This is a genomic window from Kitasatospora sp. NPDC088134 (genome assembly GCF_044741705.1).
Lineage (GTDB): Bacteria > Actinomycetota > Actinomycetes > Streptomycetales > Streptomycetaceae > Kitasatospora.
On the sequence record NZ_JBIUTD010000002.1, the window covers coordinates 226405 to 340572 of the forward strand.

General features: G+C 74.3%; 98 protein-coding genes, 1 tRNA gene and 1 riboswitch (2 of these 100 cut by a window edge). Of the genes, 54 read left to right on the top strand and 45 right to left on the bottom strand.

Annotation, left to right across the window (positions count from 1 at the left end; all coding sequences use genetic code 11):
* Window positions 1-75 carry the 5' portion of an enoyl-CoA hydratase/isomerase family protein gene (locus ACIOHG_RS04600; protein WP_400945230.1) on the bottom strand. Its footprint begins 726 nt before the window's first position, so the window shows 75 of its 801 coding nt (coding positions 1-75); the start codon lies at window positions 73-75; the stop codon falls past the left edge of the window.
* Between the two features lie 291 nt (window positions 76-366).
* Here ACIOHG_RS04600 and ACIOHG_RS04605 point away from each other — a divergent pair, with 291 nt between their 5' ends.
* The gene (locus ACIOHG_RS04605; RefSeq protein ID WP_074001376.1) at window positions 367-534 is read left to right on the top strand and encodes a DUF3117 domain-containing protein; all 168 of its coding nucleotides are present in this window, start codon (window positions 367-369) and stop codon (window positions 532-534) included.
* Between the two features lie 123 nt (window positions 535-657).
* Here the strand turns inward: ACIOHG_RS04605 and ACIOHG_RS04610 are convergent, their stop codons facing one another.
* Window positions 658-1332 (bottom strand): O-methyltransferase, encoded by a 675-nt coding sequence (locus tag ACIOHG_RS04610; protein ID WP_400945232.1) that lies wholly within the window; start codon window positions 1330-1332, stop codon window positions 658-660.
* Between the two features lie 247 nt (window positions 1333-1579).
* Here ACIOHG_RS04610 and sigE point away from each other — a divergent pair, with 247 nt between their 5' ends.
* From sigE to ACIOHG_RS04630, 4 genes are all read left to right on the top strand, one after another.
* Window positions 1580-2287 carry an RNA polymerase sigma factor SigE gene (sigE, locus tag ACIOHG_RS04615; protein ID WP_400945234.1) on the top strand — a complete coding sequence of 236 codons (708 nt, stop codon included), beginning with the start codon at window positions 1580-1582 and terminating at the stop codon, window positions 2285-2287.
* The gene (locus tag ACIOHG_RS04620) at window positions 2284-3147 is read left to right on the top strand and encodes a zf-HC2 domain-containing protein (RefSeq protein ID WP_400945236.1); all 864 of its coding nucleotides are present in this window, start codon (window positions 2284-2286) and stop codon (window positions 3145-3147) included. Before sigE ends, ACIOHG_RS04620 begins: the two co-directional genes overlap by 4 nt.
* Window positions 3148-3279: 132 nt before the next feature.
* The gene (locus tag ACIOHG_RS04625) at window positions 3280-3702 is read left to right on the top strand and encodes a sec-independent translocase (RefSeq protein WP_400945238.1); all 423 of its coding nucleotides are present in this window, start codon (window positions 3280-3282) and stop codon (window positions 3700-3702) included.
* Window positions 3703-3829: 127 nt separating this feature from the next.
* Window positions 3830-4477 (top strand): hypothetical protein, encoded by a 648-nt coding sequence (locus ACIOHG_RS04630; protein WP_400945240.1) that lies wholly within the window; start codon window positions 3830-3832, stop codon window positions 4475-4477.
* On the opposite strand, the gene ACIOHG_RS04635 is transcribed toward ACIOHG_RS04630, so the two are convergent.
* The gene (locus tag ACIOHG_RS04635) at window positions 4423-4860 is read right to left on the bottom strand and encodes a hypothetical protein (protein ID WP_400945241.1); all 438 of its coding nucleotides are present in this window, start codon (window positions 4858-4860) and stop codon (window positions 4423-4425) included. The two genes, ACIOHG_RS04630 and ACIOHG_RS04635, sit on opposite strands and share 55 nt — an antisense overlap.
* Window positions 4861-4906: 46 nt before the next feature.
* Here ACIOHG_RS04635 and ACIOHG_RS04640 point away from each other — a divergent pair, with 46 nt between their 5' ends.
* Together ACIOHG_RS04640 and ACIOHG_RS04645 are read left to right on the top strand one after the other, a co-directional pair.
* Window positions 4907-5719, top strand: coding sequence for an integrase (locus tag ACIOHG_RS04640; protein WP_400945243.1), 813 nt, complete (start codon window positions 4907-4909; stop codon window positions 5717-5719).
* 50 nt (window positions 5720-5769) lie between these two features.
* Complete coding sequence (locus tag ACIOHG_RS04645; RefSeq protein WP_400945245.1) at window positions 5770-5994, top strand: hypothetical protein; 225 nt, start codon at window positions 5770-5772, stop codon at window positions 5992-5994.
* A 17-nt stretch (window positions 5995-6011) separates the two neighbouring features.
* On the opposite strand, the gene ACIOHG_RS04650 is transcribed toward ACIOHG_RS04645, so the two are convergent.
* From ACIOHG_RS04650 to ACIOHG_RS04675, 6 genes are all read right to left on the bottom strand, one after another.
* Window positions 6012-6701 (bottom strand): hypothetical protein, encoded by a 690-nt coding sequence (locus tag ACIOHG_RS04650; RefSeq protein WP_400945247.1) that lies wholly within the window; start codon window positions 6699-6701, stop codon window positions 6012-6014.
* Window positions 6702-6803: 102 nt separating this feature from the next.
* Complete coding sequence (locus ACIOHG_RS04655) at window positions 6804-7268, bottom strand: hypothetical protein (RefSeq protein ID WP_400945249.1); 465 nt, start codon at window positions 7266-7268, stop codon at window positions 6804-6806.
* Between the two features lie 104 nt (window positions 7269-7372).
* The gene (locus tag ACIOHG_RS04660; RefSeq protein ID WP_400945251.1) at window positions 7373-8533 is read right to left on the bottom strand and encodes an Mrp/NBP35 family ATP-binding protein; all 1161 of its coding nucleotides are present in this window, start codon (window positions 8531-8533) and stop codon (window positions 7373-7375) included.
* A 56-nt stretch (window positions 8534-8589) separates the two neighbouring features.
* Window positions 8590-9237 (bottom strand): DUF1003 domain-containing protein, encoded by a 648-nt coding sequence (locus ACIOHG_RS04665; RefSeq protein WP_400945253.1) that lies wholly within the window; start codon window positions 9235-9237, stop codon window positions 8590-8592.
* Complete coding sequence (locus ACIOHG_RS04670; RefSeq protein WP_400945255.1) at window positions 9227-10534, bottom strand: magnesium transporter MgtE N-terminal domain-containing protein; 1308 nt, start codon at window positions 10532-10534, stop codon at window positions 9227-9229. The genes ACIOHG_RS04665 and ACIOHG_RS04670 overlap by 11 nt, the downstream gene beginning before the upstream one ends.
* Window positions 10535-10623: 89 nt before the next feature.
* Window positions 10624-11151, bottom strand: a complete 528-nt coding sequence (locus tag ACIOHG_RS04675) for a pyridoxamine 5'-phosphate oxidase family protein (protein WP_400945256.1) — start codon at window positions 11149-11151, stop codon at window positions 10624-10626.
* 124 nt (window positions 11152-11275) lie between these two features.
* Between ACIOHG_RS04675 and ACIOHG_RS04680 the strand changes: the two genes are divergently transcribed.
* Window positions 11276-12196 carry a DMT family transporter gene (locus ACIOHG_RS04680; protein WP_400945258.1) on the top strand — a complete coding sequence of 307 codons (921 nt, stop codon included), beginning with the start codon at window positions 11276-11278 and terminating at the stop codon, window positions 12194-12196.
* Between the two features lie 61 nt (window positions 12197-12257).
* On the opposite strand, the gene corA is transcribed toward ACIOHG_RS04680, so the two are convergent.
* Window positions 12258-13373: a magnesium/cobalt transporter CorA gene (gene corA / locus ACIOHG_RS04685; protein WP_400945260.1), complete on the bottom strand. Its 1116-nt coding sequence runs from the start codon at window positions 13371-13373 to the stop codon at window positions 12258-12260.
* Window positions 13374-13910: 537 nt separating this feature from the next.
* Here corA and ACIOHG_RS04690 point away from each other — a divergent pair.
* Window positions 13911-14555, top strand: coding sequence for a suppressor of fused domain protein (locus ACIOHG_RS04690; protein ID WP_400945262.1), 645 nt, complete (start codon window positions 13911-13913; stop codon window positions 14553-14555).
* Between the two features lie 20 nt (window positions 14556-14575).
* Here ACIOHG_RS04690 and ACIOHG_RS04695 read toward each other — a convergent pair whose 3' ends face one another.
* The gene (locus ACIOHG_RS04695) at window positions 14576-15424 is read right to left on the bottom strand and encodes a PHP domain-containing protein (RefSeq protein ID WP_400945264.1); all 849 of its coding nucleotides are present in this window, start codon (window positions 15422-15424) and stop codon (window positions 14576-14578) included.
* Window positions 15425-15469: 45 nt separating this feature from the next.
* Window positions 15470-16993, bottom strand: coding sequence for a serine hydrolase (locus tag ACIOHG_RS04700; protein ID WP_400945266.1), 1524 nt, complete (start codon window positions 16991-16993; stop codon window positions 15470-15472).
* A gap of 210 nt (window positions 16994-17203) precedes the next feature.
* Here ACIOHG_RS04700 and ACIOHG_RS04705 point away from each other — a divergent pair, with 210 nt between their 5' ends.
* Entirely contained in the window at window positions 17204-18100 is an 897-nt protein-coding gene (locus tag ACIOHG_RS04705; protein WP_400945268.1) for a LysR family transcriptional regulator, read from the top strand.
* Between the two features lie 32 nt (window positions 18101-18132).
* On the opposite strand, the gene ACIOHG_RS04710 is transcribed toward ACIOHG_RS04705, so the two are convergent.
* The 4 genes from ACIOHG_RS04710 to ACIOHG_RS04725 form a co-directional block, all read right to left on the bottom strand.
* Entirely contained in the window at window positions 18133-18771 is a 639-nt protein-coding gene (locus ACIOHG_RS04710) for a DUF6758 family protein (protein WP_400945270.1), read from the bottom strand.
* Between the two features lie 259 nt (window positions 18772-19030).
* Window positions 19031-19174 carry a hypothetical protein gene (locus ACIOHG_RS04715; protein WP_400945271.1) on the bottom strand — a complete coding sequence of 48 codons (144 nt, stop codon included), beginning with the start codon at window positions 19172-19174 and terminating at the stop codon, window positions 19031-19033.
* Window positions 19175-19643: 469 nt separating this feature from the next.
* Window positions 19644-20489 carry an alpha/beta fold hydrolase gene (locus ACIOHG_RS04720; protein WP_400945272.1) on the bottom strand — a complete coding sequence of 282 codons (846 nt, stop codon included), beginning with the start codon at window positions 20487-20489 and terminating at the stop codon, window positions 19644-19646.
* 516 nt (window positions 20490-21005) lie between these two features.
* Window positions 21006-23876 (bottom strand): DEAD/DEAH box helicase, encoded by a 2871-nt coding sequence (locus ACIOHG_RS04725; protein ID WP_400945275.1) that lies wholly within the window; start codon window positions 23874-23876, stop codon window positions 21006-21008.
* A 605-nt stretch (window positions 23877-24481) separates the two neighbouring features.
* Here ACIOHG_RS04725 and ACIOHG_RS04730 point away from each other — a divergent pair.
* On the top strand, window positions 24482-25207 hold the full coding sequence (locus tag ACIOHG_RS04730) for a ferritin-like fold-containing protein (RefSeq protein ID WP_400945277.1): 726 nt from the start codon (window positions 24482-24484) through the stop codon (window positions 25205-25207).
* A gap of 17 nt (window positions 25208-25224) precedes the next feature.
* Here ACIOHG_RS04730 and ACIOHG_RS04735 read toward each other — a convergent pair whose 3' ends face one another.
* The 3 genes from ACIOHG_RS04735 to ACIOHG_RS04745 form a co-directional block, all read right to left on the bottom strand.
* Window positions 25225-25500, bottom strand: coding sequence for a hypothetical protein (locus tag ACIOHG_RS04735; RefSeq protein WP_400945279.1), 276 nt, complete (start codon window positions 25498-25500; stop codon window positions 25225-25227).
* 122 nt (window positions 25501-25622) lie between these two features.
* On the bottom strand, window positions 25623-25850 hold the full coding sequence (locus ACIOHG_RS04740) for a DUF3107 domain-containing protein (RefSeq protein ID WP_400945281.1): 228 nt from the start codon (window positions 25848-25850) through the stop codon (window positions 25623-25625).
* A gap of 140 nt (window positions 25851-25990) precedes the next feature.
* Complete coding sequence (locus ACIOHG_RS04745) at window positions 25991-26647, bottom strand: TetR/AcrR family transcriptional regulator (protein ID WP_400945283.1); 657 nt, start codon at window positions 26645-26647, stop codon at window positions 25991-25993.
* Window positions 26648-26881: 234 nt separating this feature from the next.
* Here ACIOHG_RS04745 and ACIOHG_RS04750 point away from each other — a divergent pair, with 234 nt between their 5' ends.
* From ACIOHG_RS04750 to moeZ, 5 genes are all read left to right on the top strand, one after another.
* Window positions 26882-27799, top strand: a complete 918-nt coding sequence (locus ACIOHG_RS04750; RefSeq protein WP_400945285.1) for an alpha/beta fold hydrolase — start codon at window positions 26882-26884, stop codon at window positions 27797-27799.
* 286 nt (window positions 27800-28085) lie between these two features.
* Window positions 28086-29816: a DUF3492 domain-containing protein gene (locus tag ACIOHG_RS04755; RefSeq protein ID WP_400945287.1), complete on the top strand. Its 1731-nt coding sequence runs from the start codon at window positions 28086-28088 to the stop codon at window positions 29814-29816.
* Entirely contained in the window at window positions 29813-30805 is a 993-nt protein-coding gene (locus ACIOHG_RS04760) for a hypothetical protein (protein ID WP_400945289.1), read from the top strand. The genes ACIOHG_RS04755 and ACIOHG_RS04760 overlap by 4 nt, the downstream gene beginning before the upstream one ends.
* A gap of 82 nt (window positions 30806-30887) precedes the next feature.
* Window positions 30888-31832 (top strand): NAD-dependent epimerase/dehydratase family protein, encoded by a 945-nt coding sequence (locus tag ACIOHG_RS04765; protein ID WP_400713237.1) that lies wholly within the window; start codon window positions 30888-30890, stop codon window positions 31830-31832.
* 159 nt (window positions 31833-31991) lie between these two features.
* Window positions 31992-33170, top strand: coding sequence for an adenylyltransferase/sulfurtransferase MoeZ (gene moeZ, locus ACIOHG_RS04770; RefSeq protein ID WP_400945291.1), 1179 nt, complete (start codon window positions 31992-31994; stop codon window positions 33168-33170).
* A gap of 72 nt (window positions 33171-33242) precedes the next feature.
* Here the strand turns inward: moeZ and ACIOHG_RS04775 are convergent, their stop codons facing one another.
* Window positions 33243-33944 carry a TetR/AcrR family transcriptional regulator gene (locus ACIOHG_RS04775; protein WP_400945293.1) on the bottom strand — a complete coding sequence of 234 codons (702 nt, stop codon included), beginning with the start codon at window positions 33942-33944 and terminating at the stop codon, window positions 33243-33245.
* A 150-nt stretch (window positions 33945-34094) separates the two neighbouring features.
* On the opposite strand from ACIOHG_RS04775, the gene ACIOHG_RS04780 reads away from it, so the two are divergent.
* The gene (locus ACIOHG_RS04780) at window positions 34095-35018 is read left to right on the top strand and encodes an NAD-dependent epimerase/dehydratase family protein (RefSeq protein ID WP_400945295.1); all 924 of its coding nucleotides are present in this window, start codon (window positions 34095-34097) and stop codon (window positions 35016-35018) included.
* A 165-nt stretch (window positions 35019-35183) separates the two neighbouring features.
* On the opposite strand, the gene ACIOHG_RS04785 is transcribed toward ACIOHG_RS04780, so the two are convergent.
* Window positions 35184-37958: a lysylphosphatidylglycerol synthase domain-containing protein gene (locus ACIOHG_RS04785; protein ID WP_400945297.1), complete on the bottom strand. Its 2775-nt coding sequence runs from the start codon at window positions 37956-37958 to the stop codon at window positions 35184-35186.
* 142 nt (window positions 37959-38100) lie between these two features.
* Between ACIOHG_RS04785 and ACIOHG_RS04790 the strand changes: the two genes are divergently transcribed.
* The 4 genes from ACIOHG_RS04790 to ACIOHG_RS04805 all read left to right on the top strand — a co-directional run bounded on the left by ACIOHG_RS04790 (window position 38101) and on the right by ACIOHG_RS04805 (window position 46522).
* Window positions 38101-38475 (top strand): MGMT family protein, encoded by a 375-nt coding sequence (locus ACIOHG_RS04790; RefSeq protein ID WP_400945299.1) that lies wholly within the window; start codon window positions 38101-38103, stop codon window positions 38473-38475.
* A 70-nt stretch (window positions 38476-38545) separates the two neighbouring features.
* Complete coding sequence (locus ACIOHG_RS04795) at window positions 38546-41815, top strand: ATP-dependent helicase (RefSeq protein ID WP_400945301.1); 3270 nt, start codon at window positions 38546-38548, stop codon at window positions 41813-41815.
* Complete coding sequence (locus ACIOHG_RS04800) at window positions 41802-45137, top strand: ATP-dependent DNA helicase (RefSeq protein WP_400945303.1); 3336 nt, start codon at window positions 41802-41804, stop codon at window positions 45135-45137. The genes ACIOHG_RS04795 and ACIOHG_RS04800 overlap by 14 nt, the downstream gene beginning before the upstream one ends.
* 263 nt (window positions 45138-45400) lie before the next feature.
* Window positions 45401-46522, top strand: coding sequence for a PP2C family protein-serine/threonine phosphatase (locus tag ACIOHG_RS04805; RefSeq protein ID WP_400945305.1), 1122 nt, complete (start codon window positions 45401-45403; stop codon window positions 46520-46522).
* 213 nt (window positions 46523-46735) lie between these two features.
* Here ACIOHG_RS04805 and ACIOHG_RS04810 read toward each other — a convergent pair whose 3' ends face one another.
* Window positions 46736-47644 (bottom strand): endonuclease/exonuclease/phosphatase family protein, encoded by a 909-nt coding sequence (locus tag ACIOHG_RS04810; RefSeq protein ID WP_400945307.1) that lies wholly within the window; start codon window positions 47642-47644, stop codon window positions 46736-46738.
* A 77-nt stretch (window positions 47645-47721) separates the two neighbouring features.
* On the opposite strand from ACIOHG_RS04810, the gene ACIOHG_RS04815 reads away from it, so the two are divergent.
* From ACIOHG_RS04815 to ACIOHG_RS04840, 6 genes are all read left to right on the top strand, one after another.
* Window positions 47722-48351 carry a PadR family transcriptional regulator gene (locus tag ACIOHG_RS04815; protein ID WP_400945309.1) on the top strand — a complete coding sequence of 210 codons (630 nt, stop codon included), beginning with the start codon at window positions 47722-47724 and terminating at the stop codon, window positions 48349-48351.
* Between the two features lie 16 nt (window positions 48352-48367).
* On the top strand, window positions 48368-49132 hold the full coding sequence (locus tag ACIOHG_RS04820) for an ABC transporter ATP-binding protein (protein WP_400945311.1): 765 nt from the start codon (window positions 48368-48370) through the stop codon (window positions 49130-49132).
* A complete protein-coding gene (locus ACIOHG_RS04825) occupies window positions 49129-51957 on the top strand; it encodes an FtsX-like permease family protein (RefSeq protein ID WP_400945313.1) in 2829 nt (942 codons plus the stop codon). The genes ACIOHG_RS04820 and ACIOHG_RS04825 overlap by 4 nt, the downstream gene beginning before the upstream one ends.
* A gap of 84 nt (window positions 51958-52041) precedes the next feature.
* The gene (locus tag ACIOHG_RS04830) at window positions 52042-53439 is read left to right on the top strand and encodes a dipeptidase (RefSeq protein ID WP_400945315.1); all 1398 of its coding nucleotides are present in this window, start codon (window positions 52042-52044) and stop codon (window positions 53437-53439) included.
* A 97-nt stretch (window positions 53440-53536) separates the two neighbouring features.
* The gene (gene nudC, locus ACIOHG_RS04835) at window positions 53537-54478 is read left to right on the top strand and encodes an NAD(+) diphosphatase (protein WP_400945317.1); all 942 of its coding nucleotides are present in this window, start codon (window positions 53537-53539) and stop codon (window positions 54476-54478) included.
* A 190-nt stretch (window positions 54479-54668) separates the two neighbouring features.
* On the top strand, window positions 54669-55454 hold the full coding sequence (locus ACIOHG_RS04840) for a GntR family transcriptional regulator (RefSeq protein ID WP_400945319.1): 786 nt from the start codon (window positions 54669-54671) through the stop codon (window positions 55452-55454).
* A 139-nt stretch (window positions 55455-55593) separates the two neighbouring features.
* On the opposite strand, the gene ACIOHG_RS04845 is transcribed toward ACIOHG_RS04840, so the two are convergent.
* Window positions 55594-55845 (bottom strand): mycoredoxin, encoded by a 252-nt coding sequence (locus ACIOHG_RS04845; RefSeq protein WP_400945321.1) that lies wholly within the window; start codon window positions 55843-55845, stop codon window positions 55594-55596.
* A gap of 159 nt (window positions 55846-56004) precedes the next feature.
* Here ACIOHG_RS04845 and ACIOHG_RS04850 point away from each other — a divergent pair, with 159 nt between their 5' ends.
* The 5 genes from ACIOHG_RS04850 (at window position 56005) to ACIOHG_RS04870 (ending at window position 61100) form a co-directional block, all read left to right on the top strand.
* Entirely contained in the window at window positions 56005-58290 is a 2286-nt protein-coding gene (locus ACIOHG_RS04850; RefSeq protein ID WP_400945323.1) for an ATP-dependent DNA helicase UvrD2, read from the top strand.
* Between the two features lie 159 nt (window positions 58291-58449).
* Window positions 58450-58866, top strand: a complete 417-nt coding sequence (locus ACIOHG_RS04855) for a hypothetical protein (RefSeq protein ID WP_400945325.1) — start codon at window positions 58450-58452, stop codon at window positions 58864-58866.
* A gap of 171 nt (window positions 58867-59037) precedes the next feature.
* Window positions 59038-59403: a WhiB family transcriptional regulator gene (locus tag ACIOHG_RS04860; protein ID WP_400713295.1), complete on the top strand. Its 366-nt coding sequence runs from the start codon at window positions 59038-59040 to the stop codon at window positions 59401-59403.
* Complete coding sequence (locus ACIOHG_RS04865) at window positions 59400-59813, top strand: hypothetical protein (RefSeq protein ID WP_400945327.1); 414 nt, start codon at window positions 59400-59402, stop codon at window positions 59811-59813. Before ACIOHG_RS04860 ends, ACIOHG_RS04865 begins: the two co-directional genes overlap by 4 nt.
* A gap of 216 nt (window positions 59814-60029) precedes the next feature.
* The gene (locus ACIOHG_RS04870; RefSeq protein WP_400945329.1) at window positions 60030-61100 is read left to right on the top strand and encodes a phosphotransferase family protein; all 1071 of its coding nucleotides are present in this window, start codon (window positions 60030-60032) and stop codon (window positions 61098-61100) included.
* Window positions 61101-61116: 16 nt separating this feature from the next.
* On the opposite strand, the gene ACIOHG_RS04875 is transcribed toward ACIOHG_RS04870, so the two are convergent.
* From ACIOHG_RS04875 to ACIOHG_RS04885, 3 genes are all read right to left on the bottom strand, one after another.
* Complete coding sequence (locus tag ACIOHG_RS04875; RefSeq protein WP_400945331.1) at window positions 61117-62223, bottom strand: barstar family protein; 1107 nt, start codon at window positions 62221-62223, stop codon at window positions 61117-61119.
* A 101-nt stretch (window positions 62224-62324) separates the two neighbouring features.
* A complete protein-coding gene (locus ACIOHG_RS04880; protein ID WP_400945333.1) occupies window positions 62325-63665 on the bottom strand; it encodes an ABC1 kinase family protein in 1341 nt (446 codons plus the stop codon).
* Window positions 63666-64120: 455 nt separating this feature from the next.
* Entirely contained in the window at window positions 64121-65302 is a 1182-nt protein-coding gene (locus ACIOHG_RS04885; RefSeq protein WP_400945335.1) for a ThiF family adenylyltransferase, read from the bottom strand.
* A gap of 219 nt (window positions 65303-65521) precedes the next feature.
* Between ACIOHG_RS04885 and ACIOHG_RS04890 the strand changes: the two genes are divergently transcribed.
* Complete coding sequence (locus ACIOHG_RS04890) at window positions 65522-66211, top strand: M48 family metallopeptidase (RefSeq protein ID WP_400945337.1); 690 nt, start codon at window positions 65522-65524, stop codon at window positions 66209-66211.
* Window positions 66212-66300: 89 nt separating this feature from the next.
* Here ACIOHG_RS04890 and ACIOHG_RS04895 read toward each other — a convergent pair whose 3' ends face one another.
* Both ACIOHG_RS04895 and ACIOHG_RS04900 read right to left on the bottom strand, forming a co-directional pair.
* Window positions 66301-66864 (bottom strand): NUDIX hydrolase, encoded by a 564-nt coding sequence (locus ACIOHG_RS04895; protein WP_400945339.1) that lies wholly within the window; start codon window positions 66862-66864, stop codon window positions 66301-66303.
* Window positions 66861-68504, bottom strand: a complete 1644-nt coding sequence (locus ACIOHG_RS04900) for a zinc-dependent metalloprotease (protein WP_400945755.1) — start codon at window positions 68502-68504, stop codon at window positions 66861-66863. The genes ACIOHG_RS04895 and ACIOHG_RS04900 overlap by 4 nt, the downstream gene beginning before the upstream one ends.
* Before the next feature lie 190 nt (window positions 68505-68694).
* Between ACIOHG_RS04900 and ACIOHG_RS04905 the strand changes: the two genes are divergently transcribed.
* The 4 genes from ACIOHG_RS04905 to ACIOHG_RS04920 all read left to right on the top strand — a co-directional run bounded on the left by ACIOHG_RS04905 (window position 68695) and on the right by ACIOHG_RS04920 (window position 71919).
* On the top strand, window positions 68695-69843 hold the full coding sequence (locus ACIOHG_RS04905) for an NAD-dependent epimerase/dehydratase family protein (RefSeq protein ID WP_400945341.1): 1149 nt from the start codon (window positions 68695-68697) through the stop codon (window positions 69841-69843).
* 87 nt (window positions 69844-69930) lie between these two features.
* Window positions 69931-70371: a molybdenum cofactor biosynthesis protein MoaE gene (locus ACIOHG_RS04910; RefSeq protein ID WP_400945343.1), complete on the top strand. Its 441-nt coding sequence runs from the start codon at window positions 69931-69933 to the stop codon at window positions 70369-70371.
* 196 nt (window positions 70372-70567) lie between these two features.
* Window positions 70568-70735: a hypothetical protein gene (locus ACIOHG_RS04915; RefSeq protein ID WP_400945345.1), complete on the top strand. Its 168-nt coding sequence runs from the start codon at window positions 70568-70570 to the stop codon at window positions 70733-70735.
* A 104-nt stretch (window positions 70736-70839) separates the two neighbouring features.
* On the top strand, window positions 70840-71919 hold the full coding sequence (locus ACIOHG_RS04920) for a PDZ domain-containing protein (protein WP_400945347.1): 1080 nt from the start codon (window positions 70840-70842) through the stop codon (window positions 71917-71919).
* A gap of 39 nt (window positions 71920-71958) precedes the next feature.
* Here the strand turns inward: ACIOHG_RS04920 and ACIOHG_RS04925 are convergent, their stop codons facing one another.
* Window positions 71959-72519 (bottom strand): PPA1309 family protein, encoded by a 561-nt coding sequence (locus ACIOHG_RS04925; protein WP_400945349.1) that lies wholly within the window; start codon window positions 72517-72519, stop codon window positions 71959-71961.
* A 162-nt stretch (window positions 72520-72681) separates the two neighbouring features.
* On the opposite strand from ACIOHG_RS04925, the gene ACIOHG_RS04930 reads away from it, so the two are divergent.
* The 4 genes from ACIOHG_RS04930 to ACIOHG_RS04945 all read left to right on the top strand — a co-directional run bounded on the left by ACIOHG_RS04930 (window position 72682) and on the right by ACIOHG_RS04945 (window position 80321).
* Window positions 72682-75651, top strand: a complete 2970-nt coding sequence (locus tag ACIOHG_RS04930) for a UPF0182 family protein (protein WP_400945758.1) — start codon at window positions 72682-72684, stop codon at window positions 75649-75651.
* 57 nt (window positions 75652-75708) lie between these two features.
* Window positions 75709-75782, top strand: a tRNA-Met gene (locus tag ACIOHG_RS04935).
* A 255-nt stretch (window positions 75783-76037) separates the two neighbouring features.
* Window positions 76038-78053: a glycosyl hydrolase family 18 protein gene (locus ACIOHG_RS04940; protein WP_400945351.1), complete on the top strand. Its 2016-nt coding sequence runs from the start codon at window positions 76038-76040 to the stop codon at window positions 78051-78053.
* A 354-nt stretch (window positions 78054-78407) separates the two neighbouring features.
* Window positions 78408-80321: a tetratricopeptide repeat protein gene (locus tag ACIOHG_RS04945; protein ID WP_400945353.1), complete on the top strand. Its 1914-nt coding sequence runs from the start codon at window positions 78408-78410 to the stop codon at window positions 80319-80321.
* A 63-nt stretch (window positions 80322-80384) separates the two neighbouring features.
* Here ACIOHG_RS04945 and hisN read toward each other — a convergent pair whose 3' ends face one another.
* From hisN to ACIOHG_RS04970, 5 genes are all read right to left on the bottom strand, one after another.
* Window positions 80385-81182 carry a histidinol-phosphatase gene (gene hisN, locus ACIOHG_RS04950; RefSeq protein WP_400945355.1) on the bottom strand — a complete coding sequence of 266 codons (798 nt, stop codon included), beginning with the start codon at window positions 81180-81182 and terminating at the stop codon, window positions 80385-80387.
* 19 nt (window positions 81183-81201) lie between these two features.
* The gene (locus ACIOHG_RS04955) at window positions 81202-81525 is read right to left on the bottom strand and encodes a DMT family transporter (RefSeq protein WP_400945356.1); all 324 of its coding nucleotides are present in this window, start codon (window positions 81523-81525) and stop codon (window positions 81202-81204) included.
* A gap of 88 nt (window positions 81526-81613) precedes the next feature.
* Entirely contained in the window at window positions 81614-82669 is a 1056-nt protein-coding gene (gene rsgA, locus ACIOHG_RS04960; RefSeq protein ID WP_400945358.1) for a ribosome small subunit-dependent GTPase A, read from the bottom strand.
* Window positions 82670-82684: 15 nt separating this feature from the next.
* Window positions 82685-84004 carry a 3-phosphoshikimate 1-carboxyvinyltransferase gene (aroA, locus tag ACIOHG_RS04965; RefSeq protein ID WP_400945360.1) on the bottom strand — a complete coding sequence of 440 codons (1320 nt, stop codon included), beginning with the start codon at window positions 84002-84004 and terminating at the stop codon, window positions 82685-82687.
* 28 nt (window positions 84005-84032) lie between these two features.
* The gene (locus ACIOHG_RS04970) at window positions 84033-84737 is read right to left on the bottom strand and encodes a M50 family metallopeptidase (protein WP_400945362.1); all 705 of its coding nucleotides are present in this window, start codon (window positions 84735-84737) and stop codon (window positions 84033-84035) included.
* A 129-nt stretch (window positions 84738-84866) separates the two neighbouring features.
* Here ACIOHG_RS04970 and ACIOHG_RS04975 point away from each other — a divergent pair, with 129 nt between their 5' ends.
* From ACIOHG_RS04975 to ACIOHG_RS05015, 9 genes are all read left to right on the top strand, one after another.
* Entirely contained in the window at window positions 84867-85604 is a 738-nt protein-coding gene (locus tag ACIOHG_RS04975; protein ID WP_400945364.1) for an SOS response-associated peptidase, read from the top strand.
* A 141-nt stretch (window positions 85605-85745) separates the two neighbouring features.
* Window positions 85746-86369, top strand: a complete 624-nt coding sequence (locus ACIOHG_RS04980) for an alpha/beta family hydrolase (protein ID WP_400945366.1) — start codon at window positions 85746-85748, stop codon at window positions 86367-86369.
* A gap of 291 nt (window positions 86370-86660) precedes the next feature.
* Window positions 86661-87374 (top strand): sigma-70 family RNA polymerase sigma factor, encoded by a 714-nt coding sequence (locus tag ACIOHG_RS04985; protein WP_400945368.1) that lies wholly within the window; start codon window positions 86661-86663, stop codon window positions 87372-87374.
* Window positions 87371-87736 carry a mycothiol system anti-sigma-R factor gene (gene rsrA / locus ACIOHG_RS04990; protein WP_400945370.1) on the top strand — a complete coding sequence of 122 codons (366 nt, stop codon included), beginning with the start codon at window positions 87371-87373 and terminating at the stop codon, window positions 87734-87736. The genes ACIOHG_RS04985 and rsrA overlap by 4 nt, the downstream gene beginning before the upstream one ends.
* 127 nt (window positions 87737-87863) lie before the next feature.
* Entirely contained in the window at window positions 87864-89336 is a 1473-nt protein-coding gene (locus tag ACIOHG_RS04995) for an HD-GYP domain-containing protein (RefSeq protein ID WP_400945372.1), read from the top strand.
* Complete coding sequence (locus ACIOHG_RS05000; RefSeq protein ID WP_400945374.1) at window positions 89333-90652, top strand: HD-GYP domain-containing protein; 1320 nt, start codon at window positions 89333-89335, stop codon at window positions 90650-90652. The genes ACIOHG_RS04995 and ACIOHG_RS05000 overlap by 4 nt, the downstream gene beginning before the upstream one ends.
* Window positions 90653-90797: 145 nt before the next feature.
* The gene (locus ACIOHG_RS05005; RefSeq protein WP_400945376.1) at window positions 90798-91781 is read left to right on the top strand and encodes a tetratricopeptide repeat protein; all 984 of its coding nucleotides are present in this window, start codon (window positions 90798-90800) and stop codon (window positions 91779-91781) included.
* A 71-nt stretch (window positions 91782-91852) separates the two neighbouring features.
* Window positions 91853-92491 carry a peptide deformylase gene (def, locus tag ACIOHG_RS05010; protein ID WP_400945378.1) on the top strand — a complete coding sequence of 213 codons (639 nt, stop codon included), beginning with the start codon at window positions 91853-91855 and terminating at the stop codon, window positions 92489-92491.
* 152 nt (window positions 92492-92643) lie between these two features.
* Complete coding sequence (locus ACIOHG_RS05015; protein ID WP_400945380.1) at window positions 92644-94782, top strand: glycoside hydrolase domain-containing protein; 2139 nt, start codon at window positions 92644-92646, stop codon at window positions 94780-94782.
* A gap of 69 nt (window positions 94783-94851) precedes the next feature.
* Here the strand turns inward: ACIOHG_RS05015 and ACIOHG_RS05020 are convergent, their stop codons facing one another.
* From ACIOHG_RS05020 to ACIOHG_RS05030, 3 genes are all read right to left on the bottom strand, one after another.
* Window positions 94852-95847, bottom strand: coding sequence for a ribonucleotide-diphosphate reductase subunit beta (locus tag ACIOHG_RS05020; protein ID WP_400945760.1), 996 nt, complete (start codon window positions 95845-95847; stop codon window positions 94852-94854).
* Window positions 95848-95867: 20 nt separating this feature from the next.
* Window positions 95868-98282: a ribonucleoside-diphosphate reductase subunit alpha gene (locus ACIOHG_RS05025; RefSeq protein WP_400945382.1), complete on the bottom strand. Its 2415-nt coding sequence runs from the start codon at window positions 98280-98282 to the stop codon at window positions 95868-95870.
* A 173-nt stretch (window positions 98283-98455) separates the two neighbouring features.
* Window positions 98456-98594, bottom strand: a riboswitch (cobalamin riboswitch).
* A 116-nt stretch (window positions 98595-98710) separates the two neighbouring features.
* Window positions 98711-99226: a GNAT family N-acetyltransferase gene (locus ACIOHG_RS05030; protein ID WP_400945384.1), complete on the bottom strand. Its 516-nt coding sequence runs from the start codon at window positions 99224-99226 to the stop codon at window positions 98711-98713.
* A 269-nt stretch (window positions 99227-99495) separates the two neighbouring features.
* On the opposite strand from ACIOHG_RS05030, the gene ACIOHG_RS05035 reads away from it, so the two are divergent.
* Window positions 99496-100470, top strand: a complete 975-nt coding sequence (locus tag ACIOHG_RS05035) for a helix-turn-helix domain-containing protein (RefSeq protein ID WP_400945386.1) — start codon at window positions 99496-99498, stop codon at window positions 100468-100470.
* A 28-nt stretch (window positions 100471-100498) separates the two neighbouring features.
* On the opposite strand, the gene ACIOHG_RS05040 is transcribed toward ACIOHG_RS05035, so the two are convergent.
* The 8 genes from ACIOHG_RS05040 to ACIOHG_RS05075 form a co-directional block, all read right to left on the bottom strand.
* A complete protein-coding gene (locus ACIOHG_RS05040; RefSeq protein ID WP_400945388.1) occupies window positions 100499-101254 on the bottom strand; it encodes a histidine phosphatase family protein in 756 nt (251 codons plus the stop codon).
* A 153-nt stretch (window positions 101255-101407) separates the two neighbouring features.
* A complete protein-coding gene (gene mctP / locus ACIOHG_RS05045; RefSeq protein ID WP_400945390.1) occupies window positions 101408-103030 on the bottom strand; it encodes a monocarboxylate uptake permease MctP in 1623 nt (540 codons plus the stop codon).
* Window positions 103027-103332, bottom strand: coding sequence for a DUF3311 domain-containing protein (locus tag ACIOHG_RS05050; protein ID WP_400945392.1), 306 nt, complete (start codon window positions 103330-103332; stop codon window positions 103027-103029). The genes mctP and ACIOHG_RS05050 overlap by 4 nt, the downstream gene beginning before the upstream one ends.
* Before the next feature lie 241 nt (window positions 103333-103573).
* Entirely contained in the window at window positions 103574-104359 is a 786-nt protein-coding gene (locus ACIOHG_RS05055) for a GntR family transcriptional regulator (RefSeq protein WP_400945394.1), read from the bottom strand.
* A 174-nt stretch (window positions 104360-104533) separates the two neighbouring features.
* Window positions 104534-106108, bottom strand: a complete 1575-nt coding sequence (locus tag ACIOHG_RS05060) for a glycoside hydrolase family 3 protein (RefSeq protein ID WP_400945396.1) — start codon at window positions 106106-106108, stop codon at window positions 104534-104536.
* A gap of 63 nt (window positions 106109-106171) precedes the next feature.
* Entirely contained in the window at window positions 106172-107098 is a 927-nt protein-coding gene (locus tag ACIOHG_RS05065; protein WP_400945398.1) for a carbohydrate ABC transporter permease, read from the bottom strand.
* Window positions 107095-108084 carry a carbohydrate ABC transporter permease gene (locus ACIOHG_RS05070; protein ID WP_400945400.1) on the bottom strand — a complete coding sequence of 330 codons (990 nt, stop codon included), beginning with the start codon at window positions 108082-108084 and terminating at the stop codon, window positions 107095-107097. The genes ACIOHG_RS05065 and ACIOHG_RS05070 overlap by 4 nt, the downstream gene beginning before the upstream one ends.
* Window positions 108085-108239: 155 nt before the next feature.
* Window positions 108240-109532 (bottom strand): extracellular solute-binding protein, encoded by a 1293-nt coding sequence (locus ACIOHG_RS05075; RefSeq protein ID WP_400945402.1) that lies wholly within the window; start codon window positions 109530-109532, stop codon window positions 108240-108242.
* Between the two features lie 1054 nt (window positions 109533-110586).
* On the opposite strand from ACIOHG_RS05075, the gene ACIOHG_RS05080 reads away from it, so the two are divergent.
* The 3 genes from ACIOHG_RS05080 to ACIOHG_RS05090 form a co-directional block, all read left to right on the top strand.
* The gene (locus ACIOHG_RS05080; RefSeq protein ID WP_400945404.1) at window positions 110587-111891 is read left to right on the top strand and encodes an extracellular solute-binding protein; all 1305 of its coding nucleotides are present in this window, start codon (window positions 110587-110589) and stop codon (window positions 111889-111891) included.
* A 198-nt stretch (window positions 111892-112089) separates the two neighbouring features.
* Window positions 112090-113148: an SIS domain-containing protein gene (locus tag ACIOHG_RS05085; RefSeq protein ID WP_400945406.1), complete on the top strand. Its 1059-nt coding sequence runs from the start codon at window positions 112090-112092 to the stop codon at window positions 113146-113148.
* Between the two features lie 363 nt (window positions 113149-113511).
* Window positions 113512-114168: the start of a sensor histidine kinase gene (locus ACIOHG_RS05090; protein ID WP_400945762.1), read on the top strand. Its footprint extends 855 nt past the window's final position; 657 of the gene's 1512 nt are visible here — the first part of the coding sequence; its start codon is at window positions 113512-113514; its stop codon lies beyond the right edge, outside the window.

Genomic DNA, 114168 nt, shown 5'->3' on the forward strand with positions numbered 1-114168 from the left:
GTTCATGGCCTCGGCGCGGTCGATGGTGAGGACGGCGAGCGCGCCGTCGCGCTCGTAGCGCACGGTGTCGGACATGGGTGAGGGCTCCCGGGTCGCGGTGGGCTGTCGTGGGCCAGCATGCCGGAGCGCGCCCGTTCGGGGGAGTGTGAGGTGGCGCACCTGCGGCGGGCGTGTCGGAGTGCGGGGGGATGGGGCTTTCGGCAGGTAATCAGGGCTTTGGTGCTGGTTGGGAAGGGTTGGCGGAGAGAGTGATGTTGGTCATCCAGCCATTGCATGCGGGATAATGGCTTCCGATCAATGCGTTCGATACCGGCGGTGGACGGACTGCCGGTGCATACCTGAACGGTTGCAGGAAGGGGAACGAGCATGGCGGCCATGAAGCCGCGGACGGGTGACGGCCCGCTGGAGGTCACCAAGGAGGGGCGGGGCATCATCATGCGCGTTCCGCTCGAAGGGGGCGGGCGCCTGGTGGTCGAGCTGACGCCGGACGAGGCGCAGGCGCTCGGCGAGGCCCTGAAGAAGGCCTGCGGCTGACCTGCCGCAGCGCAGTGCCCGCACCTTCGGGCCTTCCCCGGAGGTGTTCGACGGGCCCGGTCCCCCGACGGGGGACCGGGCCCGTCGCGCTGGCCCCGGCCGGGCCGGTCGGCGCTTGACGGCTCAGCGCTTGACGGCGCAGAGCAGGCCGTCGGAGACCGGCAGCAGGGCGGGCAGCAGGGTGTCGCTCTCCCGGATGTCGGCGACCAGGTCGCGCACCGCGCGGGTCTGCGGGTCGTCGTGCGCGGGCTCGGCCAGCCGGCCCTCCTGGAAGACGCCCTCGAAGCAGACCACGCCGCGCGGGCGCAGCAGCCGGACCGCCTCGGTCAGGTGGAACCGGGAGTCGGCCGGGTCGCCGTCGCAGAACACCAGGTCGTACTGGCCGTCGGCGAGCCGGGGGAGCACGTCCCGGGCCCGGCCGGGGATGCAGCGGACCCGGTTGGCGGCGAAGCCGGCCGCCCGGTAGGACTCGCGGGCGTACTGCTGGCGGACCGGCTCGGCGTCGACGGTGGTGAGCACCCCGTCGGCGCGCATGCCGCGCAGCAGGTAGACGCCGGAGACCCCGGTGCCGGTGCCGACCTCCACCACGGCCTTCGCGTCCAGGGCGGCGGCGAGCAGGCGCAGCGCGGCCCCGCCGCTGGGGCCGATCGCGCGTATCCCGGTGCGGGCCGACTGGGCCCGGGCGTAGGTCAGCACCGCGTCCTCGCCGACGTAGGTGTCGGCGAGGGCCGCGCGCTGGGGCCCGAACTCGGTGATGGCTGCCTCTTCCGGAGCGCCGGTGCCGACCCAAGTCGACAAATTCCAGCGACAGACTACTGGCCGCCCGGGAACCGTGTTCGGCGGCTGGCCGTTCCTCTTCTACGGACGGCCGGGCCGTCCGGGGCGGTGGCCGTTCGACCGCTCTTATCCGGGCTTGACGGGTGAGGTGGATATGGTGGTGGCTCTGCTGGGCAGAAGAGCCGACCGAGGAGGTGTGGCCGAGGGCGACGTCCCTGTGCAGCGGCACCTCCGCGGCACTGCGTCGACCCGTACGCCGAAGCCCGTGATGAACAAGTCTGTGCACTCCCCCCTGGACAAGCCGACCGCGGCCGACGACTCGGTGGCCGAGGCCGCCGGCACGCTGGCGTCCTTCACCGAGGGGGCCGACGCGCAGAGTTGGACGCCGCCCAGCTGGGAGGAGATCGTCGAGGCGCACAGCGCCCGGGTCTACCGCCTGGCCTACCGGTTGACGGGCAACCAGCACGACGCCGAGGACCTCACCCAGGAGGTCTTCGTCCGGGTGTTCCGCTCGCTGTCCACGTACACCCCCGGCACCTTCGAGGGCTGGCTGCACCGGATCACCACCAACCTGTTCCTGGACATGGTGCGCCGCCGCCAGCGGATCCGCTTCGACGCCCTCGCAGAGGACGCCGCGGAGCGCCTGGCCAGCCGCGAGCCCAGCCCCGCCCAGCACTTCAGCGACACCCACTTCGACGCGGACGTCCAGCAGGCGCTGGACACCCTCGCGCCGGAGTTCCGGGCCGCCGTGGTGCTCTGCGACATCGAGGGCCTCTCCTACGAGGAGATCGCCGCCACCCTCGGGGTGAAGCTCGGCACCGTCCGCAGCCGGATCCACCGCGGCCGCTCGCACCTGCGCGCGGCCCTCAAGCACCGGGCGCCGAACGCCGCCGCGGGCCGTTCGCGCCGGGGCGGCTCCGCCGAGCCCGTGCCGGTCGGCGCCGAGCCGGTCGGAAGCGACCGGAGGGGGTCATGAGCGATCACGCCCCCGAGCGCGCGGACGCGGGCGGCCGCTCGCGCTGGGCGCCGCTGCGCCGCGCCCCCGAACCGGCGGCGCCCGGGCTGCGGCCCGGGGCGCTCCGCCCGGTCGAGCCGGTGGCGGAGGAGCACCACCTCGGCGACCGCCTGACCGCGTACCTGGACGGCGAGCTGGGCCACGACGCCCGCGAGCGGGTCCAGGCCCACCTGGCGACCTGCCCGGACTGCCTGGCCGAGGCCGAGGAGGCCCGGGCCGTCAAGCGGACGCTCGGCGCCGCCGCGCCGCCCGGCCCGTCCGCCGCCCTGATGGCCCGGCTGATGGCCGTCGCCGCGCTGCCGGAGGACGGGGCGGGCCCCGACGGTCCGCCGGCCCCGCCCGGGTCCGGCGGCGTGTTCGGCGGCAGCCGGCTCACCGGCGGCTCGTTCGGCCGGGGCGCGGGCTTCGGCGGCGGCGCGCTCGGCGCGGACGCCCCGATACCCGGCGTCGACCCGCGGGCCGGCCTGTTCGGCGCCCGCCCGTCCGCCGCGCCGCGGCCCGGGTCGGCCGGGCTGCCGCGGCCGCTCGCCGCGCTCACCGAACTGCCCGGTCGCCCGCCCGCCGCCCGCGGCCGCCGGCTGGTGTTCGCCGCCGCCGGGGCGTTCTCGGTCGCCGCGGTCACGCTGGGCGGGGTCGGCGGCCTGACCACCGGCCAGGGCACCACCCGGCAGCCCGCCAGCGTCACGCCGGTCGGCGGGGCGATCGTCCCGGTGAACGCCCAGCAGCCCGCGCTGGACGTCCAGGAGTACCCGCTGCGGGCCCGCTACCAGGTCACGCCCCCGCCGTCGCCCACCGGTGACCCGCGGCAGCTCCTGCGCTAGCCTGCCTTCACCGGCACGCCGCCGACGCCGGTCACCCGGGTGGTCTTTACCACGGTTTCACCCGAGGGAGGCCGGAGCCGCGGCAGCCCGCGTTTACCCTTGTCGAAGCGTTGTCGGGTGCTGGGAGTTCAGGTGTTCGGAGACATAGGCGGACTGGAGGTCGTGACGCTCATCGTCATGGCCATCGTGATCTTCGGTCCGGACAAGCTCCCCAAGCTGATCCAGGACACCATGGGCTTCATCCGCAAGATCCGCTCCTTCGCGGACAACGCGAAAGAGGACATCCGCAGCGAGCTGGGGCCGGAGTTCCAGAACTTCGACTTCGAGGACCTCAACCCGAAGACCTTCGTCCGCAAGCAGCTGCTCGGCGACGGCGAGGACCCGCTCGGCCTGAAGGACCTCAAGGACAGCGTGGACATCAAGTCCGCGCTGAACGGGGACCCGACGCCGACGCCCACCGCCTCGGTCGACTTCTCCAAGGCCGCGACCTCCGCGAGCGCCGGCCCGGCGCTGGCCGTCGGCGAGCGCCCGCCCTTCGACCCGGACGCCACCTGACGGGCCGTCACCCCCGACCGTTGTGCCGACGCCCCGCCCCAGCAGGCGGGGCGTCGCCGTTCCCGCCGCTATCGTGTCCCCTGCCGAGCAACCACCGAGCCGGCAGCGAACGACCGAGGAGGCCGCAGTGGACGCCACGACCAGCACCGGAGGCACCGCCGCCGCGCGCCTGCCCGTCGACCCGCTGGACGCCTACCGGGCCGCCGACTTCCCCTGGTACGGCCTCGACGAGGGCTGGACCGGGCGCCGCTGGCTCGGCCAGGTCGGCACCGGCCAGCGCGGCGCCGACACCGAGGCCCCCGACTACGGCACCCTCGGCCACGGCGACGAGCCCGCCCGCGGCCCCGAGGCCCGGGACACCCGCCGGTTCGCCGTGGTGGTCACCGTCGCCCGCCGCGACGTGCGGCGCAGCGCCGACAACACCGGCACCCTGGAGGCCACCTCCGCCTCCTCCGCCGCCTGGCTGGCCGGCTCCGGCCTGCTCGGCGCCACCTGGCCCGGCAACCTCGACCGCGCGCTGCGGCAGAACTGGCTCGACCAGCAGACCTCCCTCGCCTGGGACCTCGCCGACGACCTGGACGGCCCCGGCTGGTCCTCGCTCACCCTGCCCGTCAACGGCCTCCCGCAGCCCTTCCGCTACCGCGAGTCCGAGTACGGCTGGGTGCTGGCCGGGGAGGCTCCCGGGGTGCTGATCGGCGCCTACGGCCGCTCGGTCTCCGCCTACGGCGTCGGCTTCACCGCGGTGCCCGACCTGGCGGCGTACGACGGGCGGTGAGCCGCACCAGCCCGGCCGCTCGCGTGGTGCGCGTCCGGTTCGGCGCAGCGGCGGACGCCGTCGTCGTCGAGCGACACCCGCGAGCCGCAGACCAGCAACGGGGCCCGCTCCACCGTCCACCACCCGGCGAGGGCCAGCAGCAGTGCGGCGACCGCCGCGACCCCGGTCCGGGCCGACCGGGGCCCGCCGTACCAGGTCACCGTGACCGCGGCCACCGCCGCCAGCGCGCCCGGGACCAGGAAGAACAGGGCGAGGCCGGTCCGGTCGTCCCGCAGCCCCGGCTTCGACTCCAGGTCCAGGCCCAGCAGCGCGCCGAACCCGATCAGCAGCGCCCCGGCCGCCAGCAGCACCGCCGCCAGGCACCCCACGTTCCGTCTGTCCACACCCGGTGGACGGCCCGCCACCCGCCCCCGGTTCCGGAGTCCGCCCGTGCAGATGTCGTTCGCCACCGCCCCCGGCTCCGCCGCGCTCCCCAACGAGGACGTCGTGCTGGCCGGCCCCGGCACCGTCGTCCTGCTCGACGGGGCGGGCCTGCCCGAGGGGACCGCGACCGGCTGCGCGCACGGCGTGGTCTGGTTCGTCCGGACCCTCGCCGGGGCGCTGCTCCAGCAGACCCTGCGGCCGGAGCGGCCGCTGACGGAGGGTCTGGCCGCGGCGCTCGACACCACTGCCCGCCGGCACGGGCCCGGCTGCGACCTCGGGCACCCGATGACGCCCACCGCGACCGTCGCCGTGCTGCGCCACCACGAGGACCGACTGGACTGGCTGGTGCTCGCCGACTCCACCGTCCTGCTCGACCTGCCCGGTGGGCCGCTCGCCGTCTCCGACCACCGGGTGGGCGAGGTGACGGACCGTCAGCGCCGCGAACTCGACGGCCGGCTGGCGGGCCTCGACCCGGCGGCCCGGCGCCGCCTGCTCACCGAGGCCCAGCGCACCGCGATGAACACCCCCGACGGCTACTGGGTGGCCGGCCCGGACCCGGCCGCCGCCGACCACGCCCGCACCGGCAGCGCCCCCTGGCCGGACGTTCGCCTCGCCGCCCTGCTCACCGACGGGGCCGCCCGCCCCGTCGACGACTTCGCCACCGCCGACTGGCCCGACACCCTCGCCCTGCTCCGCACCGGCGGCCCGCAGGCCCTGATCGACCGCACCCGCGCCCTCGAACGCACCGACCCCGCGCACACCCGCTGGCCCCGCACCAAGACCCACGACGACGCGACGGTCGCCCTCCTCCGACCCTGACCGACCCGCTACGGTGGGCCGCACACCGACGAGGGGGAGGGGCCCGACCGATGGACCACTACGAGGAGCACGTCGCGGCATCCCGGAGCCTGCTGTCCCAGGCGCACGGCCGGCTCCGGTACCCGACCTTCGAACACCTCACCACGATCGCCCAGGTCGAGGCCCTGCTGGCGATCGCCGCCGCGATCCGCACCCACCCCTCCCCGGACGCCGCCCACCACGCCGCCCAGGCCGCCGGGATGGTGGCGGCCCACCTGCCGAGGCGCCCGGAGTGATCAAGGGCGTTCCGGGTTTAGAACGGCGCCGGGTCCGGGTGGAGCGGGTGCCGGATCGCGCCCTTCATCAGGGCGAGGGTCCGCTCGTGGGTGTCGCCGACCCGGTCGATCACGCGCAGTCGGACGAAGACCTCCTCCACCTCGTTCATGGCCTTCTCGTTGAACCAGCCGATGAACATCAGCCCCTGCCCGGGAATCGGCCGCCCCTTCCCGATCAGGTCCAGTGCGAAGTCCTCCCGGTCCGTCAGGCCCCGGGCCGCGATCGCGTTGGTGGCCTCGGAAACGGACCCCCAGCCTGCGGAGTCCACCGCCCCGGCCGCGCGGGCCGTCGTGGTGAAGGTCACCCAGTAGTCCAGCGCGGTCACCGTCGCCACGTCCTGGGCGCCGTTGAACGCGTGGATCGCCCAGGAGAGTTGACCGGTTGGCCCGATGTCGGCCATGACCCGACCGAAGTACCCGATGGTCGGGCGGACGGCCCGCGCGTACTGGGCCCGGGCGAGCCACGCCCCGGAGACCGAGACGGCGAGTGCGGTGGCGCTCTGGATGTCCAGCAGGTCCAGGTCCCACGGCCACTGCTCCAGCGAACGGCCGTGCAGATTCTGCCGGACCACCGTGTGCAGGAACAACAGCCAGCTCAGCGTCACTACCGCGATCAGCAGCCGCGAGAAGACGGTGCTCCGCTGCACCACCCGCTGGTCGGTCTCCATCCCGATCTCCCCCCTGCGGCCCGACGGGCCGGAGCCCGAAGGCTAGGGCAGCGGGCCACCACCGGGAAGGGGCCCGCCAGCACGGGAACCGGTTCCGGCCATTCAGCTCTCGTCCGCCCCGGGCGGGGCCTTGCGGTCGAGGGGGAACTCGTCGCCCCCGATGGGGCGCCCGGCGAGGTCGCGCAGCCGCTTGGGGGCGCTGGCGAGCATCCCCAGGACGCCGACGGCTCCGGTCAGGCTCGCCGTGGTGAACCACCACCAGGCGCCTCCGGTCAGCGCCCCGGCCACGAAGAGAGCCACTGACACGACGAGGAAGAGCGCCGCCACCCCGATCCCGAAGGCGTCGCGTCGAGCCACCCCCTCGACCCCGATGATCCGTCTCAGCGTGCCGTCGATGTGCTCCCGCAGTTCGTCCTTGACACCGCTCTCCTCGGGCAGCAGGGCCAGCAGTTCGAGGTCCATCTTGACCCGGTGCCGCCCGCGCGGCTGCTGGTGCCGACGGTTGAGGAACGCCCCGAGCACCGCGAAGACCAGCCCCGCCAGAGGAAGAAGCGCCGCCCAGGTCATGGGTCAAACGTAGAGCGCCCCGCACCGCCGTGCCCCCGGTGACAGCAAAAGGGCCGGCCGGCGGGTCGGGAGAGCATCCCGCCGCCGACCGGCCCGCTGCTCGATCAGAACTTGTTCTTCGGGGTCAGGCCGAGGGAGAGGCCGGAGAGGCCGCGCTGGCGGCCGGAGAGTTTGCCGGCGATGGTGCGCAGGGCGGCGCCGGCGGGGGAGTCGGGGTGGGAGAGGACGACCGGGCGGCCGTCGTCTCCGCCCTCGCGGAGGCGGACGTCGATGGGGATGGAGCCCAGGACGGGGACGGTGGCGCCGACGCTGCGAGTGAGGGCGGCGGCGACGGTCTGGCCGCCGCCGGTACCGAAGACGTCGATCATCTCGTCGCAGTGCGGGCAGGGCATGCCCGACATGTTCTCGATCACACCGACGATCTTCTGGTGGGTCTGCAGGGCGATCGTGCCGGCCCGCTCGGCGACCTCGGCGGCGGCCATCTGCGGGGTGGTGACGATCAGGATCTCGGCGTTCGGGACGAGCTGTGCGACCGAGATGGCGATGTCGCCGGTGCCGGGCGGCAGGTCGAGCAGCAGGACGTCGAGGTCGCCCCAGTAGACGTCGGCGAGGAACTGCTGGAGGGCGCGGTGCAGCATCGGGCCGCGCCAGACGACGGGGGCGTTGCCCGGGGTGAACATGCCGATCGAGATGACCTTCACGCCGTTCGCCGACGGCGGCATGATCATGTCCTGGACCTGGGTCGGCCGGCCCTCGACGCCCAGCATCCGGGGCACGCTGTGGCCGTAGATGTCGGCGTCCACCACGGCGACCTTCAGGCCGTCCGCGGCCAGCGCCGCCGCCAGGTTGACCGTCACCGAGGACTTGCCGACGCCGCCCTTGCCGGAGGCCACCGCGTAGACCCGGGTCAGCGTGCCCGGCTTGGCGAACGGGATCTCCCGCTCCGGGGCGCCGCCGCGCAGCAGCTGCGACAGCTCGCGGCGCTGCTCCTCGCTCATCACGTCGAGCTCGACCGAGACGGCGGTGACGCCCGGCACGGCGGAGACCGCGTCGGTCACCCGCTGGGTGATCGTCTCGCGCATCGGACAGCCGGAGACGGTGAGGTACACCGCGACCTTCACCGCGCCGCCGTCGCCGATCTCGACGGACTTCACCATGCCGATCTCGGTGATCGGACGGTTGATCTCCGGGTCGTGGACGGTTCCCAGGGCTTCCCGGACGGACTGCTCCGTCACCCCGGCCGCCACCTCTGTCTCGTTGGCCATGTGTTGATGGTACGGCGCGGCGGCCCACCCCCGACTCGCCGGTAGCGTGCCGCCGGTCACAGCGTGTCGGCGGACTCCCGGCGCTCGTCCAGTTCCTTGAGCAGGCCCTGGAGTTCGGAGGCGATGAAGGCCCGGGTGGCGACCTCGCCCAGGCCCTGGCGGAGCGCCGCGACCTCCCTGGTCAGGTACTCGGTGTCGGCGATGCTGCGGTCGCTGCGGGCCCGGTCCTGCTCCATGTTGACCCGGTCCCGGTCGTCCTGGCGGTTCTGTGCCAGCAGGATCAGCGGCGCCGCGTACGAGGCCTGCAGCGAGAGCGCCAGGGTGAGGAAGATGAACGGGAAGTCGTCGAAGTGGACGGCCGCCGGGAGCACGGTGTTCCACAGCACCCAGACGATGATGACCCCCGTCATCCAGACGATGAACCGCCCGGTGCCGAGGAACCGGGCGATCCGCTCGGAGAGCTTGCCGAACGCCTCCGGGTCCCAGGCCGGCAGCCGGACCAGCCCCGGGCGGGCGGTGCGCGGCTGGTCGAGCCGGACCCGGACGCCCCCCGTCGCCGCGGGCCGCTCCTCGCGGCGGCCGCGCTGCTCCCGGGCCCGCAGTTCGCGCAGCTGCCGCAACTCGCGCAGCTCGCCCTGGATGCGCTGGCCGGGGCCGTCGCCGGGGCGCTTGCCGTCGCCCGGGCGCTTGCGCTCACCGTCCATCGGGCACCTCGCTCGTCTCGTTCCCGGCGGCGGGCCCGCCGCCCTCGATGCCGTGCGCCGAACCCTCGCGCCAGTCCTCCGGCAGCAGGTGGTCCAGCACGTCGTCCACGGTGACGGCGCCGAGCAGGTGGTCGTCCTCGTCCACCACCGGCGCGGCCACCAGGTTGTACGTCGCCAGGTACGAAGTGATCAGCGGCAGCGGGGTGTTGGGCGGCAGCGGGTCCAGGTCGTCGTCGACCATCGAGCCGACCAGGGTGTACGGGGGCTCGCGCAGCAGTCGCTGGAAGTGCACCGTGCCCAGGTACGTCCCGGTCGGGGTCTCGTTCGGCGGGCGGCAGACGTACACCTGGGCGGCCAGTGCGGGCTTGGTGTCGGAGACCCGGACCCGGGCCAGCGCCTCGGCGACCGAGGCGTCCGGCTCCAGCACGATCGGCTCGGTGGTCATCAGGCCGCCCGCGGTGTCCTCCGCGTAGGAGAGCAGGCGGCGCATCTCCTCCGCCTCGGCGGGCTCCATCAGGCGCAGCAGGCGCTCGGCGTCCTCGGCGGGCAGTTCGGAGAGCAGGTCGGCGGCGTCGTCCGGGTCCATGGTCTCCAGGATGTCGGCGGCCCGTTCCTCCTGGAGCTTGCCGATGATCTCCACCTGGTCGTCCTCGGGCAGCTCCTCCAGCACGTCCGCCAGCCGGTCGTCGTCCAGCGCGGCGGCCACCTCGGCCCGGCGCTTCGCGGAGAGGTGGTGCATCACGTTGGCCAGGTCGGCGGGGCGGAGCTGCTCGAAGGTGGCGAGCAGGCTGGCCGCGCCCTGGCCCTCCTCGTCCAGCGAGAAGCCGGTGACGGCGGACCAGTCGAGCAGCAGCTGCTCGCCCTTCGCCTTGCGCAGCCGCCCGGGGCGGCCGACCTGCACGAAGACCTTGTCGATCTCCCACTCGCGGAGCCGGGTCTGCACCATCGCCACGTCCAGCACGGTGACCTCGTCGGCGGTCTTGGTGCGGGTGACGGTGCGGTCCAGCAGCTCGGCGAGCACCAGCGTCTCGGACGGGCGCTGCTCGAAGCGGCGCATGTTCAGCAGTCCGGTGGACAGCACCTGGCCGGACTCCAGGCTGGTCACCCTGGTCATCGGCAGGAAGATCCGCCGCCGCCCGATCACCTCGACCACCAGCCCGAGCACCCGGGGCGGCCGCCCGCCGAGCCGCAGCGAGACCACCACGTCGCGGACCCGGCCCACCTGGTCGCCGTTCGGGTCGAAGACCGCCACCCCGGAGAGGTGGGAGATGTAGACCCGGCCGCCCGGCCCCGCCATACGGGACTCCCTCCGGAAGAAACGGACACAACCCCCCAAATCTAGCGGGGGTGGTGCGCGGGAGGAGGGAGGCGGGGCGAGGGAGTGCCTCAGCGCTTCTTCGCGAAGAGCAGCTTCGGGAGGCCGGCCGGGATCGGCCGGCGGGTGGTCGCCGGGGTGGGCAGCGGGGCGGCGGCGAGCGGGCCGTCCGGCAGCGGGGCGAGCGGCCCGTCCGGGACCAGCCGCAGGACCCGGCACTCGCGGGCCCAGCGGTCGGCCACGGTGTCGGTGTCGGGGGCGTTGAGGCGCTTGCCCTTGAGCTCCTCGACGGCGCCGTCCCAGCCGGGGGTGCCCGGGTCGAGCAGGGCGACGGCGGCGGTCAGGGCGACCAGCCGGCCGCCCTTGTCCTTGCTGCGGAAGGTCAGTTCGGCGGTGGAGCCGGCCGCGAGGCCGTGCAGCGGCTGCTCGGCGCCGCCGCCGACCACCACCACCGCGCCGTCGTGCCAGGCGTGCCAGAGCGGACGGGCGTGCGGCTGCCCGGCGGGCCGGACCCAGAGCAGGCCGGACTTCTTGGCCGCCTCTTCCACCAGGGCCCGGTCGAGGAAGTCTTCCGCGCTCGCGGTCGTCGTACGCTCCATGGCGCCCAGCGTACGGCCTGGGCCCGCACCGGCCGGGTCCATCCCCCGGACGACAGTTCCGTCGATCCGGGACAGCCCTTACCGTGTATGCCGTCCATATCATCGCCCCGCCCGAAGGAGCGCCGTGACCGCCGTCCGCACCACCGCCCCCGCCGCGACCCCGGCGCTCGGCGAGCGGCGGCAACTGCCGCGCACCGACCTGCTGCTGCTCGCGGTCTCGATCGCCGGCATCTCGCTCTCCGCCCCGCTGATCAGCGCGACCGCCGCCCCCGCGCTGGCGATCGCGTTCTGGCGCAACACCATGTCGGTCGGCGTGCTCGGCCCGTACGCGCTCTGGCGGCACCGGGCCGAGCTGCGCGGCATCCCGCGCCGGGCGCTGCTGCTGGCGGTGGCGGCCGGCGTGCTGCTGGCGCTGCACTTCGCGCTGTGGATGCCGAGCCTGCGGATGACCTCGGTGGCCTCGGCGACCGCCCTGGTCACCACCACCCCGCTGTGGACGATCCTGCTGATGCGGCTGCTCGGCGTCCGCGCGCCCCGGCTGGTGTGGACGGGCACCGGCCTGGCCTTCCTGGGCGTGCTGGTGCTGACCGGCGTGGACCTGTCGGTGTCGCCGCGCGCCCTGCTCGGGGACGCCCTGGCGCTCGCCGCGGGCGCCGCCGCGGCCGGGTACGTGCTGCTCGGCGCCGAGGTCCGGCGCACCGTGTCCACCACCGCGTACACCCTGGTCTGCTACACCACCTGCGCGGTGGCGCTGCTGGCGGTCTGCCTGCTGACCGGCACCCGGCTGGGCGGCTGGCCGGCCGGGGTCTGGTGGCAGATCGCGCTGCTGATGGTGGCCGCCCAGCTGCTCGGCCACTCACTGAGCAACCGGGTGGTGCGCACCCTGGGCCCCTCGATCACCTCGACCGCGATCCTGCTGGAGACCCCGGGCGCGGCCCTGCTGGCCGCGGTCTGGCTGGGCCAGTGGCCGCCGGCCGCCGCCTACCCGGCGCTCGGCCTGATCCTGGCGGGCCTGGTGCTGGTGGCCCGGGCGGAGCGCCGCTGACGCCCCGCCGACGCCTGGCGGACCGCCGACACCTGACGCCCCGCCGACGCCCGACGGCCCGTCAGAGCCAGCCGTTGCGGCGGAAGCCCCGGTACATGCCGATGCAGATCACCACGATCACGCCGAGCACCGTCGGGTAGCCGTACGTCCACTTCAGCTCGGGCATGTTCTCGAAGTTCATCCCGTACACGCCGGTGATCATGGTCGGGACGGCGAAGATCGCGGCCCAGGCGGTGATCTTGCGCATGTCCTCGTTCTGGGCGACCGAGACCTGTGCCAGGTTGGCCTGGAGCAGCGAGTTGAGCAGCTCGTCGAAGCCCTGGACCTGCTCGATCACCCGGGCCAGGTGGTCGGCGACGTCCCGGAAGTACTTCTGGATCTCCGGGTCGACCAGCCGCGGCGCGGGCTCGGACAGCTGCAGCATCGGGCGCAGCAGCGGGGCGGCGGCGCGCTTGAACTCCAGCACCTCGCGCTTGAGCTGGTAGAGCCGGCCGACGTCGCCGCCGCGGCCGCCCTTGTTGGCGAACACGTCGAACTCGATCTCGTCCACGTCGTTCTGCAGGCGGTCGGCGACCAGCAGGTAGTTGTCCACCACGTGGTCGGCGATCGCGTGCAGCACCGCGGCCGGGCCCTTGGCGAGCAGGCCGCTGCCCTCGGCGTCCGCCTCCAGGCGGTGCCGCAGCTCGCGCAGCGAGGAGTGCGCGCCGTGCCGGACGGTGATGACGAAGTCGGGCCCGGCGAAGACCATCAGCTCGCCGGTCTCGATCACCTCGCTGGTCGGGGTGAGCTGGTCGTGCTCCACGTAGCGGACGGTCTTGAAGACCGCGAACAGCATGCCGTCGTACCGCTCGACCTTGGGGCGCTGGTGCGCGTGCACCGCGTCCTCGACGGCCAGCGGGTGCAGGCCGAAGCGCTGGGCGATGCCCTCGAACTCGGCCTCGGTGGGCTCGTGCAGGCCGATCCAGCTGAACGAGCCGGGCCCGGCCTGGTGCGCGGCCTTCACCTGCCGGGCGGCCTCGCGCGGGCTGCAGGTCTCGCCGGCCCGCTTGCCGTCCTGGTAGACGGCGCAGTCCACCACCGCGGACGGCGTGTCGCCGGGGCGGGACTGGAAGGCGTCGCTGACCCGGCGGCGGGTCGGACGGACGACGGCGGCACGCAGGTTGTTCATCATCGACATGGCGCGGGCTCCTTGGGCCGGACCGGCGCGCGCGAACCTGGCAGGCGGGCGGGCGACGGCGGAAAACACCGGTGGACACGCCGGGGCCGACGGGGCGTCAGAAAACCTCGGACAGAGGCGGTTTCGACGGCACGACCCCGGGGAAGGTGCTCTCCCGGCCGGACGCGACGCTGCGTGGAGCCTTGGTCAGCCGAGGGTGCGGCTGGTCAGGGTGGGCCGGAGAGAGCTGCCGGTACTGCATGGTCGACTGCTGTCCACCATGACCACCTCCTCCGCGCCGGGGCCCGCGCGGGGGCCGTCGCGGCCCCGGTGGGAGTGCACGGGGCCGACCGTTCACATTAACAGCTGTTTCCCGGATCGCGGCCCGCATGCGGTTCCCGCCGGGTAAAGGTCGCGCCAAGGTTCGGCGACGCACGTCCTCACGCACGCCCTCACGCACGCCCTCGCGCGGGCCATTCGTACGGCCCGCGGACGCCCCGCGACGGCCCCGGCCCGGGCGCCGGGCCGCGCCCGCCCGCCGCGCGCTAGGGTCGCGGCATGGCGCACGACTTCCCCCACCTCGGCGACTTCTCCGATCCGGCCCACGGCGCCGGCCCCACCCGGCCGGAGCTGCTGGCCGCCGTCGAGGCCCGGCTGATCAGCACCTTCGGCGAGCCCACCGGCCGGGCCGCGGTCACCTTCCTCGGCGCGGACCGGATCGAGGTGCTGCGCTTCGGCCCCGACGCCGACGGCCTGGTCCGCTACGCCACCCTCGGCATGGCCGCCGCGCCGATGGCCGACCCCACCGCCCCGGTCGCCGACCCGGTCCGCGGCCCGCGGGCCGAACTGGTGCTGACGGTGCGCGGCGGCCGGGACGAGGCGCACAAGGCGCTCGCCGTGTTCGCCGCCAGCCCGCAGGTCGAGGGACTGGTGGTGGCCCCCGGCGGCTCGCTCGACCTGGGCTCCCCGCTGTGGACCGGCGCCCCGTTCACCTCGGTGCTGGCCGCCGAGCCCGGCGGCCTGGTCGAGGACCTCGAACTCCCGGCCCCCGCCGACCCGGTGCGCTTCCTGCCGCTGCTGCCGATGACGCCCAACGAGGCCGCCTTCAAGCGCGTCCAGGGCGCGGGCGCGCTGGAGGAGCGCTGGCTGAAGCACGGCACCGACCTGCGCGACCCGAACCGCCGCGGCGTCCCGCTGGACTGACGGACCGTGGGGCGGGTGGGTCAGCCGGTCAGCGGCTTCGCCCCCGTCGCCTGCGCCAGCAGCCGCTGGTACGCCTCCGGGTCGGTGGTGTGCTCGCCCAGCCGGACGGTCTTCCGGCTGCCGTGGTAGTCGCTGGACCCGGTGGTGAACAGCCCCAACTCGCCCGCCAGGCCGCGCAGTCGGGCCCGGGTCGGCTCGTCGTGGTCGGTGTGGTCGACCTCCAGGCCGCCCAGGCCCACCGCCGCCAGGTCCGCGATCACTGCGTCCGACACCGTCCGGCCGCGCTTGTCCGCGCCCGGGTGCGCGAACACCGGCACCCCGCCGGCCGCCCGGACCAGCCGGACCGCCACCGCCGGGTCGGTCTCGTGCTTGCGGACGTCCGCCCGCCCGCCGTTGGCCAGCCACTCGGGCGTGAACGCGTCCGAGACGGTCGCCACCACGCCCGCCTCCACCAGCGCCGAGGCGATGTGCGGCCGCCCCACCGAGCCGTTGCCCGCGATCCGCTCCACCTGCTCCCAGCTGATCGGCGCGCCCAGTTCCCGGCAGCGCTCCACGATCGCCCGGCCGCGCCGGAACCGGTCGGTGCGCACCAGTTCGCGCTCGGCCGCGAAGGCCGGCTCCGCCGGGTCGAACAGGTACGCCAGCAGGTGCAGGCTGATCCCGTCCACCTGGCAGGACAGCTCGGCGCCCGGCACCAGGGTCAGCCCCGTCCCGGCCAGCGCGGCCGCCGCCTCCCCGTACCCGGCCACCGTGTCGTGGTCGGTCAGCGCCACCACGTCCAGCCCGGCCGCGACCGCGTTGGCTACCAGCTCGGCGGGGGAGTCGGTGCCGTCCGAGGCATTGCTGTGGGCGTGCAGATCGATACGCATGCCGCCCAGGATAGGGACCGCGGGACGGGGCCCGGGCGGATCCGCTCAGCTGTCGAGGAACACCGCCCCGAGCAGCGCTCCCAGGGCCGCGGGGAAGGCCGCCGCCGGGTCCGTCGCGGATTCGCCCGTCGTCAGGCCGGCGGTCAGCGTCCGGCGGCCGTCGGGGGTGGCGACCATCAGCGAGCCGAAGCCGCCCGGCGCGCCGCCGTTGTGGTGGACGACGGTGATCCCGCGGTCCGGGTCCAACTCCTGCACCCACAGGCCGAGTCCGAGACCGAGCTTCCCGTGCGGGGTGCGCATCTCGTCCAGCAGTCCTTCGGGGAGCAGCCGGCCGGAGAGCAGGGCGGAGAGGAAGACCTGGAGGTCCCGGGTGGTGGAGATCAGGTGGCCCGCGCCGGCGAGGAGCGAGGAGTTCTGGCGGGTGACGTCGACCGTCCGCCACTCCTCGCCGTCCTGGTAGCGGAAGTAGCCGCGGGAGTGCGGCTCGGGCAGGTCCGCCGCGTCCACCGCGCCCGCGGCGGGGGAGACGGTGCCGGTGAGGCCGAGGGGGCGCACGATCCGCCGTTCGAGCGCCTCGGCGTAGGTGCAGGCGGCGGCCTTCTCGATCAGCAGGAGGGCCAGGGTGTAGTTGGTGTTGGCGTAGCCCTGGTCGGTGCCGGGCTCGAAGCGGGGCGGCCGGGACAGGGCGAAGCGCACCAGTTCCTCCGGCCGGTAGGCGCGCAGCCGGTTCTCGACCCAGGCCTTTCCGGTGGCGTCGATGCCAGGCTCGAAGTCGCCCTCGGGCGTGAGCTCGCCGGTGTAGTTGTACAGGCCGCTGGTGTGCTGGAGCAGCATGCGCACGGTGATCCGCGGGTCGAGGCCGAACTCCGGCAGGTGGTCGGCGACCGGTCCGTCCAGGTCGAGCCGCCCCTCGTCCACCAGCTGGAGGACCAGGGTCGCGGTGAAGGTCTTGGTGGTGGAGCCGATCCAGAAGTGCCCGTCGACCGGGGGCCCGACGGTCGCGCCCGACGCGCGGACCCCGGCGCTGCCGGCCCACTGCCCGTGCTCGTCGTGCACCCGCAGCTGGATGCCGCCGAACCCGGCGTCGACGAACGCCCGGGCCGCCGCCCGGAGGTCGGCCCGGTCCCGCCCGGCGGCTTCCCCGGTGTCCCGGGGCGTCTCCTCCGCCGCGTCCAGGGCCTCGGTGATCTGCCGGGCCATCTCGGCCACCGACGGGCCGGGCTCGCCCGGACGGCTCGCCGAAGCCGCGGTGACGGCGATCCGGACGGCCCGGCGGAAGTTCTCGGCCTCCGCCGGGAGCTGCCGTCGCAGCAGGGCGACCGACTCCGTCAGGGCGGGCAGCACCCGGTCGGCGATCTCGGCGACGGACCCGCCCGCGAGGTCCTTCCCCCTGGGGTTCTTGGCCAGCACGTGGCCGATCGGGCCGGTCGTCGCGGCGAGGGCCGCGGAGCCCTCGGCCGCGGCCTTGTGCGGCGAACCGGCGGCGTCGGCGGCGGAGATCAGGGTGACGGCGCCGTAGGCGGCGGTCCGCAGCACGGACCGGTCCTGCTCGGACAGGGAAGAGGTCATGTCGGACAGGGAAGAGGTCATGAAGGTCGGCCCTCGCTGTTGCACGGTGGGGAGCGACCGCTGCTGCGGTCGGTTCAGCCTCGCGCCGGAGCGCGGCACCATCAACGGCGAAGCCCGCAAGGCTGTGTTGCGCACCGGGGCAACGATGCGCGTTGTGCCCGCACGGCGTCGGGCGTTAGGTTCTCGTCCGGACGAGTGGCCGGAGGGGCGATGGAACTGCGGGAGATCGAGATCTTCCTGACCCTCGCGGAGGAGCTGCACTTCGGCCGGACCGCCGAGCGGCTGCACATCACCCCGTCCCGGGTGAGCCACGTCATCAAGAAGCAGGAACGCCGCTTCGGCGCCCCGCTGTTCGCCCGCACCTCGCGCACCGTGCGGCTCACCCCGCTCGGCGAGGAACTCCGCGACGAGCTGCTCCCGGCCCAGCAGCGCATCCGCCAGGCCCTGGAGCGCGCCATCGCCCACGGCCGCGGAACGACGGGCGAGCTGCACGCCGGCTACACCACACCCTGGTGCGCCGAACTGCTGCTGCGGGCCACCGACGCCTTCCACGACCGGTACCCGGGCTGGTCGGTGCGGACCAGGGAGGTGTCCTTCGGCGATCCGTACAGGCCGCTGCTCCGGGGCGAACTCCAGGTGCAGATCGCCGAGTTCCCGGTGGTCGAGCCCGGCATCGCCACCGGCCCCGTACTGTTCCGGGAACCCAGGGCGCTGATGCTGCCCGCCGGCCACCCGCTGGCCGCCGACCCGACCGCGTCCCTGGAGGACCTCGCCGAAGTGCCCCTGCTCAGGCTCGACGCCATCCACTCGCGGCCCGCCGCCGAGGTCCACTTCCCGCAGCGCACACCGCTGGGACGCCCGATCCCGCGCGGACCGTCCTGCGCGTCCTGGCACGAGATCCCAGTGCTGGTCGCCGCCGGCTTCGGCGCCTCGATCGTGGCAGCGCGCGCCGCCGAGTACCACGCCCGGCCCGGTGTCGCCTTCGTCCCCCTGCGGGACGGCCCGACCCTGGACTACGGCGTCCTGCTGCCCGCCGACGGCGCCGACGCACCGGTACGGGCCTTCACCGACGTCCTCCGCACCCTGGCCGACACCGAACGAGCCTAGGCCGCAGCGGATGCGACGACCCGAAAGACGGCTCAGCCGAACAGGCGGGGGGAGAGCGCCCCGCAGGGCAGCAGGCCGAGTTCGGCGCCCGCGTCGCGCAGGTCGGTGAGGACCAGTTCGTCGTGCATCAGCAGGGCGGACTGCTCGGGCCAGGCGATCGCCCAGAGCCACAGGCCGCGGGCCTCGCCGACGTACACCGCGCGGTCGTCCGGCGCGCCCGGGACGTGGAACATCGGGGTCGGCCGACCGGCGGCCATCAGCTTCGCGTCGGCGGGCTTGTAGAGCGCCACCGAATCGCCCGGGTCCGGCCCGTCCAGCCCCGCGTAGCGGGCGCCCAGGCCGATGCCCAGCTCCTCGGCCACCAGCACCAGTTCGCCGAACCCGCCGAGCGGGGCCGGCCCCGAGCAGGCGACCGCGGTGGCCCGGGCCCCCGACAGGTCGTCACCCGCGTGCGCGATGCCGGTGAAGAGCCAGCCGACCGGCAGCGGCCAGGGCAGCCAGACCGGCACCTGCGAGCGGTTCACCGCGACGTTCAGCGCCTCGATGCTCGGGGGCAGCACCGGCTGCATCGGGTGCACGGCACCGTGCTGGTCGCACTGCCAGGTGTCGGAGAAGAGGCCGGGGGCGCGGACCCGACCGGCGCACCTCGGGCAGCTTGGCTCGCCCCTCATAACCGACAACGGTCCTCCCTCCGGACAGCTGCGTCAAGGACGATCACCCGTAAGGAGTGCGTCGTGAGGCACCCCGGGCACCGGCCCGGCACGGCAGGGTGATGTCCCGGGCGGCAGGTTGCCAAACCCCCGCAGGTCGCGGGCCCCGAACACCCCTCGAACGCACTGACGCCCCGTCGGTCCCAGGGCTCTCCTGCGATGACGGGGCGTCAGTCGGGTATCGGAACGTCGGACGGCTCGGCGGCGCGCCCGCGCCCCGTCACACGGCCTTGCACGGCCGGATGTACAGGCGTTCACCGGTCTGTGCGGCGGTCTTCAGGTACTCGGAGACGGTCTCCGCGTCGGCGATCAGCCGATCGGTCTCGGCTCCGGTGTGATCCAGGCGAAGGATCTCGAAACGCATGGGCCTCTCCCTTCCCGTCCTCGGGCTCCGAGGCGGACTCGGCCGGCGGTCGGCCATCAGGCGATGGCCCGTCGGCGCTGGTTGGGTCGGACGTCCGGCAGGTGCGGTCACCCGTCGCTCCCCCCACTCTCAAGCAGGACTCGTTCAGCGGCTTCTTTCCCTGCGGCACTGGAGGGGGCCTTCGGTGCCCCGATGACCCACTGTGCCGCGACGCTGCTTCCCGGCGGTTGCCCGCCGGTAAATCCGTGGTTTCGGCGGCCGGAGGAGGGTGCGACCGCCGGAGGGTTCAATCCCGGACGGATTCAAATATTACCCGAGCTAACGATTTCTGTCGCGCGAAAACCGGGGCCGGCTTCTGAGCGAGCGTCAGGAAGCCCGCCGGTGAGGGCGAACGGGGGCAAAGTTTTCGCGGACCGGATGGAGGCCCGGTCCGGAATCGGTCAGGTCGGCGCAGCCAGGAGCGGGCCGGTCAGGCGGACCAGAAGGCGGCCAGCGCGGCGGCCGTCTCCGCCGGGCGCTCCGCGTTGGGGGAGTGGCCGGCCCCCTCGACCACCGTGCGGCGCGCGCCCAGGCGCTCCGCCATCAGCGACTGCTCCGGGACGGGCCAGGCGTGGTCCTGCTCGCCGGAGAGCACGTGCGTGCGCAGGCCGACCGCCGCCAGCTCGTCCACCCGGTCCGGGGCCGCGACCAGGTGCGCCGCCGCCGCCCGCAGCGCCGCCGGGTGGTTCGCCAGCCAGCGCCGGTGCAGGAACTCGGCGATCTCCGGCTCCAGCGGCGGCACCCGCTCGCCCTCCATCTGCCGCATCACCTGCCAGATCGACTCCAGGTCCATCGACCCCAGCGCGTCCAGCAGCAGCGAGGTCCGGGCCGCCTCCGCCGGGTCGATCGTCCCCGGGCCGGTCGACAGCAGCGTCAGCGACGCCCAGGGCAGCTCGGAGCCGTTCAGCAGCACCGCCTCCCGGACCACCTGCCCGCCGAAGGAGTGCCCCAGCAGGTGCAGCGGCCCGCCGTCCGCGAGCTCCGCGGAGACCGCGCGGACGTCCGCCGCCAGCACGCCGATCCCGTACCCCGACGGGTCCTCGTCCCGGCCCGTCGACTCGAACTGGCCGCGCTGGTCCACCGCGACGGTGCGGAAGCCCGCCGCCGCCAGCGGCTCCAGCAGCGCGATGAAGTCCTCCTTGCTACCGGTGAACCCGGGCACCAGCAGCGCCGTCCCCCGCACCTCGCCCGCGGGCTCCCCGCGCAGCGCGGCCAGCCCGGCGACCCGCGCCGTCCGCACACAGCCCGGCAACTTCAGGAACGGCGGCGTACTCATGCGGGCTGGCCTCTCGTGCGATCACCTGGCGGAGCCACGATACGGGCTGCGCAGCGCGTACTTGCGGAGGGGCGCCGCTGGCGCGGGGAGTGGCGAGGAGCGGCGGAAACGCGGGATCGCGCCGTGCGGCGGAGTGTCGGCGCGACGCGATCCTGGGACAGGCCCACATGCCCCGTGGGCGGCGGTGTGTGGGGGGAGAGGGGGCCGACAGTGCGGGGCCGGGGGCTCCTCGGCTGCGGAGCGCGTGCCTGCGGAGGGGCGCTGCTGGCGGAGGAGCGGCGGAGTGCCGCACGGCGCGATCCCGGGAGGGGCCCATACGTTCGGCGGGCGGTGGTGCGTGGGGGAGGGGGCCGGGAACTCCTCGGCTGTGGTGGTCTTCCGGACGGGCTGTGGGCCGCGCCCGTGGTGCGGGAGCGGCGGAAACGCAGGATCGCGCCGTGCGCGGCGGAGTGCCGGCACGACGCGATCCCTTGACGGTCCCCTACGCGCCCCGGTGGGCGAGGAGGGCGGCGTCGGTTACTGCTCCACGGCCTTGCGGGTCCGGCGCGGGGCCGGGATCTCCTCGGCCGCCGCGGCCTTCTTGGTGGTGCGCTTGCGCGGGGCCGGGGTGGTGGCTTCCTCGGCGGTGACGGTCTCGGTGGCCTTCTTGGTTGCGCGCTTGCGGGGCGCGGCCGTGGGGGCTTCCTCGGTGGTCACGGCTTCGGTGGCCTTCTTGGCCGTGCGCTTGCGCGGGGCCGTGGTCTCCTCGGCGGTGACGGGCTCGGCGACCTTCTTGGCGGCCCGCTTGCGTGGGGCGGCCGCCGGGGCCTCCTCCACCACGGCCACCGGCGCCGCGGCCTTCTTGGTGGTGCGCTTGCGCGGGGCCGGGGTGATGGTCTCCTCGGCGGTGACGGCTTCGGCGGCCTTCTTGGTCGCGCGCTTGCGGGGCGCGGCCGTGGGGGCTTCCTCGGTGGTCACGGCCTCGGTAGTCACGGGCTCGGCGGTCTTCTTGGTGGTGCGCTTGCGGGGCGCCGGGGCCGGGGTCTCCTCGGCCGCGACGGTCTCGGCGACCTTCTTCGCGGCCCGCTTGCGCGGGGCGGCCGCCGGGGCCTCCTCCACCACGGCCACCGGCGCCGCGGCCACGACGGTCACTGCGGCCTCGGCGGCGACCGGCGAACCGACCTGGCGGGTCGCCCGCCGACGTCCGGGCCGGGCGGCGGCCACGGGGGCCTCCTCCACGACCACGGCCGGAGCGGCGGTCTCGACGGGCGCCACGGTCTCGACGGTGGCCGAGACAGTGGACGGCCGGGTCACCCGACGGCGCCCGGAACGGCCGGACGCAGCCGGAGCCGCCTCGACGGCGACCGGAGCGACCACGGCCGGAGCCGCCGGGGCCTCGACCACGGGAGCAACGGGCGCCGCGGCAGCCACGGGCGCGGCGACGGGTGCCGCAGCGGCCCGCCGGTCGTTCCGCTTGCGCGGCGCGGAGGAGCCGGAGTTCTGCACCACCAGGCCGGTGAAGCGGTCGCGGACGGGCCGCTGCTGCGGCGTCCGGGAACGGATCACCGGCTCGGCGGCGGCCGGGGCCGCGGTCTCGGCCACCGGCTCCGAAACGGCGCGGACGCGCCGACGCGGGGCCCGGGCCTCGGCGACGGGCTCCACCACCGCGACGGGGGCCGTGACGTCCGCGACGGGGGCTTCGACGGCCGGGGTCTCGACAACGGCTGCCTCGACCACCGGCTCCGCCGTGGCGCGGGTGCGTCGACGCGTGGCCCGGGCCGGCGCGGCAGCGCTCTCGGCGACGGGCTCGGCGGCGCCGGGAGCCTCGACAGTCGGGGTCTCGACAACGGCGGTCTCGACAACGGCGGTCTCGACAACGGCGGTCTCGACAACGGCGGTCTCGGCAACGGCGGTCTCGACGGTCTGCGCCTCGACGGCCGCCGCCGCGCCGCCACCACGGCGGTTGCGGGAGCGGCGGCGCGAGCCGCGGCCCTCCGCCGGCGCGCTGTCGGCCGGGGCCGCGGGGGCCTCGGTGGCGGGCAGCTCGGTCTCCGGGGCGGCGGTGACGGCGGCGTTCTCGCCGGCCAGGCCGCCGCCGCGGGTGCGCCGGCGCTCGCGGCTGCGGCGGGCCGGACGCTCGGCCGGGGCCGGGGTCTCGACGGCGGCAGCGGCGGGGCGGCCGCCCCGGGGGCGGACACCGCGCTGGCCGCGGCCGCCGGTCTCGCCGAGGTCCTCGACCTCCTCGGCGTCCAGGCCGGCCCGGGTGCGCTCGGAGCGCGGCAGGACGCCCTTGGTGCCGGGGGCGATCCGGAGCAGCTCGTACAGGTGCGGCGAGCTGGAGTAGGTCTCCTCCGGCTCGTTGAACGGCAGCTCCAGCGCCTTGTTGATCAGCTGCCAGCGCGGGATGTCGTCCCAGTCGACCAGGGTGACGGCGGTGCCGGAGGCGCCGGCCCGGCCGGTGCGGCCGATCCGGTGCAGGTAGGTCTTCTCGTCGTCCGTGCACTGGTAGTTGATGACGTGCGTGACGCCCTCGACGTCGATGCCGCGGGCGGCGACGTCGGTGCAGACCAGGACGTCGACCTTGCCGTTGCGGAAGGCGCGCAGCGCCTGCTCGCGGGCGCCCTGGCCGAGGTCGCCGTGCACCGCGCCGGCCGCGAAGCCGCGCTTGGTGAGCTGCTCGGCGACGTCGGCGGCGGTGCGCTTGGTGCGGCAGAAGATCATCGCCAGGCCGCGGCCGTCGGCCTGCAGGATGCGGGCGACCATCTCGACCTTGTCGAGCGAGTGCGCGCGGAAGATGTGCTGCTCGATGTTGGCGACGGTGGCGCCGGTGTCGTCCGGGGCGGCGGCCCGGATGTGGGTGGGCCGGCTCATGTACCGGCGGGCCAGCGAGATGACCTGGCCGGGCATGGTGGCCGAGAAGAGCAGGGTCTGCCGCTTGGCGGGCAGCATGGTGATGATCTTCTCGACGTCCGGCAGGAAGCCGAGGTCGAGCATCTCGTCGGCCTCGTCCAGGACCAGCGCGCGGACCTTGGACAGGTCGAGCTTGCGCTGCCCCGCCAGGTCGAGCAGGCGGCCGGGGGTGCCGACCACGATGTCGACGCCCTGCTTCAGGGCCTCCACCTGCGGTTCGTAGGCGCGGCCGCCGTACACGGCGAGGACCCGCACGTTGCGGACCTTGCCGGCGGTCTGCAGGTCGTTGGTGACCTGGGTGCACAGCTCGCGGGTGGGCACCACGATGAGCGCCTGCGGGCTGTCGGAGAGCTGCTCGGCGGTGGCCCGGCCGGCGGCGACGTCGGCCGTGACCACGACGCGCTCGATCAGCGGGAGGCCGAAGCCGAGGGTCTTGCCGGTGCCGGTCTTGGCCTGGCCGATGACGTCGTGCCCGGTCAGCGCGACCGGCAGGGTCATCTCCTGGATCGGGAAGGGGTGGACGATGCCGACGGCCTCCAGGGCCTCGGCGGTCTCCGGGAGGACGCCCAGCTCGCGGAAGGTCGTCTTCGTGGGTTCGGCGGTGGTGGACAGGGTGCTGCCTCTTCCGTGATGGAGGGCCGAGTCGGAGCGCGTCCGGCCGCGCCCGGGCGGCCCCGGGCGGGGCGTGTCGGGCGGGCGGTGCGGGGGAGGGGGCGTCCCGGTCCACGGGGTCCCGCTCCACGGGGTCGTGCGGCGCGCTGTCGGCGCGATCCGCAGCGGCCCTCGCTCGGCCTGATGCGGTGCCTGGGCCCGAGGCTCGGGCCAGGTCGGAGCCGATCGGGTCTCCGACCGGGCATCCGCGTACGTGAGCGCCGGGTGCGGTGTACCGGGCGGCGGACGCCGCCGGGCACGACTGCGCGGCCTGCCGAGAATCGGACCGGCCGCGCGGGTTCACACCTGGCCTCACTTCCTACCATACAGTCAAGCGACGACTCGAACACGTGACGGCGGCTACTCCGGGCGGCCGTGCCCCGGTGGCGCCCGGGCGGCGGGCGGGTTCCGGACCGGCCCGGACCGCCCGGGTGCCACTAAGGTCAGGTGCCATGGAGACGCAGGAACCGGGTGACGAGGTCACCGACTCGATCGGGCCCTGGACGGCCCGTGCCGCCGACCCGCAGTACCGGGCGGCCGTGCTGGACCTGCTCGGCGCGCTCGCCTACGGCGAACTGAGCGCCTTCGAGCGGCTGGCCGAGGACGCCAAGTTCGCCCCCGGCATCGAGGAGAAGGCGGCGCTGGCCCGGATGGCCTCCGCCGAGTACCAGCACTTCCAGCTGCTGAACGACCGGCTGGCCGAGGTCGGGGCCGACCCGGTCGCCGTGATGGAGCCGTTCGTCGAGCCGCTGGAGGCCTTCCACCGGCTGACCGCGCCGTCCGACTGGCTGGAGGGCCTGGTCAAGGCGTACGTCGGCGACTCGATCGCCACCGACTTCTACCGCGAGGTGGCCGTCCGGCTGGACGACGACACCCGGGACCTGGTGCTGCGGGTGATGTCCGACACCGGGCACGCCGAGTTCGCGGTCGACCGGGTCCGGCAGGCGATCACCGAGGACCCGCGGGTCGGCGGGCGGCTGGCGCTCTGGGGCCGGCGGCTGATGGGCGAGGCGCTCAGCCAGGCCCAGCGGGTGGTGGCCGAGCGGGACGCGCTGTCGAACCTGCTGGTCGGCGGCGCCGAGGTGCGCGGCTTCGACCTGGTCGAGGTCGGCAAGATGTTCAACCGGATCACCGAGAGCCACACGAAGCGGATGGCCGCGCTGGGCCTGGCCTCCTGACCTGGAGCACTCCCCGGTCAGACGTGGCGGTGCCGGCCGTGCGGCTTCGGCAGCAGGTCCGGCCGGGCCGGCACCGACACCAGCAGCAGCGAGGCCACCGCGGCGACCGCGAGCTGGGCGAGCGGCGCCCGCCCGTCCAGCACGTAGTGGCTGATCCGCCCGGCCAGCACGGCGGCGACCAGCGCGGTGCCGACCGGCAGCGCGCGCGGGCCGGGGAACAGCCCCGGCCGGACCTGCAGGGCGCCCAGCCCGACGGCCAGGCCGATCAGGACGAAGGCGATCGTCTCCCACACGGCTGCCTCCCGGGGCGTGCGACGCTGCGGCAGCACTCCGCCTACCCGCCCGGGGGCGCCGGTACGCACAGCACGGCGCCCCGTCCCCCCGGGCGGGGGAACGGGGCGCCGGGAACGCGGGCTCAGAGCGTGCCGAAGCCGACCTTGCGGACGGACGGCTCGCCGATCTCGACGTAGGCCAGCCGGTCCGCCGGGACCAGCACCTTGCGGCCGTGCTCGTCGGACAGCGAGAACAGCTTGCTGGTGCCGTCCAGGGCCTTGGCGACCGCGTCCGCGACCTCTTCGGCAGATTGCGCGCTCTCCAGGACGATCTCCCGGTTCGCGTTCTGCACCCCGATCTTGACCTCCACGGCTTCCGTCCCTCCGGTAGCTGGCCGCGCGCGCCCCTGCCGCCGTTCGCGGTGGGCGCGCCGTACGGGCTCACCTTAAGGCAGCGCGGACGCCCGCAGGCGAAGGTCGGGGGCCGCTCCGCTCAGGGCCGAATCCGCAGTCAGTCGCCGACGGCGTTCGGGCCGTCCTGGGTCGGGTGCATCGGGAAGCCCTTCAGGCCGCGCCAGGCCAGGCTGGCCACCAGCCGGACCGCCTCGTCGCGCGGGATCTCGCCGTCCTGGGTGAGCCAGTACCGGGCGGTGATCTGGGCCAGGCCGCAGACGCCGACCGCGAGCAGCTTGGCCTCGGCCTCCGGCAGGTCGGTGTCCTCGGCGATCACCTTGGAGACCAGGGTGGCGCTCAGGTCGGTGGCCCGGTCGACCCGCTCGCGCACCGCCGGGTCGTTGGTCAGGTCCGACTCGAAGACCAGCCGGAACGCGCCGGACTCGCTGGAGACGTAGTGGAAGTACGCCTCCATGGTCGCGGCGACCCGCTGCTTGTTGTCGTTGGTCGCCTCCAGCGCTGCCCGGGTGCCGTCCACCAGGGCGTCGCAGTGCTTGTCGAGCAGCGCGAGGTAGAGCTCCAGCTTTCCCGGGAAGTGCTGGTAGAGCACCGGCTTGCTGACCCCGGCCCGCTCGGCGATGTCGTCCATGGCCGCGGCGTGGTAGCCCTGGGCGACGAACACCTCCTGCGCGGCTCCGAGCAGTTGTTCACGGCGGGCGCTTCGCGGCAGGCGGGCACCGCGCGGGCGCTCCTGCGCCTCCTGGACGGCCGTCACGGCGCTCCTCACTTCACGGTCTGCGATGGGCTGGCAAGGTGATTGATTCTACTTTTCGGTAACCCGTTTGTGCGCGGGTGAAGCCGAGTAAAGCGCACAACCGCCCCTTGTCGGGAGCCCACAATACGACCCGGACCTGGACTGTCCACAGGTCGAGACGGGCCCGCGACAGGGCCGTGACCGGCCGGGGCGCGCACCGGCCGCCACCTGGGCCGGTCACTACCATCGTCGTCCATGAGCGCCGCCCCGCACCCCCTCGCCGCCCTGGAGCCGCACCGCACCGTCCAGGTGCCCGGCGCGGAACTGGCCGTCAGCCGCCACTCCGCCCCCCGCCCCGAGCTGCCGCCCGCGCTGTTCGTGCACGGACTCGGCGGTTCCGCCGACAACTGGCTCGAACTCATGGACCTGCTCGCCGACCGGGTCGACGGCGAGGCGGTCGACCTGCCCGGCTTCGGGCACTCCGCCCCGCCGCTGGACGGCAACCTGTCGGTCTCCGGGCACGCCCGCGCCGTCATCGGGTACCTGGAGGAGTCCGGCCGCGGGCCGGTCCACCTGTTCGGCAACTCGCTCGGCGGCGCCGTCTCGGTCCGGGTCGCCGCGCTCCGCCCCGACCTGGTCCGCAGCCTCGCCCTGATCTCCCCGGCGCTGCCCGAACTGCCCCCGCAGCGCACCGCCTGGCCCACCGGCCTGCTCGCCGTCCCCGGCGTCGCCGAACTGGTCCGCCGCCGCGGCCCCGCCGCCGACCCCGAGACCGCCACCGCCGACCTGCTGCGCCTGGTCTACGCCGACCCGGCCGCGATCCCCGCCCACCGCCGGGCCCGCGCGGTCGCCGAGTACCGCCGCCGGGCCGCCCTCCCGTACGCGCTGGAGGCGCTGGCCGGCTCCGCCCGCGGCGTGGTGACCGCCTACACCGAGCGCGGCGAGCAGTCGCTCTGGCGGCAGGCCGAGCAGGTCGCCGCACCGGTGCTGCTGGTCTACGGGATCAAGGACAAGCTGGTCTCCTACCGCTCCGCCCGGCGGGCCTGCGCCGCGTTCCGGGACGCCCGGCTGCTGGTGCTCCCCGACTCCGGGCACGTGGCCATGCTGGAGCACCCCGCACCGGTCGCCCGCGCGGTGCGCGAACTGCTCGCGGAGGCCGACGGCCGCCGTTGAGCAGGGGCGCGCGCGGGGCGCACCCGGCGTGAACGCCGAAAACGGAGCAGGCGCGCACGAGGTCACGGCCGTTCACCCGATGGGGTGGTAAGCCGGGCCGGGCCCCTAGGGCGTCCGGCCCGGCGCTCTACCTTCGTGTTGTCGGACCGAACAGGTGTGGGGGGCGAGACGGCGAGGGCGGCGGCCGCGGGGAGCGGACACCGGCCGAACGGCCGTCGAGCACGGACGCACTCCCCTGTGTCGTAGGGCCGGAACCCCGTCGAAACGCTCTTGCTCTGGAGGCGTCGTGCGCATCGCTCTGCTCACCGAGGGCACCCTCACCACCGCACAGCGTGACGCGGGCGGCTGGTGCGGCCGCCTGGTCGACGGCCTGCCCGAGCACGAGTTCCGGCTCTACCGGCTGCTCCCCGCCGACCGCCCCGCCCCGCCCACCGGCGTGCCCGGCCTGCACGGCGTCCACGAACTGCCGATGTGGGGCCGCCGCCCCGCCGGGCGCGGGCCGACCGCGCTGCGCCGCCGGGCCTACGTCCGGGCGTACGAGGAACTGGTCCGGGCGCTGGTCGGGCCCGGCGGGCGGGACGGGTTCGGGCCCGCGCTGTACCGGCTCGCCGAACTCGGCCGGGAGGACGACGCGCTGCCCGCGTTCCTCGCCTCCGGCCACGCCCACCGCGCCCTGGAGCGGATCTGGCGGATGCCCGGCGCCGACACCGCCGGCGGCCAGCCGCTGGTCTGCGACGTGCTGGTCGCCGCCGACCTGCTGGAGCAGTGCCTGCGGCCGCTCTCCGCGCCCTGGTACGGCACCGGCGCGGCCGGGCTCGGCGGCGCCGATCTCTGCCACGTGGTCGGCGGCGGCCCCGCCGCGCTGCCCGCGCTGGTCGCCCGCCGGCTGCACGGCGTCCCGTTCGTGGTCACCGAGCACGGCCTGCACCTGCGCGAGCAGTACCGCGGCTACCGCTCCGCCCCCTACCGCTGGCCGGTCCGCGCCCTGCTGCTCGCGTTCTTCCGGCAGCTCACCGAGGAGACCTACCGGCAGGCCGCCGCGCTCACCCCCGGCAGCGCCTACGACCGGCAGTGGCAGCAGCGGGTCGGCGGCGACGAGGCCCGGACCCGGATCGTGCCCGAGGGCACCCCCGCCACCGGGCGGCCCGCCGCCGGCGAGGAGCCCGCGGCGCCCACCCTGGTCTGGGCCGGTGCGCTGGAGCCCGGCCGCGACCCCGAACTGATGCTGCACGCCTTCGCCCAGGTCCGGGCCGAACTGCCCGCGGCCCGGCTGCGGATGTACGGGCAGGAGGGCGCGCCCGGCTACCTCGCGCACTGCGAGGCCATCGCCGAGCGGCTCGGCATCGCCGGGGCGGTCGACTTCGCCGGGCTGCCGGAGAGCCCCGCCGCCGCCTGGGAGAGCGGCAGCGCCGTGGTGTTCAGCGCGCTCGCCCAGCGCAGCCCCCGGCTGCTCGCCGACGCCATGCTGTCCGGCCGCGCCGTGGTCGCCACCGAGGTCGGCGTCGCCCGCGAGGTGCTCGGCCCCGCCGGACTGCTGGTGCCGCCGCGCAGCCCGCGCGCCCTGGCCGGGGCCTGCCTGGCGCTGCTCACCGACCACGAGCGCCGCTCCCGCCTCGGCCTGGCCGGCCGGCTCCGGGCGCAGGAACGCTTCGCCGTGGAACCCGTGGTCGGCGCCTTCCGGGAGATCTACCTCGACCTGGTCTCCCGCTACCCGGCCTTCCCGGCCCGCCCCGGCACCCCGGCCCGCCCGTTCGCGCGGCCCGCCGAGTACTGGGTGGCCGGCTCCGCGAGCACCGCCCCCGCCCCGGCGGGCGAGCCGTCCGCCGCGGGCGGCGAGGCCGGGCCGGAGGCCGCCGGGCGGGCGGAGACGGCCGGACCGGCCGGCGGGCCGGGCCGGGTGGTGACCGTCGGGTCCGCCGTGCGGACGGTGACGGCCGGCTCGGTCGCGGCCGAGGTCCGGAAGCGGGCCGGGGTCACCCTGGTCAAAGCCGGGCCCGCGCTCGCGGAGGCGCTGTGACCCCGCCCCCCGCCGACCCCGTCCGCGAACTCCTGGACAGCAACCGGGAGTTGTGCGAACAGGCGATCGACCCGCTGGAGATCGCCGCCGCCCTGGAGGACGCCGGCCTGGCCGTCGACGGGGCCGCCCGCTACCGGCACGCCGACGTGTTCGGCCTCGCCGAGGAACTGCACGCCCGGGTGCCGCGCCGCCCGCCGCGCGAGCCGCTGCCGCCCGCCGACCCGCTCGGCCGGCTGCCCGCCGCCGCCCTCCGGGGCGCCGCCGCGCACCTGCTGCCGCTGCTGCCCGCGCTGGCCCTCGGCGGCCTGCCCGGCGGCGCGCTCGCGGTGCTGGCCGGGGCCGGGGCCGCCGCGCTCACCGCCCCGCCGGCCCCCACCGCGCCCGGCCCCCCGCCGGGCCGCGACCCCGACGACGGCCTGACCCGGCCCGCGCCGCCCGCCCCGCCGCCCCGCCGCCCGCCCTGGGCGGCGCTCGGCCACGGCGCCGGCACCGGCCTGCTGCTCGCCCTGCTCGCCGCCGCCGCGCCCGGACCGGCCGTCGCCGCCGCGCTCGGCGGGGCGAGCGCCGGCTGGGGCGCGGCCTGGCTGCGCCGGCACGGCCGGCGGCAGACCGCGGCCGCCACGCTGGGGGAGTTCCGCTCCCGGCTGCGGCCCGTCCTGCCGCTGGCCGTGCTGGCACAGCTCGCCGCCCTCACCGGGCTCGGCTGGGCCGCCGCCCGCGACCGGCCCGCCACCGCGGGGGCCGCGCTGCTGGTGCTCGGCACGCTGTGGCTGCTCGCCGCGGCGGTCCGCGACGCGGGCCGTCCCGGCACCGCCGCCACCGCCGTGCTGACCGCCGCGACCGGCGCCGCCGTGCTCTCGCTGCCCGGCCCCGCACACTGGCTGGGCGCCCCGCCCGCCGGCGGCCTGCTGGCCGCCGGCCTCGGCCCCGCGCTGCTGCTGGCCGGCTGTGCCTGGCCGCTCAGCACCAGGCCGGGGGCGTACCGGTGAGCGCGGGGCGGGCCGGGGACGTCGTCGATCAGATCGTGTTCCGCCCGGCCGGTGCCGGGCCCGATGGAAGGACTTGGACCCGATGAGGGTGCTGCTGCTGGGGGCCGACGGGTTCATCGGCCGGCGGGTGGCCGACCGGCTGCTGGCCGAGGAGGGGCTCCAGGTGACCGTGCTGGGCCGGGGCGACTCCGCCGACATCAGGTTCGACCTGGCCGCGGGGAGTCCGGGCGCGCTGGCCCGGTTCCTGGACGCGGTGGCCCCGCAGGTGGTGATCAACTGCGCCGGGGCCACCTACGGGACGTCGCGGAACCTGATCCGCTCGAACACCCTGGCGGTGGCCACCGTCTGCGAGGCGATCCGGCGCAGCCGGGAGCCCGCCCGGCTGGTGCACGTCGGCTCGGCGGCCGAGTACGGCCCGGCGCAGCCCGGCGGGCCGATCCCGGAGAGCGCCGAGCCGCGCCCGGTCGGGCCGTACGGGGTGTCGAAGCTGGCGGGCACCGAGCTGGTGCTCAGCTCGGGCCTGGACGCGCTGGTGCTGCGGGTGTTCGACGTGGTCGGGCCGGGCGCGCCGACGGCCTCGCTGTTCGGGCGGCTGGCGGAGGGCCTGCGGCGGGCGCTGGAGCAGGAGGAGAGCCAGGTCCGGATGCCGGACCTGTCCGGGCACCGGGACTTCGTGGACGTCCGGGACGTGGCGCGGGCGATCCAGGCGGCGGCGGTCTCGGCCGCCACCGGGGTGATCAACATCGGCTCCGGCCACGCCGTCCGGGCCCGCGACGCCGCGCACCTGCTGGTCCGGGCGTCCGGTTTCGAGGGCACCGTCACCGAGGACGCCCGCCAGGTGGTGCTGCCGGCCCAGCACGCGGGCGCGGAGGGCCTGCGGGCGGCCGAGGCGCGGCCCGCGGTGGAGCCGGTGCAGTGGCGGCAGGCGGACGTCCGGACCGCCCGGGACCGTCTCGGATGGCGGACGCAGGTGCCGCTGGAGGAGTCGCTCGGTGACGTCTGGCTGGAGACCGCCTGCCGGGTCTGAGGGCGAACGGCCCGGCCTGACCAGGGGGTTGACGGGGCGGGTGGGGTCTCGGCATCCGGCGCCGGGCATCTCACCCCGTGGACCTGCTGTCTTGGAATACCCCCGGCACGTGACACTGTTGGCGTAGTCGAAGAGAACCTGACGACCATCGGAGCCCCCGTGTCGCTGCCACCCCTGGTCGAGCCCGCCGCCGAGCTCACCGTCGAAGAGGTCCGCCGGTACTCCCGCCACCTGATCATCCCCGACGTGGGCATGGCCGGGCAGAAGCGGCTGAAGAACGCCAAGGTGCTGTGCGTCGGCGCCGGCGGCCTCGGGTCGCCGGCCCTGATGTACCTGGCCGCCGCCGGTGTCGGCACCCTCGGCATCGTCGAGTTCGACACCGTGGACGAGTCGAACCTGCAGCGGCAGATCATCCACGGCCAGTCCGACATCGGCCGCTCCAAGGCCGAGTCCGCGCGCGACTCGGTCCAGGAGATCAACCCGCTGGTCGAGGTGGTCCTGCACAACGAGCGCCTCGACAACGACAACGTGCTGGAGATCTTCTCCGGCTACGACCTGATCGTCGACGGCACCGACAACTTCGCCACCCGGTACATGGTCAACGACGCCGCGGTGCTGCTCGGCAAGCCGTACGTGTGGGGCTCCATCTACCGCTTCGACGGCCAGGCCAGCGTCTTCTGGGCCGAGCACGGCCCCTGCTACCGCTGCCTCTACCCGGAGGCCCCGCCGCCGGGCATGGTCCCGTCCTGCGCCGAGGGCGGCGTGCTGGGCGTGCTGTGCGCCTCGATCGGCTCGATCCAGGTCAACGAGGCGATCAAGCTGCTGGCCGGGATCGGCGAGCCGCTGGTCGGCCGGCTGATGATCTACGACGCCCTGGAGATGCAGTACCGCTCGGTGAAGGTCCGCAAGGACCCGAACTGCGCCGTCTGCGGCGAGAACCCGACCGTCACCGAGCTGATCGACTACGAGTCGTTCTGCGGCGTGGTCTCCGAGGAGGCCTCGGAGGCGGCGATCGGCTCGACGATCACCTCCAAGCAGCTCAAGGAGTGGATCGACAACGGCGAGAACATCGACATCATCGACGTCCGCGAGATCAACGAGTACGAGATCGTCAGCATCCCGGGCGCCCGCCTGATCCCGAAGAACGAGTTCCTGATGGGCACCGCCCTGCAGGACCTGCCGCAGGACAAGCGGATCGTGCTGCACTGCAAGACCGGCGTCCGCTCGGCCGAGGTGCTGGCCGTGCTGAAGGCCGCGGGCTTCTCCGACGCCGTCCACCTGGGCGGCGGCGTGGTCGGCTGGGTCAACCAGATCGAGCCGCACAAGCCCAGCTACTGATCGTCGCGTTTCCGGGGCCGCCCGGTCGGGAGTCTCCGCTCCCGGCCGGGCGGTTCCGCGTGGTGCGGGTGCTCAGCCGGCGGTGAGGCCGTGCAGGGCGCCGGTGCGGCGCATCCGGTGGTCGAAGAACGGGCGCCCGTCGGCGGTGACCCGGGCCAGGTGGCCGAACAGCTCCAGCGAGACCGCGCCCAGCAGGTCGCTCCAGGCGCCCAGCGCGGCCACCACCAGGTGGTCGGGCAGCTCGGCGGGCAGCCGGTCCAGCAGCGGGGCGAGCGCCGCCCGGGCGGCCGCCGGGACGGCCGGGTCGCCGACCGGGCGGTAGGCACCGGCCGCGGCCGCCTCCGCGAACAGCCGGCCGACCAGCAGCGGCAGTCGGGTGCCGGGCCCCGTGGTGTCCGCCGGGGCCGCGTAGCCGGGCACCGGGGAGCCGTGCACCAGCGCGAACTCGTGCGGGTGGGCCAGCGCCCAGTCCCGCACCGCGTGGCAGACCGCCAGCCAGCGCGCCGGGTGGTCGCCGGCCGGGGCCGCCGCCGCGGCGTCCGCGGCATCGCCGAGCGCGTCGAAGGCGTCCGCGATCAGGGCGGTCAGCAGGGCGTCCCGGCCCGGGTAGTAGCGGTACAGCGCGGAGGCGGAGACCAGGCCGACGTCCCGGGCCAGCGTCCGCATGGACAGCCCCGCCGGGCCGTCGGCGGCCAGCTGGCGGCGGGCGGCGTCCTTGATCTCGCGGGTGAACTCGGCGCGGACCCGCTCGCGGGGGGTGGGGGCCTTCGGCATGCGGGCCATCATCCCAGCGGGCGAGAACAGCGGCAACTTTCGGGCACGGCGTTCTTGGTCGAGAACATCGTTCTTGACGCGAGGTCGGCGCTGCGCCAGGCTGGGCGCGAGCGAGAACGCCGTTCTCCCGGACCCCGAGTGGAGCCCCGCATGAGCACGCACCTGGTCGTCGGCGCCGGACCGGTCGGCTCCGCCACCGCCCGGCTGCTCGCCGAACGCGGCGAGGACGTCGCCGTGGCCACCCGCACCACCGCCACCGCCCGCCCCCTCGACGGCATCCGCCGCCTCCACCTCGACGCCGCCGACCCCGACGCGCTCACCGCCGCCGCGACGGGCGCCGCGGTGCTCTACAACTGCGCCAACCCGCCCTACCACCGCTGGCCCGAGACCTGGCCCGCCCTCGCCGCCGCCCTGCTGACCGCCGCCGAACGCACCGGCGCCGTCCTCGCCACCGTCTCCAACCTGTACGGCTACGGGGCCGTGGAGGGCCCGATGAGCCCCGCCACGCCGCTGCGACCCAACTCCGCCAAGGGGGAGGTGCGCGCCGCGATGTGGCGCGAGGCACTGGCCGCGCACGAGGCCGGACGGGTCCGGGTCACCGAGGTCCGCGGCTCCGACTACCTCGCCCCCGACGCGGTCAGCGCGCTCGACTCCCGGGCCTTCGGCCGGGCGCTGGCCGGGCGCACCGTCCAGGTCCTCGGCGACCCCGACGCCACCCACAGCTGGACCGCCCCCGAGGACACCGCCCGCCTGCTGGTCGCCGTCGGCACCGACGAACGCGCCTGGGGGCGGGCCTGGCACGTGCCCAGCAACGCGCCGCGCAGCCAGCGCCAGGTGATCACCGAACTCTGCGCGGCGGCGGGCCGCCCGGCGGTGCGCGTCACCCGCGTCCCCGGGCCGGTCCTGGCGCTGCTGGGGCTGGTCAACCCGGTGATCCGCTCCGCGAAGGAGACGGCCTACCAGTTCGAGCGGCCGTTCGTGATCGACGACAGCGCGACCCGGGAGGTCTTCGGGCTGGAGCCGAAGCCGTGGGCGGAGATGCTCAGTGAGATTGCTGAGAGTTCTGGCGTTTAGGGGCCCGGGGAACGGCGGGGCCGAGGGGCGTTGGGCCGGGGCACAGTGGGGCGCTACGGGGCTTTCGCCGAGGACCTTCGGCCCGAAACGGGGTGGCGCTTCGCAGCCTGTTGGACACCCGCCACTCGGCTCCGCCGTTCCCCGGGCCCCTGGATGGAGCCGACGTTACAGGGCCCCCTTGCGCTGGAGGACGTTGTAGGCGATCCAGCCCGGGAGGACGGGGAGCCAGAAGGTGAGGAGGCGGTAGAGGAAGACGGCGGAGGTGGCCGCGGTGGCGGGGACGCCGGCGAAGGTGAGGGCGGAGATCAGGGCGATCTCGACCGGGCCGATGCCGCCGGGGGTGGGGATCGCGGAGCCGGCCGCGTTGGCGGTCAGGAAGACCACGGCGACGGCCGCGTAGGTGACGTGTCCGCCGCCGCCGAAGGCCTGGATGGAGGCGTCCAGGCAGGCGGTGAAGGAGAGGGTCAGCAGGAGGATGCCGCCGAAGCCGGTGACCAGCTTGCGGGGGGTCTGCATCAGGTCGAGCATCCGGGGGATCACGCCGAAGAACAGGGCGCGGACCCGGGTGACCACGAAGCGGCGCAGCGGGGCGACCGCGGCGACGACCAGGGCGAGGACGGCGGCGGTCAGGACGCCGATGATGACGGCGCGGGAGGCGCCGAGGTCGCCGTTGGTCTGCGAGCCGGTGATCAGGCCGAAGGCGAACAGCAGCAGCAGGTGGCCGCCGAGGCCGGCCAGCTGGGAGGCGCCGACGGAGGCGACGGCCTGGACCGGGCGGATGCCGGCCCGCTGCAGGTAGCGGGTGTTGAGGGCGATGCCGCCGACCGCCGCGGGGGCGACCAGCTTGACGAAGGACCCGGCCACCTGCGCGGCGACGGTGCGGCCGAAGGGGAGCCGCTCGGGGACGAAGCCGGTCAGGCTCATCGCGGCGGCGACGTAGGAGAGCGCGGAGGCGGCCAGCGCGGCCGCCGCCCAGCCCCAGTTCATCTGGGAGACCTTGAACTGGTCGGGGCGGATGGTGGTGAGGGCCAGGTAGGCGGCGAAGGCCAGCGCCACCACCATGATCAGGGTCCGGGGCTTGAGCCGTTCCAGCTTCGCGGGGGCGATCGGCGCCTCGGGGGCGATCTGCAGGATCTGCGCCCGGATCCGGGAGAGCAGGTCCTCGCCGGCCTGGGCGATGTCCTCCTCGGCCTGCTGCTGGGTGCGCTCGCCGGCCGCGACCTGCTTGAGGGCGAGGGCCTGGGCGGCGGTCTTCCGCTCCTTGGTCATCCGCTGCAGGTCGCCGCGGGTCTGCCGGCTCAGGCCGACCGGTTGGAGCAGCGGCAGCGCCTCGGCGATCCGGGTGGGGCCGAGGACGGCGGTGGCGACCGCGACGGCCCGTTCGGGGCCGGTCCGCAGGGCGAAGGTGGTGAGCAGCTGGGCGACGTCGATGCGCAGGGTGAGGTCGCCGGCCGCGATGTCGCCGCCGGACAGGTTGACCAGGCAGCCGGTGTGCTCGTCGACGGCGAGCAGCGACTCGCCGGTGAGGCGGCGGTGCGCGATCCGGCGCTCGTGCAGGGTGGCGACGGAGGCCCAGAAGGAGGCCATCACCGCGTCGGTGACCTCCTCGTCGGGGAGCTCGTCCAGGGTGCGGCCGGCCACGTTCTCGTAGACCAGGATCGCGGCGTCCGGGCCGAGCTCGGAGGTGGCGACCAGCTGCGGCGCGCGGGCCCCGGAGGCGGCCGCCGCGTACGCGATCAGGGCCTCCTGCTCCAGGGCCTGGCGGAGCGACTGGGGGCTGCGGCGGACCGCGACCGAGCGCAGCCGCAGCCGGCGCCAGGCGCGGTAGAAGAAGCCGGAGGCCTGCTGCTCGCGGTCGATGATGTGGACGTCGAGGAGCGGGCCGGTCTGCTGGGTGACCAGGTAGCGGCGGGTGCCGCCGGGCGCGTCCGGGGCCAGGTGCGCGGCGGACGGGGCGAAGCCGACCTTGCGCAGGCCGATCATCAGGTGCTGCCCGGTGGGGCGGATGTTCGGCGAGCCGATCGCGTACAGCGTGCCGTACGCCACCGACCAGCCGATCAGCACGGTCAGCAGCAGCGAGAGCGGGGTGGTGTTGCCGTTGATCAGTTCGGCGGCGCCGGACAGGATCACCACTATCCACAGGGCGACCCGCCAGCGCGGCCGGCTCGACATGCCGACGGCCGTCATGTAGGCGATCACCGGGGCGAGGTAGCCGTGCACCGGGTCGGTGAGCGTCTCGCCGCCGCCCGGGGGCACCTGGGTGAGGGCGTTGCGGATCTCCTCGGGGGCGCTGGCGGCCACCCACCAGTCCACGCCCAGCGAGACGCCGTAGGCCAGCACCGAGGCGAGCACGCCGTCGGCGACCCGCAGGCCGTCCCGTTTGATCAGGCGCTCGACGGCGAACACCAGCGGCACGGTGAGGACCGCGACCGAGGAGACCAGCGCGGAGATCTTCGAGAGCACGCCGGGGATGCGGTTGGCGTTGACGGTGATGTCGTTCTCGATGCCGGTGGTGGTGGAGACCGCCACCTGGGCGAGGACGAACACCGCGACGATCCCGAGCAGTCCGGCCAGGAAGCGCAGCAGGTCGGAGGGCCGGTGCGCGCGCGGCGCGAGCAGCGGCTCGTCGACGGCCAGGAACTCGCCGGCCGGCTCCTCCTCGACCGGTGCGCCGTCCGCCGGGACATCCGCCGACCCCGGCGCGTCCGTCGGCTCCGGCCCGTCCGTCGGCCCCGGCCCGTCGTCCGGACGCTCCGGCGGCCGGTCCGGCCCGTCGTCCGGCGGCAGCTGTGCGGCCACCGCTTCCTCCCCCGTGTGGTGCGCGTCCCGCGCGCGGTGGCGCAGGTCGACCGGTGGAGCGCCCCCGCCCCCGCGGGCGGAACCGGCGGTGGCGGACTCCCCGGAGTCCTCGTCCACGTTCAATTCAGCCGTCCCGGTCATCTGGTCTTGTTCCTCGTGAGTCGCACTGCCCCGAAGATGCTGCCATGCCCGGAACCCCGGTGCGGGCCAGGGGCGGCATCCCGCGCGCCGGGTCGCTCGCACGGGGTGCGGGAAATCGACCGGATGGGGAAGAATGCGGCGGATGACCGAACCCGACGGAGCGCCCGAGATCCCGCCCTACGCCGAGGCGGTGCTCGACCTCGCCGAGCGGATTCCGCCGGGGAAGGTGATGACCTACGGCGATGTCGCCGAGTACCTGGGACGGGGCGGCCCCCGCCAGGTCGGGCGGGTGCTGGCGCTGTACGGGGCGCCGGTGCCCTGGTGGCGGGTGATCCGGGCGGACGGGCGGCCGCTGCCCGGCCACGAGCACCGGGCGCTGCCCGAGTACCGGGCCGAGGGCACCCCGCTGCGCACCGTCGGCGGCGAGCCCCGGGTCGACCTGCGGGCCGCCCGCTGGGACGGCGGGCCCGTGACCGGGGAAGGTGCGCCGGAGGGGCCTGTGGGTGCAGGATCGTAGGCTCGTCGCGGCGCGCCCGTCCCACGGGCCGCCGCCGAACCACTGAACCGCCGTACGACCCTGGACCGCAGTGACCTCACCGTTCCGCCTGGTGCGCAGCCCCCTCGCGCAGCCCGACCCGCCCGTCCTGGACGCGTTCCAGCAGGCCGTGGTCGCGCACGCGGGGGGGCCGTTGCTGGTGCTCGCGGGGCCGGGGACGGGCAAGACGACCACGCTGGTCGAGGCGGTGGCCCGCCGGGTCGCCGGCGGCACCGCGCCCGAACGCGTCCTGGTGCTGACGTTCAGCCGCAAGGCCGCGATGGAGCTGCGGGACCGGATGACCGCCCGGATCGGCACCACCGCCCCGCAGGCCACCACCTTCCACTCGTTCTGCTACGCCCTGCTGCGCGCCCACCAGCCGCCCGAGGAGCAGGCCGAGCCGCTGCGACTGCTGTCCGGCCCCGAGCAGGACGTGATGGTCCGCGAACTGCTCGCGGGCGGCGCCGAGGACACGAAGGCCGGGACGGCCAGCATCGGCTGGCCGCTCGACCTGCGGGCCTGCCTGACCACCCGCGGCTTCGCCGACGAAGTCCGCGCCGTGCTCGCCCGCAGCCGCGAACTCGGCCTCGGCGAGGACGAGTTGGCCCGGTTCGCGGCGGGCGTGGAGCGCCCCGACTGGGCCGCCGCCGCGCACTTCCTGGCCGAGTACCTGGACGTCCTCGACCTGCGCGGCGTGCTGGACTACGCCGAGCTGGTGCACCGGGCCGTGCTGCTGGCCGAGCGCGCGGACGTCGCCGCCCGGCTGCGCGAGCGCTACGACGTGGTGTTCGTCGACGAGTACCAGGACACCGATCCGGCCCAGGTCCGGCTGCTGCAGCGGCTCGCGGGCGGCGGCCGGGACCTGGTCGCGGTCGGCGACCCCGACCAGTCGATCTACGCGTTCCGCGGTGCCGACGTGAACGGCATCCTGGAGTTCCCCGACGCCTTCCGGCAGGCCGACGGCCGCCCCGCCGAGGTCAAGGTGCTGCGGGTGTCCCGGCGCTCCGGCGCGGTGCTGCTGGCCGCCTCCCGGGAGCTGGCCCGCCGGATGCCGATGGGCCGCCTGCCCGCCGACAAGCTGGCCGCGCACCGCGCCCTGCTGCCGTCCCGGGAGGGCGGCACCGTCGAGGTCTACACCTACCCGACGCCCGGCGCCGAACTCGACTCGGTCGCCGACCTGCTGCGCCGCGCCCACCTGGAGGACGGCGTCCCGTGGGGCGAGATGGCGGTGCTGGTCCGGGCCGGCGCCCGGACCATACCGGGCGTGCGCCGGGCGCTGGCCGCCGCCGGCGTCCCGCTGGAGATCGACGGCGACGACCTGCCGCTGCGCGAGGAGAGCGCCGTCGTCCCGCTGCTGCAGGCGCTGCGGGTCTGCGCCGAGGGCGAGGGCGCGCTCACCGCCGACCTCGCGCACACCCTGCTGACCGGCCCGCTGGCCGCCCTGGACGGCTCCGACCTGCGCCGGCTCGGCCGGACCCTGCGTGAGGAGGAGCGCCGGGCGCTCGCCGAGGAGGGCGCGCCCGGCGTGGCCCGCCCCGCCGAGGAACTGATCCGGGAGGCCCTGGAGCAGCCCGAACTGCTCGCCCTGCTGGACGCCCCGTACGGCCGCCGCGCCTACGAGCTGGGCGTGCTGCTGCGCAAGGTCCGCGAACTGCTGGCCGGCGGCGCCTCCGGCGAGGACGCGCTCTGGGAGCTGTGGGACGGCTCCCGGCGCTGGCGCGAGCGGCTGGAGCGGGCCGCGCTGCGCGGCGGCCCGGCCGGCCGCAACGCCGACCGCGACCTGGACGCGCTGTGCGCCCTGTTCGAGAGCGCCGCCCGCGCCGAGGAGCGGGTCACCGGCCACCGCGGCGCCCTCGACCTGCTCGCCGAGATCGAGGCCCAGGACATCGCCGCCGACACCCTGCACGTGCGCGCGGTGCGCCCCGACGCCGTCCGGCTGATGACCGCGCACCGCGCCAAGGGCCTCGAATGGCGGTTGGTCGTGGTGGCCGGCGTCCAGGAGGGGCTCTGGCCCGACCTGCGCCGCCGCGGCTCGCTGCTGGAGGCCGACCGGATCGGCCGCGACGGCCTGGCCGAACCGCTCTCCCCGGCGGCGCTGCTCGCCGAGGAGCGCCGGCTGTTCTACGTCGCCGCGACCCGCGCCAAGGAGCGCCTGGTGGTGACGGCCGTCAAGGCGCCCGCGGAGGACGGCGACGAGCCGTCCCGGTTCCTGCGCGAGCTGTACCGGGAGACCGTCGACCGGCGCACCGGCCGGGTGCTGGAGCGCGTCCCGCAGGTGAAGGTCGCCGAGGTGACCTCCCGGCCGCGCCGCCCGCTGTCGGTGCCCGCGCTGGTCGCCGAGCTGCGCGCCGTCACCGTCGACCCGGACCGCTCCCCGCAGCTGCGCCGGGCCGCCGCCGAACGCCTGGCCACGCTGGCCGCCGCGCTGGACGAGGACGGCCGTCCGCTCGTCCCGGCCGCCCACCCCGACCAGTGGTGGGGCCTGGTCGACGCCACCGCCGCGCCCGAGCCGCTGCGCGAGCCCGCGGAGCCGGTCCGGCTGTCCGGCAGCGGGCTGGAGCAGCTGGAGGCCTGCTCGCTGCAGTGGTTCCTGGAGAAGGACGTGCAGGCCGGGCGGAGCGCCTCCGCCGCCCAGGGCTTCGGCAACGTGGTGCACGCCCTCGCCGACGAGGTCGGCTCCGGCCGCACCCCCGCCGACCTGGCCGTCCTGATGGAGCGGCTGGACACCGTCTGGGACGCGCTCGCCTTCGACGCCCCGTGGAAGTCCCAGCAGGAGAAGACCGAGGCCCGGGCCGCGCTGGAGCGCTTCCTGCGCTGGCACGTGCTGGAGCGCGGGCGGACCACCGTCGCCACCGAGCACGGCTTCGACCTGACCCTGGACGTCGGCGGCGTCGCGGTCCGCATCCGCGGCTCGATGGACCGGGTCGAGGCCGACGGGATCGGCCGCGCCTACGTGGTCGACTTCAAGACCGGCAAGCGGATGCCGACCGACAAGTCGCTCCCCGACCACCGCCAACTCGCCGTCTACCAGCTGGCGGTGCGCGGCGGCGCGCTCGACGGCCTGCCCGGCTTCGAGGACGGCGCGGTGCCCGGCGGGGCCGAACTCGTCCAGCTCCGCGAGCCCGCCAAGGGCGACCCCGAGGCCCCCAAGGTGCAGCAGCAACTGCCGCCCGCCGAACCGTGGGTGGAGGACCTGCTGGTGCAGACCGCCGGCAAGGTGCTCGCCGAGCGGTTCGCCCCCACCACCGGGGAGCGCTGCGGCAGTTGCGCGTTCCGCGGCAGCTGCTCCGCGCAGCGGGACGGCCGGCATGTCGTCGACTGAGCCGCGACCGGACGCCGCCGGGCCGCATCCCGACGAGCCGGAGCCGTTCGAGCCGGAGCCGTTCGAGCCGGAGCCGTTCGAGCCGCCCGTCGGGCCGCCGCCGTACCCGGACGAGCCGCCCGCCGGGCTGTCGTCGCGCCGGGCGGAGCCGCTGCAGCACCCGGCCCAGCTCCGCGAACTCCTCGGAATCCCTTTCAACGACGAGCAGTTGGCGGCCATCGGTGCACCCATGGCACCCGGCGTGATCGTGGCCGGCGCGGGCTCCGGCAAGACCACCGTGATGGCCGCCCGGGTGGTCTGGCTGGTCGGCTCCGGCGCCGTGCGCCCCGAGCAGGTGCTCGGCCTGACCTTCACCAACAAGGCGGCCGGCGAACTCGCCGAACGGGTCCGGGCCGCGCTGCTGCGGGCCGGGGTCCGGGACGAGGAGGAGGACGCGCTCGGCGAGCCGCAGATCTCCACCTACCACGCCTTCGCCGGCACCCTGCTCAAGGAGCACGGCCTGCGCCTGGGCATCGAACCCGACGTGCGGCTGCTCGCCGACGCCACCCGCTTCCAGCTCGCCGCCCGGGTGCTGCGGCAGGCCCGCGGCCCGTTCCCGGCGCTCACCGGCACCTTCAGCGCGCTGGTCGCCGAACTGGTCGCGCTGGACTCCGAGTTGGCCGAACACCTGATCGAACCGGAGCAACTGCGCTCGTACGACGAGCAGTTGCTCGACGAGCTGGCCGGCGCGAAGCTCACCAACGAGGACCTGCGGGCCGTCCCGAAGGCCGCCCGCGGCCGACAGGAACTGCTCCGCCTGGTCGAGGACTACCGGGCCCGCAAGCAGAAACTCGGCCTGCTCGACTTCGGCGACCAGATCGCCGCCTCGGCCCGGCTCGCCCAGCAGCGCACCGAGGTCGGCGGACTGCTGCGCGAGCAGTACCGGGTGGTGCTGCTGGACGAGTACCAGGACACCTCGGTCGCCCAACGCCTCATGCTGGCAGGGCTGTTCGGCGGCACCGAGGGCGCCGGGCACCCCGTCACCGCGGTCGGCGACCCCTGCCAGGCGATCTACGGCTGGCGCGGCGCCTCGGTCGCCAACCTGGACGAGTTCCCCCGGCACTTCCCGCAGGCCGACGGCGGCCCCGCGCACCGCTTCGCGCTCAGCGAGAACCGCCGCAGCGGCGGCCGCCTGCTCGCCTTCGCCAACGAACTCGCCGCCCCGCTGCGGGAGATGCACGAAGGCGTCGAGGCGCTGCGCCCCGCGCCCGGCGCCGAGCGGGACGGCTTCGTGCGGGCCGCGCTGCTGCCCACCCACGCCGCCGAGATCGACTGGCTGGCCGACTCGATCGCCCACCTGGTGCGCACCGGCACCGCCCCCGGCCGGATCGCGGTGCTCTGCCGGGCCGGCGGCTCCTTCCCCGACCTGCACGCCGCGCTGGTCGCCCGGAAGGTTCCGGTCGAGGTGGTCGGCCTCGGCGGGCTGCTCCAACTCCCCGAGGTGGCCGACCTGGTGGCCACCTGCGAGGTGCTCCAGGACCCGACCGCGAACGCCGCCCTGGTCCGGCTGCTGATCGGCCCGCGCTGGCGGATCGGCCCCCGCGACCTGGCCCTGCTCGGCCGCCGCGCCGCCGCCCTGGTCCGCACCGCCCGCTACGGTGACCAGGACCCGCTGGCCGCCGCCGTCGCCGGGACCGACCCGACCGAGGTGGTGTCGCTCGCCGACGCCCTGGAGACCTTCGTCGACGCCGAGCAGCCCGACGAGCTCCCGTTCTCGCCCGAGGCCCGGGTGCGGTTCGCCCGGTTCGCCCGGGAGATCCGCGACCTGCGCCGGGCGCTGGCCGAACCGCTGATGGACGTGCTGCACCGGGTGCTGACCGTCACCGGCCTGGAGGTCGAGTTGTCGGCCTCCCCGACGGCGCTGGCCGCCCGCCGGCGCGAGACGCTGCACTCCTTCCTGGACATCGCCGCCTCCTTCGCCGACCTGGACGGCGACCCCGGCCTGGCCGCCTTCCTGGGCTTCCTGCGCGCCGCCCAGGAGTACGAGCGCGGCCTGGACGCCGGACTGCCCGGCGGCGAGGACACCGTCAAGGTGCTCACCGCGCACAAGTCCAAGGGCCTCGAATGGGACGTGGTCGCCGTCCCCGGCCTGGTCAAGGGCGGCTTCCCGTCCGGCCAGGGCCGCGAGCGCTGGACCTCCACCCGCAAGGTGCTGCCGCACGCCCTGCGCGGCGACGCCGCCACGCTGCCCGCCGACCCGGCCTGGACCGCGAAGGGCATGGCGCAGTTCAAGAAGGAGACGGCGCAGCACGGCGAGGTCGAGGAACTCCGGCTCGGCTACGTCGCGTTCACCCGGCCGCGCTCGCTACTGCTGGCCTCCGGGCACTGGTGGGGGCCCACTCAGAAGCGCCGGCGCGGGCCGTCCGAGTTCCTGCTGGCCCTGCGCCGGCACTGCGAGCTGCCCGGCAACGGCGAGATCGAGCACTGGGCCGAGGAGCCGGCCGCGGACGCCGAGAACCCGGCCTTCGACGTCTCGGTCGAGACGCCCTGGCCGCTGCCGCTCGACCCGGAGGCCCAGCACGCCCGCCGCCGGGTCGCCGAGGTGGTCCGGCGCCGGGTGGCCGGCGCGCCCGCCCCCGGTCCCGAGCCGATGGGCGTCGAGGACCAGCGCCTGCTGGCCTCCTGGGACCGGGACCTGACCGCGCTGCTCGGCGAGCTGGAGCGCTCCCGGCGCACCGTCCGGGACGTCGAGCTGCCCGCCTCGCTCTCCGCCTCCCAGCTGATGCGGCTGGCCGCCGACCCGGACGGCTTCGCCCGCGACCTGGCCCGCCCGATGCCCCGTCCGCCCGCGCCCGCCGCCCGCCGCGGCACCCGCTTCCACGCCTGGGTGCAGTCCCGCTACGACCAGCCGCTGCTGTTCGAGCCCGAGGCGCTGCCCGGCCTGGAGGCCGACGAGATCGAGGACGAGCGCGACCTCGAACGACTCAAGGACGCCTTCCTGCGCGGCCCCTACGCCCACCGCACCCCGCACCGGGTCGAGGCCCCGTTCCAACTGGTGCTGGCGGGGCGGGTGGTGCGCGGCCGGATCGACGCGGTCTACCGGGACGCGGATCGTGGCACAGGGTCACCGCGCTACGAGGTGGTGGACTGGAAGACCGGCCGCGAGGACAGCGGCGACCCACTCCAGTTGGCGATCTACCGGCTCGCCTGGGCCGAGCAGGAGGGCCTGCCGGTCGAGCAGGTCACGGCCTCGTTCTGCTACGTCCGGTCCGGCCGGATCGAGACTCCGTCAGGACTTCCCGGCCGAAAAGAGTTGAGCGATCTTCTGATCGGGAATAGATAGAAAAGAGTCACGCAGAGCATTCAACTCGTCACGAGATCATGCGAAACCTGTGCGCCCTGCACGTTTCGTGCCTATTGTGGGGTCGGTAACCGGTCATCCTCCCGTACTCCGGCCGCCGTCAGGGCCCGCACCCCTGACCTCCCGTCAGACCCGCAGGTGCCGAGCAGCACCCGCACCTTCCGCTGGAGAGACCGACGTTGAGCGCGACCGGATGGATCAGGGGCGTCCTCCACGGCCCCACCCCAGGGCCGGTACCCAACACCGTGACCGGCACCTGGCCGAAGACCTCGCACGCCCTGCCGCTGATCGGCATGGCCCTGATCGTCTCCCTCGACCTGCTGACCAACAGCCACGTCACCGTCGAACCCGCCCTGACCGCCGTCCCCGCCCTCGCCGCCGTGGTCTCCCGCCGCACCTGGTACCCGCTGCTGGTCGGCGTCCTCGCCGAGCTCTGCGCCTTCGTGATGGCCTGGTACAACGACGTCCTCGGCCAGTCCGTGCACACCGCCACCGTCGCCGCGATCGTCCTGGTCGCCGGGATCGGCTACCTCAGCGCCACCCTCCGGCTGCGCCAGGAGCACGCCCTCGCCGAGGCCCAGCTGGTCGCCGAGATCGCCCGCCGGGTCCTGCTCCGCCCCGTCCCCGACCGGGTCGGCCCGGTCCGCGCCGCCGTCCGCTACGCCGCCGCCGCCGCGCACGCCTCGATCGGCGGCGACCTCTACGAGGTGGTCAACACCCGGCACGGCGTCCGCGCCGTCGTCGGCGACGTCCGCGGCAAGGGCCTGGCCGCCGTCGAGACCGCCGCGGCCGTCCTCGGCGCGTTCCGCGAGGCCGCCCACCAGGAAGCCGCCCTCGACCGGGTGGCCGGCTGGCTCGCCGTCAGCCTCGACCGGGCCCTGCACGAGAACGAACACCCCGGCGTGGACGAGGAGTTCGTCACCCTGGTGCTGATCGGCGTCCGCCCCGACGGCGTGCTGGAGATCGCCAACTGCGGCCACCCCGCGCCCGTCCTGCTCCGCGGCGAGCAGCCGCCGGCGCTGCTCGCCGCCGACGAGACCGTCCCCCCGCTCGGCGTCCTCGACCCCGCCGACGTCTGCCCGCCGCTCCAACTCCTCACCGCCGAGCCCGGTGACCGCATCCTGCTCTACACCGACGGCGTCATCGAGGCCCGCGACCACCGCGGCGCGTTCTACCCCCTCACCGACCGCCTCCCGCACCTCGCCGACGGCGGCCCCGTCGACGTCCTGCACCGCCTCCACGACGACGTCGTCCGCCACGTCGGCCACAAACTGGGCGACGACGCGGCCATGCTCATGCTCCAGTTCGACCCGATCACCGTCCCGCCCCAGGCGCTGCACCCGACCGAGGCCGGGAAGCGCTCCTAGCTTCCAGGGGCGGGAGAAATCAGGGGCCCGGGGAACGGCGGGGCCGAGGGGCAGTGCGCCGGAGCACAGTGGGGCGCCACGGGGCGTCGGCCAAGGACCTTCGGCCCGAAACGGGGTGGCGCTTCGCGGCCCGTCGGTCACCCGCCCCTCGGCGCCGCCGTTCCCCGGGCCCCTGGAGCTTCGCTCCCGGCGAAGCCCAGTGGCCCCTGGATCTCACACCTCGATGTCGACGACCAGGGGGCGGTGGTCGGACACCCCCGTGCGGGGGGCGGCCACCGAGCCGACGGTGTTGCGGGGGACGCCGATGCCCAGGATGTGGTCGAACTGGACGGTGGGGCGGTGGGAGGGGTAGGTGGGGGTGCGGGCCAGGTCGTACCAGCCCTGGAGGCGGGTGCGGCGGGCGGTGCGGACGCGTTCGCGCTGGGCGGTGCGCTGGATCGCGTGCGCGGAGCCCAGCACGGTGCGCGGGACGGCCCCGATCAGGTTGAAGTCGCCGAGCACCAGGTAGGGCTGGGGGAGGTCGGCGATCCAGCGCCGGATCGCGGCGAGCTGGGCGACGTTCCACCCCGGGACGAAGGACAGGTGCGCGGCGACCACCGTGAACTCGCCGCCCGGCCCGGCCAGCACCGCGGCGAGGGCCGCCCGCGGCTCGTCCGGAACGGGCGTCAGCCCGCGCCGCCCGGCCACCCGGAGCGGGAGGCCGAAGGGGGCGGGGGCGAAGCGGCGGGCCCGCCAGTGCAGCACCGGGAGGCGGGTGAGCAGGGCGGTGCCGTACGAGGGCCGGGAGTCGTCGGCGAGGTCGCCGGGCCCGTACACGGCGAGGCCGGGCTGCCCGGGGTCGGTGACCCAGCCCGCGGAGGGGGCGGGGACGCCGTGCAGGGCGGCGGCGAAGCGCCAGTCCGCGGCGCCGAGGGCCTTCGCGGCGACGGCCGCCTGGTCGGTGCGGCCGGAGCGCTCCTGGTACCGGTCGACCTCCTGGAGGGCGAGCACGTCGGCGTCGAGCGAGGCGACGGCCGCGGCGAGTGGGGCGCCGGGGTCGGCGGGGTAGGGCGCGGGGCTGCCGTCGGGGGCGAGCGGTTGGCCGTGCAGCAGGTTGTACGTGGCGATCCGCAGTGTGGTCACGCCGTCGACCGTACCGGGCCTTCGTGAACCGGGACGCAGCTTGAGCGGGGGAACCATACCGGGTATACATACTCGGTATGTCGATCCGTCACGGCCTGCTCGCCCTGCTCGACCAGGGCCCGCGCTACGGCTACCAGCTGAGAACCGAGTTCGAGGCCCGCACCGGGGCCACCTGGCCGCTGAACGTCGGGCAGGTCTACACCACGCTGGGTCGCCTGGAGCGGGACGGCCTGGTGGAGTCCGCCGGGGAGGACGGCGAGGGCCACCAGTTCTACGCCGTCACCGAGGAAGGACGCGCGGAACTGCGCCGCTGGTTCGACACCCCGGTGCCGCGGACCAGCCCGCCCCGCGACGAGCTGGCGATCAAGCTGGCGATGGCGGTGACCGTCCCGGGGGTGGACGTCGCCGCGGTCGTCCAGGGGCAGCGCCGGCACAGCATGAAGGCGCTCCAGGACTACACCCGGCTGAAGGGCCGCGCCCTGGCCGCGGACAGCGGCCCGGGCGGCGGTTCGAGCAACGACCTGGCCTGGCTGCTGGTGCTGGAGCAGCTGATCTTCCAGACCGAGGCGGAGATCCGCTGGCTGGACCACTGCGAAGCCCGGCTCGGCCAGCACGCCGAGCGCCTGGCGGCGGCCGAACCCGCCGCACCCGTCGACGCGCCGCCCGCCCGGCGCGCCGTCAAGAGCCGCGCGCGCGGCCGACTCTGAGACTCCTGGGGGAGCGATGAACGCACAACTGAAGCCGGCCGACCCCGTCCTGCACCTCGACCGGGTGAGCCGGGTGCACGGCCACGGCGCATCCGAGGTCAAGGCGCTGCGCGCCGTCGACCTCAGGGTGTACCCGGGCGAACTGGTGGCCGTGATGGGCCCCTCCGGTTCCGGCAAGTCCACCCTGCTGACCCTGGCCGGCGGCCTGGACAGCCCCACCGACGGCCGGGTCGTGGTCGAGGGCGTCGTCCTCGGCGAACTGGGCCGCAAGCAGCTCGCCGCCGTCCGCCGCCGCTCCGTCGGCTACGTCTTCCAGGACTACAACCTGATACCGGCGCTCACCGCCGCCGAGAACATCTCGCTGCCCCGCGAACTGGACGGCATGTCCGCCCGGTCCGCCCGCCGGGAGGCGCTCGCCGCCCTGGAGGAGCTCGGCATCGCCGAACTCGCCGACCGCTTCCCCGACGACATGTCCGGCGGCCAGCAGCAGCGCGTCGCCATCGCCCGCGCCCTGATCGGCGAGCGCCGCCTGGTGCTCGCCGACGAGCCCACCGGCGCCCTCGACTCCACCACCGGCGAGTCCGTGCTCGCCGTGCTGCGGGCCCGCTGCGACGCCGGCGCCGCCGCCATGATGGTCACCCACGAGGCCCGGCACGCCGCCTGGGCCGACCGCGTGGTGTTCCTGCGCGACGGCCTGCTGGTCGACGAGACCGCCCGGCAGGACGCCGGCAGCCTGCTGGTCACCGCTGCCCACAACGCGCGCAAGGGCGCGGACCAGTGAGGCCGAGCGCCTGGCGCGCCGCCCTCCGGATCGCCCGCCGCGACGCCCTGCGGGCCAAGGGCCGCAGCGCCCTGGTACTGGCCATGATCGCCCTGCCGGTGCTCGGCGTGGCCGGCGTCGACGTGGCCGCCCGCAGCGCCCAGCTGGAACCGGAGGAGCGGATCGCCCGCACCATGGGCACCGCCGACGCCCGGATCGAGATGTACGCCCCCGGCGGCACCGTCCTCCAGGCCCCCGACCCCGAGGAGGACATCCGCGACAACCTCCCGGCCGCCGGACAGCAGCGCACCGCCGAGCAGCAGCGCAGCGCCGAGACCGACCCGGCCAAGCTCGTCACCGAGCTGTTGCCCGGCACGACCCCGGTGCCGGTGGGGCCCGGCCCGCGCACCACGGCCAGCACCAAGGAGGGCCGGATGACGGTCCAGACCGCCGAGGCCGACCTGGGCGACCCGGTCTGGCACGGCCTGGTCGGCATGGTCCGCGGCACCCTCCCCGCGAAGCCGAACGAGATCGCCGCCACCCAGGCGTTCCTGGACCAGTCCGGGTTGCGGCTCGGCGACACCACCACCCTGCACGGCCTGGAGAGCAGGCCGTACACCATCACGGCCGTCGCCGAGTACCCCAACGAGCTCAAGGACACCGTCCTGATCGCCCGCCCCGGCGCGCTGATCGCCCCGCTGCACGAGGCCGCTCCCGAGCGGTCCGACTTCGTCGCCCACCGGCACGCCTGGTTGCTGAAGCTGCCCGCCGGGACGGTGCTGGACTGGCCCAAGGTCCTCGAACTCAACAAGTACGGCTTCAAGGTGGCCGCCAAGGCCATCCTGCTGCACCCGCCGGCCCGCGCCGACGTGCCGCTCTACCGGGAACCGCAGTACGGCGGCGCGCCGAACAAGACCGGCCTGGCGGTCGCCGCAGTGGTGGCCGGCATGGCGCTGCTGGAGATCGTGCTGCTCGCCGGACCGGCGTTCGCCGTCGGCGCCCGCCGCTCGCGCCGCCAGCTCGGCCTGCTCGCGGCCGGCGGCGGCGACCGCAGCCACGTCCGGGCCGTGGTGCTCGGCGGCGGCGCGGTGCTCGGCCTGGCCGGCGCGCTGACCGGCCTGGTGCTGGCGGTGGTCCTGGTCCTGGTGTTCCGCGCCGACGCCGAGGAGCTCGCCGGACGCCGCTTCGGCCATTTCGACCTGCAACCGCTCGACCTGCTGGCGATCGTCCTGGTCGGCCTGGTCACCGGCCTGCTGGCGGCCGTGGTGCCCGCCGTCCAGGCCGCCCGGCAGGACGTCGTCGTCGCCCTCACCGGCCGCGGCGGCATCAAGCCCGCCAACCGGATCGTCGCCGTGATCGGCGCCCTGCTGGTGATCGGCGGCGCCGCGCTGGCGATGCTCTGCGCGGTCGCCAACGTCGCCATCGTCCCCGGCCTGCTCGGCGGCTCGGTGCTCGCCGAGATCGGCATGCTGCTCTGCACCCCGCTGCTGATCGGCCTGTTCGGCCGGCTCGGCCGCTTCCTGCCGCTCAGCCCCCGGCTCGCCCTGCGCGACTCGGTCCGGCACCGCGGCCGCACCGCCCCCGCGGTCGCCGCCGTGATGGCCGCGGTGGCCGGCGCCGTCGCGGTCGGCATCTACACCACCAGCTCCACCGAGGAGTCCCGCCAGCACTACCGGCCGCAGGGGCCGACCAACACCGTGACGCTGCACGCCGGTTGGGGCCCGACCGCGGACCAGGGCCAGCTGCCGGTGATGCGCGACGCCGTCGAGGGTGCCATCCCGAACCTCGGCGAACGGGCCGACGTCGGCAGCTTGACCCCGGCGGGCGGCTGCGCCTCCGGCGCCCGCTGCGGCTACGTCCGGGCCGTGCTGCCGGAGGCCAAGCGCTGCCCCGCCGACCTGGCCCGCACGCCCGAGGAGTTCGAGCAGGCCCACCAGGACCCGCGCTGCAAGGACCGCAGCGGCCGGGAGCCCTCCCTGCCGAGCGTCTTCGGCACCACCGTGGTCGGCGACCCCGCGCTGCTGCACACCCTGTTCGGCCTGCACGACCGGAACGCCGAACAGGCCCTGGCCGCGGGCAGGACGCTGGTGTTCCAGCCGGACTACGTGGTCGACGGCAAGCTCGTCCTGGAGATCACCGAGGCGTACGACGAGAAGGCCGCGGCGGGCGACGGCAACTACCGGCCGAAGACCACCCAGATCACCGTCGACGCCCTCCAGGTGGACTCCCCGACGCCGTACGGCATCGCCCTGATCGGCAGGCAGGGCGTCGAGAAGGCCGGGCTCGGCAGCCGCGCCGAGGGCTCGCTCTGGCTCCCCGCCGCGACGCCCTCCGACCAGGCGATCCAGAAGGCCACCGGCTCGCTCGCCAAGCTCGACGACAACGCGATGCTCGAGGTCGAACGCGGCTTCCGGCCGGAGACCGACCTGGTCACCCTCGGCCTGACCGGGTTCGCCGCCCTGGTGGCGCTCGGCGCCGCCGGCATCGCCACCGGCCTCGCCGCCGCCGACTCCCAGCAGGACCTCGCCACCCTCGCCGCGGTCGGCGCGGGCGGCGGCATCCGCCGCCGGCTGTCCGGCTTCCAGTGCGGCGTGATCGCCGCCATGGGCGCGGTGCTCGGCCTGCTCTGCGGCGCCGTCCCGTCGATCGCGCTCCGGCTGTTCGAAGCCTCCAGTCGGCAGGGCTACGTCGGCGCGGGCACCTTGGAGAAGCAGAAGATCGACCCGGTGATCGCGATCCCGTGGGGCGAGCTCGGCCTGATGGTGGTCGGACTGCCCGCCGTCGCGGTGCTGCTGGCCGCGCTGCTCACCCGGTCCCGGATCACGCTCGGCCGCCGGGCCGCCTGAGGAACGGGGGGAACGGGGTGACCGTGCTCACGGCGGGGGGAGGCCGTGGGCACGGACCCGATCGGGCGAACTAAAGTCGTCCGTATGACGAAAACCCCGGACAGCGCCGTCCGCTCCTACATCGACCGGCACGAGGACGCCTTCCTGGCCGACCTCGCCGACTGGCTGCGCATCCCCTCCGTCTCCGCCGACCCGGGCCGGGCCGGGGAGGTCCGCCGCTCCGCCGAGTGGCTGGCCGACAAGCTGCGCGCGACCGGCTTCCCGGTCGCCGAGGTGTGGGAGACGGACGGCCTGCCCGCGGTGTTCGCCGAGTGGCCCGCCGGCGAGGAGGGCGCGCCGACCGTGCTGGTCTACGGCCACCACGACGTGCAGCCCGCCGCCAAGTCCGACGGCTGGGACACCGAGCCGTTCGAGCCCACCCTGGTCGGCCGCCGGCTGTACGCCCGCGGCGCCGCCGACGACAAGGGCCAGGTCTTCTTCCACACCCTCGGGGTGCGCGCCCACCTCGCCGCCACCGGCCGCACCGCCCCCGCCGTCAACCTCAAGCTGCTGGTCGAGGGCGAGGAGGAGTCCGGCTCGCCGAACTTCACCGCCCTGGTGCGCCGCGAGGCCGAGCGGCTGGCCGCCGACCTGGTGATCATCTCCGACACCGGCATGTGGTCCGAGACCACCCCGACCGTCTGCACCGGCATGCGCGGCCTGGCGGACTGCCAGATCGACCTGTACGGCCCGGACAACGACATCCACTCCGGCTCCTTCGGCGGCGCCGTCCCCAACCCGGCCGACGTGGCCGCCGCCCTGGTGGCCGGCCTGCACGACGCCGACCGGCGGGTGGCGATCCCCGGCTTCTACGACGGCGTGGTCGACCTCACCGACGAGGAGCGGGCGCTCTTCGCCGAACTGCCCTTCGACGAGGCGCAGTGGCTGCGGACCGCCAAGTCGCACGGCACCCAGGGCGAGGCCGGCTACTCCACCCTGGAACGGGTGTGGGCCCGCCCGACCGCCGAGGTCAACGGCATCTGGGGCGGCTACACCGGCCCCGGCGGCAAGACCATCGTCCCGGCCGAGGCGCACCTCAAGCTGTCCTTCCGGCTGGTGGCCGGCATGGAGGTGGAGAAGGTCCGGGAGGCCGTCGCCGCCTGGGTCGCCGCGCAGGTCCCCGCCGGCGTCCGGCACGAGATCGTCTTCCCCGGCGCGACCCGCCCCTGCCTGACGCCGCTGGACCACCCCGCCCTGCAGTCCACCGTCCGGGCGATGGGCCGGGCCTTCGAGCAGAAGATCCTGTTCACCCGCGAGGGCGGCTCCGGCCCCGCCGCCGACCTGCAGGACGTGCTGGGCGCGCCGGTGCTGTTCCTGGGCATCTCGGTGCCCTCGGACGGCTGGCACTCGATCAACGAGAAGGTGGAGCTCGACCTGCTGCGCAAGGGCGTCGAGACCTCCGCGTACCTGTGGGGCGACCTCGCCGAGAACTTCCGGCCGTGACCGCCCCGACCGACCGCCCCGCCGGCGGCCGCTCCACGGACGACCGCCCCACCGACGACTGCCCCACCAACGACTGCCCTACCAACTGCGAACGGGGATGGACGAGTTGAGCAGCGCACCCGACACCAAGCACCTCGCGCTGGCCCGCGCCGGGGTGGACCGGGCGGCGCACCGCCGGCTGGACGAGCCGTGGCTGGCCGCCGCCTGGAGCCACCCCAGCACCAAGGTGCTGCCGATCTCCGGCGGCGAGGCCTTCGTGGTGGACACCGAGCGGGGCAGCGAACTGGTGCTGCTGCCCTCCTTCGAGGCCCCGGCCACCGGCTCCCGGTACTTCCTGGGCACCGACGAGGACGGCGTCCACTACTTCGCGCTGGACTGCGAGTCGCTGCCCGGCCGACTGGACGGCGACGCCCGCCCGGCCGGGCTGCGCGAGGTCGGCGGCACCCTCTCGGTCCGGGACGCCGGCCTGCTGGTGCACGCCGTCGCCCTGGAGCACTGGCACCGCCTGCACTCCTTCTGCTCCCGCTGCGGCCACCCCACCGAGAAGGCCGGGGCCGGCCACCTGCGGCGCTGCACCTCCTGCGCGGCCGAGCACTACCCGCGCACCGACCCGGCGGTGATCATGCTGATCACCGATGCCGAGGACCGCTGCCTGCTGGGCCGCCAGGCGCTCTGGCCGGAGGGCCGCTGGTCCACCCTGGCCGGGTTCGTCGAGCCCGGCGAGTCCATCGAGCAGACGGTGGTCCGCGAGGTGCTGGAGGAGGCGGGCGTCCGGGTCGCCGAGGTGGAGTACGTGGCCAGCCAGCCCTGGCCGTTCCCGTCCAGCCTGATGCTCGGCTTCGTCGGCCGGGCCCACCCGGACGGCACCGGCATCACGGTGGACGGCGAGGAGCTGTCCGAGGCCCGCTGGTTCACCCGCGAGGAGCTGCGGGCCGGCATGGCGGCCGGCGAGATCGTCCCGCCGTCCGGCATCTCGATCGCCCGCCACCTGGTCGAGCTCTGGTACGGCGGACCGCTGCCGTCCGCCGCCCGCTGGTGACGCCCGCCCGCCGGTGAGCCGCGGGGCACCACCCGGGCGTGCGGTCCGCGCCGCGCGCCCGGGTGGTGCGTCCGCCAGGAACGGTCGACCGCACCCGGAGCGTCCCGCCGGGGTTTCCCGCGCCCCGAAACCGGGCGTGGTTGCCGCATTCCGCTGAAACCGCGCGAGCCCACTGGCTACATTCACTCGCGTGACGAACCCCCGCGGCACCGCCTCCCCGCCCAAGTACCAGCGGCTCGCCGCCGACCTGCGCCGCCGCATCGAGTCCGGCGAGTGGAACGACGGCGGCCGGCTCCCGGTCGAGAACGAGCTGGAGGAGCAGTACGCGGTCGCCCGCAACACCGTCCGGCTGGCCGTCGACGTGCTGGTCAACGAGGGCCGGGTGCACCGGGTCCAGGGCAAGGGCACCTACCTGCGCCGGCGCGCCCGGCACGACCACCGGGTCTACGTCCGCCCGGCCCGCCGCGGCCCGATGGTGCCCAGCAGCGCCACCTACGTCGACGAGGCCCGGGAGGCCGGCCGCACCCTGACCGTGGACTTCGAGGTCGCGGCGGTGCTGGCCCGGCGGGACGTCGCCGACTGGCTCGGACTGCGGCCCCAGGAGACCGTCATGATCCGCCGTCAGCTCTGCCGGGTCGACCAGGAGCCCTACGCCATCGAGGAGAGCCACTACCGGGCCGGCCTGGCCGCCGGCACCGCCCTGATGAACGACGAGCCGGTGCCCGGCGGCGACGAGCGGATACTGGCCGCGCTGGGCCGCGCCGAGACCTCCGCCACCGACCACCTGACCGCCCGGATGCCCGGCCCCGCCGAGGCCGCCTGGTTCGGCCTCGGCGCGGGCGTCCCGCTGCTGGTCAACACCCGGGTCACCCGGGACGGCCGCGGCCCGATCCGGGTGGTCGAGACCCGCTACGCCGCCGACCGGGCCCGGCTGCTGTTCGAACTCGGCGAGGGCGCGGCCGCCGCCTCCGGCTGAGCGCGCACCGGTCGCCGGGAATCACAAGCGATCGGAAATGCGCGGAAATGCGCGGGAGCTCTGCGGAAATGCGGAACGGGCCGGGCGGAATCCGATCGGATTCCGCCCGGCCCGTTCCGGGGCGCGAATTGACGGGCGGTCAGACCAGCGCGGCCTGGACCTGGCGCAGGCTCGGGTTGGTCATCACGCTCTGCTCGCCCGAGGCGGAGACCACCACGACCGTCGGCACCGTCTGGTTGCCGCCGTTCACCGACTCCACGTAGGACGCCGAGGCCGGGTCCTGCTCGATGTTGATCTCGCTGTAGGCGATGCCCTCGCGGTCCAGCTGGCTCTTGAGGCGGTTGCAGTAGCCGCACCAGGTCGTGCTGTACATCGTGACGGTGCCGGACATGGCGAGGGACTCCTTCGGTCGACGGACGGTGGGCGGTCAGCCGCCCGGTGCAACGTCCGGCGGGCCGCCCCCATTCCGGAGGGTGTGCGGTGTGCTGATCCGATCATCTTTGCCACCCTGTGGACAACACCGTCCGAACTGTCCGGACCGCCTGCGAGGATGGGGGGCATGCAGGAAGACCTCCTCGGGTTCGACGACCCGCACGCGCAGTTCGGCCCCGTTCCCACCGGAGCGGACGCGGTGCTGGCCGGCCTCGACCCCGAGCAGCGCGCCGTCGCCACCGCCCTGCACGGCCCGGTCTGCGTACTGGCCGGGGCCGGCACCGGCAAGACCCGCGCCATCACGCACCGGATCGCCTACGGCGTCCGCAGCGGCGTCTACCAGCCCGCCCAGGTGCTCGCCGTCACCTTCACCGCCCGCGCGGCCGGCGAGATGCGCGGCCGGCTCCGCCAGCTCGGGGCGGACGGCGTGCAGGCCCGCACCTTCCACTCCGCCGCGCTGCGCCAGCTCCAGTACTTCTGGCCGCGCGCCGTCGGCGGCGAGCTGCCCCGGCTGCTGGAGCGCAAGGTCCAGCTGGTCGCCGAGGCGGCCGGCCGCAGCGGCCTGCGCGTCCAGCGCACCGAACTGCGCGACCTGACGGCCGAGATCGAGTGGGCCAAGGTCAGCCAGGTCGTCCCCGACGACTACCCGGCCGCCGTCGCCAAGTCCGTCCGCGAGGCCCCGCGCGACCCGGCCGAGATCGCCCGGGTCTACGCCGCCTACGAGGACGCCAAGCGGGCCCGCGGCCTGATCGACTTCGAGGACGTGCTGCTGCTCACCGCCGCCATCCTGGAGGACCGGCCGGAGATCGCCGACCGGGTCCGCGCCCAGTACCGGCACTTCACGGTCGACGAGTACCAGGACGTCTCCCCGCTCCAGCAGCGCCTGCTGGAGCAGTGGACGGGCAGCGACGGCGGGGCCAGCCTCTGCGTGGTCGGCGACGCCAGCCAGACCATCTACTCCTTCACCGGCGCCACCCCCGACCACCTGCTGAACTTCCGGCACCGGCACCCCGGCGCCACCGTGGTCAAGCTGGTCCGGGACTACCGCTCCACCCCGCAGGTGGTGCACCTGGCCAACGGGCTGCTCGCGCAGGCCCGCGGCCAGGCCGCCCAGCACCGGCTGGAGCTGGTCTCGCAGCGCGAGGCCGGCCCCGAGCCGGTCTACCGCGAGTACCAGGACGAGCCCACCGAGGCCGAGTCCACCGCCCGCCTGATCCGCGACCTGCTCGGCACCGGCGTCCGGGCCAGCGAGATCGCCGTGCTGTTCCGCACCAACAGCCAGTCCGAGGTGTACGAGCAGGCCCTCGCCGACCTCGGCATCTCCTACCAGCTCAAGGGCGCCGAGCGGTTCTTCGAGCGCCCCGAGGTCCGCGAGGCCGGCGTCCTGCTCAAGGGCGCCGCCCGGGCCGGCGACGACCCGCTGACGGCCGGTGCGCCCGACCTGGCCGCCCAGGTCGCCGCGGTGCTCGCCACCCGCGGGCACTCCGCCGCCCCGCCGGCCGGCTCCGGCGCCGTCCGCGAGCGCTGGGAGTCGCTGAACGCGCTGGTCCGGCTCGCCGAGGAGTTCGAGGCCGCCCGCACCGCGGCCGGCGAACGGGCCGATCTCGCCGCCTACGTCGCCGAGTTGGACGCCCGGGCCGCCGCCCAGCACGCCCCCGCCGTCGAGGGCGTCACGCTCGCCTCGCTGCACGCCGCGAAGGGCCTGGAGTGGGACGCCGTGTTCCTCGTCGGCCTCAGCGAGGGCACGCTGCCGATCATCTACGCCAAGACCGACGAGCAGGTCGAGGAGGAGCGCCGGCTGCTCTACGTCGGCGTCACCCGGGCCCGCCGCTTCCTCACCCTCTCCTGGTCGCTCTCCCGCTCCCCGGGCGGCCGGGCCTCCCGCAAGCCCACCCGCTTCCTGGACGGCCTGCGCCCCGGCTCCGCCGGCCCCGGCGCGCGCACCCGCGGCGGGCGCGGCGGCGTCGAGCCCGGCGCGGAGCGCTCGGCCGCGCGCCGGGTCCGCGGCCCGGTCAAGTGCCGGGTCTGCGACCGCACCCTGACCGACGCCGTCGAGCGCAAGCTGCGCCGCTGCGAGGGCTGCCCGTCCACCATGGACGAGGGGCTGTACGAGCGGCTCCGCGAGTGGCGCGCGATCCGGGCCAAGGAGCAGGGCGCCCCGGCCTACGTGGTGTTCACCGACGCCACCCTGACGGCCATCGCGGAGGACGTCCCGAGCAGCCTCGCGGAGCTCTCCCGGATCTCCGGGGTGGGCGCGATGAAGCTGGACAAGTACGGCTCCGACGTGCTCTTGTTGTGTGCGGGGGAGAGTCCGGAAGACCTGCGGGAGACCGACGGGTCGCCGGAGCACGCCCCGTCCGAGGACGAGGCCGGGGAAGCGGCTGAGAACTCGCCGGAAAAATAGTTTGCGCGCCGCGTGTACGGCGCAATAGCCTGCCGGAGCGGTCAAGGGGACGAGACCGCAAAGCTCGCAGAGGGCTTGTTTCTGCGTGCGCCGACCATCAACCAGATACCGGAACCCGGGCGACCGGGAACCGCGAGACGCCGAGAGGAGGCGAGTTCAGTGGAGAGCCAGATGATCACCAAAGTGACCGGAATGATGACCACCCTCGCCATGCCCCCGCGCGTCAGCGTGTCGGGTCTGGGTCTCGACGTGGCCGGCGGCAACGCCGGAGCCCTGCTGTCCGAGCACTGCCTTGTCAGTGTTCTCGGCAATGCTGGCGGCACCCGTGTCGAGGCAGGTCTGTCCCGTGACTGGGCCACGTTCGTCGACGGTATTTCGCTGTCCGACGAGCGACCGACCCAGGCGCCGAAGGCAGTAGCGGCAGAAGCCCTCCATGGGCGCTATGCGGCCGCCGTCGGCGCCGGATCCAACAAGCAGGACCAGCAGATCTCCCTGGCCGAGGCCGCCGTTCACGGCGCCGGAGCCGGCCGGCAGCAGGCTTTCCGCGGGCCTGGACCCTGGAGCGAACGACCCTGACTGATGACAGTCACGGGCGGTGCCTCCAGGGCCGCGGAAACCCAGCAACCGGGTTCCGCGGCCCTTCTGTTTTGTCCGGTACGCAAGACCCACCCAGGCCCCACGGGGCCTCCGACCGAGCCCGAACAACGGGCCGGCCGGACCCACATCGAAGACGAGGAAGACGCCACAGTGTCCACGGTCATCACACCGCCGCCCCTCCCGTCCGTACCGACCGACAAGACCAAGGCCGACCAGGCCCACCCCCCGGAGGTAACACTCATGCAGCTCACCGCCATCGACGAGGCTGACTCGCTCGGGCTCCCCATCCCGTGCCGGGCCTTCGACCCGGAGGTCTTCTTCGCGGAGACCCCGGCCGATGTCGAGTACGCCAAGTCGCTGTGTGGCACCTGCCCCGTCAAGGCCGCCTGCCTCACCGGTGCCGTCGAGCGCCGTGAGCCGTGGGGCGTCTGGGGCGGCGAGCTCTTCGTCCAGGGCGTCATCGTCGCCCGGAAGCGTCCGCGTGGCCGTCCGCGCAAGACCGAGGTCATGGCGTGAACCCCGCAGCCAGGACCAACCGCACCGGCTCCGCAGCCGTCCGCAGGGGAGAGCAGCCCCCGCTGGACACCGCACTGCGCGACTCGGTACGCACCGCGGCCGCCAAGGCCGACGCCGAACTCCACCGTCCCTTCCCGACCACGCACCACGAGCAGGACCACCACATGAACCCCGCCGGCATCGATCCGACCGTCCGCTCCGAGCAGACCCACGAACTCCAGATCCAGAACAGGACCCTCGAAATGCATCTCCTCCAAGAATCCCTGGCCCGCGCGCATATGCAGCAACGCCTCCAGGAGGCCGAGGAGCAACGCCTCGGCCTGCGGGTGCTGCGCGCGGACCGGCTCCGCCGCCGGGCCGAACGTGCCTCGATGCGCGCCCGCAAGGCCCTCGCCGTCGCCCTGATGTGACGGACGCCCCACCCCGCCGGCCGGCCGCGAGGCCCCGCCGGTGACCTTTCCCTGAACGCCGACGGCCGGCTCCCCACCCCCGGGGAGCCGGCCGTCGGCGCGTCCGTCCCCGGCCGCCCGTACCCACCCGCCCGCGCGGGTCCCGGGTCACCCGGGCAAATCCACCTGGTAGAACTGCTGTTCTTCGTTCGAACTGATCGTGCGAGGATGTGCGCCATGTGGTTCTCCCTCCCGTTCGGCGAGCGGCTGCGCGCCGAACTCGGTTCGCCCCGGCGGGTCCGCCGCCTGGACAGCGGCCCGCGCTCCCGGGTCTGGCGGGCCGAACTCTCCGGCACCCGCGTGGTGGTGAAGCAGCTGCTCGACGCGCCCGGGGCCGACGACCGCTTCGCCCGCGAGGCCGCCGCGCTGGCCCTGGCCGGCCGGGCCGACCGCCGCGGCGCCCGGGTGGTGCCCGCGCTGCTCGGCACCGACCCGGAGACCCGCACCCTGGTGCTGGAACGGGTGGAGCACCGCGCCCCGGCACCCGGCTGGCAGCTCGGCTACGCCGCCGCGCTGGCCGGAGTGCACGCCAGCGCCCCCGCCGACCTGGACGACCTGGCCGGCACCCCCGCCGACACCGCGCTGCCCGCCTGGACCGGCCCCACCGGCCGCGACCTCGGCTGCTTCCTCGCCCTGGCCCGCACCCTCGATGTGCCCGCCCTGCCCGGAGCCCGCGCCGAACTCGAAGCCCTGGTCCGCCGCCTGTCCACCGCCCCGCTGCGCTCCGCACTGCTGCACGGCGACCCCTGCCCCGGCAACGACCTGCACACCGCCGACGGCGTCCGGTTCGTCGACTTCGAGCAGTCCGCGCTCGGACCCGGCGCCGTCGAACTCGCCCACCTGCGGACCGGCTTCCCCACCTGCCCGTCCGCCGTGGGCACGCCCCCCGAACTGCTCGCCGAGGCCGAGGCCGTCTACCGCACCACCTGGCGGACCCTCACCGGCACCGACGCCGTCACCCCCGCCGACCTCGCCGACGCCTGCGCCGGCTGGCTGCTGCGCGGCGACACCCTCGTCCCCGAGGCCGACCGCGGCATCACCGACCAACTCGCCCGGCTGCCCCGCACCGACTGGACCTGGGGCACCGCCACCGCCCGCAGCCGCCTCACCCACCGCCTCCGCGCGGTCGCCGCCCTGGCCGACGCCGACACCGCCCTGCCGATCCTCGGCCGCCTCTGCGCCACCCTCGCCGACCGCACCCGCACCGCCTGGCCCGCCACCGCCCCCCTGCCCACCGAACGCTCCTGACGGACCGCCACCCCGGTCAGGCTCGGCGGACCAGCACCCCGCGCCCCTCCAGCATCCGGGCGACCTCCTCGGGGTAGTCCGCCAACTCCCGTTCGGTGGCTGCGAAGTCGTGCCAGACCAGGGTGAACGGCGGAACGCCCCCGAAGCCGCCGCCCAGGCAGTCACGCAGGCCGTTCCACTCCCGCCCGTAGTAGCCGCCCGGCCCGTTCACCGCCTCGCCCAGCGCGCAGTGCAGACCGGTGAAGTCCTCCACCCCCGCGCCCGCCAGGTGGTACTCGCCGCCGGACCGGTCCGTTCCGCCGGTCGGCCGGGCGTGCAGTGCCAGGGTCTGCCAGGCTCCCTTGCCGGCCTCGCTCAACCCCTGCCAACTGCCGGGCCGCCAGGGCCGTCCGGCCCGCCACTGCCGCCAGACCGGCCGGGCCGCAGCCCCCGGCAGCAGTTCGGCGTCGGTCAGCAGCAGGACGTCGACCAGCGCCCCGCCCAGGACGGAGGGCCGGGTCCACTCGACGTCGAAGCCGATCGGGCGCCGGTCCATCGTCCGGCCGGTGTCGTCCAGCGTCCACAGTTCGGTGTACCCGGGGTGCTTCCCGCGTCGCTTGCGCAGCGCCGCGCGCATCGGTTCGGCGGGCTCGCAGCCGATCAGCCGCACCGGCAGGGCCGGTGGGTCGTCCCGGTCGGCGGCCAGTCCGGGGACGGACCTACCGACAGCCAGGGGCGAGCCGCGTCCGAGGGTCAACTCGAAGCGGAGGAACGGCCCGTCGGCGTTCCGGTGCCAGTCGTCCGAGCGCACGCCCCCGCCGACCACGACGTCGACCAGCGCCGGATCGTCGGTGCTCGGCGCGACGGACAGGATCTCGGCGTCGACCAGATCCCACCAGGCCTCGTAGCCGCTCGCCGTCCGGCCCGCCATCCAGGCCGTTCCGAGCCAGCCGGCCGTCGCCCCCGGCGGGCAGCCGCGCAGGACCAAGACCTCGCGCGGCGGCGGAGGCGGATCGGTGAACAGGCCCTCGACGGCTGCGCACCGGCCCAGCAGCACCGGGCCGTCGTCCCCGTCCCCCTCGGCCACGATCAAGTACCGCACCGGGAACGGGCGTTCCCAGTGCCCCGCGTCCTCGATCCGCACCTCGCCGCCCCCTCCCGCCCTCGCTGTTCGAGCGCCCAGCGTGCGGCCACCGGCCCGCTCCCCGCAACGCGATTTCGCCCGGCGGCCCGCCCGGTGCCCCGTCAGTCCGCGGTGGGCCCGGCGAAGCCGGGGAGCCAGCGGAGGAGTTCCTCGTGCAGGCGGACGGTCGCGCCGAGCTGGCAGAGGACGCCGATGGTGGAGAGCGTGACGCGGTGGATCAGCAGGTAGGAGGGCGGCAGGTTGAGCTGCTTGCCGAGGTTGTAGGCGGGGGAGCGAGGGTCGGCGATCCGGGCGGCCTGGGTGCGCATCCACTCCCGGCTGAAAGTGAACTGCTCGGCGCGGGTGGGCTCGATGATCGGCACCAGGTAGTCGAGCACCGCGTCCGGGTCGAGCGAGACGGTCGGGCGGACGAAGTTCTCCTGCTTGAGCAGGTCGTAGACCGCCCCGGCGTCCCCGGCCAGGGCGAGCCGCAGCGAGGTGCCGATCGGCAGCGGCAGGCCGCCGGGCAGCCGGTCGACGGTGCCGAAGTCGAGCACGCCGAGCTGCCAACTCGACGCCGCCCGGCCGGTCTTGACCAGGCGGAAGTTGCCGGGGTGCGGGTCGGCGTGCAGCAGGCCGGTGCGGGCCGGGCCGGCGAACAGGAAGCGGGCCAGCAGCTGCCCGGCCCGGTCGCGCTCGGCCCGGGTGCCGTCCGAGACCACCCGGGAGAGCGGCTTGCCCTCCAGCCACTCGGTGACCAGCACCCGCCCGGACTGGGCGACCACCCGGGGCACCACGATGTCGGCGTCGCCGGCGAACTCCTGGGCGTGCAGCTGCTGGGACTCCGCCTCCAGCCGGTAGTCCAGCTCCTCGGTGACCCGCTCGCGCAGCTCGGCGATCAGCGGCTTGATGTCCATGCCGGGGATCAGCGGGCCCAGCATCCGCGCCACCCGGGAGAGTTGGGTGAGGTCGCTGAGCAGCGCGTCGCCCGCCCCCGGGTACTGGATCTTGACCGCGACGTCCCGCCCGTCGGACCAGACGGCGCGGTGCACCTGGCCGATCGAGGCGGCGGCGGACGGCTGGTCGGAGAAGGACCGGAAGCGGTCGGCCCAGTCGGCGCCCAGGTCCTCGGCGAGCACCGCGTGGACGGTGCGGACGGGCATCGCGGGGGCGGAGTCCTGGAGCTTGGTCAGGGCGGCCCGGTAGGGGCCCGCGACATCCTCCGGGAGGGCCGACTCGAAGACCGACATGGCCTGCCCGAACTTCATCGCACCTCCCTTCAACTTGCCCAGGGTGGCGAAGAGTTGCTCGGCGGTCTGGGCCTGCAGCTCGGCCGCGACCTCCTCCGCCGGACGTCCGCCGAGCCGCTTGCCCAGCCCCAGGGTGGCCCGCCCGGCGAAGCTCAGCGGCAGGGCCGCCAGCCGGGCCGTCCGGGAGACCGCCTTGCGCGGCATGTCAGACATCCGAGCCCCCCGTCCGGGCCGCCGCGCCGAACGCCGCGGACCCCACTGTCACCGCCGGAACCGCCGGAACCGCCACTGCCGGAACCGCCACCGCCGGAGCTGCCACGGCGCCCGGGCGGTCGACCGGTCGCGCCCGGTCCAGCACTGCCTTGCGCGGTAGATCGCTCACCAGGGCCTCCTGTTCAGCCGAACCGACCGGCGCCCCGCCGGCGGTCGTACAGCGTCGTACAGCGGTCGTCCCCGCAGGCCGCCCGGCCCGCGCACCCTCCGGGGCCGTGCTCCCGCGCCCCTCGCGGGGCGGTGGAGCACTGCTGGACCGGGCGGGGACGGCACCGGACGGGCCCGCGGGCCTGTCCCTCGGGCCCGCCCGAACTCCCGCCCGCCCCGCGGAGCCCGGTACGCCGAGCGCACGCACCAGCCACCGCGGGGCCGCGCCGGGGGTTCGACGACAGGCCCTAGGCCATTGTGCCCGCTGGCCCCCGGCTGACGGACTGCCAGAGGCACCCGCAATCGGGATGGCTGCGCAGCCGCAGCCGGCGGAGCATCCCGTCGGCGGCCGACAGCTCGCACCAGCCGTCCACACTCGGCGGCAGCACGCCGTCCAGGTAGAGCTGGACGTGCAGCGCGGCGAGCCCGGCGACCGTGGCGGCCACCGCGCCGTCACAGGCCGGGAGGCGGGCCCGGCCGGGGCCGTCGTCGATCAGCTGGGCCAACAGCCGGGGCCAGACCTCGTCCTCGTCCCGCCGGGCCAGGGTGGCGCAGGTGCCGCAGGCGGAGGCCCCGGGGACGACCAGCGGGCCGACCACGCCGAGGTGTTCGAGCACGCCGGTGTAGAGGTGCGGGACGCCGGCCCGCATCAGCTCCTGCGCGTCCACGGCGGCGCCGGTGTACGCGGCGGAGCCGTCCCGCGGGGCGAGCACGACCAGGGTGGGCGGCGGGGCGGTGACCGGCGGGCGCCGGTAGCGCTCGCCGACCGGGGCGCCGGTGACCCGGTGCACCAGCTCGCGGGCGGCGGTGGCGCGCAGGCGCCCGATGTCCGCGGTGGGCAGGCCGCCCGGGGCGCAGTCCCGGGCGGTGACCCGGCCGCGGTCCACCACGGTGACCTCGCCGATGCCGCCGGCCGCCAGCGCGGCGCCGACGGCGGCCCCGATCCGCCCGGCGCCGCGCACCTCGACCCTGGCCCTGGCCCGGCCGTGCAGCACGGTCGCGGCCTCGCCGGGCGCGGGGTGCACCAGCGAGAGCGAGGCGAGGTCCGGGGCGAGCAGCTCGCGCCGGGCGGGCGGGTACAGCTCCAGCACGTCCCGCCCGGCCTGGGCGTCGTCCAGCAACTCGGCACCGGCCAGCGAGTCGAGCACCGCCCGGCAGTACTCGGCGCTCAGCCCGAGCTTCTGCCCGGCGCCGACCACGTCCGGGCCGTCCCGGCTGCCGTCGATCAGTTCCAGGAAGTTCGCCAGGCTGCGGTCCACCCCCTCGATCACCCGGGCGTGCCGCCGCAGGGCGCCGAACTGCAGGGTCTGCTTGTCCCGCCAGAGCCGGGACAGCGCGGGCTTGATCGCCGGCCTGGTGATCCGCCGGGCCGCCCCCGGCTCCTCCCCGGGCGCGCCGGTCGGGTCGTTCACGGGCTTGTCGGTACGCATACGGGCTCCTCCGCCGCTCACGGACCCCGGCGTTCGGGATCGCTGGTGACCGCAGCTTGCCTGCCCGTCCCCGCGTGCGGAAATCCGTTGTCCACAGCCCCGGTGCGACTATCCGCTGATCACTGTGCACAGCCTGTGGACAACGCGGCCGGGTGGTCCCGGGTGCCGCGCCGCCCCGGTGCCGGACTTCTGTCGGGGCGACGGGGTAACGTCCCTCGCATGGCAGCCGAACGGGACTCCCACCGGTCGGCGTCGCGTCGGCGCGCCCGGGCAGCCTCCGGGCCGACGGCCGCGGCGTCGGGCGCGCACACCGGTACCGGCCGTGAGCCCCTCCCCCCGCACCTCGTCGACCACCGCCCCGACCACCTCGCCGACCACCGCCCCGACCGAGGTGCCGTCGAGGTCCGCCGCAGTGCCCGGCGCAGCCGCACCGTCTCCGCGTACCGCGAGGGCGACCGCACGGTGGTGCTGATCCCGGCCCGGATGTCGCTTGCCGACGAGCAGCGCTGGGTGGCCCGGATGCTCGACAAGCTGGCCGCGCAGGAGAGCCGCCGGGTGCTGGGCGACGAGGCCCTGCAGGCCCGGGCCCGCGAGCTCTCGGAGCTGTACCTGGACGGCCGGGCAGTGCCCGATCAGGTCCGCTGGGTGACCAACCAGAACTCCCGCTGGGGCTCCTGCACGCCCAGCGAGCGCACCATCCGGCTCTCCCACCGCCTCCAGGGCATGCCCGCGTACGTGGTGGACTACGTACTGCTGCACGAGCTGGCCCACCTGCTGGTGCCCGACCACGGCCCCGGGTTCTGGTCCCTGCTGGACGCCTACCCGCGCACCGAGCGGGCCCGCGGCTACCTGGAGGGCGTCGCCGCGGCGGCCCGCCTCCCGCACCTCCCGGACGCCCGTCGGACCTGAACGCCGCGCCTGACGCCGGGCCTGAACGCGCCGGACCCCCGCGGGTCCGGCACTCGGCCGGGCCCGCAGGGGTCCGTGGAACGGTCGGCTCAGACCAGCGCCCGGGCCCGGGCCACCAGGTCGCGCACCGAGCGGTCGGTGTCGGCGGGCAGCTCGTCCCAGCCGAACCAGCGCAGGTCCAGCGACTCCTCGCTGATCAGCTCGCGCGCCCCGGCCGGGGCGACGGCGACGTACTGCACGTCCAGGTGGGTGTTCTCCGGCCGGTCCTTGCCCAGGCAGCGGACCTGGTGCCGGTCCAGCTTCACCGGGGCCACCCGCCCGTCCACGGCGAGCAGTTCGAGCCCGGCGATGCCGGACTCCTCGACCGCCTCGCGGAGCGCGGCGGCCGCCAGCGTCCCGTCGCCGGGCTCGCAGTGGCCGCCCATCTGCAGCCACAGCCCGACCTTGGGGTGCAGGGTGAGCAGCACCCGCTCCCCGGCCGGGTCGACCACCAGCGCGCTGGCGGTGATGTGCGCGGGCACGCAGGCCCGCCACACGCCCTCGGGGTGGGTGGCGAGGTGCGCCAGGTAGTCCTGCCGCAGCCCGTCCTGGCCGTCCCCGGCGGGCGTCCAGTCGGTGAGCGTCCGGACGGTGTCGGCGTGCAGCGCGGTCACTTGGCGCCGCCCTCCTGGCCCGGGGCGTCCCCGTCCGACGAGCCCTTGCCGTCCGCAGCGCCGTCCGAACCGCTGCTGGCCGCGTCCTTGCTGTCCGCAGCGCTGCCCGCACCGCTGGCCGTGCCCTTGTCGTCCGCAGCGCTGCCCGCACCGCCGTCCGCGTCCTTGCTGAGGTCCGCCTTCCCGGCGGGAGCCGAGCCGGAGCCGCCGCCGGTCGCCCCGCCCGCCGCCTCGCCGAGCAGCTTGTCGAGCGCGTCGAAGTCGAAGCCGCCCTCCGCGCCGGCCGCGCCGTCCCGGTGCACGAAGCCGTCCGGGTCGTCCAGGTCGGCGGCGGTCGGCAGCATGTCGGGGTGGTTCCACAGCGCGTCGCGGCCCTCGATGCCGCGGGCGTCGGCCAGCGAGGCCCACAGCCGGGAGGCGTCGCGCAGGCGGCGCGGGCGCAGTTCCAGGCCGACCAGGGTGGCGAAGGTCTGCTCGGCGGGGCCGCCGGTGGCGCGGCGGCGCCGGAGCGTCTCGCGCAGCGCGGCGGCGTGCGGCAGGTGCGGGGTGGCCGCGGCGTGCACCACCGCGTCGACCCAGCCCTCGACCAGGGCCAGCGCGGTCTCCAGCCGGGCCAGCGCGGCCTTCTGCTCGGGGGTGTCCTCGGGCTGCAGCAGGCCGCCCGCCAGCGCCTCCTGCAGCGCCTCGGGGTTGGCCGGGTCGAGCTGGCCGACCAGCTCCTCCATCCGCGAGGAGTCGACCTTGATGCCGCGGGCGTACGCCTCGACGGCGCCGAACAGGTGCGCCCGCAGCCACGGCACGTGGGCGAACAGGCGCTGGTGGGCGGCCTCGCGCAGGGCCAGGTAGAGCCGGACCTCCTCGGCGGGCACGTTCAGGCCGTCGCCGAACTCGGCGATGTTCTGCGGCAGCAGCGCGGCCTTCCCGGCGGGCGCGAGCGGCAGGCCGACGTCGGTGGAGCCGAGCACCTCGGCGGCCAGCGCGCCGAGCGCCTGCCCGATCTGGGTGCCGAACATGGCGCCGCCCATCGAGCGCATCATGCCCATCAGCGGCCCGGCCATCGCCTGCATCTCGGCGGGCAGCACGCCGCCCATCGCGTTGCCGACCCGCTCGGCCACCGGGTCCACCAGGTCCTTCCAGACCGGCAGGGTGGCCTCGATCCACTCGGCGCGGCTCCAGGCCACCGCCGCGGAGGAGGTGGAGGGGAACTCGGTCGCCGAGTCCAGCCAGAGGTCGGCCAGCCGGACGGCCTCGACCACGGCGGTGCGCTCGGCCTCGCCGACCGAGCGGTCCTTGGACCTCCCCTCCGGCTGGTCGGCCACCACCGTCTGCCGGGCGATGTTCTTCGCCAGGTCCCAGTTGACCGGGCCGCCCTCGAAGGACAGCATCTGGCCGAGCTGCTGGAACGCCGCGCCCAGGTCGTTCGGGTTGAAGCCGCCCATCATCGCGGCGAACGGGTTGTCGCCGCCGCCCTGCCCGCCGGGACCGCCCATGCCGAAGAGCGCGCCGAACGGGTTGCCGGTGCCGAAGCCGAACGGCTGCTGCGGGGTCGAGTCGCCCGGCTCGCCGTCCTTCTTGCCCTTGTCCTTGCCGTCCTCGGGCTCCTCGGGGGGAACGCCGAATCCGAAGGGGAGGTCGCTCACGGGGTCCTCGATCTGATCGGCCGTCACGCGGGTGGTGTGGCGGGAAAGTCTGCGCCCAGGGGGGTCCGGACGGTTTCAATGGTCTCGCGGCCGACCGCGCCGGGTGCACCGCTTGGGCCGAGCCTCGGGCAGGATGGACAGTGCGTGACACTCGTACGTACGCACTTAAGCTAACCGTGGAGGATGGCCGGTGAGTTCCCCGCCTTCGGACGTTCGCTCTGGGCTGACCGAGGGCGAGGACGGGCCGGCCGACGCCGGTTCGCCGCCTCCAGCCTACGGCGGCAGACCGCTGACCGTGGCCGTCACCGGCGCGGCGAGCGTGCTCGGCGAGCGCGTCGCCGAGCGCCTGGTGGCCTCCCCGCACGTGCGCCGGGTGCTGGCGGTGGACGACCGCCGCGGCGAGGTCCCGGGCGTGCACTGGCGGGTGCTGGACGTGCGCGACCCGGCGGTGGCCGAGCGGCTGGCCGGGGTGGACGTGGTGGTGCACCTGGCGATGGACCTCGGCATGGAGTCCGACCCGCGCACCCGCAGCGCGTACAACGTGCGCGGCGCGCAGACGGTGGTGACCGCCGCGGCGGCGGCCGGGGTGCACCGGGTGGTGCTGTGCACCTCCGCGATGGTCTACGGGGCGCTGCCCGACAACGAGGTCCCGCTGGCCGAGGACTCCGAGCTGCGGGCCACCGAGGAGGCCTCGCTGGTCGGCGACCTGCTGGAGATCGAGCGCCTGGCCCGGCGCGCCCCGCGCGCCCACCCGGGCCTGCAGATCACCGTGCTGCGCCCGGCGGTGGTGGTCGGCCCGGGCATCGACACCGTGCTGACCCGGCACTTCGAGGCGCCCCGGCTGCTGGTGGTGGCGGGCTCCCGCCCGTGCTGGCAGTTCTGCCACCTGGACGACCTGGCCTCGGCGCTGGAGTACGCGGCGCTCGGCCTGGTCGAGGGCGAGGTGACGGTCGGCTGCGACGGCTGGCTGGAGCAGGAGGACGTGGAGGAGCTGTCCGGCATCCGCCGGATGGAGCTGCCCGCCGCGCTGGCGCTGGGTACCGCGGCCCGGCTGCACCGGCTCGGCCTGACCCCGGCCCCGGCCGGGGACCTGGCGTACACCATGTACCCGTGGGTGGTCTCCGGCAGCCGGCTGCACGAGGCGGGGTGGCGGCCCCGGCACACCAACGAGGAGGTGCTGGCCGAACTGCTCTCCCAGGTGTCCGGCAAGCACGCGGTGGCCGGGCGGCGCCTGGGCGGCAAGGAGGCCGCCACCAGCCTCGGCGCGGCCGGTGCCACGGTCGCCCTGATCGGTACCGCGGCGCTGGTCCGGCGGGCCCGCAAGCACCGGCGGATCTGACCCGAAGGATTCCGGGATGCGGAATCATCGCATCGTGATACGAAAATCCTTGTCGTCGATCGGCGGGGATGCGGAATGATGGTGCCCATGTCCGAGAACCACGACCCGATCCGCCTGCTGGCCGTCCGCGAGACCCCGCTCTCGCTGGACGAGGTGTACGCCGCGGTCGGCGACGACGCGGCGGGCGGCACCACGCTGTTCGTCGGCACCGTGCGCGACCACGACGGCGGCAAGCCGGTGGCCGCCCTGGAGTACAGCGCCCACCCCACCGCGGAGCGCGAGCTGCGCCGGATCGCCGAGAAGATCTGCGCGGACTTCCCGGTCCGGGCGCTGGCCGCGGTGCACCGCACCGGCCGGCTGGAGATCGGCGACGCCGCGGTGGTGGTCGCGGTGTCCTGCCCGCACCGCGGCGAGGCGTTCGCGGCCGCCCGGCGGCTGATCGACGACCTCAAGCACGAGGTGCCGATCTGGAAGCACCAGATCTTCACCGACGGCGAGGAGGAGTGGGTCGGCGCGGGCTCCTGCTGAGCCGGCCCGGCCTCTGGGCCGTTCGGCGTTCTCCCGGGCGGCCCGTGTCCGCGCCGGGGCGGGCTCGTTGCCCGTTCGGCGGTCCCTCCCGGCGGTGAGCCGCGCCCGGCCCCGTAACCCGGGTGCCGGTCGCGCCGTTCTCCCTACAGGCGGTTAATCTGCTGATACACATGACGAGCCTGTGGGGAGTTCGAAAATGGCTGCGCTCGCCTGGTTGATCATTCCTGTGGTGGCCGGACTGCTGGCCATGGTCTGGGCGGGGTGGGCGGCCCGTCCGCCGCGGGCCATGACCGATCCGAGTTCGCTCGCCGAGCACGAGCGGTTCCGCGCCGCGATGGAGCGGAGCACCGGCGGCGACCGCTGACGGCGGGGCCCCGTCCGGCGGGGCCCGATCGGCGGGCCCCGATCGGCGGTGCGGGGGGCGGACCGGCAGCACACCCCGGCCCGTCCTTCCCGTACTGTCGTGGCATGCCACGCCGATCGGCGACGATGCTCGCCGCCACCCTGCTGCTGATAGGCCTGCTCTGCGCCTCGGTGCTGACCAAGGTGCCCTTCACCGAGATGAGCCCCGGGCCGACGTACAACACCCTCGGCGCGCAGGACAAGACCGGCGAACCGGTGATCACCATCACCGGGCACGAGACCTACCCGACCAGCGGGCACCTCAACATGACCACCGTCCAGGTGACCGGCGCCAAGTACCAGCCCAGCCTGGTCTCGGCGATCGTCGGCTGGATGCGCGACGACGTGCTGGTCGTCCCGCACGACAACGTGTACCCCAAGGGCCAGACCGACCAGGAGGCCCAGCAGCAGAACGCCGAGGAGTTCGCCTCCTCCGAGGACAGCGCGAAGACCGCCGCCCTCAACCAGCTGAACATCCCGGTCGGCACCGAGATCATCGTCTCCTCGGTGAGCTCCGGCGGACCCTCCGAGGGCAAGCTCCACGCCGGCGACCAGATCGTGGCCGTCGACGGCGTGGCCATCACCTCCCGGAGCCAGGTCGCCGAGCAGGTCATGAAGCACAAGCCCGGCGAGACCGCGGTCTTCACCGTCGTCCCGCACGCCAAGGCCGCGCCGGTGCCGAACCCGGCGGACCAGGTGCAGGTGCCGATCACCACGGCCAAGGCACCGGGCGAGGACCGGGCGATCGTCGGCATCTCGCCCGGCGTCGACCACGTCTACCCGTTCAAGATCGACATCGGCCTGCAGGACGTCGGCGGCCCCAGCGCCGGCCTGATGTTCGCGCTCGGCATCGTCGACAAGCTCACCCCCACCGACCTGACCGGCGGCACGTTCGTGGCCGGCACCGGCACCATCGACGACGACGGCACGGTCGGCCCGATCGGCGGCATCCGGATGAAGCTGATCGCGGCCCGCGACAAGGGCGCCGAGTACTTCTTCACCCCCGCCGACAACTGCGCCGAGGCGGCCAAGGGCACCCCGTCCGGGCTGACCCTGGTCAAGGTCGACAATCTGGCCGGCGCGGTCAAGGCGCTGGACGCGATCCGGGCCGGCGACCGGGCCGCGCTGCCGGCCTGCGGCAAGTAGCGCCGGGCCCGGGGCCCCGCGGGGCCCCGGGCCGTCACCTCACTGGAAGGTGGCGAGCAGCGCGTCCGTCAGGTTGGGGACCAGGTCGGGGCCGGTCAGCACCTCGCGGGCGACGTCCTTCTCGCGCAGGCGCAGCGCGACCTCCCGGGAGCCGTCGCGCAGCACGGCCGCGGTGATCCGGACCTCCTGGCGCTGCGGGTGGGTGGCGACCCAGTCGTTGATCTCCTGCTCGGAGGCGTTCTTCGGCCGGGAGGACTCGGCGCCCGGCGGGAGCATCAGCCGCTCGACGACGAGGGCGCAGCCCACCACGCCGTCCGGCCAGGCGATGGTGCCGAGGAAGCGGTCGAGCTCGGTGCCCGGGGCGATCTCCTCCTGCTCGACCGGGGTGAGGCCGGTCGGGTTGCCGTCCAGGCCGAGCTGCGCGGCGAGCCGCGGATTGGCCTTGCGCATCTGCGCGTTGTCGACCAGCGCGAACAGCCGGGCGGGCAGGTCCCAGCCGAGGGTCGCGGCGTGCTCGTCGATCTCCAGCGCGGCCCGGGTGAGCGGGGTGGCGGCGGGCAGGCCGGAGGCGCCGGCGGTCAGGTCAGGGGAGTCGGACATGGGCCCATCCTCACACGGGGGAGGGGGGCGTCTCCAACTCCGACGCATTGCCCGGGAACTCCGGTAAAGACTGATTAAGTTGCACTGGAGACCGCTGCCCGTCCACGGCGCGGGCCCGTAATCCCCAACGACGACAGCTGAGGTGGCGCCTTGACGTTCCAGATGCCGGACCGGTCCGGTCCGGGTTTCCGAGCGAGGGTCGGGCCGCCGTCGCGTCGGGCACGGGTGCTGCTGCTGACGGTCGGCGTGCTGGCGGTGCTGTTCCTGCTGTTCGTGATGTTCTCCGGGCTGTGGACCGACTGGCTGTGGTTCCGGTCGGTGAAGTACGGCTCGGTGTTCACCTCGCGGCTCGGCGCCGAGCTCGGACTGGGCGCGGTGTTCGGCCTGCTGATGGCCCTGGTGGTCGGCTTCAACCTGTGGCTGGCCTACCGGCTGCGGCCGCCGCTGGCGGCGATGTCGGTGGAGCAGCAGAGCCTGGACCGCTACCGGTCGGGCGTGGCGCCGTTCCGGAAGTGGCTGCTGGTCGGCCCGGCGCTGCTGGTCGGCCTGGTGGCCGGGGCCGCGGCCGCCGCCCAGTGGCGGACCTGGATGCTCTGGGCGAACGGCACCCCGTTCGGGGTGAAGGACGGTCAGTTCCACAAGGACGTCTCGTACTACGCCTTCGAACTGCCCTGGTACGAGTTCCTGCTGGGCTTCGCGTTCAGCGCGGTGATCGTCTCGCTGATCGCGGCGACGGCCGTGCACTACCTCTACGGCGGCCTGCGGCTGCAGGGCCCCGGACGGCGGGCCAGCGGCGGGGCGCAGGGCCACCTCGCGGTGCTGCTGGGCGTGTTCGTGCTGCTGAAGGCGGTGGCGTACTGGCTGGACCGGTACGCGCTGGCGGTCAAGAGCGAGTCCTTCAAGAACGTGGACGGCTGGACCGGCCTGCGCTACGTGGACGCCAACGCGTTCCTGCCGGCCAAGACGATCCTGTTCTTCGTGGCGGTCATCTGCGCGCTGCTGTTCTTCCTGACCCCGGTCCGGCGGACCTGGGCGCCCGCGCTGATCGGCTTCGGCCTGATGGCGCTCTCCGCGGTGCTGGTCGGCGGCGTCTACCCGGCGATCGTCCAGCAGTTCCAGGTCAAGCCGAACGAGCAGGCCAAGGAGACCGCGTACATCCAGAAGAACATCGACGCGACCCGGCAGGCCTACGGCATCGCCGGCGCCGACGTGCAGCCGTACACGCCGAGCGACAGCACCGACGCCGACAAGCTGAAGCAGGACGCGCAGACCATCGCCGACATCCGGCTGCTGGACCCGAACGTGGTGTCGCCGACCTTCCAGCAGAACCAGGCGCTGCGCAACTACTACGCCTTCCCGAAGACGCTGGACGTCGACCGCTACGGCAAGCAGGACACCGTGCTGGGGGTCCGCGAACTGGACCTGGCGGGCGTCCAGCAGCGCAACTTCATCAACGACCACTTCAAGTACACCCACGGCTACGGCGTGGTCGCCGCCAAGGGCAACCAGGTGGACGCCAACGGCAACCCGGTCTACACCGAGCAGTCGCTGCCGACCGAGGGCTCGCTGGGCGACTACGAGCAGCGGGTGTACTACGGCGAGAAGTCCCCGGCGTACTCGATCGTCGGCCCGGGCATGGACGAGATCGACTACACCCGGGACGGCCAGCCCGACCAGACCTCGCAGTACAGCGGCGGCAGCGGCGTCTCGCTGGACAACCCGCTGACCCGGGCCGCGTACGCGGTGAAGTTCGCCGAGCCGCAGATCCTCTACTCCGGGGCGATCAAGGACGGCGCGAAGATCCTCTACGACCGCACCCCCAAGGAGCGGGTGGAGAAGGTCGCGCCCTGGCTGTCGATCGACGCCGACCCGTACCCGGTGGTGCAGAACGGCCGCCTGGTCTGGGTGCTGGACGGCTACACCACCTCGGACGGCTACCCGTTCTCCTCCAAGACGGTGCTCGGCGACGCCACCAAGGACTCGCTGACCGACCAGCGCGGCCGCACCCTGACGGCAGTCAACCAGGTCAACTACATCCGCAACTCGGTGAAGGCCACCGTGGACGCGTACACCGGCGAGGTGACGCTCTACCAGTGGGACGAGGCCGACCCGGTGCTGAAGACCTGGATGAAGGCGTTCCCGGGCACCGTGCGGGCCAAGGCCGACATCCCGGCGACGCTGCTGCCGCACCTGCGCTACCCGCAGGACCTGTTCAAGGTGCAGCGCGACCTGCTCGGGCAGTACCACATGACCGAGGCCACGGCGTTCTTCAACGGCACCGACATCTGGGACGTGCCGGAGGACCCGACCGTCAACAACACCCACGACGTCCAGCCGCCGTACTACCTGACGGTGCGGATGCCCGACGCGAAGGAGGCCAGCTTCTCGCTGACCACCTCGTTCGTGCCGGCCGGGCGGAAGAACCTGGCCGCGTTCATGACGGTGAACGCCGACCCGGGGCCGGACTACGGCAAGCTGCGCATCCTGCGGACGCCGCCCGGCTCGGGCGCGCTCGGCCCGGCGCTGACCCAGGCGAAGTTCAACTCGGACTCCGAGGTGGCCCGCCAGCTGTCGCTGCTGCGCAGCGGCACCGACTCCGACGTGGTCTACGGCAACCTGCTGACCCTGCCGGTCGGCGGCGGCATCCTCAACGTGGAGCCGGTCTACCTGGTGGCCCGCGGCGCCAAGGTGCCGGTGCTGAAGAAGGTGCTGGCGGTGTACGGCGACCACAACGTGGCGCTGGAGGACAGCCTGGACAAGGCGCTGGCCAAGGTGCTCGGCGCGGCCGCGCCCGGGGTCACCGCCCCGGCCGAGCCGAACCCGGGCACCGGCACGCCGACCGCGCCCACGACGCCGACCACCCCGACCGCGCCGACCACGCCGGGGAGCAACCCGGCGCTGGACCGGGCGCTGGCGGACGCCCAGAAGGCGTTCGACGACGGACAGGCGGCGCTGAAGAACGGCGACTGGGCGGCCTACGGCCAGAGCCAGCAGGCCCTGCGGAAGGCGCTGAACGACGCGGTGGCGGCCGAGTCGAAGAGCGGGCAGCCCGGCGGGCAGCCGAGCGGCCAGCCCAGTGGCCAACCGAGCGGCCAACCGAGCGGCCAGCCCTCGCCCGCACCCACGGGCTGAGCTGCGAGAACCGGATTGTTGGTCCACCCCGCGATCGTGCTACAGTGGTTTCACCGACGCGGGGTGGAGCAGCTCGGTAGCTCGCTGGGCTCATAACCCAGAGGTCGCAGGTTCAAATCCTGTCCCCGCTACTCAGTAGCGAAAGGCCCGGAGGCATCAGCCTCCGGGCCTTTGCCATTCCTTGGGTGTCGCCCCGATTGACACCCCAACTGGTCCAGTCCAATCTGAGTCATGCCCATGGCGGCCGGCCCCCACCGCCCGCCGTAGTGGCGGCAATTCGCATGCCAGCAACAGGAGTTGATCGTTCTCTGCTCCGTCTGCCGCTCTCCCCGACCGGGTGTCGGACGGCGTTCCTGCATCCCCACGTGACAGGAGGGCACCTCCGCATGCACCGGAACAACCGAAGGGCCTGGGCGGTGACGGCCGCGGCCGCCACGCTGCTCGCCGGAGCGATGTCGCTGCTGGGCGCACCCAGCGCGAGCGCCGGGCCGGGCAACACCACCGGCGCGCCCGCCACCAGCGGCGGCATGAAAGTGGCGTACTTCGACCAGTGGTCGATCTACCAGAACGCCTACTACCTGAAGAACGTCGACAGCAACGGCATGGCCGGCAAGCTCGACTACCTGCTGTACGACTTCGCCAACATCGACCCGACCAACCTGACCTGCTTCGAGGCCAACTCGGCCGCCTCCCAGGACGAGAACAACCCGAACGCGGGCGACGGCGCCGGCGACTACTACGCCGACTACGCCAAGACCTTCGCCAACGGCAACAGCGTCGACAACTCCACCGACACCTGGAACCAGCCGCTGGCCGGCAACTTCCACCAGCTCCAGGAGCTCAAGGCCAAGTACCCGAAGCTCAAGGTGCTGCTGTCGATCGGCGGCTGGACGTACTCCAAGTACTTCTCCGACGCGGCCGCCAGCGACGCCTCCCGGAAGAAGTTCGTCTCCTCCTGCGTCGACATGTTCATCAAGGGCAACCTGCCGGCCCAGGGCGGCTACGGCGGCGCGGGCACCGGCAAGGGCATCTTCGACGGCTTCGACATCGACTGGGAGTACCCGGGCGGCGGCGGCCACACCGGCAACCACTCCTCGCCGAACGACAAGCAGAACTTCACCGCGCTGCTCGCCGAGTTCCGCAGCCAGCTCAACGCCCAGGGTTCCGCGGACGGCAAGACCTACGCGCTGAGCGCCGCGCTGCCGGCCGGGCAGGACAAGATCAAGAACGTCGAGACCGACAAGATCGGGCAGTACCTGACCTTCGCCGACCCGATGACGTACGACATGCACGGCGGCTGGGAGGCCCAGGGGCCGACCAACCACCAGACGCCGATCTACCAGAACCCGAACGACCCGATGAACAACGTGCCGCCGGGCAACGCCAAGTACAACATCGACGAGGCGATCAAGGCGTACACGGTCGGCGACCCCTCGTACGGCATCCCCGGCGGGTTCCCGGCGAACAAGCTCAACATGGGCGTGCCGCTGTACTACCGCGGCTGGACGGGCGTGGCGGCCGGCGCCAACCACGGGCTGTTCCAGCCCGCCAGCGGGCCCGCGCAGGGCGCGCCGAACTCCGGCAACGTCAACGGCGTGCGGATGTACAAGGAACTGCTCGGCGTGGTCGACAACCCGAGCTACACGTACTGGGACGCGGCCGCGCAGGCGGCGTACTTCTACGACGGCACCAACTTCTGGTCCGGCGAGAACGCGAAGTCGATCCAGGCGAAGATGGACTACGCGCACTGCAACGGCCTCGGCGGCTCCTTCGTCTTCTCGCTCTACGACGACCCGAACGCGGCCCTGCTCAACCCGCTGATGACGGCCACCAACGGCTCGGCCGCGAGCTGCCCGGCCCCGTCGCCCTCGCCGACCGCCAGCAGCTCGCCGTCGGGCAGCGCCTCCCCGTCCGCCTCGGCCTCGCCGAGCACGAGCACGAGTCCGTCCACCTCGGCCTCGCCGTCCACCAGCACCAGTAGCAGCCCGTCCTCCTCGCCGACCGTCCCCGCCGGCCCGATCGCCAACCCGGGCCTGGAGAGCGGCGCGCTCAGCCCGTGGACCTGCGCGGGCAGCGGCGGCGCGGTGGTGGGCGGCGGGCACACCGGCTCCTACGCCCTGCAGGGCAACGTCGGGGCCGGCGACACCGCGCAGTGCCAGCAGACCGTGACGGTCAAGCCGAACACCACGTACACGCTGTCGGCCTGGGTCAAGGGCAACTACACCTACCTCGGCGTCACCGGCTCCGGCGCCGACAGCTCCACCTGGACCCCCGGCGGGAGCGCGTGGACGAAGCTGTCCACCAAGTTCACCACCGGGGCCTCGGTCACCTCGGTGACGGTCTGGGTCCACGGTTGGTACGCGCAGGGCGCCTACCAGGCGGACGACTTCAGCCTGAGCTGAGACTGCGTCAACATCCTTTTAAGGAAGGCCCGGAGGGAACACCCCTCCGGGCCTTCCCCCTTGCGGGCGCGCGGAGTTGATCGACTCCGGTACGATGCGTGGCCGGGGTTTGTGGGGCCCGAGTGTCGGGAAATCGACAAAGCGCTGAAGCAATCTCGCCGGGCTTCGGCCGCGCTCCGCCCAAACCGGGCGGAGCAGGTGTACGCGGTATGCGGGTGATGCGACGATGGACCACGAGGGGGACGCGGCACGGCCCGTGACAGGCCGTCCGATCCGGCGTGCCCCCAGGGGGAACCACTCCGGGCCGACGGCCCGGGGCGAATGCCGCGACACTCGGGGGGAGCGGGAGTCGGCATGAAACTCATCGGAAGGAACGGGACGGGAGAGCGACCGGCGGCCAGCAGCAGCACGGACACCGACACCGGGGTCCGCACCACCGGCCGGTCCGCCACCGGCACCCGGCCCGTCCGGACCGCCGGCGGCATCGACGTGACCGGGTACGGCCCGGAAGCCCTCGTCCACCTCACCGCCGACCGGGTCGCCGCCGCCGGCCGCGACCTGCTGGAGAGCGGCGACGACGAGACCGACGACAGCTTCGAGACCGCCCTCGCCGCCCGCGAGCAGGCCGCCCTGGAAGCCCGCCACCGCGGCTCCGCCGACGCCGGCGACCCCGCTGCCGCCAGCCAGCTCGGCGCCCTGCTGCTGCGCCGCGGCGACCTCGCCGACGCCGAGCCGTACCTGCGCGCCGCGGCCGCCGCCGGCCTGCGCGCCGCCGCCAACAACCTCGGCGTGCTGCTGCACCAGCAGGGCCGGCGCACCGAGGCCGCCCAGTGGTGGCGGCAGGCCGCCGTGGCCGGCTCCGCCCCCGCCGCGCACGCCCTCGGCCTGCAACTGCGCGACCAGGGCGAGGAGGAGGCCGCCGAGTACTGGCTGCACTACGCCGCCGAACAGGGCCACCCGCTCGGCGCCTACGCCCTCGGCGACCTGATGGAGCACCGCCGCGACGTCCGCGCCGAACGCTGGTTCAAGGCCGCCGCCGACTCCGGCCACCGCGAGGGCGCCTACCGGCTCGCCCGGATGCGCGAGGCCGCCGGCGACAAGGACACCGCCGAGACCTGGTACCGCACCGCCGCCGCCCGCAGCCACGCCCGCGCCGCGCTCCGCCTCGGCGTGCTGCTCGAAGCCCGCGGCGACCTCGACGAGGCCGCCCGCTGGTACCGGCAGTCCGCCCAGAACGGCGAGGCCCGCGCCGCCTGCGCGCTCGGCTTCCTGCTCCGCGACGCCGGCGACCTCGCCGCCGCCGCCGAGTGGTGGCAGGAGGCCGCCGAGGCCGGTGACGGCACCGCCGCCAACGCCCTCGGCGCGCTGCACGCCGGCCGCGGCGAGAACACCGTCGCCGAACGCTGGTACCGCGCCGCCCTCGACGCCGGCGACCACAACGGCGCCTTCAACCTCGGCCTGCTCTGTGCCGGCGCCGGCCGGGAGACCCAGGCCGAGCAGTGGTACCGCCGCGCCGCCTACGCCGGGCACCGCGAGGCCTGCAACGCGCTTGCCGTCGTGCTGCTCCAGCGCGGCGACGAGTCCGGCGCCGAACCCTGGTTCTCCAAGGCCGCCGAGGCCGGCTCGGTCGACGGCGCGTTCAACCTCGGCGTGCTGCACGCCGGCCGCGGCGAGACCCGGCAGGCCCAGGAGTGGTACGCCCGCGCCGCCGCCGAGGGCCACGGCGAGGCCGCCCTGCAGCTCGCCGTCGTCCAGGAGCAGCGCGGCAACCTCACCGGCGCCCTCGACCGCTACCGGCAGTCCGCCGACGGCGGCTCCCCGGAGGGCGCGTTCCGGCTCGCCTCGCTGCTCGACCGGCGCGGCGACGCCGACGCGGAGGCCGAGCACTGGTACGCCGTCGCCGCCGACGCCGGGCACCGGCGCGCCCAGGTCCGGATGGGCGTCCGGGCCGCCGAGCGCGGCGCGCTGGAGATCGCCGAGAGCTGGTACCGGCGGGCCGCCGAGGGCGGCAGCCGCAGCGCCGCCTTCAACCTCGGCCTGCTGCTGGCCCGGCAGGACAGCGAGGCCGAGGCGATGCTCTGGTACACCCGCGCCGCCGACGCCGGCCACGGCCGGGCCGCGCTCCGGCTCGCCCTGCTCGCGCTGCGCCGCGGCGAGGCCGTGCAGGCCGAGAACTGGTGCCGCCGCGCGATGGAGCAGGGCCCCGCCGAGGTCGCCGAGCGCGCCGGGCGGCTGCTGGGCGCGCTGAACGCCGAACTGAGCGCCTGACGGGACGTCACGGCGTCACGGAGCCACGGGGTCATGGCGGCACGCAGCCGCGGCGTCACTGCCTCACAGGCTGAGCGAGCGCAGCACCGCCTCGTGCAGGACCCCGTTGGTGGCGACCGCGTCCGCGCCGGAGGGGCCGTCGATGCCGTCCAGGCCGGTGAAGCGGCCACCGGCCTCCTGGACGACGATGCAGGGGGCCGCCATGTCCCAGAGCGAGAGCTCGGGCTCGGCGGCGATGTCGACGGAGCCCTCGGCGACCATCATGTAGGACCAGAAGTCGCCGAAGGCGCGGGTGCGCCAGCAGACCCGGGTCAGGTCGAGGAAGGCGTCCAGCCGGGCGCGCTCCTCCCAGCCGCTCAGCGAGGAGAAGGACAGCGAGGCGTCGGCCAGCCGGGAGACCTTCGAGACGTGGATCCGCTGCGCCTTGGCCAGGCTGCGCCCGGCGTACGCGCCGAGCCCCTTGGCGGCCCACCAGCGGCGGCCCAGCGCGGGCGCCGAGACGATGCCGACCACCGGGACGTGCTCGCCGTCGGGCTGCTCCTCCAGCAGCGCGACCAGGGTCGCCCAGACCGGGACGCCGCGGACGTAGTTCTTGGTGCCGTCGATCGGGTCGATCACCCAGCGGCGCGGGCCGGAGCCCTGCAGGCCGTACTCCTCGCCGAGGACCGCGTCCCGCGGCCGGGCCCGCTGCAGGACCGAGCGGACCAGTTCCTCGGCGGCCTTGTCGGCGTCGCTGACCGGGGTGAGGTCCGGCTTGGTCTCGACCTTCAGGTCGAGCGCCCGGAAGCGCTCCATGGTCACGGAGTCGGCCGAATCGGCGAGGACATGGGCGAGGCGGAGGTCGTCGTGGTAGTCGGCCATGCCCGGAACCCTAGCGGACTCAGTGCCCCGAGCCGCTGAGCTGGAGGCCGATCACGCCCGTGATGACCAGCGAGATGGAGACCAGCTTCAGGGTGGAGGAGGACTCGCCCAGGAAGACCATCCCGTACACGGCGGTGCCGGCCGCGCCGATGCCGGTCCACACCGCGTACGCGCTGCCGACCGGCAGGGTCTTCAGCGACAGGGTGAGCAGCCCGAAGGAGCCGAGCGCGAAGAGCGCGAAGCTGACGGTGGGCCAGAGCCTGGTGAAGCCGTGGCTGAGCTTGAGGTTGACCGCGAATCCCGTTTCCAGCAGACCGGCGAGGATCACCATGGCCCATGCCATCGGGTTGACTCCCTGTCAGAGAGGACGGTGTGACCCTCCCATCGTCACCCAGCGGCACGGGCCCAGCGACTCGTGATCGCGTGAACTCTCAATCCCCTTCGGACGCCTCGCGGGTGGCGAGCAGGCGGCGCAGCGAGTACAGCCGGGCCGGGTCGGCGTGCCCGTCGGCGACCCAGGCGTCCAGCGCGCAGTCCGGCTCGTCGTGCGAGCAGGCCCGCGGGCAGTCGACCGTCCCGGGCTCCAGGTCGGGGAAGGCGAGGATGACCCGGGACGGATCGATGTGCGACAGGCCGAAGGAGCGGAAGCCCGGCGTGTCGATCACCCAGCCCGGGTCCAGCGCCTTCTTCGAGCCCGGCTTCGCCCCGGGCGGCGGGGGCAGCCGCAGCGCCAGCGCCGAGACGGTGGTGTGCCGGCCCCGGCCGGTGACCGAGTTGACCCGGCCGGTGGTCCGCCGGTGCTCCGGCACCAGCGCGTTGACCAGGGTGGTCTTGCCGACGCCGGAGTGCCCGATGAACACGGTGGTCAGCCCGCGCAGGTGCGCCCGCACCGCCTCCGCGCCGACCGTTTCCAACTCGTCGGCCCGGGTCACCACCGAGCGGACGCCGAGCGTCGCGTACGACTCCAGCAGTTCGTCGGCGGACGCCAGGTCGGACTTGGTCAGCACCAGCAGCGGCTCCATCCCGGCGTCGTACGCGGCCACCAGGCAGCGGTCGATCAGCCGGGGGCGGGGCTCCGGGTCGGCGAGGGCGGTGACGATGGCCAGCTGCTCGGCGTTGGCGACCACGATCCGCTCGTACGGGTCGTCGTCGTCCGCGGTGCGGCGCAGCACCGAGGTGCGCTCCTCGACCCGGACGATCCGGGCCAGCGTGTCGGGGTCGCCGGACAGGTCGCCGACCACTCCGACGATGTCGCCCACCACCACGCCCTTGCGGCCCAGTTCGCGCGCCTTCATGGCGACGACCTGCCGCTCGTCCTTGGTGCCGCCGCCGACCAGGCAGGTCATCCGGCCCCGGTCCACGGTGAGGATCATCGCCTCGTCGGCGTCCTCGTGCTTGGGCCGGATCCGGGTGCGGGGGCGGGAGCCCCGGCGGCCCGGGCGGCTGCGGATGTCGTCCTCGTCGGCGTCCTTGCCGTAACGGCGCATCTCCGTGACCCCCCGTCAGCCCTGGCCGAGGAGCTCGGCCCACATCCGCGGGAAGTCCGGCAGTGTCTTCGCCGTGGTCGCCACGTCCTCCACCAGGACGCCCTCCACCACCAGGCCGAGCACGGCGGCGGCGGTCGCCAGCCGGTGGTCCTCGTAGGTGTGGAACACCCCGCCGTGCAGCGGGCGCGGCCGGACCCGCAGGCCGTCCTCGGTCTCGGTGACGTCGCCGCCCAGGCCGTTGATCTCGGCGACGAGCGCGGCCAGCCGGTCGGTCTCGTGCAGCCGCAGGTGGGAGATGCCGTACAGGTGCGACTCGGAGTCGGCCAGCGCCGCCACCGCCGCGATCACCGGGGTCAGCTCGCCGACGTCGTGCAGGTCCGCCTCGATCCCGTGCACCTTGCCGGTGCCGGTGAACTCCAGCCCGTCGTCGGTGAACCGGCAGGAGCCGCCCATCGCGGTGAACAGCTCGCGCAGCTGGTCGCCCGGCTGGTACGTGTGCCTCGGCCAGTCCCGGACGGTCACCCGGCCGCCGGTGACCAGCGCCGCCGCGAAGAACGGGGCCGCGTTCGACAGGTCCGGCTCGACCACCAGGTCGCGGCCGATCAGCGCGCCCGGGGTGACCCGCCAGACGTCCTTCTCGCCGCCGTCCTCCGGCGCGTCGACCTGGCCGCCGGCCTTGCGGACCATGTCGACCGTCATCCGGATGTGCGGCAGCGAGGGCACCGTGCCGCCGACGTTGCGGATCTCCACCCCGTTGTTGAAGCGCGCCCCCGACAGCAGCAGCGCCGAGACGAACTGCGAGGAGGACGAGGCGTCCAGCTCCACCCGGCCGCCGTCCAGCGCGCCCGTGCCGTGCACCGTCAGCGGGAAGCCGCCGCGGCCGCCGTCGTCGATCCGGGCGCCCAGCGCGCGCAGCGCGTCGATCACGCCGTGCTGCGGGCGCTGGTGGCTGCGCGGGTCGCCGTCGAAGTGCACCGGCCCGTCCGCCAGCGTCGCCAGCGGCGGCAGGAAGCGCATCACCGTGCCCGCGTTGCCGACGTCCACCTGCGCCGGGCCGCGCAGCCGCTCGGCCGGGATGACCCGCCACGCCTCGCCGCCGCCGGTGCCGCCGGACGCCGCGTTCACCGTCTCCTCGACCGTCACGCCCAGGGCCCGCAGGCCGTCCGCCATCAGCTGCGAGTCGCGGCTGCGCAGCGGGCGGCGCACCCAGCCCGGGCCGTCGGCGAGGGCGGCCAGCACCAGCGCGCGGTTGGTCGCGGACTTCGAGCCGGGGACGGTCACGGTCGCGTCCACGGCGACGGTGGCGACGGGGGCGGGCCACAGGGGTTCGGTCATGCGGCCAAGTCTATGAGGCCCGGCGCCGCTACCGGGGCAGCAGCCAGGCCGCCCCGAGCCCCAGGCAGGCCAGCGCCAGCAGCAGGAACACCACCACCCACAGCGCTCCGGGCACCCCGGTCAGCCGCGCCAGCTGGTCCGCGTCCGAGCCCGGCGTCCGGCCGTGCCGCCGGGACGACCACAGCTCCAGCAGCGGACGCACCCCCGCCAGCAGCAGGAACCACACGCCCAGGTGGGCGAACGCGCCCTGCCACTCGGCGCTGCCGTACCAGGACACCGCCAGGAACGTCCCGCCGGTGACCAGCACCGCCAGCACCCCGAACAGGTTCCGCAGCGTCAGCAGCATCGCCGCCAGCAGCGCGATCCAGATCCACAGCAGCATCGTGGTCCGGCCCGCCGCCAGCAGCGCCGCCCCGCCCAGGCCCAGCAGCGAGGGCGCCGGGTACCCCGCCGCCGCGGTCAGCACCATGCCCGGGCCGGTCGGCCGCCCCGAGGAGACCGTCAGCCCCGAGGTGTCCGAGTGCAGCCGGATGCCGGACAGCCGACGGTCCGTCAGCAGCGCCGTCAGGCCGTGCCCGCCCTCGTGCGCGATCGTCACCACGGTGCGCAGCACCCGCCACACCGGGCGCACCGCCACCGCCAGCAGCGCCGCCGCCAGGGTGCCCCACACCAGCCAGTGCGGCGGGGTCGGCTGCGCGCCCGTCACCCGGTCCCAGATCCCCGCGAAGTCCACAGCGCCGACCTCCGATCATCCGCGCCCCTGTCCGGGCGGGCAGCCTCCCACGGAAGGACGGGCCGCCGGAAGCCACCGGTTCTCCGGTCGGCCCCGTCGGCCCCGGGCCGCTCTGGCAAGCTGGGGGCCATGTGCGGCCGTTTCGCCTCCTCCACCGACCCCGCCGAACTGGTGCGCCGGTTCGACGTCCGGCAGTGGGACCCGACCGAGACCCTGGCCCCCAGCTGGAACGTCGCCCCGACCGCCCGGACCTTCGCCGTCCTGGAGCGCGTCCCGCGCGGGCAGCGCCTGCCGGTCCGTCAGCTGCGGGTGCTGCGCTGGGGACTGGTGCCGGCCTGGGCGAGCAGCCCCGACACCGCCGTGAAGATGATCAACGCCCGGGCGGAGACCGTCCACGAGAAGCCCGCCTACCGCCAGGCCTACGCGTCCCGCCGCTGCCTGATACCCGTCGACGGCTACTACGAGTGGCAGACCGCCCCCACCGACGACGTCACCCGCCCGCCCCGCCGCCCCTACTTCGTGCACCGCGCCGACGGCGCCCCGCTGGCCCTCGCCGGGCTGTACGAGTTCTGGCGCGACCGCCGCCACCCCGGCGACCACCCCGACGCCTGGCTGGTCACCTGCACCGTCGTCACCACCGCCGCCGAACCGCTGCTCGCCCCCGTCCACGAGCGGATGCCGCTCTACCTGGGCCCCGACCGCTGGGACGCCTGGCTCGACCCGCACGCCGAGACCGCCGACCTCACCCCGCCGCCGCCCGGCGACCTGCGCATCCACGCGGTCCCGGACGAGGTCGGCCGCATCCGCAACAACCACCCGGGCCTGACCCGCCCGCTCACCGAGGACGACCTGACGACGCTGTTCTGAGTGGACCGCCGGGGGAGAAGCGGGGGAGCGCCCTCCGGGCGGGGGCGAGGGGGAGGAACACGGGGAGCCCGAGCCCTCCGGGTAGGAGCAGAGAGAAGGAGGGGGAAGCCCCCGGCCGGGGCGGCGGGTAGGCTCCGGGGCGTGCAGCGGATCGTCACGACTCCCGCCGGGGACGCCCGGCTCCACTGGTTCCGGGCCGGGGCGCCGCGGGCCGTGCTGGTGCTGGGGCACGGGGCGGGCGGCGGGGTCGAGGCGCCCGACCTGCAGGCCCTCGCGGCGGCGCTGCCGCCCCTGGGCGTCACCGTGGTGCTCGCCGAGCAGCCCTGGCGGGTGGCCGGCCGCAGGCTCGCCCCCGCCCCGGCCACCCTGGACGCCGGCTGGCCGGCCCAGGTCGCCGCCGCCCGGCAGGAGGGCCTGCCGCTGTACGCGGGCGGCCGCAGCGCCGGGGCCCGGGTGGCCTGCCGGACCTCCGCCGCGCTCGGCGCGGCCGGCGTCCTCGCGCTGGCGTTCCCGCTGCACCCACCCGGCCGCCCGGAGAAGAGCCGGGCCGCGGAACTGCTCGGCACCGGCCTGCCGACCCTGGTGGTGCAGGGCGGCGCGGACACCTTCGGCACCCCCGGGGAGTTCCCCGAACTGCCGGACACCCACCGCCTGGTGGAGGTCCCGCACGCCTCGCACCCCTTCCAGGTCCCCCGGCGGGCCGCCGCCGCGGGGGACCCGCTGCGGACGGTCACCGAGGCGGTCGCGGCCTGGCTGCCGTCCTGAATTCCGGCACCGGACCCCGGGGCCGGGAATGCCCGGGCAACGGCAGGGGTTGCACGAAGCGTCAGAGCGTGCCCCCTGGTGGAAAGGCAGTCGTCCATGGGTCCGATCGCGTGCCCCGAGCGGCCGGAGCAGCGTGCGGCGCAGTCGCCGTTGCTCCCGGACTGGTCGGAGTGGGTTGTCGCGGGCGAGAAGCCGGTCAGCCCGATATCCTCGCTTCCGGGTCGGCCCGACGTGGGCCGTGTGCGGGTTTCCGAGGAGGTGGGTCCGGTCGTCGGGACCGATGACGCGGCCGTGTCGGGCGCTTCTGGCGCCGACCAGGGCCGTCCGGAGGGCGAACAGCTCACCGGCGACGAACTGGCCGAAGCGATCGGCGAGGACACCTTCCGGGTGTCCGAGGACGAGAGCGAGGAGGCCAGGCGCGAGCGCTTCGAACGGGACGCCCTGGGCTACCTGGACCCGATGTACTCGGCGGCGCTGCGGATGACCCGCAACCCCGCCGACGCGGAGGACCTGCTCCAGGAGGCGTTCGCCAAGGCGTACGCGTCGTTCCACCAGTTCCGCGAGGGCACCAACCTCAAGGCCTGGCTGTACCGCATCCTCACCAACACCTTCATCAACTCGTACCGCAAGAAGCAGCGCGAACCGCAGCGCACCGCGGCCGAGGAGATCGAGGACTGGCAGCTGGCGCGCGCCGAGTCGCACATGTCGACCGGGCTGCGCTCGGCCGAGGCGCAGGCGCTCGACCACCTGCCCGACAGCGACGTGAAGGACGCGCTCCAGGCCATCCCGGAGGAATTCCGGATCGCGGTCTACCTCGCGGACGTCGAGGGGTTTGCGTACAAGGAAATCGCGGACATCATGGGTACACCCATCGGTACGGTGATGTCCCGACTGCACCGTGGCCGCCGCCAGCTGCGCGGCATGCTGGAGGACTACGCCCGCGAGCGGGGGCTGGTTCCGGCCGGTACCGGTGCAGGGCAGGAAGCGAAGGGCGCGGGCTCATGAGCTGCGGCGATCCGCACGAGACCGAGTGCGGAGAGGTGCTCGACCACCTCTACGAATTCCTCGACAACGAGATGCCCGAGGGCGACTGCGCCAAGCTGCGGGTGCATTTCGACGAGTGCTCGCCGTGCTTGGAGAAGTACGGCCTGGAGCAGGCGATCAAGGCGCTGATCAAGCGCTCCTGCGGCTGCGACGACACCCCGAGCGACCTGCGTGCGAAGGTGCTCGCCCGGATCGACTCGATCCGGGCCGGGCAGCGCACCGGAGAGATCGACACCTCGGTGATCGAGGTGTCCTCGGTCAGCATCGAGCTGACGGTCGAGGGCAAGGCCGGGCACGGCTCGGCGGTCGCCACCGCCGAGTAGCGGCTCACTCGATCGGGTGAGCTGTCGCTGCTCCGACTGCGGCGATCCGCGATCGTGCGCCGCGTCCGTCCGGGCGGGCCCTATTCTCTGACGAGTCCTCACGTCGGAGGGCCCGGTACGGGCGGGGGTGGCCGAGATCGCCAGCGAACGCGAGCACAGCGCCCTGCCCCGGCGGGCCGCGGCCTACCTGGCCGTCGTGCTCGCGGCCGCCCTCGCGGCACTGCTGCCGCTGGCCGCCGCCGGGCCCCGACCGGACTGGCCGCGGATCGGGCTGCTGGCCCTGCTGCACCTGTGCCTGGAGTCGCTGGCGCAGGGCGCCCGCACCCCCTGCGCCCGGCTGTGGCGCTGGTTGCGCGGCCGCTCCGGCGACGAACCCGCCGCCGACCCGCGCGGCAGCGGCTTCTTCCCGGTGCTGTTCGCCGGGGTCCTGATGCTGCCGCCCGCCGCCGCCGCGCTGGTCGCCCTGCCGGGCGCGCTGCTCGGCCCGGCCGTGCCGCCGCGCGCCCTGCGCCGGGTGTGGAACGCCGCCCAACTGGCGCTGGCCGCGGCCGCCGCCGCCGAGGTGTTCCGGCTGCTCGGCGGGGCGCGGCTGCTGCTCGGCACCAGGTTCCCCGGCGCGGCCCTCGGCGCGCTCGCCGCGATCCTGACGTTCTGCCTGGTCAACGGCGTCCTGGTGGCCGGCATGGTCCGGCTGACCTGCGGCGGCTCCGGCCAGGGCGCGCTGCGCGCGGTCCGCCGGGCCGCCCCCGCCGCGCTGCTGCACGGCTCCGGCGGCCTGATGATCGCGGTGCTCTGGCAGGGCCCGTACGGGGCGTTCGCCGCGGTGCTCGGCCTGCTGCCGCTGACCATCACCGCCTGGCTGTCCGCGCAGGGCCACCGGGAGCGGACCGCGCACCGGGCCACCGTGCAGGCCCTGGTGCAGGCCGTCGAGATCAAGGACGCCTACACCCGCGGCCACAGCGAACGGGTCGGCCGTGCCTCGGTGCTGATCGCCCGCCAGCTCGGCCTGGCCGAGGACCGGATCCGCACCCTGCACTTCGCCGGCACCCTGCACGACGTCGGCAAGCTCGCCGTCGCCACCGAACTGCTGCGCCGCAACGGCCCGCTGACGGAGGCGGAGCGGCGCGCCGTCGAGGTGCACCCGGTGTTCGGGCACGAGCTGGTGCGGCGGCTGGACTTCCTCGGCGAGGGCCGGGACGGCATCCTGCACCACCACGAGCGGATGGACGGCCGCGGCTACCCGCACGGCCTGGCGGGGGAGCGGATCCCCGAGTTCGCCCGGATCATCTCGGTCGCCGACGCCTTCGACTCGATGACCTCGACCCGCTCCTACCGGCGCGGCCGCCCCGTCCCCGAGGCGGTCGCCGAACTGGAGCGGTGCGCGGGCAGCCAGTTCGACCCGGTGATGGTGGGCGCGCTGGTCGCGGCCGTCGCCGAGCACGGCTGGCAACCCGAACCGCCGCCGCCCGGCGGCTGGGACGGCGAGGTGCCGGACATCCCGCTCGGCGTGCCCGAACCCGCCCGGCTGCCCAAGCAGTCCGGGCAGGGCCTGCCCAGCGAGCAGTCCGGGCAGGGCCTGCCCACCGGAGGGCCGGTGTGACGCCCCGCCGCCCCGTCCCCGCCGACCTGCTGCACGCCGTCGCCGCGCTGCTCGGCGCCGTCGCCGTGCTGCACCTGCTGCTGCACGCCACCGGCCAGCCCGGCGTCGCGCTCGCCTTCACCGGGCTGATCGCGCTCGGCCAGTGCGCCGGGCCCGCGCTGCCCGGCGACCGCGAACCCGCGCCGGTCGCCACCGCCGTCGCCCTCGCCTACGCGCTGCTCGGGCCGCTGCACGGACTGCCCACCACGCACGGGGTGCTGCAGGTCGCCGCCGTCACCGCGGCCGGCACCGCGCTCGGGCTCGGCGCGCAGACGGCCGGCCGGTACGCGCTCGCCGCGCTCCGGCACCGGCCGCCCGCCCCGCTCGGCGGGATCGACGCCGCCGCCCGCCGCCTGGTCACCGTCTCCTTCGCCGCCCTGCTGTTCCAGCCGCTGTACAACGCCGGCGTCACCGACCGGCTGCCCGGCCCCGCCTACGGGGCGCTGCTCGCCGGGATCGCCGGCCTGGCCGCGCTCGGCGACGCCGTGCTGGCCGCCGCCCAGCAGTGCGCCCGGACCGGGCTGCGGTATGCGGCCGCGCTCGACGACCAGCTGCACGCGCTGCTCGGCATCGGCTCCGCGCAGGTCGCCACCGGTCTGCTGCTCAGCCTGCTCGCCGGGGAGGCCGGGCTGTGGGCGCTGCCGGTGTTCTGCGTGCCGCTGCTGCTCGCCCAGGCCTCGTTCCGGCGCGCCGTCGCCGTCCGGGCCACCACCGGGCAGACCATCGAGACGCTGGCCCGGGCCACCGAGATCGCCGGGTACACCACCCCCGGGCACGCCCGCCGGGTCGCCGACACGGCGTGCGCGCTGGGGCGCGAACTCGGCCTCGGCAGCCGGGAGCTGACTCTGCTGGAGTACGCCGCGCTGATGCACGACATCGGCCAGCTCTCGCTGGTCGAACCGGTGCCCGCCGGGGCCACCGCGCTGCTCGCCGACGGCGAGCAGCAGCGGATCGCCCGGCTCGGCAGCGAGGTGATCCGGCGCACCGGCGTGCCCAAGCAGGTGTGGCAGCAGGTCGCCCGGCTCGCCGACCCGTGCCGGCTCCCCGACGGCCGGCACGACCCCAGCCTGCCGCTGGCCTCGCGGATCATCCGGGTCGCCAACGCCCACGACGACCTGCGCACCGCCGCCGCCGACCGTCCCCGGGCCGGCGCCCTGGACCCGCTGGAGCACCTGCGCCTCGACGCCGGGCGCGGCTACGACCCGGTGGTGCTGGACGCGCTGGCCCGGCTCGGCCGCCGCGGCCACCGCGCGGCCCGCTCCCGCCCGGCGGCCTGAGCGCCGCCGTCCGGGCCCCGCCGCCCGCGCGCACTGAATGGCCGCGCGGGGCGCGCGGCCGAGGGCAGCCGTGGTTGGATGCGGTCGTGGCGGGAAGACCCGGAGGCGGGGCGACCCGGTGACGACCAGACGGCAAGGGACCAACGTGAGGATCTTCCACCGCGCACGGCACCGTCCGTCGGCGACCTGGCGGCAGACCACCGACCGTGCCTTCACGCTGATCGGCGACGGCCGCTACGAGGACGCCGGGGCGCTGCTGGTGATGGCCGCCGACCTGGAGCCGTGGCTGTCCGACTCCTGGTTCAACCTGGCGCTGCTGCACAAGTTCCGCCGCGACTGGGAGCAGGCCCGCTCGGCCGGGCTGCGCGCCGTCGCGTTGCTGGAGCGCCAGCACGGCGCCCCGGACTGGTGGAACCTCGGCATCACCGCCACCGCCCTGCAGGACTGGCCGCTGGCCCGCCGGGCCTGGCAGGCGTACGGGCTGCGGCTGCCCGGCGGGCCGACCGCGGGCGGGCCGATCGAACTGGACCTCGGCACCACGCCGGTGCGGCTGTCCCCGGACGGCGAGTCCGAGGTGGTGTGGGGCCGGCGGCTCGACCCGGCCCGGATCGAGGTGCTGTCCATCCCGCTGCCGTCCTCCGGCCGCCGCTGGGGCGAGGTGGTGCTGCACGACGGCGCCCCGCACGGCGAGCGGGTCGCCGACGGCGTCGCCTACCCGGTCTTCGACGAGATCGAGCTGTGGGCGCCGTCGCCCGTGCCGACCTGGGTGGTGCTGCTGCAGGCCGCGACCGCCGCCGACCGGGACGCGCTGGAGAAGACCGTCGCCGACGCCGGGTACGCCGCCGAGGACTGGACGTCCTCGGTGCGGCTGCTGTGCCGGACCTGCTCGGAGTCCCGGATGGCGATCGACGACGGCCGCACCGCGCACCACGACCCGCACGACGACGGCGACCCGCTGCACCCCGGCCACCTCAGCCACCTCAGCCAGGGCGCGGCCGGCGGCCCCTGGCAGGTCGAGCGCGAGTGCGGGATCGCCGCGCCGGCCGGCCTGGTCCGCTCGCTGCTGGAGCGCTGGGCGGCGGCCTCGCCCGCGACCCGCGCCTACCGGGACCTCGAAGAGGTCTGCTGACCCCTCCGGGCCCGCGCCCCGTAGGCTGGGCCGGTACACCAGGCGGAAGCGGACGAAAGCGGAACCGAGCGATGGCCGAGCACCACGACCACGACCATGAGCACGACCACGACCACGCGCACGAGGACGGCGAGCCCCTGCGGGTGGTCGGCGAGGAGCCCGACCTGACGAAGGGCACCGCCCGCCCGATCACCGTGGTCGGCAACCCGGTGCTGCACCGCGAGGTGAAGACGGTCACCGCCTTCGACGGCGAACTGTCCGCGCTGATCGACGACATGTTCCAGTCGATGTACGCGGCGGAGGGCGTCGGCCTGGCCGCCAACCAGATCGGCGTCGACCTGAAGGTCTTCGTCTACGACTGCCCCGACGACGACGGCGTCCGGCACATCGGCCACGTGGTCAACCCGGTCCTGGAGGACCTGCCGGCCGGCCGCCGGGTGCTGGACGACGGCCAGGAGGGCTGCCTGTCCGTGCCCACCGCCTACCAGGAGCTGGCCCGCCCCGGCTACGCCGCCGTCACCGGCCAGGACAAGGACGGCAACCCGGTCCGGGTCGAGGGCACCGGCTTCTTCGCCCGCTGCCTCCAGCACGAGACCGACCACCTGTACGGGTACCTGTACATCGACCGGCTCTCCAAGCGCGACCGCAAGGACGCCCTGCGGCAGATGGCCGAGGGAACCCCCAAGTACGCCACCGTCCCGAACGACTGACGGGCCGTCACCGCAGGGCCGCCCCCGCCCCGGGGAGCGGCCCTGCGGCGTCGTGCGCCCACGGGTGGTGCACCTGCGAGCGGCCGGGGGCCGTCCACTACAGTCCTGTCGTCAACAGCACGGTCGACCACGGGACAAGGGGCGGGAAGAGAATGCAGCGTCGTACGGCAGGGCGCGCCACCGTGGTGGTGCTGGCCGCCTCGGGACTCGCGGCCGCGGTGCCGAGCGCCTGGGGCGTCGGCGCCACCCCCACCGTCCCCGGGCCGTCGGCCACGCCCGCGCCCAGCAGGCCCGACGTGCAGCCGGAGGCGTCGGCGTCCGCCGCGCAGCCGTCCACCGCGCAGCCGTCCGCCGCGCAGCCGTCCACCGGCGCTGCGGCGAAGGCCACCAAGCGGGTCGACTACCGGGGCTTCCACGCGCAGGTGCCCGCCGACTGGCCGGTGATCGACCTCGCCACCGCCCCCACCACCTGCGTCCGGCTCGACGTCAGCGCCGTCTACCTGGGCACGCCCGGCGACAACCAGGACTGCCCGGCGCACCTGGCGCCCGGCCGCGCGGACGGCCTGCTGATCCAGCCGGTGAAGAACGGCCGCGCCCAGGGCACCGTGGTCCCCGGCCGGCCGGTCGCGCAGAGCGTGCTGGCCGACGCCGACGCCGGCCACCAGATCCAGGCCCGGCTGGGCTCCACCGGCCTGGAGGTGACGGCCAGTTACGCCGACTCGCCGGACCAGGTGCGGCAGATCCTGGAGACCGCGAGCACGGACGCCGCCACCACCACCACCCGGGCGGCCGCCGTCGCGGCCCCGGCGCTCGCCACCTACGCCTCGACCACCAGCGGCCCGCGCACCGACGTGGCCGGCTTCGCCTTCGACACCTGCGCCGCGCCGGGCGACGCCGCGATGGGCGCCTGGGCGCAGTCCTCCCCGTACCGGGCGGTCGGCGTGTACATCGGCGGCCCCTCGCAGGCCTGCGCCGCCCCCACCAAGGACTGGGTGACCAAGCGGGTCACCGAGGGCTGGGGCTTCCTGCCGATCTACGTGGGCCGGCAGGCCGCCCGCGGCAACCTGCTGGTCGACGCCGACCCCGCGACCGCCCGCCAGCAGGGTGCCGACGCCGCGGACGACGCCATCCTCAAGGCGTCCGGGCTCGGCTTCCAGCCCGGCGCGGTGCTGTACAACGACATGGAGAACTACGACTCCACCGTCTACCGGGACCGGGTGGTCGCCTTCCTGGGCGGCTGGACCGAACGCCTGCACGCCCAGGGCTGGCGCTCCGGCATCTACGCGAGCGCCAGCAGCGGCGTCAAGGACCTGTCGGCGCGGTACACCGACGCCTCCTACCCGCAGCCCGACGTGCTCTGGTCGGCGGCCTGGAACTCCCACCACGACGTGACCGACGTCGGCATGGGCCTGCCCGCCGGGGCCGGGTACTTCACCGGCGGCCGCCGCGCCCACCAGTTCTCCGGCGACGTCTACGAGACGTACGGGGGCTACAAGATCGGCATCGACGCCAACTACCTGGACGTCACCTCGCCCGCCTCCGGCGGCTACCTGCAGCCCGGCCAGCGGCTCACCCCGGGGCAGACCCTGGAGAGCGACTCGGTGCGGCTCGCCATGCAGCCCGACGGCAACCTGGTCGCCTACCTGAAGGCCACCGGCGGCATCCCACAGGCGCTGTGGTCCACCAACACGGCCGGCAACCCCGGCGCGTACGCGGTGATGCAGGACGACGGCAACCTGGTCGTCTACCGCGGGGACGGCGGACCGGGGGTCGGCGGCGCACTGTGGGCCAGCAACACCTGGGGAGGGTCGAACGGCGGCGCGTACACCGTGGTGCAGGCCGACGGCAACGTGGTGATCTACCGCCGGGGCGGCGGTCCGGCGGTCGGCGGCGCGATCTGGGCCACCGGCACCAACGCCCGGTCCTCGGCGCTCGGCGGCGGCCAGCGCCTCACCGGCAACCAGTGGACGCAGTCCGCCACCACCCGGCTGGTCATGCAGGCCGACGGCAACCTGGTGCTGTACCGCCGCAGCGACGGCGGCGTGCTGTGGAGCTCCAACACCTGGGGCAACCCCGGTGCGTACGCGGTGATGCAGCCCGACGGCAACCTGGTGGTCTACCGGGCCGGCCGCAGCGACCCCGGCGGCGCGCTGTGGTCCACCAACACCTGGGGCAACAGCGGCGCGTACGCGCTGCTGCAGGACGACGCCAACTTCGTGATCTACCGTCAGAACGGCGGCCCGTCGGTCGGCGGCGCGCTCTGGGCCACCAACACCTGGGGCCGTGGCTGACGGCCCGACACCCAGGCCACGACGAGAGGGCCGCACCCCCGCGGGGGTGCGGCCCTCTCGTCGCTGTGCCTAGAAGTCGTCGTCGAAGGAGACCGAGCCCTCGACGGCGACCTGGTACGCGGAGACCCGGCGCTCGAAGAAGTTGGTCAGCTCCTGGACGTTCTGCAGCTCCATGAACCCGAAGGGGTTGGTGGAGCCGTAGCGGATCGGCAGGCCGAGGCGGGCCAGGCGCTGGTCGGCGACCGCCTGGAGGTACTCGCGCATCGACTCGGTGTTCATGCCGGGCAGGCCCTCGCCGCACAGGTCGCGGGCGAACTGGAGCTCGGCCTCGACGGCCTCCTCCAGCATCGCGGTGACCTGCTTGGCCATCTCGTCGTCGAAGAGGTCGGGCTCCTCCTCGCGGACGGTGTCGACCACCGAGAAGGCGAAGTCCATGTGCATCGACTCGTCGCGGAACACCCAGTTGGTGCCGGTCGCCAGGCCGTGCAGCAGGCCGCGGCTGCGGAACCAGTACACGTAGGCGAACGCGCCGTAGAAGAACAGGCCCTCGACGCACGCGGCGAAGCAGATCAGGTTCAGCAGGAACGCGCGCCGGTCGTCCTTGGACTGCAGTGAGTCGATGTGGTCGACCGCGTTCATGTACGTGAAGCAGAACTGGGCCTTCTGCGCGATGGAGGGGATGTTCTCCACCGCCGCGAAGGCGGCGTTGCGGTCCTCCGGGTCGGGCAGGTAGGTGTCCAGCAGCGTCAGGTAGAACTGGACGTGCACGGCCTCCTCGAACAGCTGCCGCGACAGGTACAGGCGGGCCTCGGGGGAGTTGATGTGCTTGTAGAGGCTCAGCACCACGTTGTTGGAGACGATCGAGTCGCCGGTGGCGAAGAACGCGACCAGCCGGCCGATCATGTGCCGCTCGCCCTCGGAGAGCTTGGCGAGGTCGGCGACGTCGGAGTGCAGGTCCACCTCCTCCACCGTCCAGGTGTTCTTGATCGCGTCCCGGTACCGGTCGTAGAACGACGGGTAGCGCATCGGACGGAGCGTCAGCTCGAAGCCCGGGTCGAGCAGCATCTTCTCGCGGTCGTCGGTGCTCACTGGCAGGCCTCGCAGGACTCGGGGTTCTCCAGCGAGCAGGCGATGGCGTCCTGCTCGGCCTGGGAGAGGGTGGGGGTCTGCACCGGGACGGGGGCGGCGGTGCGGGTGGCGCCGGAAGCGGCCTGGGCGATCCGGGTCGCCGGGCGCGAGCGCAGGTAGTAGGTGGTCTTCAGACCGACCTTCCAGGCGTACGCGTACATCGAGGAGAGCTTGCCGATGGTCGGCGCCGCCATGAACAGGTTCAGCGACTGGCTCTGGTCGATGTACGGCTGCCGGGCGGCGGCCAGGTCGATCAGCGCGCGCTGCGGCAGCTCCCACGCGGTGCGGTACAGCGAACGGACGTTCTCCGGCAGCCACTTGAAGTCCTGCACGGAGCCGTTGGCGTCGCGCAGCGCGTCCCGGGTCTGCTGGTCCCAGACGCCGAGCTCCTTCAACTCGCGCACCAGGTACGGGTTGACCTGGAGGAACTCGCCGGAGAGGGTCTCGCGCTTGAACAGGTTGGAGACCTGCGGCTCGATGCACTCGTAGACGCCGGCGATCGAGGCGATGGTCGCGGTCGGCGCGATGGCGAGCAGCAGCGAGTTGCGCAGGCCGGTGGTGGCGATCCGGGCGCGCAGCGCGTCCCAGCGCCCGGTCCACTGCGGGTTCGCGGCACCGAAGTGGTCGATGTGCAGCTGGCCGCGGGCGGCGCGGGTCTCGCCGTACGCCTCGTGCCGGCCGAACTGCTCGGCCAGGTCGGCGGAGCGCTCGTAGGCGGTGAGCATGATGCGCTCGGCGATCAGGGTGGAGAGGGTCTTCGCCTCGGCGGAGTCGAAGTCCAGGCGGAGCTGGAAGAAGACGTCCTGCAGGCCCATCACGCCCAGGCCGACCGGGCGCCAGCGGGAGTTGGAGGTCCCGGCCTCGGTGGTCGGGTAGAAGTTGATGTCGATCACGCGGTCGAGGAAGGTCACCGCGGTGCGCACGGTGGCGTCCAGCCGGTCCCAGTCCATCGCGTTGACCAGGTCGGCGGCGGTGGCACCGGGGGCGACGTGCGCGCCCAGGTTGACCGAGCCGAGGTTGCAGACCGCGGTCTCGGAGTCGTCGGTGACCTCCAGGATCTCGGTGCACAGGTTCGAGGAGTGCACCGTGCGGCCCGGCAGCGCGGTCTGGTTGGCGGCCCGGTTGGAGGCGTCCTTGAAGGTCATCCAGCCGTTGCCGGTCTGCGCCAGGGTGCGCATCATCCGGGCGTACAGGGTCTGCGCCGGGATGGTGCGGACGGCCTTGCCGGCCAGCTCGGCCTTGACGTACGCCTCGTCGAACTCGGCGCCCCACAGGTCGACCAGCTCGGGCACGTCGGCCGGGGAGAACAGCGACCAGTCGGCGTTGGCGTTCACCCGGCGCATGAACTCGTCCGGGATCCAGTGCGCCAGGTTCAGGTTGTGGGTCCGGCGGGCCTCCTCGCCGGTGTTGTCGCGGAGCTCCAGGAACTCCTCGATGTCGGCGTGCCAGGTCTCCAGGTAGACGCAGGCCGCGCCCTTGCGCCGGCCGCCCTGGTTGACCGCCGCCACGGAGGAGTCCAGGGTGCGCAGGAACGGCACGATGCCGTTCGACTTGCCGTTGGTGCCGCGGATCAGCGAACCGCGCGAGCGGATCCGCGAGTAGGACAGGCCGATGCCGCCGGCGTGCTTGGACAGCCGGGCGATCTGCGCGTACCGGTTGTAGATCGAGTCCAGGTTGTCCAGCGGTGAGTCCAGCAGGTAGCAGGAGGACATCTGCGGGTGCCGGGTGCCGGAGTTGAACAGCGTCGGCGAGCTGGTCAGGTACTCCAGCCGGCTCATCAGGGTGTACAGCTCGGCGACCTCGCGCACCGACTCCTCGGTCGTTCCGACCGCCAGGCCCGCCGCCACACGCAGCAGGAAGTGCTGCGGGGTCTCGACCACCTTGCGGGTGATCGGGTGGCGCAGCAGGTAGCGGGACTGCACGGTGCGCAGGCCGAAGTACTCGAAGCGGTCGTCGGCCGACTCGTCGATCAGCGAGTCGAACAGGTCGGCGTGCTCGGCCACGAACGCGGCGGTGGCGTCGCCGATCAGGCCCTCGGCGTGGCCGACGGCCACCGAGGAGGAGAAGGAGGTGACCCGCTGGGTCGCGGCCTCGTCGCGGATCTCCAGCGCCAGCAGGCGGGCGGCCAGCTTCGAGTACTGCGGGTCCTCGGCGATCATCGACGCGGCGGCCTCCACGGCCAGCCCGCGCAGCTCGGCGAAGTCCGAGCCGGCGTGGCGGCCGCGCAGTGCGGCGGCGGCGACGTGGCCGGGGTCCACCTGGGGGAGGTCGGTGCTGCGGTCGGTGAGCAGCCGGAGCAGCGCAGCACCGGGGTCGGTGAAGGCGTCGGCGGTTCCCTGGGACGGCAGGGTGACTGAGGCGGCGACGGTCAAGGCGCACTCTCTCCTGTGGCGGCGGCGGACGTGGCTCGGGGTGTCCGGCACCGTACGCGGCCAGGGGAGGGCAGCACGAAGGAACGAGAACGCGTTCCGGCGCGCCGAAGACCACCCCCGGTCCGCCCGCGAGACCGGACGGCAAAGCTGTGCTGCATGGCGTCTGCGGGGATGCCGTGTCGCACACCGTCGGCAGGTCCTCGGACTGCGCGGGCGTCGCTGCAGCCCGCTCACCGTTGCGGGGCAGTCCCGGACTCGCACCGGGTTCCCCTGCGTCGACAGCGAGAGTGAGCATACATGTTGTGGTGGCTGGATCTGGAAGCACCAGATGTAGTAGCGCGTGTCGCGTCGGCGCTGCCGCGCGTAGACAACGAAAACGCCGGTGGCGGGCCGTCGGGGACGGCCCGCCGGGGGCGGGCGAGCAGCCGCTAGGACGGTGCGTGCGGGAACCGCATCGTGTACACCAGCAGGTCGGTGCCGGGGTGCGGCGACCAGTAGCGCTCGGGCGCCAGGGCGAAGCCCAGCGCGTCGTAGATCCGGTGGGCGTGGCGCATCTCCGGGCGGGTGGAGAATGCCATCCCGGCCAGGCCGAGCTCCCGGCTGCGGTCCATCGAGGCCGCCACCAGGGCCCGGCCGACGCCGCGGCCGCGGGCCGCCGCGCCGACCGCGAGCATCCGGATCTCGCCCTCGTCCGGCCCGGCGATGTCGGCCCACGGGGTGCCGCCCGCGGCGAAGGTCACGCAGCCGAGCACGGCTCCGGTGCCCGCGTCGTCGACGGCGACCAGGAGTTCGGCCTCCCGGTTGCGGCGGGCGGTGTCGCGGAGGAGGTGGACGTAGTCGGAGTCGGGCCGGGTGTGGCCGTCGCCGACGAAGGCCTCGACGGTGACCTCCGCGGCTGCGGCGAGGTCGCGGTCGAGGGCGCGGCGGACGATCGGGGAGCGCATCCGGACAGTGTGCCGGACGCGGTCCGGCGCGGGTCGTGCAGGTCCGGGTCGTAGGGGTAGCCGGTGGGGCGGTGCCGGATCGAGCGGCCGTGGGTGGTGGTGCGTTCCAGGTCGCGGCCGACCAGGACGCCGAGGAGTCCGAAACTGCCGAGGAAGCCCAGCAGGGCGAGCGCGGTGGTCATGGCTCCACCCTCCCGCCCGGCGCCCGCCGCCACGAGTGGCAGGAATGCCCCATTGCCACGAAATCCTGCCACTGCCATGCTGGGCGGATGCTGAGGAACGTCGCGGTGATCGTGCTGGAGGAGATCCACCCCTTCGAACTGGGCGTGGCCTGCGAGGTCTTCGGCCTGGACCGGAGCGGGGCCGGCCTGCCGGTCTACGAGTTCGGCCTGGTCGGCGACCGCCCCGGCCCGATGCGCACCCACGCCGGCTTCGATGTCCACGTCCCGCACGGCCCCGAACGGATCGCCGAGGCCGACCTGGTGATCGCCACCGCCACCGGCATCCGCGAGCAGTACCCCGCCGTGCTGATCGAGGCGCTGCGGGCCGCCCACGACCGCGGCGCCAGGCTGCTGTCGATCTGCTCCGGCAGCTTCCTGCTCGGCGCCGCCGGACTGCTCGACGGCCGCCGCTCCACCACCCACTGGCAGTACGCCGACCTGATGGCCGCCCGCTTCCCGCTCACCACCGTCGAACCCGACGTGCTGTACGTGGACGACCACCCGGTGATCACCTCGGCCGGCACCGCCGCCGGCATCGACGCCTGCCTGCACCTGGTCCGCAAGGAGCAGGGCGCCGAGGTGGCCCGCGGGATCGCCCGCCGGATGGTCGTCGCCCCGCACCGGGAGGGCGGCCAGGCCCAGTTCATCAGCCGCCCGCTGCCCGAGGACGGCACCGACTCGCTGACCGGCGTGCTGGAGTGGATGCGCCGCCACCTCGACCGGGACAGCAGCGTCGAGGACCTCGCCCGGCGCGCCCACATGTCGCCGCGGACCTTCGCCCGGCGCTTCCAGCAGGAGACCGGCACCACCCCGCACCGCTGGCTGACCGGCCAGCGGGTGCTGTTCGCCCAGCGCCTGCTGGAGTCCACCGAGGAGAGCGTGGACGCCGTCGCCGCCCGCTGCGGCTTCGGCAACGCCGCCACCCTGCGGCACCACTTCGGCCGCCGGCTCGGCACCACCCCGCTGGCCTACCGGCGGGCCTTCGGCGGGACCGGCCGGGCCGGGGCGCGGCAGAGCGTCTGAGCGGGCGCCCGGACGGCCGCCGCGGCCCTCAGGACAGGTGGTCGGTCCGGTTCCAGCCGGCCGGCCGCAGCTGCCCGTCCCGGGCCCGCCACACGCTGGTCGAGCAGTTCGCCACCGGCTCCAGCGCCAGCAGCTCCTCCTCGCCGAGCCGGTCCAGCACCTGACGCAGCATCAGCACCGTGCAGTCGTGCGCGACCACCAGGACCGGCCGCCCCGCCTCCTCCGCGCACAGGTCGCGCAGCAGGTCGCGGACCCGCAGCGCCACGTCCAGCCAGGACTCGCCGCCCGGCGGCCGGTAGTACAGCTCGCCCATCCGCCGCCGGCGCTCCGCCTCGGCCGGGTGGTCGCGCTCGATCGCGGCCTTGGTGAGCATCTCCAGCACGCCCAGCTCCCGGTCGCGCAGCCGCTCGTCGTGGCGGACCGGCAGCCCGACCGGGACGGCGCCCAGCCCGGACGCCTGGGCGAGCGCGATCCGGGCGGTCTCCGCCGTCCGCACGTACGGCGAGCACCAGACCGACCGGGGCCGCTCCGCGGGCGGCCGGGCGGCCCACCAGCGGCCCAGGTCGCGGGCCTGGTCCTGGCCGCGCAGGGAGAGCGGGATGTCGGCGTCCCGGGAGGTGATCGGGACGGAGAGCGCACCGGTGGCGTCGGCGTGCCGGAACTCCACGTTGGCGGTGGACTCGCCGTGCCGGGTGGCGACCAGCACCGAGGGGAGCCGTCCGCCGCCCCCCGGGAGCCCGTCGTCCGGCCGGTGGCCGTTGCGTACCGCGGTCAGGTCGGTCATCCGTGGCTCCCCGTGTCGGTGGTGCTGGTCTCTCCCCGGTCTTCTCCGCTCGGCGGGCGGTCATAACAGATGATCGCGCCGTCACCCCAGTGTCGATCGAGGCAACGGCGCGACCACAGGGCGCACGGGACGGGCCCGCGCGCCCCCGGTGCGTCAGTGCGCCGCGGCGGGCTGCGGAGCGCGCTCCACGGCCTCGTCACCGGCCTCCGCGGCGTAGTCCGCCGGAGCGGTCTCGTCGACGCCCTCCGGGGCCTTCAGGGCCCGCAGGACCAGCGTCAGCACCGCCGCCACCCCCAGGTTCAGCACGAACGCCGTCAGACCGATGTAGCCGATCTCGCCGATCCCCGGGATCTTCGCGGTGTTCCCGCCGAAGTGCTTGGTCGCCGGCGAGGACAGCCCCCAGGCCGTCCAGGTGCCGTAGACCATGCCGACCGCCCAGCCCGCCAGCAGCGCCCAGCGGTGGAACCACCGGGTGAACAGGCCCGCCACCAGCGCCACCGCGGTCTGCAGGATCCACAGGCCGCCCAGCAGCTGCAGGTTGATCGCCGCCTGCTTGTCCATCGCCAGCACGAACACCAGCGCGCCGACCTTCACCAGCAGCGAGGCGATCTTCGCCACCCGGGTCTCGTCGGCCGGCGTCGCGTCCGGCTTCAGGAAGTCCTTGTACACGTTGCGGGTGAACAGGTTCGCCGCCGCGATCGACATGATCGCCGCCGGCACCAGCGCGCCGATCCCGATCGCCGCGAACGCCACCCCCGTGAACCAGGACGGGAACATGTCCGCGAACAGCTGCGGCACCGCCAGCTGGCTGTTGTAGCCCTTCACGCCCTGGCCCACCCCGGCCGCGATCGCCAGGAACCCGAGCAGCGCCAGCAGCCCCAGCATCAGCGAGTACGCCGGCATGATCGCCATGTTCCGGCGCACCGTGTTCCGCGACTTCGACGCCAGCACGCCGGTCACCGAGTGCGGGTACATGAACAGCGCCAGCGCCGACCCGAACGCCAGCGTCGCGTACGCCCACTGCCCGGACGGGCCGACCACCATCGACCCGACCGGCTTGCCGGTCTTCGGGTTGAGCGCCGAGAACTTGTGCGCCGCCGCGTCGAAGACGTGCCCGTAGCCGCCCAGCCGCATCGGGATGTAGATCACCGCGACGATGATCACCACGTAGACCAGGGCGTCCTTGACGAACGCGATCAGCGCCGGCGCCCGCAGCCCCGAGGAGTACGTGTACGCCGCCAGCACGCCGAACGCCAGGAACAGCGGCAGGTCCTTCAGGAACCAGTTCCCCGAGCCGCCCACCCCCAGCACGTCCAGCACCGCCTGGATGCCCACCAGCTGCAGCGCGATGTACGGCATGGTCGCCAGGATGCCGGTCAGCGCCACCACCAGCGACAGCCCGCGCGACCCGTACCGGCCGCGCACGAAGTCGGCCGGCGTCACGTAGCCGTGCACCCGCGACACCGACCACAGCCGCGGCAGGAACAGGAACACCAGCGGGTACGCGATGATCGTGTACGGCACCGCGAAGAAGCCCATGGCGCCCGTCGCGTAGATCGCCGCCGGCACCGCGATGAACGTGTACGCCGTGTACAGGTCGCCGCCCAGCAGGAACCAGGTGATCCAGGTCCCGAAGCTGCGCCCGCCCAGCCCCCACTCGTGCAGGTGCTGCGCGTCGTCCGCTTTCCGCCAGCGGGCGGCCAGGAAGCCCATCACCGACACCAGGGCGAAGAACAGCAGGAAGACCGTCAGCGCGGTCCAGTCCACGTGCTTCACTTCCCGTCCCCCTCCGGCTGCGCGGGCACGGACGGGGCCGGCAGCGCGGCGGCGGCCCGGCGGGCCGCCTCGTCCCGCCGGAGCAGCAGGTACGCCGCGCCGGTGAACAGCGCGGACACCGGCACCCAGAGCAGCTGGTACCAGTAGAAGAACGGCATCCCGCCCAGCGCGGGGTCGGTCTTGCTGTACGACGGCACCCAGAGCACCGCCACGATCGGCACCAGCAGGCACAGGCCGGCCAGCACCCGGGCGGGGGAGAGGGCGGGCGGTGCGCCCGCGGACGGCAGGTGGGACGACGACATGAGCGGCTCCCGGACGACGAGGAGTCACCTCGCTGGCGCCGCCGCGCACATCGTGCGCCCGCCGAGCAGCACCCTCGGTGATCGAAAGGTCCACGCGAGGCTAGGGCAACAGGGTGACTCGTGTCACTACCCCGTCAACCCGGGAACGCGCCGTCCTTCGAAAGGGGGAGCCGCTCGGGCCACTACGCGGGGCGCTGAAGCCTGGTGATGCTGTGCTTGTTCCGGTCCCCGGGGGAGGGGGTCAGGCGGGTCGCTGAAGGCGGGTAATGAACTTGTAGCGGTCGCCGCGGTAGATCGAGCGCACCCACTCCACCGGCGCGCCGTCCGCGTCGAAGGAGTGCCGGGACAGCTGCAGCATCGGCAGGCCCAGGTCGGAGCCGAGCAGGCCGGCCTCGCGCGGGTTGGCGAGGGTGGTCTCGATGGTCTCCTCGGCCTCCGCGACCGTGACGCCGTAGACCTCGCGCAGCGCGGTGTACAGCGAGTTGTGCTTGGCCAGGTTGCGGCGCAGCGCGGGGAAGCGCTTGGCCGACAGGTGCGCCACCTCGATCGCCATCGGGTCGCCGTTGGCCAGCCGCAGCCGCTCGATCCGCAGCACCCGGCCGCCGGGCTTGATGTCCAGCAGCGGGGCCAGCCGGTCGTCGGCGGAGATGTAGGCGACCTCGACCAGCCGGGAGGTCGGCTCCAGGCCCTGGGCCCGCATGTCCTCGGTGTACGAGGTCAGCTGGAGGGCCTGCGCGACCTTCGGCTTGGCGACGAAGGTGCCCTTGCCCTGGATGCGCTCCAGCCGGCCCTCGACGACCAGCTCCTGCAGGGCCTGCCGGACCGTGGTGCGGGAGGTGTCGAACTGGGCGGCCAGCGCGCGCTCCGGCGGCACCGGGGTGCCGGCCGGCTGGGTCTCGGTCAGCTGCAGCAGGTGCCGCTTGAGGCCGTAGTACTTGGGCACCCGGGCCGTGGCGGTGGCAGGGCCGGTCTGGGTCGGCACCGCGGCGCCCTCGGCGGGCGCCGCCGTGTCCCTGTCGCCACTCATGGCAGCTCTCACTCCTCGTTGGAGGCGGTCCTTAACGGACCCCTAAGTCCTATGTAACAGCACATGGTTGCACGCACCGGGGAGCGAGCGTGAGCTCCGGGCCGCAAACCGGTGCGCAACGGGCCCGGGACGGGCGCTCCGCGCCCGTCCCGGGCCCGTTCCCGAGCGTCCGGATCAGCCGGCCTGCGGCGCCGTGACGGCCAGCCCCGCCAGGGCCTCGGCCGCGGCGACCGCGCAGACCCGCGAGCCGCCGTAGGTGGCGAGGGTGGTCACCCCGTGCGGGGCGAACAGCTCGGCCGTCCCGTGCGCGGTGCCGATCTCCACCAGCACCGCGTCCGGCCGGTGCCCGACCAGGTCGAGCGCGGCCCGGCGCATCCAGCGGTGCCGGTGCACGTCGCGCACCACCAGGACCAGCGGGCGGCCGACCGCGGCGCCCAGCAGCGGGGCGGTGTCGATCACGGCGTCCTCGGCGGCGACCGTCACCTGCAGCAGGCCGGAGCCCTCGGTGACGGTCGCCGGCGGGGAGACCCGGCTGGAGGTGGTGCCGGGCACCAGCTCGGCCAGCGGCCCGGCCACGCCCCACGGGGTCTCGTCGCCGGCCGCGATGTTCGCGCCCGGGGAGAACTCGACCACGTGCGGGACGCCGCCGAGCGGGCGGAGCGCGCCGGTGACCCGCAGCGCCCGGCGGGCGGCGGCCAGGCCGACGCCCACCTCGGCCCGCTGCCCGGCCAGCGCGGCGCGCCGCTCGGCGGACCAGCGGGCCAGGCCCCGGTTGCGCTCGGCGGCCTCGTGCAGGCGGTCCGCGGACAGCCGGCCCTCGCGGACCGCCCAGACCAGCGCGTCGCGCAGGTAGACGAAGGCGTCCTCGTCGTGCAGGCCGCCGCCGACGCAGATGGTGTCGGCACCGGCCGCGACGGCCCGGACCGAGCCGGCCGCGACGCCGTGGGTGCCGGAGATCGCGCCCATCTCGATGCCGTCGGTGACGATCAGCCCGTCGAAGCCCAGTTCCTCGCGGAGCAGGCCGGTCAGGATGCGCTGCGACATGGTCGCGGGCAGCTGGGCGTCGTAGGCGTCGAACAGGATGTGCGCGGTCATGATGCTTTTCGCGCCCGCCGCGATGGCGGCCTTGAAGGGCAGCAGGTGCTCGGCGAACCGGTCCGGGGCGAGGTCGATCCGGGGCAGCCCGAGGTGCGAGTCGCCCGCGGTGTCGCCGTGCCCGGGGAAGTGCTTGGCGCAGGCCGCGACGCCCGCCGACTGCAGGCCGCGGACGTAGGCGGCGGTGTGCCGGGCGGCGAGCTCGCCGTCGCCGCCGAAGGACCGGACGCCGATCACCGGGTTGTCCGGGTTGGAGTTGACGTCCGCGTCGGGCGCGTAGTTGAGGTTCACGCCGACGGCGGCCAGGTCGAACCCGATGGCGCGGGCGACCCGCTCGGTGAGCTCGGTGTCGTCGACCTCGCCGAGCGCCAGGTTGCCCGGGTAGGAGGAGCCGCTGACCACTTCGAGCCGGGTGACGTCGCCGCCCTCCTCGTCGGTGGCGACCAGCAGGTCCGGGTTGAGCGCGTACAGCTCCGAGGTCAGCGCGGCGACCTGCTGCGGGGTGCGGATGTTGCGGCCGAACAGGGCGACGCCGCCCAGCTCGCCGCCGCCCACTCTGCGGCGCAGCCACTCGGGCGCGGTCAGACCGGCGAAGCCGGGCTGCAGGACCGCTCCGGCGTCGCGGAGGAGATCGGCGCTTTCCGTACCGGGCATCGCCATGGTTCCTTCCCTGGGGGGTGGAGGTGCTTCAGGTGCAGTGAGGAGCGAGGAAGGGGACTAGCCCTTGACCGCACCGGCGGTGAGGCCCGCCGACACCTTCTTCTGGAAGATCACGAACAGGACGATCACGGGCAGCGAGACCAGCAGGCCGCCGGCCATCTGCGCACCGTAGTCCGCGCCGCGGGTGGGGGTGGTGGAGTAGAACGTCAGCCAGCCCATCGCGGTCCGCTGGCCGCCCGTGGACAGCAGGGTGTTGGCGACGATGAACTCGTTCCAGGCCTGGATCCAGGTGTAGACGCCGGTGGTGATCAGGCCGGGCAGGGTGAGCGGCAGGATGACGCGGAAGAACGCGCCCCACTGGGTGCAGCCGTCGACCATCGCGGCCTCGTCCAGCTCGGTCGGGATGTTCACGATGAAGGAGCGCAGCGTCCAGATCACGTACGGCACGGTGAAGACCAGGTAGGCCAGGATCACGCCGAACGCGCTGCCGGTCAGGCCGGCGCCGTTCATCACCACGAACAGCGGGACGATGATCGCCAGCAGCGGCACCATCTGGACCACCAGCATCGTGACGATGAAGAAGTTCCGGCCGCGGAAGTTGAACCGGGCCACCGCGACGGCGGCGAGGAAGCCGACCACCAGGCCGAGCACGACCGAGCCGAGGGTGATCACCACGGTGTTCTGCAGCGAGGGCAGGAACTGGTCGTCGTCGAAGATCGTGGTGTAGCTGTCGAACGAGAACGAGCTCGGCCAGAACGTCGGGTCCTGGGCGATCAGGTCCTTGTTGGTCTTGAAGGTGGTGATGACCATCCAGTAGATCGGGAAGCCCATCACGGCGGCGATCGCCAGGCCGACGGCGTTCCACACCCAGGTCATGACCCGGTTCTCGCCGGTCTTGCGGACCCGGCGGGTCTTCAGCGGGGCGCGCCCGGGGGCGGGGACGGGAACCGGAGCCGGCTTGACGCCAATGCTGTCCGCGCTCATCGTTCGTTGGCTCCGATCTTGAGCATCTGCCGGATGTAGAAGACGAGGACGGCCAGCATCATCAGGATCATCACGAGCGAGATCACCGAGCTGTCGCTGTACTTCGAGGCGACGATGCCCTTCTCGTACAGGTAGGTGCCGATCGTCCAGTACCCGGGCTCGGGCGAGGTGTTGCGCAGCGAGAAGATCTGCACGAAGACCTGGAAGTCCCAGATGAAGCTCAGGGCGGTGCTGATCATCAGGAACGGGCGGATCACCGGGATGGTGACGTGGCGGAACGCCTGGAAGGGGCTGGCGCCGTCCAGCTTCGCGGCCTCCATCAGCTCCTTCGGCACCTGGGTGAGGGCGGCGTTCAGGCCGAGCACCAGGAACGGCAGCGCGCCCCAGATGACGACGGCGGCGGCGACCACGTACAGGCCGACGGTGGGGTCGGCGAACCAGTCGTAGTGCTTCCAGGACTCGTCACCGGTGATCTCGAAGATCAGGTAATCGACCACGCCGCCGTTGGAGGAGAACAGCCAGCGGAACACCTGGCCGGTGACCAGCGCGGGGATCGCCCAGACGAACATCAGCACCGTGATGATGGTGATCTTGACCCAGGTGGAGACCCGGTTCAGGAGCAGGGCGATCAGCATGCCCAGCACCATCGACAGGACGACCAGCTCGGCGGTGAACCAGATCGACCTGAGGATGACCTCCCAGAACTGGTCGTCCGTGAAGATCTTGGTGTAGCCGTCGAAGCCGATGTACTTCGAGAGCGACGGGTTCACCAGGTAGGCGTACCGGTTGACGTTCTTGAAGGACAGGTCGAACAGGCTGTACAGCGGGTACGCCAGAACGCCCACCAGTGCGACGACGGCGGGCAGCAGGAGGACGTAGGGGATGTACAGGCCGGCTGCGAAGAATCCGCGCCGCTGCGGCTTCTCCACCGGGGCGGGCCCCGAGGTCTCGGACCGGCGCACGGTCTCGTTGGTGGTCACACTCATCAGGGTCCTTCCCGGGCCCGCGATTCTGATCGGTCCTGGCGCGCGCGGGTGGGCAGTCCGCGCGTTCGCGGACTGCCCACCCCCTTGTCTGGCGCTCAGTGCGGTGGTCCGCCCGGAAGTCCGGGGACTTCCGGGCCGACCTGGGATCTGCTGGGTCAGCCGTTCAGGTCCTTGACCAGCGTCTCCTGGGCCTTCTTCAGCTCGGCCGCGACGTCGCCGCCACCGGCGATCGCGGAGAACGCGTTCTGCAGCGCGGTCTCGTCGGCGCCGGACCACTGCGGCGAGTTCGGGATGAACCAGGTCTGGCCCTCGGCCGCGTCACCGGTCGCCTTGTTCGCCGGGTCGGCGGCCTTGTAGGCGGCGACCAGGTTCTTGGCGTTCGGGATGGCGTGCTTGGCGAGCGCGGTCTGCTGCGCGGTGTTGGTGTAGATCTGCAGGAAGGTCGCGCCCAGGCCCGCGTTGGCGGCCTTGGCCGGGACGGCCAGGTCGGAGCCGCCGAGGAAGGCCGGGGTGGGCTGGCCGGCCGCCGCGCCCGGGAGGGCGATGGTGGCGAGCTTGTCCTTCAGGGACGGGTCACCGGTCTTCGGGTCGACGACCGAGCCGAGCTCCCAGCCGTTGCCGATGATGGCGGCGATGTTGCCCTTGGCCATCAGCGCGTCCTGGGTGGACTCGTCGACGGTGGTGCCACCGGTCGAGAAGTTCTTCTGCAGGTCGTTCCAGGTGTTGATGCCCTCGACGAACTTCGGGTCCGACAGGGTGCCGGCCCACTTGCCGCCGTCCTTCTTGGCGATGACGCCCTTGACGCCGAAGCCGCCGGCGCCGAAGGAGACCGCGGAGTACCAGTTCTTGCCCGGCAGGTACAGGGCGGAGAAGCCGGGGACGGAGGCGTTGGCGGCCTTGACCTTGGTCAGGGCGGCCTTCAGCTCCTCCAGGGTGGTCGGGGCCTGGGCGACCCCGGCGGCGGCGAAGAGGTCCTTGCGGTAGATCAGGACGCGGGCACCGGCGTAGTAGGGGACGGCGTAGGTCTTGGTGCCGTCACCGGACTGGCCGGAGGCGGCCAGCGAGTCCAGCCACTTGTCCGAGTTGTCGAACTGGCCCTTGACCGAGGTCAGGTCGACGAAGGAGCCGGCCTCGATGTACTTGGCGGCCTGGGTGTTGCCGACCTCCAGGGCGTCGGGGGCGTTGCCGGAGAGCAGCGCGGTGTCGAGCTTGGTGGTGTAGTTGGTCCAGGTCTGCCACTGGACGTCCACCTCGGCGCCGGTCTGCGCGGTGAACTCCTTCTTCGCCGCGTCGAGGACCTCGGGCCAGCCCTTCTGGGCGTCGTCCATCAGCCAGACGGTGATCTTCTTGCCCTTGCCGTCCTTGCTCAGCGTGGCCTGCTTCGTCTCGGACGAGGAGCCGGACGAGGAGCAAGCCGAGGCGACGAGCACAGTGGCGATAGCGGCCACGGCTGCGATCTTGCGGTTCAAACCATCCTCCAGAGGGATGAGCAAGGGCGGGCACCGGGGCTGCCGGGCCGACTGGCCCTGGAGCTGCGCTGTGCCGCATGTGGGGAACGTCACCGGATGACACGGACACGAACTGCCGGGGCCGGCGGGCCGATCCGTGAGGTGGAGTAGACCATTGGTTTAGACCAACGCCTGGAGATTGGCATGGACCAATGAGGGGCGTCAAGGTCTCGAAGAGGCTCTGCGCAAGCCGTTATCAACGCTTGACTCGGCCGTGTTGGACTGGACCAACCCGGGGATTAATCGGTATCCAAGCGGACAATCCGTCGGGGCCGCGGGGGCGGGCCGAAAGAGGGGTCTGCACCTCTTCGCGGCCATGTCAACCCCACCCGGGTGCGGTCCGGCGGATCGAGGGGTGGTCCGGTGCGGCGTCCGGCGTGCTGCCCGGTGTGCTCGCGCGGGTCGGCGCGGCCCCGGCGGGCGGCCCGCCCCGGTCGGCCCCGCTATCGGCGTTCACCCCGAATTCCCGGCCGCCGCCGACCGATTTCCCGCCGCATTTCCGAACCTCCCGTACGGCGGCCGCTCCCGGATTTCCGCGGGCCCGCCGACCCCGCCCAGGCCGCGGTTCCTGTTCGGCCGACCGGATTTCCGGCCCGCCGCCGCCCCGTGCGGCGCCTCGCCCGGCGGCCTGCCGCGCCTCGGCGGCAGCCCCTGGGCGGCCGCCGGGTCAGGGGCGGCGCAGGTCGTTCGTGAGGGCTCGGTCGGGGCCGCCGCCGCGGGGCGCGGGCGGGGGCATTCCGCGTCATTCCCCCCTCCCTGGCCCCGGTAATGCATTTCCGATCACGATGGGTGACATTAAGTGAACCTAAAGTGCGACCCTCCCGCCGTGGCCGCGCCGTTACTTGACGTGATCAGGGCGGGCGAGGCAACGGGTTGACAACGGGGAGGGTGCGAAACCGCACACGCGTTGACGTCGAAAATTGGTCTAGGCCAGGATTCGGAAATCTGGTCTGTACCACACGCAGACCTCCCCTGCTCCAATCCGGAGGAACGCGTGAAGCGTCAGGTCCTGACCGCGCTCGGCACCGCCGCCCTGCTGGCCACCGCCGCGGGCTGCTCGTCCGGCGGACCCTCGCCCGCGGCGGCGGGCGCCGACACCAAGGCCATGACGGGAACCGTCACCGTCTGGCTGATGGAGGACGCCGGCAAGAGCTGGCCCGAACTGGTCCAGCAGGTCAACGACCAGTTCGCGGCGAAGTACCCCAAGGTCGAGCTGAAGCTCAGCTACCACAACTGGGACAACAAGGTCGCCGAACTGGACCAGGCCCTCACCACCAACCAGGCCCCCGACGTGGTCGAGCTCGGCAACACCGAGACCATGAAGTACATGGTCAACGGCAACCTGGCCGAGCTGAAGCGCAACACCTTCGACAACGCCGACAACTGGATCAAGGGCCTCTCCGACACCTGCACCTACAACCAGAAGCTGTTCTGCGTCCCCTACTACGCGGGCGCCCGGGTCGGCATCTACAACGCGAAGATGTTCCAGGACGCCACCGGCTCCGGCGAGATGCCGCGCACCGAGGACGAACTCCTCACCGCCCTCGACAAGCTGGCCGCCAGGAACAAGGGCAACGCCGGCTTCTCCCCGCTCTACCTGCCCGGCGAGTACTGGTACGCCGCGATGTCCTACGTCACCGCCTACGGCGGGTCGATCGCCAAGTTCGACGACACCGGCACCTGGCACGGCACCCTGCACGAGCCCAAGGCCCAGCAGGGCCTCCAGCACTTCGCCGACCTGGTGAAGAAGTACAACAAGAGCGGCAACCTGCTGGTCAAGGAGACCGACCAGGCCACCGTGGTCGGCCGCGAGAAGAGCGCCCTGATGTACGCCAACGGCTGGGAGCTGGGCAACGCCATCGCCCCGATCACCGGCACTCCGGCGCTCAAGGACTCGCTGCGGATCGTCGGCATGCCCGGCCCGAACGGCAAGCCGCTGCCCTCCTTCATCGGCGGCTCCGACCTGGCCGTCACCGCCAAGTCGCAGAGCGCCGCGATCGCCACCGACTGGGTCCGGATGTTCACCAGCGCCAAGTCCCAGCAGGTGCTCGCCGACAAGGACATCCTGCCCAACAACCTGAGCCAGCTGGAGCCGCTGAAGAACAAGCCGGCCACCGCCGCCGCGGCCAACGCCGTCCCCGACGCCTGGTTCACCCCGGTCGCCCCCGGCTGGGGCGCGGTGGAGAAGCAGAACGTCCTGGTCACCATGCTGGACTCGATCTTCAAGGGCACCAGCGTCGACGAGGCCACCAAGGCCGCCGACGCCCAGATGAACCAGCTGATCAACAACCCCAGCTGATCCGTCCCGAAGGGTGGGACCGGGCCCCGGCGCACCGTCATGGAGTGTGCCGCGGGGCCCGGTCGCACGTAGGATCGGCACGGAACAGTTCCACGCAGTTCCCCGCAGCGAGGGTGCGGACTCGCCGCCGTTCCAGAGGTACCCCGTCGGGCGACCGCCCCACGGGGTAGAACCATCTCTCCACGGAGGCACACCCCGATGTCCGACCCGCAGACTGTTTCCGTACCCGGCAGGATCATGTCGGCGGAGATGGCCGAGCAGCCGGCCGTCCTGCAGCGCATCCTCGACGAGGGCGCGCCGGCGATCCGTGAGATCGCCGCGCAGATCGCCGCCCGCAACCCGCGCTTCGTGCTGCTCACCGCCCGCGGCACCTCCGACAACGCGGCGCTGTACGCCAAGTACCTGATCGAGGTCCTGCTGGGCAAGCCGGCCGGCCTCACCTCGATGTCCACCACCACCGCGTACGGCGCGAAGCCCGACCTCACCGACTGCCTGGTGATCACGGTCAGCCAGTCCGGCGGCTCGCCCGACCTGGTGGCCTCCACCAAGGCGGCCCGCGAGGCCGGCGCGATCACCCTGGCGGTCACCAACAACGCCGCCTCGCCGCTGGCCGAGGTCTCCGAGTTCCACATCGACGTGCTGGCCGGGCCGGAGAAGGCGCTGCCCGCCACCAAGACCTACACCGCCGAGCTGCTGGCGCTGTACCTGTTCGTCGAGGGCCTGCGCGGCGGCGACGGCGCGGCCGCCAAGGAGCTGCCCGGGCTGGCGGCCGGCATCCTGGCCCGCCAGGCCGAGGTCAAGGCGCTCGCCGAGCGGTACCGGTTCGCCCAGCGCCTGGTCATCACCTCGCGCGGCTACGGCTACCCGACCGCCCGCGAGGCAGCGCTGAAGCTGATGGAGACCACCTACATCCCGGCCTCCCCGTTCTCCGGCGCCGACCTGCTGCACGGCCCGCTGGCCATGGTCGACAACGTCTCCCCGGTGATCGCGATCGTCCCGGACGGCAAGGGCGGCGAGGCCCTGCAGCCCGTCCTGGACCGCCTGCGCGGCCGCGGCGCGGACCTCGTGGTGGTGGGCCAGCAGGACCAGGTCGACGCCGCCAGCGCCGGCTTCGCGCTGCCGGCCGGGGTGCCCGAGGAGGTGCAGCCGATCCTGGAGATCCTCCCGCTCCAGCTGCTGGCCTACGAGGTCACCATCGCCCGCGGCCAGGACCCGGACGCCCCCCGCGCGCTCGCCAAGGTCACCGAGACCCACTGACGCGCCGCCCGCACGACGGAGCCGCCCCCGCGAGACCTCGCGGGGGCGGCTCCTCTTCGTCGGCGGGCCGGGCCCGGAAAACACTACGGGCCACGGCGCCGACACAGGACCCTCAACCTGTGCGGCACCGCAGCCCGGAGCTGTATGCCGGAGGCGGGGACCGTCCGAGAGCTGTGCGGGGCCCTCGAACGACGCCTCCGACCGCGGAGGTGCCTCGCGCGGTCAGGGCAGATGCGCGGAGGACGTCTCCTTGGTGCATGACCATTGTGGACTAGACCAATCTGGGTTGTCCAGAGCCCGCCGGCAATTGGTCTGGACAACGCCGCCCCGGGCGGTCGGCGATACGCTCACGGTGTGCCCTCGCTGAACGAACTCGTCCGCCGCCACACCACCCTCACCGGTGCCGACGTGGAGTGGCTGCATCTGCTGGTCTCGGAGTGGCAGCTGCTCTCCGACCTCTCCTTCGCCGACCTGGTGCTGTGGATCCCCACCTGGGACGGCATCCGGTACGTCTCGGTGGCCCAGATGCGGCCCAACACCGGCCCCACCTCCTACCAGGACGACATGGTCGGCCACCTCGTCCCGCGCGGCCGCCGGCCGCTGCTGGACGCCGCCTACGACGAGGGGCGGATCGTCCGCGAGGGCGACCCGGAGTGGCGGGAGGAGGTGCCGGTGCGGGTGGAGTCCATCCCGGTGCGACGGGAGGGCAAGGTGCTCGGCGTGATCGCCCGCAACACCAACCTGCTGACGGTGCGCACCCCGAGTCGGCTGGAGCTGACCTACCTGCAGAGCGCCTCCGACCTGGCCCAGATGATCGCCGCCGGCGCCTTCCCCTTCCCCGGCGCCGAACAGGCCGACATGGACGCCGCCCCCCGGGTCGGCGACGGCCTGATCCGGCTGGACGCCGAGGGCGTGGTGACGTACGCCAGCCCGAACGCGCTCTCCGCCTACCACCGGCTCGGACTCACCACCGACCTGGTGGGCAGTCACCTCGGGAAGAGCACCGCCGAGTTGGTGCCG

Excerpts from the sequence above, each read along its gene's own strand:
- ACIOHG_RS04620 (WP_400945236.1), top strand. The coding sequence starts at position 2,284 with ATGAGCGATCACGCCCCCGAGCGCGCGGACGCGGGCGGCCGCTCGCGC.
- ACIOHG_RS04730 (WP_400945277.1), top strand. The coding sequence starts at position 24,482 with ATGGAGACGCAGGAACCGGGTGACGAGGTCACCGACTCGATCGGGCCC.
- ACIOHG_RS05030 (WP_400945384.1), bottom strand. The coding sequence starts at position 99,226 with ATGCGCTCCCCGATCGTCCGCCGCGCCCTCGACCGCGACCTCGCCGCA.
- ACIOHG_RS04775 (WP_400945293.1), bottom strand. The coding sequence starts at position 33,944 with ATGCCGAAGGCCCCCACCCCCCGCGAGCGGGTCCGCGCCGAGTTCACC.
- ACIOHG_RS04930 (WP_400945758.1), top strand. The coding sequence starts at position 72,682 with ATGCCGGACCGGTCCGGTCCGGGTTTCCGAGCGAGGGTCGGGCCGCCG.
- ACIOHG_RS04785 (WP_400945297.1), bottom strand. The coding sequence starts at position 37,958 with ATGACCGGGACGGCTGAATTGAACGTGGACGAGGACTCCGGGGAGTCC.
- ACIOHG_RS05050 (WP_400945392.1), bottom strand. The coding sequence starts at position 103,332 with ATGTCGTCGTCCCACCTGCCGTCCGCGGGCGCACCGCCCGCCCTCTCC.
- ACIOHG_RS04725 (WP_400945275.1), bottom strand. The coding sequence starts at position 23,876 with ATGACCCTGCCGGTCGCGCTGACCGGGCACGACGTCATCGGCCAGGCC.
- ACIOHG_RS04925 (WP_400945349.1), bottom strand. The coding sequence starts at position 72,519 with ATGTCCGACTCCCCTGACCTGACCGCCGGCGCCTCCGGCCTGCCCGCC.
- sigE (WP_400945234.1), top strand. The coding sequence starts at position 1,580 with ATGAACAAGTCTGTGCACTCCCCCCTGGACAAGCCGACCGCGGCCGAC.
- ACIOHG_RS04710 (WP_400945270.1), bottom strand. The coding sequence starts at position 18,771 with ATGAGGGGCGAGCCAAGCTGCCCGAGGTGCGCCGGTCGGGTCCGCGCC.
- ACIOHG_RS04790 (WP_400945299.1), top strand. The coding sequence starts at position 38,101 with ATGACCGAACCCGACGGAGCGCCCGAGATCCCGCCCTACGCCGAGGCG.
- rsgA (WP_400945358.1), bottom strand. The coding sequence starts at position 82,669 with ATGCGCCGTTACGGCAAGGACGCCGACGAGGACGACATCCGCAGCCGC.
- ACIOHG_RS04675 (WP_400945256.1), bottom strand. The coding sequence starts at position 11,151 with ATGGAGCGTACGACGACCGCGAGCGCGGAAGACTTCCTCGACCGGGCC.
- ACIOHG_RS04750 (WP_400945285.1), top strand. The coding sequence starts at position 26,882 with ATGAGCGCCGCCCCGCACCCCCTCGCCGCCCTGGAGCCGCACCGCACC.
- ACIOHG_RS05085 (WP_400945406.1), top strand. The coding sequence starts at position 112,090 with ATGTCCGACCCGCAGACTGTTTCCGTACCCGGCAGGATCATGTCGGCG.
- ACIOHG_RS04690 (WP_400945262.1), top strand. The coding sequence starts at position 13,911 with ATGGCGCACGACTTCCCCCACCTCGGCGACTTCTCCGATCCGGCCCAC.
- ACIOHG_RS04885 (WP_400945335.1), bottom strand. The coding sequence starts at position 65,302 with ATGCGTACCGACAAGCCCGTGAACGACCCGACCGGCGCGCCCGGGGAG.
- ACIOHG_RS05020 (WP_400945760.1), bottom strand. The coding sequence starts at position 95,847 with ATGCTGCTCGACCCGGGCTTCGAGCTGACGCTCCGTCCGATGCGCTAC.
- corA (WP_400945260.1), bottom strand. The coding sequence starts at position 13,373 with ATGTCGATGATGAACAACCTGCGTGCCGCCGTCGTCCGTCCGACCCGC.
- ACIOHG_RS04660 (WP_400945251.1), bottom strand. The coding sequence starts at position 8,533 with ATGGCCAACGAGACAGAGGTGGCGGCCGGGGTGACGGAGCAGTCCGTC.
- def (WP_400945378.1), top strand. The coding sequence starts at position 91,853 with ATGGCCGAGCACCACGACCACGACCATGAGCACGACCACGACCACGCG.
- ACIOHG_RS04945 (WP_400945353.1), top strand. The coding sequence starts at position 78,408 with ATGAAACTCATCGGAAGGAACGGGACGGGAGAGCGACCGGCGGCCAGC.
- ACIOHG_RS04605 (WP_074001376.1), top strand. The coding sequence starts at position 367 with ATGGCGGCCATGAAGCCGCGGACGGGTGACGGCCCGCTGGAGGTCACC.
- ACIOHG_RS04815 (WP_400945309.1), top strand. The coding sequence starts at position 47,722 with ATGTCGATCCGTCACGGCCTGCTCGCCCTGCTCGACCAGGGCCCGCGC.
- ACIOHG_RS04765 (WP_400713237.1), top strand. The coding sequence starts at position 30,888 with ATGAGGGTGCTGCTGCTGGGGGCCGACGGGTTCATCGGCCGGCGGGTG.
- ACIOHG_RS04650 (WP_400945247.1), bottom strand. The coding sequence starts at position 6,701 with ATGGAGACCGACCAGCGGGTGGTGCAGCGGAGCACCGTCTTCTCGCGG.
- nudC (WP_400945317.1), top strand. The coding sequence starts at position 53,537 with ATGGACGAGTTGAGCAGCGCACCCGACACCAAGCACCTCGCGCTGGCC.
- ACIOHG_RS04665 (WP_400945253.1), bottom strand. The coding sequence starts at position 9,237 with ATGGACGGTGAGCGCAAGCGCCCGGGCGACGGCAAGCGCCCCGGCGAC.
- aroA (WP_400945360.1), bottom strand. The coding sequence starts at position 84,004 with ATGACCGAACCCCTGTGGCCCGCCCCCGTCGCCACCGTCGCCGTGGAC.
- ACIOHG_RS04850 (WP_400945323.1), top strand. The coding sequence starts at position 56,005 with ATGGGGGGCATGCAGGAAGACCTCCTCGGGTTCGACGACCCGCACGCG.
- ACIOHG_RS04705 (WP_400945268.1), top strand. The coding sequence starts at position 17,204 with ATGGAACTGCGGGAGATCGAGATCTTCCTGACCCTCGCGGAGGAGCTG.
- ACIOHG_RS04780 (WP_400945295.1), top strand. The coding sequence starts at position 34,095 with ATGAGCACGCACCTGGTCGTCGGCGCCGGACCGGTCGGCTCCGCCACC.
- ACIOHG_RS04670 (WP_400945255.1), bottom strand. The coding sequence starts at position 10,534 with ATGGCGGGGCCGGGCGGCCGGGTCTACATCTCCCACCTCTCCGGGGTG.
- ACIOHG_RS04645 (WP_400945245.1), top strand. The coding sequence starts at position 5,770 with ATGGACCACTACGAGGAGCACGTCGCGGCATCCCGGAGCCTGCTGTCC.
- ACIOHG_RS04720 (WP_400945272.1), bottom strand. The coding sequence starts at position 20,489 with ATGAGTACGCCGCCGTTCCTGAAGTTGCCGGGCTGTGTGCGGACGGCG.
- ACIOHG_RS05060 (WP_400945396.1), bottom strand. The coding sequence starts at position 106,108 with ATGCCCGGTACGGAAAGCGCCGATCTCCTCCGCGACGCCGGAGCGGTC.
- rsrA (WP_400945370.1), top strand. The coding sequence starts at position 87,371 with ATGAGCTGCGGCGATCCGCACGAGACCGAGTGCGGAGAGGTGCTCGAC.
- ACIOHG_RS04940 (WP_400945351.1), top strand. The coding sequence starts at position 76,038 with ATGCACCGGAACAACCGAAGGGCCTGGGCGGTGACGGCCGCGGCCGCC.
- ACIOHG_RS04655 (WP_400945249.1), bottom strand. The coding sequence starts at position 7,268 with ATGACCTGGGCGGCGCTTCTTCCTCTGGCGGGGCTGGTCTTCGCGGTG.
- ACIOHG_RS05065 (WP_400945398.1), bottom strand. The coding sequence starts at position 107,098 with ATGAGCGCGGACAGCATTGGCGTCAAGCCGGCTCCGGTTCCCGTCCCC.
- ACIOHG_RS04890 (WP_400945337.1), top strand. The coding sequence starts at position 65,522 with ATGGCAGCCGAACGGGACTCCCACCGGTCGGCGTCGCGTCGGCGCGCC.
- ACIOHG_RS04820 (WP_400945311.1), top strand. The coding sequence starts at position 48,368 with ATGAACGCACAACTGAAGCCGGCCGACCCCGTCCTGCACCTCGACCGG.
- ACIOHG_RS04975 (WP_400945364.1), top strand. The coding sequence starts at position 84,867 with ATGTGCGGCCGTTTCGCCTCCTCCACCGACCCCGCCGAACTGGTGCGC.
- ACIOHG_RS04830 (WP_400945315.1), top strand. The coding sequence starts at position 52,042 with ATGACGAAAACCCCGGACAGCGCCGTCCGCTCCTACATCGACCGGCAC.
- ACIOHG_RS04880 (WP_400945333.1), bottom strand. The coding sequence starts at position 63,665 with ATGTCTGACATGCCGCGCAAGGCGGTCTCCCGGACGGCCCGGCTGGCG.
- hisN (WP_400945355.1), bottom strand. The coding sequence starts at position 81,182 with ATGGCCGACTACCACGACGACCTCCGCCTCGCCCATGTCCTCGCCGAT.
- ACIOHG_RS05015 (WP_400945380.1), top strand. The coding sequence starts at position 92,644 with ATGCAGCGTCGTACGGCAGGGCGCGCCACCGTGGTGGTGCTGGCCGCC.
- ACIOHG_RS04800 (WP_400945303.1), top strand. The coding sequence starts at position 41,802 with ATGTCGTCGACTGAGCCGCGACCGGACGCCGCCGGGCCGCATCCCGAC.
- ACIOHG_RS04910 (WP_400945343.1), top strand. The coding sequence starts at position 69,931 with ATGTCCGAGAACCACGACCCGATCCGCCTGCTGGCCGTCCGCGAGACC.
- ACIOHG_RS04845 (WP_400945321.1), bottom strand. The coding sequence starts at position 55,845 with ATGTCCGGCACCGTCACGATGTACAGCACGACCTGGTGCGGCTACTGC.
- ACIOHG_RS04700 (WP_400945266.1), bottom strand. The coding sequence starts at position 16,993 with ATGACCTCTTCCCTGTCCGAGCAGGACCGGTCCGTGCTGCGGACCGCC.
- ACIOHG_RS04915 (WP_400945345.1), top strand. The coding sequence starts at position 70,568 with ATGGCTGCGCTCGCCTGGTTGATCATTCCTGTGGTGGCCGGACTGCTG.
- ACIOHG_RS05040 (WP_400945388.1), bottom strand. The coding sequence starts at position 101,254 with ATGACCGACCTGACCGCGGTACGCAACGGCCACCGGCCGGACGACGGG.
- ACIOHG_RS04920 (WP_400945347.1), top strand. The coding sequence starts at position 70,840 with ATGCCACGCCGATCGGCGACGATGCTCGCCGCCACCCTGCTGCTGATA.
- ACIOHG_RS05055 (WP_400945394.1), bottom strand. The coding sequence starts at position 104,359 with ATGAGTGGCGACAGGGACACGGCGGCGCCCGCCGAGGGCGCCGCGGTG.
- ACIOHG_RS04695 (WP_400945264.1), bottom strand. The coding sequence starts at position 15,424 with ATGCGTATCGATCTGCACGCCCACAGCAATGCCTCGGACGGCACCGAC.
- ACIOHG_RS05035 (WP_400945386.1), top strand. The coding sequence starts at position 99,496 with ATGCTGAGGAACGTCGCGGTGATCGTGCTGGAGGAGATCCACCCCTTC.
- ACIOHG_RS04955 (WP_400945356.1), bottom strand. The coding sequence starts at position 81,525 with ATGGCATGGGCCATGGTGATCCTCGCCGGTCTGCTGGAAACGGGATTC.
- ACIOHG_RS05070 (WP_400945400.1), bottom strand. The coding sequence starts at position 108,084 with ATGAGTGTGACCACCAACGAGACCGTGCGCCGGTCCGAGACCTCGGGG.
- ACIOHG_RS04870 (WP_400945329.1), top strand. The coding sequence starts at position 60,030 with ATGTGGTTCTCCCTCCCGTTCGGCGAGCGGCTGCGCGCCGAACTCGGT.
- ACIOHG_RS04715 (WP_400945271.1), bottom strand. The coding sequence starts at position 19,174 with ATGCGTTTCGAGATCCTTCGCCTGGATCACACCGGAGCCGAGACCGAT.